Below are 115,343 nucleotides of genomic sequence, written 5' to 3'. Positions count from 1 at the left end.
GAATTATCACTTCTAAAAATAGAAGCTTGGCACCAACTGAACAAGTCTTTTATCAGTTTGTTAAAGAGTTCTTCTCTTTGTTGGAGCATTATCGATAGGTTAGTCAAAAGTTTCATCTAATCACAAGCCAAGAGAAACCAAACTCATTCAAGCCATAAAAAACACCCCGTAAATGTTAGTGTAATGTCTAACATTTACGGGGCAGTTCAATTCCCTCTGCTTTTTATTTTATATTTTCATCGAGGTGACATTGTTATTTGGCAGCTTAAGTTTGTCCATATTTTAATGCTACTGGAAACCCGTTATATCCCAAATTAAATAATCGAACTATCCACCAATAAAGGTTAATAAATGCTTCCACTATTAATGGTACTTTTCATCGTAATGAATATAAATGAGCTTGTTATTTTTCCGCAAATAGACTTAAATACGAATTTTTAAAAATGACCTACTCTTTGGGCAAGTCAAGTTTTTGGTATGCTAACTGATACTTTCCTCCTTCAGCAACTTCTGAATGGTATAAAGCTCTAAGGGCAAAGTTTTTCTCAAGTTCATGTTCTTCCATCAACTCTTTTAGGCGCTTTTGTAATTCTTCATTGTCTTTGATTAGCTGTTTCATTTGCGATTTCATGTACTTCATGGGATTTCCACTCCTTTTAGATATCAAATCTATCCCAAGTATAGCATTAATCTTATCATTACGATTACTGCACTTCATAACTTCTTGTACGGCGTAACCGCTGTTGCTATAGGTATAATTTACATGATTTCCACTTTATCATTCATTCTTCTTTTTGACTTACGAATAATCCAAAGCCTGTCTCATATCTTTATTATACAAAGACCTATTGGGAGTGAGTCAGCATGAAATCTTTTTACAAAGGGACCATTATATTGATTGTTGCAGCATTTTTCGGGGAGTGTATTGAGTTTTTTGTCAATATGATCCTAGCTAGAGAACTTCGTGAAGAAGGTATGGGTCTTTATATGTCTATATTGCCAATCATTTTCTTGGTTTATATTATTTCTGGCTTCGAGTTACAGGTTTCCATCTCGAAATTTGTCGCTGAGAATAGACCAAAACTTCATTATAGTTTAGTGCAGCATGCACTTAAATTAGCTGGATATGCGATACTGATTACGCTTCTTTTAACATTAATCGTCGTATCCTTTTCGAATGTTTTGAATAATTTTCATCCATATGTAAAATGGCTATTAATTGGGTTAATCCCGATTGCTGCTTTTTCAACAATCGCAAGAGGGTATTTTATGGGTGTTCAAGAAATGGGGAAAATCGCCTTTTCAAACTTTCTTAAAAAGGGCTTTCAATTCCTATTGCTCTTGCTTATCTTTCATTATCTACAATTTGACCAAGAAAAATCTCTACTAAGTGCGCTAATTATATTAATTGCCAGTGAATTCATTGTGTTTCTCTATTTAATTAGCTTATTTATCATCCAAATGCAAACGATGAGAAAAGTTTCAAATACCACGATTTCAGGTAAACATGCACGTTATAAACTGCTTGCTGTATCCGTTCCGACCGTGGGTCTTCGTATTTTTCACGCCATTACCAATGCCATCCAGCCTTTTTTAATTCACTCAGCTCTACTATCAGCTGGTTTTGGTGCAGTTATGGCGACTGAACATTTTGGGATGCTGATGGGAGTCGCTATGACAATTGGCTTTTTCCCTGCTTTTATTGCTCATTCATTGATGATTATGCTCATTCCGAATGTATCAGATGCTTATGCCAAACAAGACTACCAGAAATTAAGAAATTTATTACAAAAATCCATGTCTTTGACTCTCTTTTACGGACTACCCGCTGTCTTCATTATGTACGTATTTTCAGAACCATTAACATCACTCTTTTTTTCTTCTACTACAGCAGCGGTCTACTTAAAACTTTTATGGCCTTATTTCTTATTCCACTTCTTCATCATCCCGATGCAGGCTTATTTAATTGGGTTAGGATTAGTGAAAGACGCTTTCATCCATACGGTATGGTCCCATATCATCTCATTTATGCTGATGTATCTATTAGGATCCCAAGCCTCTTTGAATATGACCGGTGTGATTTTAGGCATGAACACAGGAGCCATTTTACTAACCATGATGCATTATGTAACGATCTGTAAAAAAGTTGGGATTACTGTTTGGTTAACAAGGCCTAAAGAAAATGTGATTTAACTGTGATATCCATCTAGATGTCACCCTATAACATGAATTGATTTCTTTTATCACATGACTACTTTATAGACTTATTCACATTCACCACACTTTCTAAATATGAAAACAAAAGTTTATTGGCATATTTATTAATTAAATTAATCTCAAATATATGGACAAATCTTCAAACAATAATTCTTAATACGAAAACACTTACCAATTTGTTAAAACAAAGTAATCGTATACTTGAACAAAAAAGCTACCAAAAGGACACCTTCTGATAGCTTCTTTGTTCAAATCCCTCAAAATTATGTGGAATGTGTGATATCAATATTTTTCTTTTTCTCTCTTTTTTCCTGTGCCAATATTTTATTAAAATCTTTAGTTTCCGCAACGACAACTCCCGCTAAAGCAACAAGAGCAATTAAGTTCGGAATCGCCATTAATCCATTAAAGACATCAGCAATGGTCCATACCAATCCGAGACTCATACCAGCACCAACAACGACAGATAAAGTGTAACAAATCCTGTACCATATAATTGAGCGGATTCCAAATAAATATTCAAAACATTTTTCACCATAGTATGCCCATCCTAACACAGTGGAATAAGCAAAAAAGATAATGCCAATTGTAACAATCCAGCCACCTACGCCTGGAAGCATTTGATCAAATGTTTTGGTCGTTAAAGCAGCACCAGATAATTTACTATCCGAATATAAACCTCCCATTACTAACGTTATACCAGTTATCGAACACACGACAATCGTATCAAGAAATGTTCCAGTCATTGAAATTAGAGCCTGACGTCCTGGATGATCCGTCTTAGCTGCTGCAGCTGCAATTGGAGCAGATCCCATACCCGCTTCATTTGAGAATACTCCCCGTGCTACACCATAACGTATCACTGCGCCAATAGCGCCTGCAGCAGCCACAGAATTGGATTGAACAGTACTTCCGATCCCAAAGGCAAAGGCCGATGGCACCAAAAAGAGCAAAAAGGACAGCCAGCCATTTCCATCCTAAACCTCTTTCAATATAATACATCGGCCCTCCAGCCATTTCGCCACGCTTGCCAACTGTCCGGTATTTGACGGCAAGAATCGCTTCAGCATACTTAGTTGCCATTCCAACAAGTGCAGGAATCCACATCCAAAATACCGCACCTGGTCCGCCTAAAACAACAGCAGTAGCAACACCAGCAATATTACCAGTACCTATTGTAGCAGCCAAAGCGGTCATTAATGATTGAAAGTGAGAGATGTCTCCTTCTGAAGAATGGTCTTGATTCTTTGAAAAAGCGAGCTTTAATGCATATGGAAGTTTACTAAATTGAAGGAAAGAAATACGAAACGTTAAATAAACACCAGTTCCTACTAACAAAATCAACAGTGGCGGTCCCCAAATAATATCACTTAATTTGGTTATAAAATCAGTCATAGTTCCACGATCCTTTCTAAAAATAATAAGTTGGGTACAAAATTGTACTGAACAAACTAATTATGTAAAGAAGAAATTGCCATTGCTTATGGATTTGTTAAACCATGAATCCAAGACTTTTTAATTACATACATACAAGCGAGAACCGTTGAGTAAATACCCCCCTTCTAATCAAATAATTAATTAAATTAATGATTTGAAATGTTCTGAATTTAATTCCTGAAAAAATAGATAAGTAAGGTCTTTCGATAAATATAATGAAATTAGTTAGAAGATCAATATACCCCCCTTCAATTCCACTCTATTTATACCATTATATTCCATAAAATCTATTTATACAATATCAAATGCAAGGTTTTCCTACGCTTTTTCTAACTTGTCATATAATTGAATTTCATCGTTTAACGGTTTTAGAAAAATAAAGATAGATGAAAAAATAAAGCCTATTTTTGAAGTAGATTTAACCTAGTTAACACAATTTATATTCATATAATCCAATTCAACAGAAATTGAACAATAAGGATGTTAAGAAGAGATAGCTTGCCTCAAAAGAGTTTGACTCGGACTCTACATACCTTTTATTACGTATGATAGGGCAGCCTAATCAAATTAGTTTTACCCTATCAAATGAATAAAATCATTAATTACTCTGTCCATCAATCCATATTACGCGTCGATCCATTTCGGATAATGACTCAACTATTATTCACAAACAAGGATTTGTCTTGAAAATAATCCTTTTTTCGCTATACATCGATCTGTAATCTCAAATCCAGTGTCTTTAATCATCTGATCAATTGTTTCAATCGATATCACGACTACTTTACTAGCAATACGGCGGGCATGCTTAAGAATAGATAGCTGATTCTCAGGTGAAGTATGTGTAAACAAATTGTACGGCATATCGATAATGGCTACATCATAATTCTCTGATACTTCGGAAATTGGACCACACGAAACATCTCCTTCAAAACCGAAATAGGCAATATTTCCGTTTATTCCATCTATAATATGTGGATTTATATCGCGCCCGACAATATCAATTCCCATGGAAAGCGCCTCAACCAATACGGTCCCAATCCCACAGCATGGATCTATCACTTGAACCCCATCAGGATTCGGTACCGCAATATTAGCGACAGCTCTTGCTACACGTGTACTGAGAGCAGTCGAATATTCATGAGGCTTTTTTTGATGATGAAACCAAATGGACTCACTTTTACGATAGTTTCCAAAGTACCAACGCCCAGCCTTGGTCACTATGCCATACTCATAATCAGGTTGATCGAAATCGAACTCTCCATTGATTCGTAAACCTAATTCTCGTTCTATCTTACGCCGATCCTGATATTCAATTTTTTCTGATTTATCAAGGTCATTAATTTTTACAAAATTCACTTTGAATGTCGATTCATGCAATTCAATAGATTGAACCTGCTCTAGGATTTCTGATAGGTCATCTCCTTCAAAAATGACGTCAATTCTTTCTTTTATAAAAGGACTTCGGCTCGGATCGACTTTAATATCTGTTTTCAAAATATTCGTTTTCGTCTCAATACCAAAGAAAGACCGCATCTCCATTTGGCAAAGTGCGCGCTCATCCATTCGACAAGCATACGTGTATATAAAAGCTGGTATTTGCTTATGATTATCCAATCTGTTCCCACCCTATTTTGGTCATTTTTGGTCTCCTAGAAAAAGAAACCCTATTAGTACTTATCCAAACGCGTTAAAATCATCCTCTCCCAAACTCTCCATGGAAGCATGCTTTTTAGTGAAATTCCTAATGTAACGCCTCTTCCAATCCTATGACGGAATTGCATTGCTCTACTTGTCGATAGCTTCGCAACCTTATCGGCTATTTCTTTTGGATTGCCATATGAGCTTTCGCTATGATTAAGATAGTTTTCCATTTTCACGAGATATTCATGATATGGGGAATTTTTATGTAGAGATTTTTCTGTTATGTGCTTTCCATTTGTCCAAATGTTGGTTTTATAGGAGCCTGGTTCAATGAGGGAAACGTCTATTCCAAATGGCTTCAACTCAAGACGAAGACATTCACTCCAGCCTTCTATAGCGAACTTCGAAGAAACATAGGGGGATAATCCTGGGAAACCTATTTTACCACTAACGCTACTTATTGTAATGATTTTTCCATTTTTTTGCTTTCTCATGTAAGGAAGAACAGTCTGTGTTACAGCAATTACACCAAAGACATTTGTTTCAAATTGTTGTCTATATTCGTCAATCGGAATTTCTTCCACGAATCCAGCACCGGCATACCCAGCATTATTCACTAATACATCTACTCTCCCATACCTTTCAATACAGATTTTCAACCGCTGTATCGAGGTTTCAGAGGTAACATCCAGTTCAAAGATTTCAATCCGATCAGCAATTCCAACCAATTCCGACCGTTCTATTAATTCCGCCTTTTTCTCCGTATTCCTCATCGTAGCAATTACTTGAAACCCTCTCTTCCCCAGTTCTAATGATGTTAATAATCCAAACCCACTTGATGAACCAGTTACAATTGCAATTTTGTTTAGCATCGAATTCCTCCCTTCCGGTTCACTTAACAATTGATTCGTGTTAATAGTATCATAGCAATACAAAAAAATTTACAATCTATCCGTTAAAATTAGATTTTATTTTCATTATTTCCATATTCAACAATTTTCGAAAGTAGATCAATTGTATATTTATCTATCATAAAGTAAATTATAATTGACATCTACTATTTACATGCAATCGGAGGATTCTTTTAACTATGAAAGCCAGATACGAACTTATTAATATGAACATAACACTTAGCAATGTGACTTTGCGTGATTCCGTCGATAGTTACGTTCTTTTTAAAGCTGCAGATGAAAACAATAATGAGGTCATAATTAAACTTTCACATCAACAAGCAGAATTTCTTGAAACAGAATTTACAGATTTGAATCGTCGAAGAAAAGGACAATATTCCGAACCCATTATACATGATGCTGAAGCATCTGATGATGAATCTTATAATTTGTTTAATGGTGAGTTTTTTACGCGCTAGAAATTATCTTTATCTACTCTTTCTTGGATAAAGACTGCCCACTTTTAGAATACTAATCCAAATAACACAAACTAGATTATTGGAGGAATTCTATGAGAAATCCATTCGTTCTTAGAGCTTTAGTGTTAATGATTATTTTTTTCCTAATGAATTTCTTCGCATTACCTTCAGCAAAATCTTATGCCAATTCTCCTATTAAAGTTATAACACACACATATAATGGAATAAAATTTTTAACCTATCCTCAGGTAACCGATTTAAAGAATAAATCCGCTCAAAAAAAAATAAATGCTATGTTAGAAAAACATATTCAAAATTCACATAATGATTATCAAAAATTAAAAGAGTCCATGAAAAAAATCCAAGGTGAACCGCTCTGTAATGAAGCGCCCTCTGCGTGTCAATATGAATATAATTCAATTTACAAGGTATTGTATAATAAAGATCATAAAATAAGTATTTTGATGAATGATTATCAATTTTCTGGTGGGGCACACGGAAATACAATAGTCACGACTTATAATTTCAATACAGATAACGGCAAACAGTATAGACTTGATGACATCATTACAAAAGAATCCATTTATGCGAAGATAACAACTTATGCCAAAGAGTATATCAAAATGCATCCAGATGTATTTTTTACTGACAACGATACATTAAACGCCTTTCAGGTCACGAAAGATCATGCATTTTATTTTGTTGATGGTGGAATCGCCCTGATTTTTCAATCGTATGAAGTAGCACCCTATTCTTCTGGACAGCCAGTGATCGTAATTCCTACCTCCATCTATAAATAAAAAATAAGGATGGTATTATTTTCGCCATCCTTTCTCTATAGTATTTAGAATCGGACGTCGAGCAACCAAGCAAGTGGAGCCACTACCAGTTCCAGAGTAAATATTCTGGTGTAAGCCTCTTTGTTTTCTTTTCTGTATATAAAACTACATAAGATTCCTTGATGGACATTATTATCTACTCCATTTTACAAGCTGCTTATTAATCTTGGTTAGTATTTTATCTACATAAGTTACATCTATCTCAAAATCTATTTGAATTTTACTCAAAACTAACTATCGTTCTGTATAACCAGAATGCCTTTAACCCGTTGAGATAAACTAAATATCTCTCAAATTCCCACGACCGATACCTCCCTTATCAATAAACTCAATAACATTAATCTAAATTTACATTTTCTCATTTCCTATGAACGTTTATTTTTTGTTCAAATTTAGATATCGTGTTTTTCAATTAACACACGATATCTATTTACTCATTAAAAAATTTAGAATTTTCCCAACATTCGGGAAAGTGGTGTATTCCATTAAGGATATATACGCTAATATTATGAAAATCTATTATTTTTTTAAGGAGGTAATTTGTTTATGAGTTCTAGTAAATCAAGTTCTGCTAAAGTCTTACAAAGTCCAAGTCCACCACCAGGATCCCAATCTGCATTGCAAAGAACATTAACTTGGAAGGATGCTTTTTGGTTTTCAAGTGGAGTACCAGCACTGTTATTATTTTCAATTGGATCTATCGCAGCCACTGTCGGGAATATCTCCTGGTTAGTTTGGACATTATCAATTTCTATGGGGTTTCTCCAGGCATTTACATATGCTGAGATTGCCGGGTTGTTTCCTAATAAGTCAGGAGGGGCATCTGTATACGGAGCAATGGCTTGGGTAAGGTATTCAAAATTCGCCGCTGCAATATCGGTATGGTGTAACTGGCTAGCATGGACCCCTGTACTAGCTCTTGGAACATCGCTAGCTGCATCCTATGTTTTAAATAACTTTTTTGCTGGATCAGCCATTACTACCTGGGAATTTACACTATTAAATTTAGAATGGATTAGGCCAGATCTTACAATGCGTATTAATGGTGGTTTCATTGTTGCTGTTCTGTTTCTTTTCGCATTGTTTGGTATACAAAATTTAGGTGTTCTAAAGGCAGCGCGTTTTCAAAAGATAGTAGCAATTATCGCACTTTTACCATTAATTTTAGTCGGAGTTATTCCACTATTTACTAACGGGATTGAGTTAAAAAATCTATTACCAATGAATCCGCTTTCAGGATCTTGGGATATGGCTGGATTTCAATTATTGTTTGGTGGAATGTTTCTAGCCGCTTGGTCAACTTATGCTTTTGAAACTGCAATTTGTTATACGAGTGAATTTAAAGACCCTAAAAAGGACACATTTAAAGCAATAATATCCGCTGGTTTATTGTGTTTCTTCATGTTTACAATTGTTCCATTCTCCTTTCAAAATGCGCTAGGACTTAAGGGTTTACTAGATCCTGCAGTCGTTAGTGGTGAAGGAGTTGGCGGTGCTATGGCTATTATGGTAGGGGGCGGAGTAGTCATAGGGGTTATTATTTTACTATTGTTAATCCTATCCCTATTATTAGCTATTATGACCTCAATGGGTGGAGCGTCCCGTACACTATATCAGGCCTCTGTAGATGGATGGTTACCAAAATCTTTATCAAAGGTTAATAAAAACGGAGCACCTACTCGATCTATGTGGGCGGGTATCATATTAAATATTTTCTTACTCACGTTGTCAGATTACACATTTGTCCTTGCAATATCAAATGTAAATTACTTGCTATTTAATTTCCTTAATCTTAATTCTGGATGGATTCATCGACTTGATCGACCAAAATGGTCTCGACCATTTAAAGCGCCAAATTGGCTTTTAATAACAAATGTAGTATTTGCATTTGTTAATATTACATTCTTAGGATTCGGTGCTGATATTTGGGGGCCAGGCACTCTTTGGGCCGGTTTAATTAGTGCGGGGATTGTCATTCCATTGTTTGTCTATAGACATTATATAACTGACAAAGGTAAATTTCAGGAAGGAATGTTGGATGGTGCTGATGGTGCTAGTGCTGAAAAGAGGGCCGGTATTTGGCCGTATGTAGCAATAGGTGCAGGAATTATAGTTATGCTGATTGCTCATAGTATAGCTAAATAAGTTAACCAAGTATCAATTTTAGTATTATTGTTTCATACGTACACCACTTAACTTATAGGAAAGTTTAATTGTGAAAAAACATTTAGTATTCGTTTTAACCGGGGGTCTTCAAAAGGAAGATCTCTTTTTTTTTGATTGAATTTCATAAATCTGAGCCGTACGGACTCAAGGCTTTTAAAGACTTAAAAAAGGAGTACCTCCCCAAATGTCGAAATGAGTAATTGACCAAACAAACTCTCAGACTGGAGGAAGACTCCCTTGACTAGTACCTGTTTAAACCCTTTTGGAACATCCTTAGATAGCACAGATTTCTCTAGACTATTGTTATTCGATATTTATTAATAGTGAGGATGCAACGAATGGTATTTTTCATCTTCGATTTATGGAAGGCACGCACATTTGGTATTACTGCTCATTTACACTGCCATTCCCCACTTGTTTTTTCTTTATTACTTCTTCCGGTGACTTCTTGTTTTTTATGAAAAAAGAAATCATTACGCCTACTAACGAGAGAATCGAGATGACGATAAACGCAACATTTGCCCCATACATATCTGGATTAGAGATTTCCGGACGTTGTTGGGCTGTTTCAGCCGTTGAAGTCATTACAGTGACAAGAATAGCGGTACCGACCGACGCTGCAATCATTTTCATGGTATTGTCCATGGCTGCTCCATGAGCAATCAACCGTTTCGGCAGTTGGTTTAATCCTGCCGTTGCGACCGGCATCATTACCATCGATAAACCAAACATTCGAATCCCGTACATAATTGTGATAAATGTAAAGGATGTAGAGGGACTTAAATTCGATAAGGCAAACGAAGACGCTGTAATAATCGTTAAGCCCGTAAGCGCTAGCCATCTTGCACCGATTTTATCAAAAATTCTTCCTGTAATAGGTGACATCAAACCGGTAATTAGCGCTCCGGGTAAAAGGGCTAGACCAGCTTCAAATGCTGTAAAATCCCTCATATTTTGCATAAATAGTGGGATGATCGTCTCTGACCCGATTAATCCCATAAAGGTAATCATTCCAACGAGCACGGTTAGCGGAAAAATTGAATTCTTAAACACCCGGAACTCAAGCATTGGATGTTCCAATCTTAATTGCCTTGTTATAAACAACACAAGTGCAAACGCTCCTAACCCTAGTGTGACGAGCGTACTTGTTGCTAGCCAGCCATTATTTCCAGCGCATGTAAATCCATAAAGCAATCCTCCGAACCCGAAAGAAGATAAAATAATCGACAGGACATCCACTTTCGGTTTAGTTACCTCTGTCACATTTTTCATTGCAAAAAACGCAACTAAGATATCAACAAGGGCAATCGGTAGTATTATGAAAAATAAGAGCCTCCAGGAATAATGAGAGGTTACCCATCCTGACAAGGCTGGACCAATCGCCGGTGCAAAGGACATGACGAGTCCGACTAAACCCATTGCTGCTCCACGCTTATTAACTGGAAAAATCATTAAAAATACCGTTTGCATGAGCGGAAGCATAACACCGGCACCGCTTGATTGAATCACTCTTCCAAGTAAAAGCATCTCAAAGTTAGGTGCGACACCCGCGACAATTGTTCCGAACGCGAAAACACTCATCGCAGATATAAAGAGCTGCCTCGTTGAAAAGCGCTCCAATAAAAAGGCACTGATCGGGATCATAATCCCATTCACCAACATAAAAACGGTCGTTAACCACTGGGCGCTATTCGCCGTAACATGCATTTCTTTCATAATCGGCGGTATGGCTGTAATCATAAGTGTTTGATTCAATATTGCAATAAATGCTCCTGCAAGCAGAAGGGCTACAATCGTAGACTGCTTATAACTTGGTGTTTCCATTCTTCCATTTCCTCTTTCCTGTTCAATTTTCCATATGGGTATGTATAAAAATAATTGCTGCAAAACATACTTTTACAGAGTACACGATTTCATTTTAATAATCTACGGATTTTCTCTAAATGATTCTCAGGTTTTATCTCCTAATAAATCTCTTTTTCCTCATTTGTTTTAAGAACTCAATAAGTTACTCTTGTACAACAAATCTTATTACTCTTAATTCCAATGGAATAATATGTATCTTTGTATAAAGCGAACAAGCGGGGGACTTTCTCTACCTGAATTTAGCAAAACCATGCAAATGGTATTCACCATGTAAATGCTTACTTTACAAAACTTTATTTCATAAATTCTAGCACACTATCCCAACCTAATTAAACAATATTACCAAATATCACAGGATTATCATATTAGTGAAATATTACTCTATTTTTTGGTAATTAGCTCCCTTTTCTTGAAAGACTAGGGTATTTAGTATAAGCTAGGAAACATACCTATTTAGAAACTTTCTTAAGGAGGCTAAGTATGTCTGAATTTAAAGATTTTGAAGTAGAAACAGTGTTTGAGGACCGCGTATATCAGCGTCATGCATTCACCTTTAAGATTCAAGGTGATGTGTTTAAAGGTCATTTTCATAAGGATGAGATTCAATGGCTTCATCCTCATCCAAAACAAATGATTGGTGAAGGTCAAGTGGAAATTATTGAAAATACCATATATGAATTAATGAGTCAATACGGCATTTCTAGCGGAATTAAAGACTTTGAAATAATGCAAGCATTCGAAGACAGGCTACACGAACGCCAGCAATTCACTTTACAAGTGCAAGGTGAGGAATATAAAGGCTTTGTTCACGAAGGAGAAATTCAATGGTTCCATCCTCAGCCTATGCAAAAGCTTGAAGATGATCATGTGCAGGCAATTGAATCAGAAATACATGAAAAAATAGCGAAACAAACAAAAGATAGTAAAGAACAAAATTAGAAATTAGAACGGCAGCAAAGTATCGCTGCCGTTCTTTATTACATATAATATATCAACAAGCGTGACCGTTTTTTTAATCGTTCTAAAATTGCAATTCAATGCTTCCTATGTCGATTTTTTCATATACAAACTAACTGAGAACGACAAAACAGAAATGCAAAAACAAACAATAACTATCAAGCGAACTCAATTTCTCTTGATAGTTATAAAACCTCTAAGTAAAATCTATTCCATTCTTAAATTGTAAGTTTTTAATTTCTTTTTGGATTAAGGGTATACACCCCTATTGTTCTTTCGTTAAGACGGTTTTGGAAATGTCTTGATCTAGGTCTTCAAAGTTATGATAAGCAATCGTTTCGTACAACTCGCTACGAGTTTGCATATTCTGTAATGCGCCTTTCTGTGTGCCGTCCTGCTTAATTTGTTCAAATACTCGCTCATATGCTTTGGCTGCAACGCGAAGTGAAGTAACAGGATAAATTACCATCTGATAGCCCATTTCCTGAAATTCTTCGGCTGTATAATAAGGTGTCTTACCAAACTCTGTCATATTCGCTAGTAAAGGCACATTAATTTGCTTTGCAAACTGACGGAACTCCTCTTCCGATTGGAGTGCTTCAGGAAATATAGCATCCGCTCCTGCTTCAATATAAGCAGTTACTCTCTCGATTGCTGCTGCTACTCCCTCTACAGCTCTTGCATCAGTACGTGCCACTACGAACATTGAAGGTGCAACCTGTTTAATCATTTTAATTTTTTGCATCATTTCTTGTTTCGATACAAGCTTTTTCCCATTTAAGTGACCGCATTTCTTTGGAAGATCTTGATCTTCTATTTGAACAGCAGCTACACCTACTTCCTGCATTTCTCTAGCAGTCCGTGCCACATTCAGTACACCACCAAAACCTGTATCGATGTCTACAAGTATGGGTAAATCTGTAGCTCGAACAATATCCCTAGCTCGTCGTGCTACTTCATCTGATGACACAATGCCTAAATCGGGCAAACCACGGCTTGCTGTGTACGCAGCTCCAGATAAATAAAGAGCTTTGAAACCTGTTTTTTTAGCTACAAGTCCCGCCATCGCATCGTGAGCACCTGGAATTTGTAAAATCCCAGGTGCTTCTATTAATTTCCGAAAACGGTTTGCTAAATCTGCTTGTGTTGATTGTTGATTTACGATCCAAGCCATTTGAACTTCCCCCTTAGATTATATAGTGAAACTTCAATCAGTGGGGGCTTCATCCCCCACTGATTGTTAGTCCCGTTCTATGGGCAGTTATCCCTCACCTACGCTTCCTCGATTTCCCTAAACCTTGAGGTGGGGGTTATTACTCGTTAATGCGAGATAAATAAATCTACAAATTCATTTACTTTTAAGTTTGTTAATGTATTGGAATCTAAACAAGCTTTTTGAATTTGATTTTGTTGCTTAGATGAATAGTGAGTACTAAGGTTGCTTGTAAATTTCTTGATAATTTTCGGAAACGCTTCTTCTCTTCTAAAACGATGTCCAAGCGGGTATTCGCATTCCACAACATCTGAAACTGATCCGTCTTTATAAAATATTTGAACGGCATTGGCGATTGATCGCTTGTTCGGATCAAGATAATCAACCGTGTATTGTTTGTTTTCTACAACGACCATCTTATTTCGTAATTGATCAATTCTTACATCATCTGCAGCTTCATCTTCATAATGGTCAGCTGTTATATCACCATAAATTAACCCAATAGCCGTAATATATTGAATACAGTGATCACGATCTGCAGGATTGTTCAATGGTCCTTCTTTGTCAATAATTCGAATAGCTGATTCATGTGTCGTAATTTTGACTTGATCAATTTCATCAAGACGATTTTTTACTTCAGCATGCAATTTTACTGCACATTCTGCAGCTGTTTGCGCATGGAATTCAGCCGGGAAAGATACTTTAAATAACACATTTTCCATTACATATGAATCTAGTGGACGGGCAAGTCTCAATTCTTGCTTATTGAATAATACATCTTGGAAGCCCCAGCCTGGTGCTGAAAGGGCTGTTGGATATCCCATCTCTCCTTTAACTGCCATCATCGCTAAGTGCACAGCACGGCTTGTAGCATCACCAGCTGCCCATGATTTACGTGATCCCGTATTGGGAGTATGACGATATGTACGCAAGCTTGAATTATCAATCCATGCGTTGGATAAGGCATGGATAATTTCTTCTCTAGTTCCACCTAGCGCTTTTGTAACGACTGCAGTTGTCGCTATTTTTACAAATAAAACATGGTCTAGTCCAACCCGATTCAAACTATTTTCTAATGCTAATACACCTTGTATCTCATGTGCTTTAATCATCATTTCAAGAACATCTTTTACAGTTAACGCTTCTCTCCCTTCAGCAATATTCACACGACTTAAGTAATCAGTTATGGCTAAAATACCTCCCAAGTTATCAGATGGGTGTCCCCATTCTGCCGCTAACCATGTATCGTTATAGTCTAACCAACGAATCATGCAGCCAATATTAAATGCGCCTTTAACTGGGTCTAGTACATATGAGGTACCTGGAACACGAGTACCATTTGGAACAACTGTACCAGGAACAACCGGCCCTAATAATTTCGTGCATTCTGGATATCGAAGTGCTAAAATACCACAGCCAAGTGTATCAAGTAGGACATAGCGAGCCGTTTCAAATGCCTCTGTACTAGTAATCTCTTTGTTTAATACGTAATCTGCAATGTCTGCTAATAACACATCTGTTTGCGTTTGATCAATTCCATTTATTTCCAACATTATTTCATTCCCTTTCTATTAATAATTGTTTATTCCGCATTAATGGGCAGTATGACCACCACCTTAAGGCTTAGAGGAATATCGAAAAAGCGTAGTGGATAACTTGCCCGTAAAAGCCTGATTGGTGAGATATAGCGACACTAGAACGGGACTAACAATCATTGGGGGATGAAGGAACCCCCTCGAATGATTGAATTTTCACTTTATTATTAGGATGGACGTTCTGATTAACGGCCATCCGGCGAGCTAATATCTTACGGTTTTAAGTTAGATAAAACGTTGTGATTATGACGCACGCCAATATAATTGACTCGAGGTCGGAAAAGTCGATTGTTTGCATGTTGCTCAACGACATGAGCACATAAACCTACTGTTCTAGCACTAAAGAAAATCGGTGTATATATTTCAATTGGCAGACCTAGCATGTAGTAAACAGGTGCTGCATAGTAATCTAAATTTGGATAAAGCCCTTTTTCTCTTTCCATAACAACTTCACCAGCTTCACACATTTTATAAAGTAAGTCGTCTCCCTTAGCATCGCAAAGCTGTTTTAATGCTTTTTTCATGATGAGCGCTCTTGGATCCATTTTCTTCATATAAACGCGATGACCAAATCCCATAATCTTTTCTTTGTTGACTAATTTCTGTTTAAGTAACTGCTCAAACTTTTCAACTGTACCAGCTTCTAAAAGCATGTACATAACAGCTTCATTCGCTCCTCCATGTAAACTACCTTTCAATGAAGCTACTGCTCCTGTTAAAGCACCATACAAATCAGACTGTGTCGAAGCAATAACTCTAGCTGTAAAAGTAGAATTCGGCATCTCATGTTCGCTATACAATACTAAAGATTGGTCAAATATTTTTTCCTCTACTGCAGATGGCTCCTTTCCGGTAATCATGTAATAGAAATTGGCGCTATATGATAAATCTTTATTCGGAGAAACAACTTCTTGTTTATTAAGCACTCTGTAGCTATTTGCTACGATATTAGGCACTTTCCCTAATAATGTGTAAGCGCGTTTCTTGTTTACTGTGGATGAACGATCATTAATGTGAGGATCAAAGCCAGCTAAGGCAGAAATGCCCGTCCTTAGCCCATCCATTGGATGTGTTTTCTTTGGTAATAGTTTCAATATCTCTAAAATATCTTCTGGGACAACATATTCATCCTGCAACGTTTTTTCTTGTATTGCTTTTTCTTCTGACGTTGGGAATCGATCGTGAAGTAGTAAATGTACAATATCTAAATAATCGTGACTTTCAGATAATTTAATAAGGTCATATCCTTGGATGACAATTTCACTATGAACTGTATCTAGGAAAGACAGCTTTGTTTCAGCTGCTATAATTCCATCCAGTCCAGGAGAATAATTTCCTTGTGTAGTCATTTTACTCCTCCTATCCGAATAGGTATTGATGCAAGATAAAGAAAGCGTTATCAATATTTTGCAAAGGGAGCTTCTTTTCTTCTTGGTCTATACTTTGTAATACTATTTCATTTTTTAATTTTGTATGACTATCTTGTAGTGTACTAATTTTCTCATTATCTAGATTGTTCGAAATTACAAATGATGTAATAGTATACTGCACCTAAGGGATTGTTCTACTTTTACTTGATTGCGAACAATTTTGAATAGCAACCATGCCACTTTTTTTGGGGAACAGCAGCTAAACATAAAAAAACTGTTACTTCTCTAAATAGAATGCTTAAATAACATAATCATTCATTTATAAATTTTCATGCTAGCTAATCTGCGATTAACACCCCCTATCCACGTAGGGAATTGATGTACTATTAAGTGGACAAAGCCTACAGACTCATAATCACCGCTTTCGAATCACTCCCAAATACAGCTGCGGGGCAGCGTCGGACTCTAACCGATGTACCTTTTAAGTAGATAATTAAAAAACCTTTATCTACACCTATTAATTCGCTTATTTAATTTTCTTTTTAAATATAACAAAATATTCTAAATATTACAATTTCTATTTCGTAATTGTCTCAATTGGTCGTTGCGATTTAAATTCGTTTAATATCCACGAGCATCCTCTACCTGATGGGTACATCTCATTGTAAGCGAATTCTTTTCCCTGTATATACACGATAAGAATGATGTTAATATTTTTACCTGTTTTCTATGCGAAAGCTACCCCCTCTTAAGAGTTTTTTTAATTTTTCTACTTTCTGGTGATTTAGTTTTAGCATCCCATGTCCTTCTTGAGCCTCTGGACTTCCTAGTGAAATAGTATGATTTAAGAGTTTATTATATTCGTCTAACTCTGTTAATTCATGCCCAAGAATTGTTTCAAATTTGTCTATTAAAAGTGCAACAGCCCCTGATACATGTGGAGCAGCCATTGATGTACCCGATAAGACGGCAAATTGGTTACCAGGAAAGGTTGATACAACTTGTTCTCCTGGGGCTACTAAATCCACTGCACCATTAGAATTACTAAATCTGGATATGCGTCCGCGCTGGTTAACTGAACCTACCGCTACAACTTCCGGGTAAGCAGCAGGATAGCTGTTCTCGATTGTATCGGCAATTCCATCCCCTTCATTTCCTGCAGCACACACGACCATTATATTAGCTTGAACTGCGTTTTTAATCGATAAATGTAAGGCTGCCTCATCACTCGGTCCCCCTAATGACATATTGATAACCCGTACTTTTTCACCTCTAGGGCCAGTCCAATTGATAGCGTATTGAATAGCTGATGAAATGTTGTCTGTTGTCCCTTCTCCTGATCCAGTTAAAGCTTTAAGTACTAGTAACTTTGCTTTAGGCGCTGCACCAACTACTCCAAATCCATTTTCTGCTGCTGCAATAATTCCGCAGACATGAGTCCCATGTCCGTTATTATCGGCAAAATTGCCAGGATTACCATTATAATCGCCTGTGAAATTGTATCCTCCAACAATTTGATTAATTAAATCAGGGTGATCTGGCTGGCATCCTGTATCGATTACGGCTACTACAATGTTCTCACCCTTATATCCTTCTCTCCAAATCGAGCGCGCACGAATCATTCTTATCCCTCGTGGAACTTCCACAGTGTTTTCTGTAATTCTTTCTACACGGAAGGGGATTAATTGAACATTTGGCAACGGTATCTTCTCCCTTTGATTTAATCCTATACAACAAGCGGTGGCATCTCCTTTTCAGCTGATAGATGTTGGAGAACCTGCACTTATTACTCGTTTAGGACAGCTGAATCTAGCAATGATTACAGCATTTCCTTATTCTATGTAAGGGGACAAGCATTCGCTATAAACCTTTGTCTCAATTGAACTTTTAATTTACTAAGCAAAATACTATAGTTTTATAGATTTTAAATGCTACATTTACCGTTTCCCTATTTCCTGACCAAATAAGGTACTGGCTTATTGGAATAATTACATAATCAGAGGGGGCATCTGATTAAATTACCCCATTCAATCAGAAAAAAAGAGCTGCTTATAGCTCCTTTTTGTTGAACTAACGCACCTCGCATTATATTATCAGCCTGTTTTATTCTTGATTGACCATTTTTATCTCGATATCTAATACTGTAGCCAAACTAGAACGTCAGTATCAGCAGAACTTAAATCCCGTCAACTAACAGAGCACCTCATTATTTTATAAATCTAATTGAAACTGGCTAGGGCAATAAGCTCCGCTAACTAGCAAAACCAGAATTTCACAAGAAAGATTTGGGGTACCGACAATATCATAATTGAATCAGCACCCAGCTATCATTGCTTAATCTTTATATACTTTTTTATAGTGAACCCTTTTAATTTAGATAACCGAAATTCAAATGACCAATTGTTTAACCAAAGAGATATTCCTGTTTCAATGATAATAAATAAAAGTAAACACGATAGAACGATCCAAACAATCATAGTTATTGAAATCATCCCCTTTTACTCTTTACTATTCATTTTACTGGATATATATACCTCGATATGTTGTTGGCAATTAAAATTCATGTTGAGACAGTATACTGTTCGACTTAAGAAGATAATCAGACATTTTTTCAAGTCATGATTCACTACATTGTTCCATGTCAAGCAGTAAATATATATACTGTCGTTTGCTACTTGTATTAATTGCGATTACACTTTTACGGAAAAATAAAAAGCACCCAATTCCAGGTGCTTTCCTATAATTAATTTATATTATATCCAAGTTATTATTTCTTGTTTATCCCCGCTTAACGAACGAGCAGTAAGACCCCCACCTATAGCTTACGAGAAAGAAAGTAGTTAGGTTGGGGATGAAAGAAAATTCCACTAATAGAAGATTCACTCAGTGAGTATAAAAGTCACTGAATACATATTGGGGTAATATAATTTGGAAATGTGTCCCATTATGGCTACTATCGACAATTTTTATATCGCCACGATGTTCAAAAATGATTTTCTTAATAAATGGTAGCCCTAGGCCTAATCCTTCTTTTTTAAAAGAGATAAATGGATCAAAAATTGCTTCCCAATTTTCTAAAGGCACACCTTTTCCAGTATCAACAATATCGATAATGATTCTATCACCCTCAACAAGCGTAGACAAAACGATTCTTCTTACCTTTCTATCGTGCGGTATAGCTTCCAAACTATTTTTAATTAAATTCACAAACACTTGTTTTATGTAAGTATCATTTACATAAGCTTTTAAAGTTTTATATTTTTTCTCAAAAGAAATTTCTACAGAATTTTCTGTGAGTACTTCTTTTGATAATTCGATTGCTTGATCTATTATTTCATTAAGATCAAACATTTTAAATTCAATCGATTTATATTTTATATATTTAGTGTAATTTAGTGTTAATTCGTGAAGCTGGTCTGCAGCAATTTGAATCATTTCATTCATATGTTTACCTTGATCTGGTAATGAGGTTAGCTCACTCATCAATTTTGAATAGCCTTTAATAATTTGTAGTGAATTTTTCACTTCATGAACTAAACTCGCAGTTAAATTACCAGTATAATCCAATTTCTTTTGACGCTCCAATAATTGGTTGTAACTGATAGTCATCATTGTATTCATTTTTACAAAAGAGAAGATTATGATGACAGAAAAAATAATAACGCCAAAGCTACTATACAATGCTCCTGTTCCAGGTACAAAGTTTAATAAGCCTGAAAGAAACAGCAAAAACGAGCAGAAAGAAAAAGTGCCTAAGAACCCTTTTAAATAGATATTTTGAATATATTTAGAAATAAAATAAGAAAAAACGATAAAAATTACAAAACTTGCTGTGTGAAATACATATAAAGATTGCAGCGGTCCATACTCTGGAAAATAAAAAGAACCATGCATATTTCTAATCTGAACTTCTTTCAATCCAATTATCCCATAATCTGTTAAATTCACTATAAAAACAAAGGTACTCCATACCACTAATAAAACCAATACTTTTCGATTAAATATTGATACTAAAGGACGATAAAATTGGTTATCTTTAATATATGCCGAATGTTTTTTTACAGTAACATAGGATAAATAAAACACTAAGGGTATCATAAATGTTGGACCGGCTCTGAAAAATTTGAATAGCCAGAGAATAAGTTCTTCGGAAATGACCCCTTTCAAATATAATACCGCAATATCTATTTGCCAAAAACTAATGGATAGCATATAAAACAATAAGGCATATGATAATTCAGAACCTTTATAAATTTTTAATACAGAAATTGCTAAAACTAAAGGGATTATGCCTATAATAACGATCAAAAACGAGATGATCATTTCAAACCCACCACTCTATTTATGTCTCTTTATATATGCACAGGCATTGTTCCCCCCATGACCATGGTTCGTTATCGCTACTTCATTTACCTCTTGATGCTCAGTTTCTGTTACAATATTCATTTCTTCATACCCATCTTTATTAGTTCGAATGGTCGGAGGTATAAATCCGTGATTTATACTAATTAAAGACGAGATCACCTGTAAAATCCCAATAGCTCCGTATGGATTACCAATCATACTTTTGATTGAAGTATAAGGAACGTTGTGGTTAAATAATCTTTTTGAGCACTGTTCTTCAATTCTATCATTCAGTTGAATTCCTAATGCCTGACTATTAATATAATCTGGTCTTCTCCCTCCAACAACTTCTTTTAAAGCGCTAATCATTTGTTCGCCCGATTCTTCTACAGAATAGATATGTACACCATCATTATTTGATACTATATTTTCAATTTCACCTAAGATTTCTATGTCCCGCTTTTGTGCGTCTTCTTCTCTTTCCAGAATAATTACGCCAGAACCTTCAGAAATAGCGAACCCCTTACTATTTTGATTGAAGGGTACTGCACCTACATCTAGTGTTTGATTTATTGGGATAGACTTTGTTTTGGCAAAACCAAAACATGCCATTTTATTCACTAAACTATCGGCACCTCCAACTACAGCTACATCTATAATACCACTTTTCAGGTAAAGCATTGCGTCTTGGATGGCTTCTAAGCTAGATGTACAACCAGTGGTTATCGTTTTTGTTATCCCCTTTATTGATAAATTATGAGCGATTTCAGCAGTAATGCTATGATAATTTGAAAAATGAGAAAATGTTATGGGCACATTCCTATAATTATTTTCATTTACATGAATAATCGAATCGTGAAATAGTTTCTCCCCAATTGCCCCAACAGAAATTCCAAAGAAGATCCCAACCTTTTTATCGGTTAAATCCGAAAGCTTAGCTTGCTTTAAAGCTTCTTTTCCTGATGCAATCCCGAGCAAAGTAGCTCTTGGTAATCGTTTAAACCTTTTATTTGACTCAAATTCTTCTAATCCCCCCTTTAAATGCCCGATAATAGTTGTTTCTCCATTTGGTGAAAGATCTGTTACAGTTTCTAAACAGCAAATCCCATTTTTTAAATTATCTATGTATTCCGCTATATCATTTGTGTTTGGGGCTTTTACCCCATATCCAGTTACAACTATTTTACCTTTCATACTTACCACCCTTTTTAATATATTCAAAATGATATAAAACACAGATTAATTATTACAGTATATCTTTTATTACAGTTATGGTATAGCTATTTTATAGGAGTAATTAAATTCAAAAAAACTCTATTGGGTTTTAATATCTTCGAACTATTTCAACTCAAAAAGTTGGTCTTTATTTGATTGATTAGAGTTCAAAAACAATCGCTTTCCAAATTTCATCTTGTGAATTATTATTGGTTTTTCTCCTAATATATTAATACTTTCTTAAGGTTACTATTACTTTTATTAAATGAAACAACTGTATGGCACCCTCCCATATTCACACTATTAACTATTGAATTATATCATTAATCAGCTGAAAATTACTACTTTTCACCCATTTATTCAATCGATGTATATATAGTTCTCTACTTCTATGTATTCTTTATTACTCTACTCAAAATGAGAAACTTTAAAGTCATTTAAAATTAGTTCTTTTGCAACAAAAGATGCTCCAAATTGGTTTTTACTGGATAGATAAAACAATTAACTGTATAACTATGACTATTATTAACTATGCCTAAACTTAAAAAAGTCATCTTCTATCTGCTTAGTTTTCTAAAATAGTTTTTTTATTTTGATCAACGGAGGGTTTAGGAACTTTTAGCGTGTAGAATAATCCACTAAAAATCAAGATTATACCCAGCCATTGGAACCATACTGAACGAAAGCCAACAAGCAAAATGTTCAAGAGAATAGCCACAGTAAGATCTACAAAAATCATAAAAGAAACGATACTTGCAGATAGATGACGAATATTGCCATAGCTAGTGATAGTTGCAGTATTGCTGTTTTATTCATTTTATCCCCTTACTTTCATGTTTATCTCACAATTGATATTTTAAAAAGGCACTTAACAAGGCACCTTTTTCATGATTGTTGGGTGTCATCGTAACAGTCGATAAACTGCTTAAGCGTAGATTAACGCAAAAAATTTTCGGCTTACCTCCTCGATCTGCATTTCGATACTTTTCCATTAATTATCGATTTATCAATGAACAATATAATAAGCTGTGAACTTATATTAATATGTTCACAGCTTATTATATTAGCCTACCTGTATTTGTAAATAGATATGCTACTTTGAAGTACATTTAGAATTCTCTATCTCACTATACAAAACTCTAGTTAGAATACTTCTCTGCTCAATCAGTTAAGGGATTTCTTCCCCCTACTGATTGTTAGCTGAACCAATCGGTCTTTAACGGGCAATTGTCCCCCACCTACACTTCTAGGTTTTTTCTAAGAGTTGAGGTGGAGGTTTTATTGCCCGTAAAAGCAGGATAAAAAAATTATAGTTTACTATCGGTTACCTATCTACATTAAAATATCGTGCTTCAGGGTGTGCAAAAACGATTGCTGAGACGGAAGCTTCTGGTGCCATCATAAAACCTTCAGTCAATTCTACCCCAATATCTTGTGGTTTTAAGAGACGGAAAAGCTTTTCCTGGTCTTCAAGATTAGGGCATGCAGGATATCCGAATGAAAAACGTTGACCTGCATATTTTGCTGCAAAACGCTCTTTCATAGTCATATCTATCGGATCACTAATTCCTTGCGCATCCCTCATCAAATGATGCATTCTTTCAGCAAATCCTTCTGCCGTTTCAAGGGCAAGCGATTGTATCGCATGGCTTTTTAAAAAGTCACCCTCCTGCTTCCACTTTTCTGCCCATTTTCTAATTCCCTTGCCTGCCGAAACAAGAAAGAAACCGACATAATCCATTTCACCTGACAAAACAGGTTTTACATAATCGGCAAGACATAAATAAGGGCTACTTTCCTGACGAGGAAAATCGAATTCTTCCAATATTTCTTTGTGGTTGTCAGGATTATATATCTTGACCTTATTTCCTTCGCTTTGTGCAGGAAAGAACTGATAAATACCATTTATACCGTATTCATCGTCCAACTTCAAGAAATCGATTAATTCATCAACAAGATCATTAAGTTCAATCGCCCGCTCATTTCCCTGCTTCACTAGTTCAGCCACTTTTCCTTTCAAACCAAGATGGTGACCAATTAACATTTGCCTGTTTATGTATGGTTGAACAACATCTATCGGATAGTCCTTCAATACATGGCGTATTTGATCAATAGGCTTTTTGACAGGAACAATAGACATTGGTTTTACTTCTACCTTTTTTCGTACCGGTTTTTCCATCGTAGCCACAATCGCTGCATTTTCCCTTGCTGTCTCACGTTTTTCACTTAATTCTCTTAGATACGCTGTTTTTTTACGATCGTCATGTAAAATATTTGCGACTGCAAGCCCGTCCATTGCATCTTTTGAATACAAAACAGGTCCATCGTACTCTGGCGAAATTTTGAAATCTGTAAATTTACGTGATAATGCGGCACCACCCACTAGAATAGGTATATCGATTCCTGTTTGTTTTAAATCCTGCGCTGTGAGGACCATTTGCTGGGCTGATTTGACTAACAGGCCAGAAAGTCCAATAACCGTCGGATTATGCTTGCGAACCTCTTCAATGATTTGCTGTGAAGATACTTTTATCCCAAGATCGATTACTTCATAGCCGTTATTGGAAAGAATAATGTCTACTAAGTTCTTTCCAATATCATGTACATCCCCTTTGACAGTTGCTAGTAACACTTTTCCTTTTTTAGCACTGTCTTCTGCATTTTCCATTAGCGGTTCAAGATATGTAACAGCCGCTTTCATAGCTTCAGCACTTTGTAAAACTTCAGCAACGATTAACTGGTTATCATTAAACAGACGGCCTACTTCCCCCATCCCATCCATTAACGGTCCATTGATAATTCCAAGCGGATCATCTCCACGATCAAGCGCCTTATTTAGATCAGCAATTAAGCCTTCTTTCGTTCCTTCGATGATATAATTGGCCAATCGTTCATCTAGAGGAAGAATTGCGGTATTTTCTTTTTTTTCCGCTTTTTTACCTCGATAAAATTCTGTAAAAATGGCTAATGATTCTGATGATGTATCGAACAATAGAGCTTCAGCCAGTTTGACCTCTTCTTCCGGTATCGAAGCAAAACGTTCTAGTTTTTCCGTATTGACAATCGCGTAATCCAGCCCCGCCTTCGTACAGTGATATAGGAAAACGGCATTGAGTATTTCCCTTCCCCTTGGTGGTAGACCGAATGAAACGTTAGATATCCCAAGAATCAGCAAACATTCCGGAAATGTTTCTTTGATTGCCTGAATACCTTTTACCGTTTCAAGAGCAGATCCGATATATTGCTCATCCCCTGTCCCAACTGGAAAAACGAGCGGATCGAAAATCAAATCACTTTTTGACAAACCATATTTATTGACAAGTAGATCTACAGAACGCCTGGCAATTTCAAGCTTTCTTTCCGCTGTAACCGCCATACCTTCTTCATCGATTGTACCAACAACAACGGCAGCTCCATATTGATGAATGAGTGGCACAATCTTTTCAAAGCGTTCTTCTCCATCCTCTAGGTTAATGGAGTTTATAATTGCTTTCCCTTGCGATCTTTTTAACGCTTCCTCCAAGACAGCTTCATCCGTCGTATCGATCACAAGTGGTACCTTGATTTTCTTAACCACTTCAGTAACGAACTCTTTTATATTCCCTAATTCATCGTCATCAGGATCTGCCAGACAAATATCAATAACATGAGCTCCTTTTTTTACTTGGGCACGGGCAATTTCTGCCGCTTGTTCAAATTTCTTTTCTCTGATCAATTCCTTGAATTTACGTGATCCGATAACGTTCGTCCGCTCTCCGACAAATAACGGACGCATTGAATCATCATAGATAAGGGGCTCGATTCCTGATATTGCATGACCGTGTGTATTATTTTCAATAGTTCGTGGCTCAATCAATTCAAGCACTTTTACCAATTCAACAATATGCTCAGGTGTCGTACCACAGCAACCACCAATGATGTTAACCCATCCTTTTTCAGCGAACTGTTTCATTTTTTCTGCTAAAGATTTCGGTGATTCGTGATAATGCCCTTCCTCATCCGGGAGGCCCGCATTAGGATAACAACTAACTGCTCTATTTGATAAATTCGCCAATGTTCTAATATGGTCAATCATGAACTCTGGCCCAGTCGCACAATTCAATCCGACCGCGAGAGGATTCATATGTTCACATGAAAGATAAAATGCTTCTATCGACTGACCGGCAAGTGTCGTTCCCATCGGTTCAATTGTGCCAGAAATCATGATTGGGATTTCCCGACCAAATTTAGCAAACGCCCCTTTGATTCCTGAAAAGGCTGCCTTCACATTTAACATATCTTGACATGTTTCGACTAAAAGTAAATCCACACCACCATCAAGTAGTCCTAATGCCTGTTCTTCATAAGAAGCAGTCAATGTTTCAAACGTAGTCCCACCAGTTACAGACAAGGTTTTTGTCGTTGGTCCCATAGCTCCTGCCACGAACCTAGGCCATTCTTCGCTCGTATATTTTTCACAAGCTGCCTTAGCAATTTCAGCAGATTCTTTGTTTAGTTTATATGCCAAATAACCTACATCATACTCATCAAGCACAATATTTGTTGCACCAAATGTATTTGTTTCAATGATGTCTGCACCGGCCTCCAAGTATTTTTCATGAATGGAACGAATGATATCAGGACGAGTTATCGTTAAATATTCGTTACATCCTTCATATTGCTCGCCACCAAAATCCTCTGCGCTCAAATTCTCAGCTTGTAACATCGTCCCCATCGCGCCATCCAATAATAAAATTTTCCGATTCATTTGTTTCTGTATCAACCGTTTACTCATATGCTCCCACCTCCGAAGTTTGCCTACTATCTACTTTTCTAATATGTTTCGTTAATTCTGCCGTCATTTCATAATATAAAAACGGGGTAATTAAATAGATTCCTTTGAACTTATCCATGGCAGCATCCACCAATTCCTTTGCTATAGCCACTCCTTCATTCTTGCCTTTAATCGGATCATTGCCTGCAGAAGCCATTGCTCGGCGAACCTCTTCTGGCAATACGATACCTGGCACCTCGTTATGGATAAATTCAGCATTTCTAGAACTTGTTAATGGCATAATACCAAGAAAAATAGGTGTGTCTAAATGCTGCGTTGCTTCGTATACATCCTCAAGTTGTTTGACGGAATAAATCGGTTGCGTTAAGAAGGAATCGGCCCCACAAACAATCTTCTTTTCAACCCGCTTGACTGCTTTATCGAGATATTTGACATTTGGATTAAAAGCAGCAGCAACTTTAAAATTCGTTTTTTGACCTAAACTTTGCCCAGAATAAGAAAGTCCTTCATTAAATTGTTTGACAAGACTAATTAAATCTAATGATGATAAATCATATACAGATGTCGCACCTGGAAAATCACCAATTTTAGATGGATCACCTGTTACCACTAAAATCTCATTTAGACCAAGCGTTTGCAATCCCATTAAGTGTGATTGTAGACCAATTAAATTACGGTCACGGCATGTTATATGAAGAAGCGGCTTCATTTCATGTTGCGTTTTTAAAAGTGTACCTAATGCTACATTGGAAACTCGCGGTGAGGCGAGCGAATTGTCAGCCATTGTAACAGAATCTACACCCGCTTTCTTTAAGGCAAGTGCACCATTCATAAAAGTTTCAATCCCTAATTTTTTCGGTGGATCCAATTCTACTAAAATCGTTCTTTCCACTTTCGCTTTTTCATGGAATGCTACCCCTTCATCAGAATTTCTCACTTCGATAATCTCGATGTTTCTTACTTTTATTTCTTTATCCTGAACTGGCGCTAGCAAACGTACCGCATTTTTTATTGCTTCGATATGGACAGGTGTCGTGCCGCAGCAGCCACCAATAATAGATGCTCCCTGCTCTCTAAGCTCAAGTGCGGAAGAAGCAAAATATTCAGGTACTGCATCATATACAAGTCTTCCATCGACATAATCTGGTAAACTAGCATTCGGGTAAACGGCAAGTGCCGCTTGTTTTGGTAATGAAACGGATTCCAATGCACGAATCATATGATGTGGACCAAGACGACAGTTGACGCCAACTACATCTGTTCCTAACTGCTCCAGTCTTTGAAATGCCTCGTTTAACGACATTCCGTTTTGTAGATTTCCAAGTTCATGAAGTGAGACGTTTGAGATGATTGGTAAATCTGTTTCCTGACGTGCAATCTGAAGTACTGTCTCCAATTCTTCCAAATCGTAAAACGTTTCAAGCAATAGTCCATCTGGTGCTTCAAGCAAGAGACTATATAACTGCTCCCGAAAAATACGTTTGATTTCCTCCAAGCTTAAATCTGATTTACGTATACTCCTTAATGCACCTATCGTACCGAACACAAATGCATTTCCCTGTGCAGCCACCTTTTTAGCAATTACAATTCCTTTACGATTGATTTGACTTACTTGATCCTCCAATCCATACCTTTTTAATTTATGAAAATTAGCACCATATGTATTTGATTGAATAATATCTGCTCCCGCATTCAAATATGCCTGATGAATCGTTTCAATTTGATTTGGATTTGTGATATTCAATTCTTCATAACAAAGGTCAATGCCGTGGGAATACAATAATGTCCCCATTGCTCCTTCTCCAACTAATATTCTGTTCTTCAATTCTTGACGAAAATCCATAAATACCCCCTTCCTGAGGGCGTCTTAAAAAGAGTCTGACCTTTTTAGGACGCCCTCGCTGTTATCATTGAAAAATATAAGAAAACGAAAAAACATTTTACTGAAGAAATTTTTATAGATATCCAGCTTCTCATTTTATTTTTTCCTATTTTAGGTGAAAGAATCAAGTTCTAAAGATGGCGTTATTCCTTTCATTCCATTACGTTGTTGGAACATAATTTAATTGGTATATAACAAATGGATATAATCCTGAACGCGGTTCGAAAAATCAGTACATTATTTTCTGTAAATACCTCTTTTGTAAGAAAGATGTAAAAGTAGCCGATACATCCAATAAATTGCTAAAAAGTATAGTGAATCAGGATCGAATGTACGATTCCCCCTACTCTTTTTTAATTAATCTCTTTAATTCATTCAAAATAAATTATATTCCTAATATTCTTTCTCCTTCAGTCGGAAGTTTCCTCCTTCTACGATCTTTTGCCGTTTTTCAGTTTGCTAATAAGAAAAACATAAGCGCCTTGCTCAATCTCATGCATAACTTATGCCGATCTAGGTTAGACATCAGAACTTATTGAAAAAACTTTATTATCTTTACATAAAAAAACCTCTTCTTAAAATAAGAAGAGGTTTTAGCACCACGGCTATTCACTCTTCTTATCTTCAAGCTTTTCGCTTCTGGAATTAGCACAGTACAATAAGTCTGTTGCTGAGGTATCAAAGGGCCAGTCCCTCCACCTCTCTGGATAAGAAAGTTACATATTTAGTTTTAATTAACTATTACTCTATAGTTGTGATTACCAAATGTCAAGAAATAATGCGTTAAAATTCTGAATAAAATAATTATTCCTTTATATCACCTTGTCTATTTCCGCAATTATCTTTTTATTCAGCCAGATAATTCAGAGATAAATCATTTAATGCATTTTATATAACTAGACTATCTTATCATTATTTTCATCATTTGATCCATATACTGGTGAATCGGAGGATGTTTTAATGGCCTATTATATTAATACTGATAACAACGTAAATCTTTTTGTAGAGGATATTGGAAATGGTAAACCAGTCTTATTTATTCATGGTTGGCCTGTCAATCATAAAATGCACGAATATCAATTAGACATTTTTCCCGCTTATGGCATTCGCTGTATCGCGCCTGACTTGCGTGGATTTGGAAAGTCAGACCGTCCCTTTAGCTCATATTCATATAACGAAATGGCTGATGATATCCGCAGGATTATTGACACGTTAAAATTAACTAATCTGACTTTAGTTGCCTTTTCAATAGGTGGTTCCATTGCAACCCGCTATCTGTCAAGACACGCCGGGCACAATATTAGCCAATTAATCCTTGCAGGCGCTGCGGTCCCTTCATTTGTTCAAAGGAGTAACTTTCCATATGGGATGCCTGTTTAGGCAGTAAATTCAATTATTAGCCAAGCTTATCAAGATCGGCCGAAGATGCTTGCTGAATTCGGCAAGATATTTTTTGCAAGTAAAATCAGTCGTGAATTTAACGACTGGTTTTTAACACTTGGTTTTGAAGCATCTGGTCATGGGACAATTAAGGCTGCTGAATCCTTGCGTGATGAAGATTTAAGAAACGACTTAGCTGCAATCAGGATTCCAACTACTATTCTTCATGGAAAGAAAGATCAAGTATGCCCGTTTGAATTAGCTCAGGTGATGCACAAGAATATCCCACAGTCTAAACTCATTCCTTTTGAAAATAGTGGACATGGCCTTTTTTATGATGAAAAAGACAAATTTAATCAAGAACTGCTAAAAGTATTGTTATAATTTTCATTCAAATGAGATCTTTTTGCAAGAACACATCTGTTCTCTTACCAAAAGATTAAAATGTTGCTGAGAAGATTAAACGAATAAAGACAATGTATTAAGCGGAGTAAAAAAACTATATTGAATCCTTAGAATTGATTAGAACCATGTAATTCAGCTGTTTCCTAAGACATGGAGTCTAGCAGAAATCTTAAGCCATATATGTAGAAGGCTCCCTAACCCAAAAGTTTAATCCTTGGATGCGGGAGATTTCTTTTGGAATATTAAAAAAAACCAGTTCAATAAAGAACTGGTTTTGTCCCTAAAAATTAGGTAGCCGCCATTGCCGTAAGCTCAGTAATAAAGTTTTAAACCACCACTCCTCAAAGTGGGTGTTTGCAAAAACAGTCCTGTATGTCCTCAGTCAATGAAAAAGGCCTGACATTCTTGTTTTGATATAAAACTCCCTATTACAGCTTAAAGGTTAAAACTTAATTATCAATACGTACAACGCAGCTTGTATTAGTATACTATCTGAAATGAACAAAGATTGCAAGCCTAAATGATTGAGAAAAATACAATTCATTTCAGCTTTTCATTAGTCGTATTATCAAAGGTCTTTCTCTTATTTACAATATATTATCCACCTTGCAAACGCTTGATAAAAGTCTATAATAATAGATACCTACACAAGAGGAGTGAAAATATGTTATCCAATATTGGAGTGCCAGGTTTAATTCTCATCCTTATATTAGCACTTATCGTCTTTGGCCCTAGTAAGCTTCCTGAAATTGGACGAGCCGTCGGAAATTCACTGCGAGAATTTAAAAAAGCGACAAAAGAATTAACAGATGATATTAAAGAAGATGTAAAAGAAGACATTAAAATCGCAAAAGAAGATTCAAAAAAATAAACGTGATATCTAATAATAGTTATTTTACACACTATGCACAATTAATAGTACCGAAAACTCACATGCATAATCTAATTACTTGGTTTTGGGACAACTTAGTTATATTTATTGCATTGAAAAAGACGCCTGCAAAGCAGGCGTCTTTGATGCGTTTGCGGCGAGAAACCGTTGGGCCACATCCCTAACGTGCGTAAAGCATGTTCCTCGTCTTATGCAAATTAGCTCATCGCTTTATTACTATACCATTTTTACGAACATGAGACAAGGTTTTTATTTATATAAACTAAAGCAACATACCGTTAGCTAATTAAAAACAAAAAGGTATACGTTTAACTGAACATAAAAAACGATTTAATGATGATTTACTTGTTCTTTTCTCGATTCTTTTTTTTGTCCATTTTTTCTCAAAGTATCCCTTAATTATAATAAACCGTTCTTACTATCTTATTTGAGAATAGAAACATAATATATATATTCTGGCGAGATTGACAATGAAATAATCTATTTATAGATGCAAGCTGAAGTTTATTGAAAACTCCAGTTTTATATCGAATATCCATATTCAGCTTTTCTTCTCAATTCTTTAATTCAATTAATTACAGAATTTCCATATATTATAACGAGGAAATTTCCAAAATATCAATATTCGAAATCAAAGGGCCAGACCCCGAAATAACTAAATACTGTACAAGATTAGTGTACGGAACACTACATACCGATTTAGATTGCGAGGTCAGACCCTTATGAGACATCCTCATTTATCTTTCGATTCAGATTCCTTAGTTTTCAGCTTATAAATTTGTCATTAATCGACTTAATTCATCTGAAGAAATGGCTACTTTATCAAACCCAGAGCTAAGACTTTGAAAGATTTCTGTAAAATCGGTCATTTCACTAGCTATATTCACGTTTTGTTTCATTACTTTTTCCATAGAAGATAGAATTTGATTAAAAAATACCGTCGTTTCTACAGAATATTCCTTTGCATTTTTCATATCATCCTTGACCGAGTATATAAAGGAGCTCATCTCCTCTGTATAAGATTGAATTCCACTAATTAACAACGAAACCTCAGATACTGATTTCTTCGTATTTTCAGCAAGCTTCCTTACTTCTCCCGCTACAACAGCAAATCCTTTTCCATTTTCACCAGCTCTGGCTGCCTCGATTGCAGCATTCAACGCCAATAAATTTGTTTGGTCAGCGATTTGTGTAACCATTGTAACAACTCCATTAATTTTAAGAGAAGTATTGGTTAAATGCTCCATCTGGTTAGAAAATTTATTCATGGCTTCTTGAGAGCTGACCATCAACGTTTCAACATTTTTCAAAAGAGTTACTCCTTCTTTTGACTTTTGAACTGTATCAATTGCAATATTGGAGCCTACCTCTGTTAAAGATTGAATTTCATTTATTTTATTCTGAATTTCATGTGTAGCAGCATTCGTTTCTTCACTGACTGCCGCTAAGTCCCGAGTATTAGCTTGAATAGTTGTTTTAATAACCTGTTTTTCCGTTTCAACTTGGTTACGAATCTCTTCACTTTCCAATTCATAAGCTTCCAAAACAATCTGTTGTTCTAGGTTTAATAATTTAGTGATTGCAAGAACGATTTCACGGTACTCTTCAATAGTTTCTGCAATTGGCGTAACCAAATCAATTAATGATTTTTGTAAATCTTGAAATGCACACATATACCATTTTGGTTGCAATCCAATTCTAACATGTACATGTGCAATAATATTTCTCTGCTTTATGTATTCATCATTAATTTGTCCACTAAACATTTCATATATATGCCGGAACAATGTTTTTTTCAATCGTTCAACTGAACTATTATCTTGAATAATTCTCACCAGTCCCGGTTGTTTTTCTAAATTTAGATAAAAATTACCAACAATCTCTTCTAAATTTTCTTTAACCACTGGCTGAATTGAACGCGCAATACATAAATCTCTTTTCGTTAGTTGAATCATGTCCATTTGAATTAGAACATCCTGATAGTTTTTAACATTAATCTCAACGACCTCTTCATATTGATCGTACAAGTTTTCCTCATGCTTTTTTTTGTTTCTCTTAATAAATGATTTCATTAATCTTAGCTCCTCAAAACTGTATTAAAGCGTTTAACTATATATCGGTAATAATCTTAAAACTTTAACAACAGTGGTAAATTTAACACCCGCTGTCATTCCAACTTATGATTACTTTTTCTTAATGATTGAACATCCCTGTTCTATCAAAAACTAAAGCCTGCCCATTGACGGAACAAGCACGCATTCTTATACTAATTAAGCATGAAATAAAGAAAATAGGTGAGTGCAATGGATTTTTCAATACAATATTTATCCTTTTACGTTATATCTGTCGAGGGAAAAGGTGATCAGACGGACAAACGATATAAGCATTTCCAAACATTGGACGAAGAAGAATATGAAGAAAGCTCACTCAAGGATTTTCTTGATGGGGAATTAATGAAAATTAGCAAGCGTAAAGTAGATCGGCATCCAAAAGCCGAACAAGTTCCAACTAAAATTGGCTTTTTTATCGTCGAGGAAGGTCATGAGTTAGACTCTAATCCGAACTATAATTTATTCAATCGTGTTCGTTTTGCGGACTCAAAGGAACAATTTCATGAAGAAAATGAGCAATTTGTCAGCGCATATTTAGACACAAGTGCAGTTCGTGGTGGGGTTTTCCTCATTGCAAGTGCAAAATTAACAAAGTATTTTGATGAACCATTCGTTTTCCTGCTTAAATGCGATTTTGAACCTAAAGTCGCTTCCATCTCGGACGAAGCAACTTTAATTCGAAACGTAGAAATGGCCATCACAACGAAAAATATGAAATCCATCCAATATCCCTACATGCCAGAAGAAGGCATGGTTGAACCTGGCGAACTAAAAATTCACCAAGCTTCCCATGCCCGCTACTTTGAAGATTTCTTGAAATTCGTTGATTATGGTGAATCCATGCCTGAAATTATGAAAGCACAAGTCATGAATATGGTGCAGGAGCATGTCCATGAAACATTCGCTGATAATAGCGAAGAACTGCAACAATTTGAACAGGCGATGGAAGTTTGGGAAGCAAGTGAAAAACGCGAGATTCAAGAGCGTCTCGATACTCATCAAGTGATTGAAGCCACAGCACAAATTGTTGAACATACACCGGATGCAGAAATGCGAATGACGCTTGGCAATACTTCTGTGAAAGGCTTGCTTTCTGATTTCGGGGAGAATGTCCATTTAGGGAAAATTAATGGTCGGTATGTGTTGCTTGTGGATGCAGAGTCCATTGTGTTTGAAAAAGGCGTGTCACCGATTGAATTTCATAAGCCTGATGATGTGATGGCGATTTTAGAGAGGATTAGGCAGAAGGAATAGACGGAGTAGAGATTAAGGGGTTTGTAGGGGTTTCGGGTAGTTTTTGTGATCGATTTTGTGCTCTATAACATGTTAATAAGGGTTTCCTAAAATTACCTACACCTTCAAATTATAAAGCAAAAAGACAGCTTGTGTCTTACTCGCTGTCTTTTTGCAACTATTGCACTTGTTCTTGTAGCACCCTTTCAGCAATTCAATCGCATGTTCTTCACTTAATCCATTTGTGCAAAGTTCACCTTGGATAGTCTTTTGAGATATTTAGTGATCGGGCAGTTCCCTAGATATCCTTGATAAATGTATTTTTAACAATTAAATTTTCTGAAACTCCTCATAACTTAGGAAGTTCCTTACAATTGCTTTGCTTCTAGTTCATTTTTTCTATTAATAAGTGTTCGCTTCTTTATTCCAGTCATTGCTTCAACTTCTTTGTATGTATGGTGCTTAAACAATTGTAAGGCATGTTGTACTTGCGGCTTTATATATTTTCTCGGTCTTCCCTCTCGGAAATCATCTCGCTGCTTTGCAAGATTCTTACCTTCCTGAGTAGCAATTATTAATTATTTGATGGTGTGTATAAACTAGGCAATTAATTTAAAGTATTTTACTTTGTATTCAATAGGGCTTAAATATCCGAGTGTTCCATTAATTAGGATGTGATTAAACCAATGAACGTAATCATTTAGCTCCAACTTTAGTTGGTCTATATTTTCAAAATAATTTCCTTTTACGAACTCTGTTTTTATTATTTTATAGGTTGCTTCTGCTATCGCATTATCATAAGGGCAGCCTTTCATACTCAAAGATCGTTGAATATGAAATGTCTCTAAAGCATCGTCAATTAGCTTATTTTTAAACTCATTTCCACGATCCGTATGAAAGAGCTGTATTTTACGCAGGTCGACCTTAATGGAGGCAAATGCACGATAAACCAGTAATGCACCTTTGTTTGGGCCTGTACTGAAGCCCACGATTTCTCGATTAAAGAGGTCGACAAATACACATACGTAATACCATTTTTGATGGACTCTTACGTACGTCAAATCGCTTACAATCACTGTCATTTCTTCCTCTTGGTTGAACTCACGGTTTAGTTCATTCTTCTGTTCTGATTCATTACATGATTTCGTATGAGGCTTAAATTGAGCTAGGGTGTAAGCAGAGACCAGACCCTGTTCTTGCATGATGCGTCCAATTCTTCGTCTAGAAACGATGAGATCACGTTTTTTTAGTTCTACCTTAATTTTACGTGTCCCGTAATTTTGACGGCTTGCCTGAAATACATCAATTACATCTGAAGTAATGTCATCCTCTGCTGATCTTTCTTTCGTTTCAATAATAAGTACTTCTTGGAATTTGTAGGACGTCACACATTGCTGATATCGAGCATTTGTGACGATTGTTGTTAATCACATTTACTTTCGTCCTATTATCAGCGCTGCTTGCTTTAAAATATAATTTTCCATTAGTAAGCGTTGAATTTCTTTGCGAAGTTTAATCAACTCGCTTTCTTCAGGAGTTCTATTATCCTCCTCCTTAACTTCTACTCGATCATCATATTTCTCTACTTTAGATTGAATATGTTTTTTTATAATTTCATCTAATGATTCAATTTTTAATTCTTTAAAGTTTGTTGGATTTATAATATGAACTTTCCCTAAACTCAATCCTGTCCCTGTTCCTTCTGTATAAAATACAACTACTTCCTTTTTCCAATCGTTTGTAAGATCTATATACTGAACAACAGGCTTATGTGTAGAATCGCTGCTTCTCCAATCATTAATTTGTTGTTTTTTCCCTTCTATTTCTACTATCATTCCTATATATGCTCCGTATTTATCTACCTTCATAGGATATAATTTTACGTTCGGGAGTAATACACGATGTTGGCGTGGTTCATCTTTGGCGTTTCCTTTCACACAAATACAATTATTGCTGATTAAATGAGTAATTTGAAAGTTATATTGATTAATAATGTGATATTATTGATAATTAGTTATTCATTACCAAATTGTATATCGTTCAATTTATAAAAAACAGGAGGCTACAAACATGTTACTCAAATCACGCTTATCTCATTTGATTTCTGGTACTGCTTTTGCCCTAGGCATCACCTTTGCCAGCCCTATTTCCGGCACAGAGGCAGCAACGCTCGCCAAAACTAATCCCATTACAATCAATATAAATGGAGACACATTTCAGCCGGAATCTGCCCCTTTTATTAATAACGGTACTGTTTATTTGCCATTACGGGATATTGGAGAGCTGCTTGGCACCGTTGTATTCTGGGAATCTTCCAATAAATCAGTAACAATGACATATCCAAAACTGACCGTTCAGCTTACTTACGGTTCGATGAATACAAAAATTAATGGAAAAACGGTGAATTTGACGGCACCGCTTAAAAATGTTAATAGCCGCATTTATATTCCTTTGCGTTTTCTTTCAGAATCTACAGGGGCTACTGTCGATTGGAATAACGCATCTAAAACAGTAAGCATTGCACAAAAAAGTGATATTTTTGTTAAAGCGATCGGCGTCAATTCCACCACTTGGCTGAACCGAAAGACTGGAGAGTTTTACTTGGCTCATCCGTTTGAACAATCTCCGACTCTTGTTGGAAAAATTAATGCCGATTTTAAAGGCAGTCTATCATTTAGCGTTGAATATACAGATAGAAATAATTTCATCATTACGATCTTGGACAATTTTGGAGAACCTCATGTTGGATATGATGCATATAATTTTCTTATCCATAACAATAAAATCATAGACCAGAAGAAAGCAAGCTATTTCCAGCGTTATGAACCTAACAATACTAACTACCAGTTCCTCAATCCAAAAACAAATTTGTATGACACTCACAGTTTATTGACTGATGGAAAAATGGTATCGATATACAATAACGAGGGGGAGAAAGTGAAAGAATATAATCTCCCTGCGTTAACAGGTAAAGATGAAAGCTTCGCAGTTTTAGGGTCTTCTACCGATTATTTAATCGTCCGTCCGAATAAAACTGGATTCTTGACACTGATTGACTTAAAAAATAATTTGGTCGTGGAACTGCACGAGAAATTATTATCTGGCAAAGATTTAGAATATGCGAAAACCAATGATATCCCATATCGAGGAGATGAACTGAGATTCTTTGGAGCGTCAATGGATGAGAACGAGTTGTATTTTTATTACAATAGTCCATTAGACGGCAAGGATGAGATTAAGAAATTAACTTATCATCGTGTGTCAAAATAGTTTCGAAACCATTCCAAAAAAGGTGCCTGTCCCTCAGTGCATTAAAGCATTGAGGGGCAAGCATCGATTATTCAAATTAAAAACGAAAACAGTTTAATCTAGAAGATGTTTCGTTACTGATTGCACATTAAGATAGTTCCCTGTTATGAATAATTTTTTCTCCATCAACGTTTAAAATAGAGTTAATTACAATATAAATTAAAAAAAGACTGGCACGCGCTAACATGCTCAGTCCAGCAATAGACGGTTCTCACTTAGGGGTCGGCTATTAGGAGGAATAATCCTCCTGGCCTCAACTTAAGAGTGGATTATTTTTTTGGTTAATTTTGATCATGTATGCACTATTGGAAGAGACCGTTGATGAAGTGGCTACAATTGAAACTTTATTTTCGGAATATAACGGTAACAAGTGAAGTAAGTTTTTGTTGCGACATGTGAAAAGCACCTCTTGATACGTTCATTGTACCAGGAGGTGCTGCATGTTCATATGCGATGTGTGTTTATACCTCACCCCTATCACTCCTCTTTCTTTGGGCTATTATATTGTGATAAATACCTCCCCTTGTTTTTCTGTTCAGAAATTAATCTATTAAAAATTAGAGCGAAAACTTTTGCTGAAACCATGCTCTATCTCATTCTACACAGCCAATACGCCCTGCAAAGCATACCTCTTCAATAGATATTAGAAAAATAGCAAAAGCAAAGAACTCAAGAAATAGTTCCCTTAGAATATTTGGAATTAAATGACGCAAGAACCTAACCTTCTTTAGAGACAATGATATCAAACACTCTAGATTCACTAGGTGCTTTATCTTCAATATTTAATAGTTATAGATTCCTTCTTAACTCAGGAATCATGTGTTAAAAATAATTCATCTTACTTATCTATACTATATTTGAGTTAGAGTATAGGATTTCCTAGAAGGAGTGTTTGAATGAGCAATGATTTTTGTCCGTATTGCAATACTAATTTACAAGGAGAAACTATCCCAAAAGAATCTCAGAAAGCATATGGCGCAACTCATTTTACAAGAAAAATCGGTATCACAAGTATTGAAGCTGATAGGTTTATTAAATGGCAATGTCCAGACTGTAACAAAGAGTGGCAGAGAGATTAATCATCAGAGTTTATGTATTTCCAGAAGAATTGAGCATTTAGCTTCGTTTGGAAACAATAATTTTTTTCTTGAGGTGTGTATATATCTACTATGTACTAATCCCCTAGGTGTAAGGGCATATAATGTGGAAATTCCCCCCCTCACCCACTTCCTGTTATTAAACATTCATTTTGAATGCTTAATAGATCAAGAATCTTCCTTTTGATATTACAATAATATGGAATATACGATATGATTACATAAAAGACTTACCACTTTGTATCTTTAGTTACGCAGGTTTCACCTATGTTTCCCCATTCCTAATTTTTTTCATACCGCTTTCTCTTGTTACATTTTCGGAGGTGATGCGTATGAAATCCACACGTAATCTAACACAATCAATTCTATTTACCATAAATTCAGCGACATGTGGAATTTTAGGGAACATGGTGTTTGCTTGGTACAACGCAGTGAAAGAGGCAGATTCAAGCCTCCGTAGCTAAAGATACAAAAAAACGATAATCTTAAGATTGTCGTTTTTTCTTTTTACTTTGAAGATGTTAAACAACAGTAAAACGATTAATAAATCAACTATCACTATTCTTTTAATTTATTATATTTCCGCAGCTTGATCTATCCTTATCGTGCAAAAAATCAATTTTTTTGCTAATCTATTAGTCCTCTTGCTATCGTAAACCTTCACGCTCCAACAATCGATAGAATGTTCCAGTACCTATCGATAATGTCTTACAGATGTATCTCACAGACTTACCTTCCTTATGCCACTCAACTGCTTGAGTTGCTTTCTCTCCTTTCTTGCCACCTACCGTTACTTCTAGTTTGCGTCCTCTAAACTTACCTTCTTTCTTAGCAATCTCAATACCTTCTCGCTGCCGCTGTAATGTTAATCCACGTTCTAATTGTGCTAAACTGCCAAATATATTAAGTAGGAACTCATTCATTGGATTGTCACTTGTAGTGTCTAACCAAGACTCATTAAGTGACTTGAGAGAAGCACCTTTTCCCTTAATTTGCTCAACTATTGTTAACAAGTCTTTCACTGAACGGGATAGACGAGATATCTCATGTACTAGTACTACATCTTCCTCTTCTAATTCGCTTAACATACGTTGTAGTTCTGGTCGTTCTGTGTTATTTCCGCTTATTTTCTCTTCATAGAACACTTTGCAACCTTCTTCTTTCAATGCCTTGCGTTGACGAGCGGTATTCTGCTTTTCAGATGATACTCTTATGTATGCTTTTTTACTCATGCAACTACCTCCGTTACCATTTTATAGCACAATAGTACCTTTTAATTCAATAACAGTCAAACGGTAACGAAATGAGCATACGAAAACCCTTGTCATTACTAAATTTGTAAAACATTAACAAACGTTACCATATAAGTGTAGTCTGTCGGTAATGCGAATCATTAATCAAATGTTTTCTAATGTTAGATGACAGTTGATTAACGTTTATTTAAAAATTACATACTTTTTAAATACTACCGTATAACAAGACCTCATCTTTTTTTAAAGATGAGGTTTTTGATATTCAATACAATAGATGTTACCTTTAAAGCGTTCATTTTAAAGTAGGGCAAATGTTAGAATTGATACAATAAAAAGCACAGCTATAAATCCTGATCTAAAGATGAAATACTTAATTTATCGTATTTTTTAGTCACCTCATAATTTTCTCTGTCTGTTCCCTGATTTTATGATGATATTTACTCCATTTGCTGTTCCGCTGTATATGTAGTTTTTCAATTTGGATACGTCTACTTCAGAGTTAATGGTTATTGTTTTTATTTTTTTTGCTTTGACCTTTATTTTATACGGTACATTGTAATTCATTAATTCTACCGTTCCATCAGAATCTTCTGGGTCATACTTCTCATAGAATTCAATAGAGAATTCTACATCTTTATTACTCCTATTTTCAAAAGTTAAATTACATGTTCCTTGTAAGATAGTGTCTTCCTTCGTATCGTACTCACACCTTCCACTCTGGCTATTATAGGATATAGCATATATGTCATGAGCAAGTGTTTTTTGATAGACTTCTATGATAACTGGAGGAAGTGTGTTTGATATTATAATAGCTAATAATATAAACCTCTTATGATATTTTTCTAAAGATTTTACTAGAAAGGTCATACTCGTTATAAGCAGGAATAGCGTAATTACTCCCGTAATAAGTATTCCATTATTGAGTTTGATAGGAATTTTCAGGGATGACATGATCGATTCACCAAATGGATATTCATTAGGAAATGGGAAATTAATAATTAAAAGCAACGTATATAGAATGATTGATATGTATAAAAACTTTTTATTCTTAATTATTTTGATCACTTCCCATTGTTTTAGATAATTATAGTGTATTAAATATTGGTATTAAGTGTAACCTTTTATGTCTTCTAATCCTGAGAATTTTTCATTTTGAAAATACATTTAAAGCCGTCTCTCTATTTATTTGTAAATCATCTTCCTTAATCTTGTATTAATTTATTACATTTATGTTCCCCAAATTCCCGCTGATATGTACAATGTACCTAACGTGATACCTACTATAGCAACCACCAAGAATATTCGAATAACCTCTTTTATAAGCCCTTTAGGAATGCTTTTAAGTATAATAATTGAGACTATACCAGTAACAAGTGTCGATATTGCAGTTATGATTAATGGTCCTGCAATTTCCCATATTTCCGATAGTGAGAATAGTTCTGCGAATGACATGTTGCTATGCTCCTTATGTGTGAGTAGCACTAAATTATTCCGAATAGATGATACAGACATAAATAACCTAATTCAATAAATAATAAAGTATAAATGGTCAATATGTATTTCCTAGTTCCACGTTGGTATTTCCATTCCATGAATGTACGGTAGGAATATAGAATAAAGAAGTAAGGTGGTAAAGTAAAAAAAGATGAATGTATTGAATTTACATACACAAGATACATCAGAGCGATAAAAAAGAAAGACAAGATCGCCCGTTCTCCCCATTTATGCTGTTTGTTAGCGTGTGTATAGAGCCATCCCTTTTCTTTTTGAATACTGAACTTTTTTATTAATACCTTTTCAAATACAATTCCAAGTATGAATACAGCTAAGATAATAATGAATCCTTGTATGAATGTCAGAATGTATCAATCCTCTCTTAGATAAATTTACCTTATTTTACTATAATGATATATAAATTGGAAGATAAAACAAAAAAAACCACATTAAGTGAGCTGATTACGTTTAAATATGTAAATTTATTCGTTAATAATAAAAGTGAAAATCACTGAACTTGCGGATATAAAAAACCATCCCCAATAGGAATGGTCAATTCGTAGTTTTTATTGTTCTGATGTTCTTTTCTTTTCAATTATATTCCCAATCAACGCACCAAGGAATGTTGCTACCAATAATAGCGTTAATTCTTCCTCATCCATATAATGGTATGAAATGAGGGAGTTATTGAGATGTCTTAATAAAATCACAAGGCAATATGACGAAAGTAAACCCATTATTGTACCTATCGAAAATCCATTAATATATAACCAAGCACTCTTTCTCATTAATAACAGATACGCTAAAATGAAAAGGTTAATTGGTAGAATGTTAAAATACTCCATATAATGGATCGGTGTGTATAGTGATATCATATTTATTAACAGACCTACTAACTGATACACCCACAAACTACAAACACCACTAAACAGGATACTGCGTACATTTAGTTTTATATAAAAACGATAGAATACAAAGATTAAAATTGCAGTAATCATAGGCGTGATTATTATTACGTCTAAAAAATATCCTAAGAAATCTAAATCTCCAGGTTCTGATTTAAGCACATAATCATCATACATCGCTCCCAAAGTTGAAAATGTTAAAAATAGAATGATACCCATAGTAATTGCAGCTGTTGCGGAATTTAAAAATCTCATAAAAAACTCCTTTTGAATTTATCGTGATGAATATCATTGTACTTTACCATATCATGGTATTAACTGGAAGATTAAATGGAAAAAGCCCACTATAAAGTGAGCAAATTACATTCAAATATAATTCTATATGGTAATTATTCTATTTAATTATGAATGTATTCTTCAACTAAATGTTCTACACGTTTAACTAGATCTCCTTCATCACTATAGTATTCATTGATAATTTTGTGATTAGGTTGCAAGTTATATTTTTGAATGAGATAGTTAATTTTTACTATTTGTTGATACTTTATATTTCGATTAGGTTCAATAATTCCTTCTTCATGCAGATTGGACAGGTGGATATTTGCGAATTTAATATTTTCTTTGATTACGATTTGATTCAAACTAGATTCTCCCCTTAACTATTAATAGTATTCCTTACATCTCCTATATCATATGCAGGAAATGGAGAGATATTCCTATTTTCTATTTGAGTATGTTTAATCCTATCTGCTAATTTTTTAGACTCCATTTCTGAAAACATCACCTTCTATTTTCGCAAAAACAATTTCACCATCCTTTCTGCATATATATACAAAAAGCACCTAACTTTGGTTGAGTGTCTATTCGATCTATGAAGTTTTAAATATCAGCTCTTGTCACAGCTATATATCTCTCTAAGTTTTCAAAATTAACCCTACTTACATCAGCATTATGATATTTTTACACATATTTAATTACAGCAGATTGAATTTCATGTTTTTCTAATATTATTTTTAAAGTCACTTCCTCTAATTTTTTTAAAATTAATCATCAATCTCTACAAATTGTAATTTATATCAACCTCTAACAACCATTTCATAAGCCTGAAATTCTTGATGTTGTATCAGATTAGGTGAATTATTCTTAGGCGAGTTAACATCGGGTGATACCTCAAATGCTTCCATTTGTTCTGCATCAAAAGGTTTTAAGTATTGTTGTAGAAAATCAGTATCGTTAATTGAAGGATCTAACCATACTTTTTCATCTTCAGGTTTAAGAATAACAGGCATCCTATCATGAATATTTGACATTAACTCATTTGAAAAAGGAGTTATAACCGAACAAGTGTAGATGGTTGGTCCATCAGGTGATTTCCATGTTTCCCATAAGCCCGCCATTCCAATTGGAGCGCTATTCTTAAGTTTAATTCGCATCGGAATTTTACGTTCGGGTGTCTTTTTCCATTCATAAAAGGATTCAGCTAGTATTAAACAACGTTTCTTTTTGTATGCATTCTTGAAACTAGGTTCCTCAGCGAGAGTCTCAGCCCTAGCTTTGATCATTTTGTACCCAATTTTTTCATCTTTAGCCCAGAAAGGAATTAAGCCCCAGCGAAGATAACCAAGCCGATTGTTAGAACCATCATTGATTATCGAAAGAACAGAGTGTGAAGAAGCTACATTGTAACTGAATTGATAATCTCCATTAAACGGAGCTTGAATGTCAAAACGGGCAATTATTTCTTCTATGTCAGTGTCCACACATAATATTGTATGGTCAGTAAGGTTGATTCTAGCAGATGAGATTGTCGGTAACAAATTAACGCTCTAAAATTCTAATATCTGTAAATGGTTGGTTGAATAATTCGCTATTTATTAATAGTGCCCCAAGTACATCTCTTTCATCTTCAGCTGCAATTACTTCTGATAAAATGATCGTACTACCATTCTTAACCGTAACATTATATTCGCTCATAGGATCCTCCTGAAAGTAGTTTATATGTATTTCTAGATTTAAGTATACTCTAATTCATGTAAGTAAATGATAACCACATAAGTTGTAATCTCAATATTTTCTTGTAGTAGATTGTCTTATTAAGCCTTCCTTCATTCTACTCTACTTTTCGTTTTAGTATCCACTATTCTTCTAGTATTTCGCTATTTATTACAACTGATTTATCATTAGAAAAAACGTTCATTATTTCAACGTTTTCTATTTTTCACACCCCATTCCACTTAAATACCTTCGACACTAGATGATTATTCCCTTTTATTTTCTATCTTTTTCACAAAGCAATTTTCTACCCTTTTAAAGTAATAAACTTTCCCTTCTTACTTTCTAAAGCCTTCCTAAATAAAAAGATGTCATTGTTACTATGTATTATAATCCCGATGGAAATTGCCGTTGTATGGGGGTATTTGGCTCACCCAAAGTGAATATTCGATTATCAGAGCCACTTCACTTAGTGTTAGAAGTAATTATATTCTTAGTACCAGTAGGATTACTTTTTAGCTTATAATGAGATAAGATTAACTATAGTATATGGAGTTATTGTGATAATAAATAGAATTCTCATGTACAATTGAGGGCAATTTAGTTTTTATTCGAATCAGTTGAACCATGAGAAGATCTATACTATTATTTAAGGAAGGAGACAGTATGCACAGTTTGCTTACGAATGAACAAGTTCGCAAGTATCTAAACGAACATGACTTCAAAGAATCTACAGAGCAAGATTATGAGACTAATCGTGTGCAATATAAGGATAACGGTTTATTAGAGACTGTTTGCTATGCCAACAATCACAATGTAGAAAGATATTTACCTTCATATCTTAAAGACAAAGAGCATAGGAAATATATTATTATAAAACTCCCAACTAAACGATTAGAAATAAAGGCATGGGGATATTAGTGAAAAAATTAATTAAAGGAGACTAATAAAATGAGAGATGTAATCCATGATTGTTTTGTGGATGTACTTGGTACTGGTCCATCAGAACAACAAATTGATGAAGTAATGAAGAATCTACCATCTGAAATTAAATTACTTGCTGAACAACTTGGAGAAAATGATGCAGAAGTTCGAGATACTATATATGTCTGGGTAAATGAGAATATTAATGATTTCATTTAAAATAATAGAGTTAGATGCAAGTATATACTTGCATCTAACTCTATTATTCGAGACGTCGTCATTTCTGTAAGACGTATGTTTAAGTTATCATAAAAACAATTAACCACATCAAGCAAGTTAATAGAACAGGTTCTCGCTTAATTTAGGGTGATAAATATGAAGTTGTTTAAATTAATTGAAGATTATCACGTTATGTACAAAATAGGCACTAAATTCTTTGTAATTTCCGAATCGGAGTTCATTGGAGTAAAAAGCTATGTACTGCAGTCTGAAGATATGAGAGGAAAGATTGTAGTCTCTGAAGAAGATTTGAGAAAAAAATTTATTTCATTAAATTAAATGAATTTTGATTTATAGTGCGTGTTCAAAAAGGAGGATAAAAAGAGCCGAGAAGTTCAAGGTACGATCGTCTCAAACCTTTCGCGTATGCAGTAATACATGAGGACCGAAGAGACAGAGCTTTGATGCAATTCGCAAGCTTTTTTACCGGACTTTTTGAGCAACCTCTTCTAGGCAGTTAATTAAACTCATTAAAATCTTTCGCAATACTGCCATCACCTTTTGATATCATAAAATTCTCCTCTCTTTCTTCAGATTCAGTTATATTTTCCATATTTAAATTGGTTATTCTGTTTATATAAATAGACAAAGTATTTTAGATTCGTATACTCTAAAATACCTTGTCCCTCTTTTATCTACTAGAATAGACGGACGTATTCGGAAATTCCGAATATGCCTAGGTCTATGTGCGATACCAATACAAATCTATTAGACAATAAACAAATTCCCGCTTGAATGAGAGGTTCACCAGCATTTAATTTGCAGGGTTTAGCGCTTCCAATTACTGTAGCTTCAACAATTGTAGGTACTAAAGGTGTTAACAGATTTCTTTGCCAAAGTATAGTTACTACATCAGGGCGTCTAGGAAAATTAACCGACATTTAATTCACCTCTTTTCTTAGTGATTAATATAGTTAATGCTATTTCGCACAGCTTGGCTCATTCATTTGTCATGCTGTATTAAAAAAAGGCGTTTTTTTACATACTGTAGAACGGCTAAAAAGCGACACGTTTACACAGTCCTGCCCCCAAATCCTTTCGGAGCCGCTAAGCCATTTGTGGCCTTTTCGGATGAAGTCAACCACATCGGCAGACGATGCGACCTAAAAAGGCTTACCCAACAGATGTAAATACACTACTTGATAACTACAAAGAAACAAAAAAATTGCTCCTGCCGTTGCAAGAGCAATTTTTTTGTTTCTTATTTCCACCACGTATCATAAACCGTTATCGCATGGTTTCGCTTATGTTCTGTTTTCTTATACCAGCCTTCGATTTTTTCAGCTGCATCTTCTTTGATTTCCTTGCCTTCAAGGTAATCATCAATATCATCATAGATAACCCCTAAAGCCACTTCATCGGGAATTTGCGGTTTATCGTCTTCCAAATCTGCTGTTGGTATTTTTACATATAAACGTTCTGCCGCATTCAGATATTTTAGAATTTCTCTTCCCTGTCTCTTATTCAAACGATAAAGGGGAATTAAGTCTGCTGCTCCATCTCCATGCTTTGTATAGAAACCTGTTATTGCTTCCGCTGCATGATCTGTACCCAGTACAACACCGCTATAAATTCCAGCTAAATCGTATTGAACCTTCATTCTTTCACGTGCTTTGACATTCCCTTTTAGAAAATGGTTCAACTTCTCGCCAGTGCCAGCTTCTACCGCTTTAACCGAAGCATCGACGGCTGCTTTAATATTAACCGTTACCGTCTTACTTGGCTTAATGAATTGCAAGGCCAATTGACGGTCATCTTCATCTACTTGAATGCCATATGGCAAGCTGACAGCGATAAATTGATACTCTTCCTTACCTACTTCTTCATTCAATTCATTCACTGCAGTTTGGGCAATATACCCACATAAAGTGGAATCTTGCCCACCCGATATGCCTAATACAAGACTTTTTAGGAACGAATATTTTTCGAGATAACTTTTGAGTAAATCGACACTTTTTCTGAATTCTTCTTTTGGGTCAATCGTAGGTTGTACTAATAATTTTTTCACAATTTCTTTCTGTAAAGGACGCATAGTCTCCTAAACCTCTCTTCTCAGCTCATCTAGTCCGTAGCATTTCTTTTACTTTATTTGTCGCTTCTTGAATGTTCTTCATCTTATTGTCCCAGCAGGCTTGACTTAAATCAACTGGGTATTCCTCAGGATTAAGTGCGCGTAAATATTCAGGCCATAGAACAGATAAATTTCCTTTTGAAAATTCCCTTATTTGTTCAATATGAGGCAATTCATAAACAAGTTGACCACTGATAAAAATATCTTCGTGTAAATCAACTGCGTTGAAGTCTGTGACGAACTTGCTTAAAAATGTGTGAACTGGATGAAAAAGCTTTAATTTCTCCTCTGTTTGAGGATTCTCGTTTTCCATAGCGATATAATCGCCTTCTGAATGTAAGTTTACAGAATTGATAATTCGATAAACACGCTTCAACCCCGGAGTTGAAACTTTTTCTGGATTCGATGAAATTTTAATCGTATCAATCATATTCCCGCTCTCACCTTCAATCGAAACCATTTTATAAACGGCTCCCAAAGCTGGTTGGTCAAACGCTGTAATAAGCTTTGTTCCAATACCCCAAACGTCTATTTTTGCCCCTTGTTGCTTCAGGTTAATGATTGTGTATTCATCCAAATCATTAGAAGCAACGATTTTCGCATTCGGATATCCTGCTTCATCGAGCATTTTTCGTGCTTCTTTTGATAAATAAGCTAGGTCACCGCTGTCTAAACGAATACCTATAAAGTTAATCCGTTTGCCAAGTTCATTTGCAACTTTAATTGCATTAGGGATGCCTGAACGAAGGGTATCATAGGTATCAACTAAAAATACACAGTCTTTATGTGATGTGGCATATTTATAAAAGGCGGTATATTCATCCTTGTATGCCTGAATCATGGAATGAGCATGTGTTCCTGAAACAGGAATACCAAAAATCTTCCCTGCTCGCACATTGCTTGTTGAATCAAAGCCAGCTAAATAAGAAGCTCTTGCTCCCCATAAAGCTGCATCCATTTCTTGAGCCCGTCTTGTGCCGAATTCCATCGCGGCTTCTTCGCCAATCACTTGCTTAATCCGTGAGGCCTTAGTAGCAACAAGCGTTTGATAATTTATAATATTAAGAATGGCAGTTTCAATGATTTGCGCTTGCCCAAGCGGAGCCTCCACACGTAAAATCGGCTCATTAGCAAATACAAGTTCACCTTCCTTCATACATCGAATCTGACCCGTAAACCTCATATTTTCCAAATAAGCAAGATAGTCCTCTGCATATCCAATTTGCTCTCGTAAATACTCTATATCAGAGTGTGAGAAACGAAAATTCTCAATATAATGAACGATTTTCTCAAGACCTGCAAAGATTGCGTAGCCACTGTTAAATGGAAGCTTTCGAAAGTAAACTTCAAACACGGCCATTTTATTGTGAATATTGTCTTCCCAATAGGTTTGTGTCATATTGATTTGGTATAGATCTGTATGAAGTGCATAGCTATCATCCATATATGTATTCCCCATAAAAATATCCTCCCGCAAAGCAGTGTTAAAATGTACTATCCCCTGCAATGACGGAGAAAATCCCCCTTTTTTAAGAACAACCAACATTCTTTGACGAATTATATCATCATCCATATCGTCAAAATTCCCACAGACTTATCCTCAAATAAGATGTGGGTAGGTTTTCTATTCCTATTTATTTTTACTTAGAGCAAATTTGCTCCTAGTGAATTTTTAAAGTGGCGTAAAGCCCATTCATGCCCAGCCTGGTCAAATGATGCTACTGCATCTTGGTAGATTGAGATTGAAAAGCCTTGGTTATAAGCATCTACAGCAGTATGGAGTATGCAAATATCCGTACAAACTCCTACAAGGTACACATCGGTTATACCGCGTTCTCGTAATTTGATACTGAGGTCTGTTCCGGCAAATGCCGAATACCTCGTTTTATCCATATAATGAACATTTGCTTTATTCTTATTCTCTTCATATATATTTTGTAAAGAACCGAACAAATCCCTTCCCATTGTACCTCTAATATTGTGAGGTGGAAATAGATTCGTTTCTGGATGATATTGGTCATCCTTTTCATGGATATCAATGGCAAAAAAGACCTCATCGCCCTGATTAATAAACTCTTTTGTAATGTCTACAATTCTTCTTTCCAATTCTTGACCAGGCTTACCACAAGTTAAAGCACCATCATCTACGACAAAGTCATTTGTATAATCAATATTAATTAAGGCTTTTTTTCCCATTCCCTCACTCCCTACTATACATAATTATTATTATACTATACTCCTTACACTTGTTTTTCAATAACTTTACCCACATTCATGCTTATTATAAGGCTTCAGCAATCGGAAATTGGACGAATAATGAGTTGGAATTAGGCAAAAAAATGGGGCTGTCCCAAAAGTATTTGGTCAGACCCACAACTACGATATTCAGAATAATACAGGTATACAATCTATGCAGCGTTCAAGGTCAGACCCTTTTCAGACAGACTCACGTTATCATTAGGCCTTATAGCTAAACTGGGTATACCCCATGTTTTCTCTCCGTGAATGAAAGTTGTTTACTGCTATATGCGGCAAACCTGCGAATCAGTTCTGATCGGAGTTGATTCGGCTGAACGATTTCATCGACAATCATTTCTGATGCAAGCCGATATATATCAATATCCTTTCGATATTCTTCTCGCTTCAATTCGATAAATGCCGTTTGTTCCTCTTTAGGTAATGCACGTATTTTATTTGCATAAACTGCATTAACAGCAGCTTCCGGACCCATGACAGCAATGGAGGCACTAGGCAACGCCAAACAGCAATCTGGCTCGAAAGCTGGACCTGCCATTGCATATAATCCAGCACCATACGCCTTTCGAACAATAACAGAAATCTTCGGAACCGTCGCTTCACTCATAGCCGATATCATCTTCGCACCATGACGAATAATACCCGCTCTTTCCACCTTAGTACCAATCATAAAGCCCGGAATATCAGCTAAAAATAATAATGGAATATTAAAGGCATCACATAATGTAATAAATTTGGTGGCTTTATCAGCAGAATCATGGAACAGCACTCCACCCTTTACTTTTGGTTGATTGGCGATCACACCCACTGATTTACCGTCTATTCTTGCCACCCCTGTAATAAGTTCTGAAGCAAACAGTTTCTTGATTTCACAAAAAGAGTCCTCATCAATGATCTGTTCAATTAAATCGTACATATTAAATGGGGCATTTTGATTGGCCGGAATTAGTTCTTCAAGTGTCTTTTCCGATGCTACAGGAAGACGAATTTCGAATACAGGTGGCTTTTGTTGATAATTTTCAGGAAAATAAGACAGATAACGACGAGCAAACGCAATCGATTCTTGCTCGGAATTCACAAGAACATCGCCACAGCCGGAAACACTGCAATGCATTCTTGCTCCTCCCATTTCTTCCTCACTCACTTTTTCGCCAATAACCATCTCTGCCATTCTTGGGGAGCCAAGATACATCGAGGCATTGCCTTCAACCATCACAACAATATCGCAAAAGGCTGGAATATAAGCTCCACCAGCAGCAGAAGGGCCAAATAGTAAACAGATTTGCGGGACTTTCCCCGATAGTTTTACTTGATTGTAAAAAATCCGACCTGCTCCTCGTCTTCCCGGAAACATGTCTACCTGGTCCGTAATGCGTGCTCCTGCTGAATCGACTAAATATAGAAGCGGGACATTTAATTTTTCAGCTGTTTCCTGAATACGTATTATTTTTTCAACCGTTCGCGCTCCCCATGAGCCAGCTTTAACAGTAGAATCATTGGCCATTACACATACGGTTCGGCCATCCATTTTTCCAATTCCAGTCACGACTCCATCGGCAGGTAGTCCATCACTTTCACAGTTTGCAAAAAACGCGTCTTCGATTTCCATGTCGTCATCTAAAAGTAAGCGTAATCTGTCACGAACAAATAGTTTTCCTTTTTCTATGTTTTTCTCATGGTATTTTTGTGAGCCGCCTTTTTTAATATGTTCGGTGGCTTGCTGTAACTTACCTACTAATGACATGCATGTAGCTCCTTTCATTTCCCAGTAAATAAAGGTCGTCTTTTTTCCTTGAATGCTTGTAGTCCTTCCAAGCGGTCTTTTGATTCAATAATCGTGTCATACCATCTTTTTTCAATTTCCAAACCTCTTGCTATTTCCATATCGATTCCTTCATTTATGGCTTTTTTAGCCGCTTTTAGGCTTAGCGGAGCATTTCGTGAGATTTCAGCAGCGAGTTCCAACGCTTTGTTCATTAGCTGATCAGCTTCGGTGATTTTGTTAAGTATGCCTAACTTAAGCGCCTCCTCGGCATCAATTCTTCTTGCAGTGAATATAAGTTCTTTTGCGAAAGAAACGCCAACGATTCGAGGTAGACGCTGTGTCCCACCAGCTCCTGGGATGATCCCTAATGATGTTTCCGTTAAACCCATTTTCGCTGTTGTTGAAGCAAGCCTGATATCACACGCTAAAGCTAACTCCAATCCACCGCCAAAAGCAGCCCCGTTTATCGCGGCAATAACAGGAACCGGTAGATTTTGAACAGCATCCATCGTATTACGGATTAATTCGACTGTCCGTCTCACCTGAACTTCATCCATCTCCATTCTTTCTTTTAAGTCGGCTCCGGCACAAAAAACCTTATTTCCAGTACCGGTTATGATGATACAGCGTACAGTTGGATCAATCGTTACTGTCTCTAGTACATGATTAAACTCTTTCAATAGGTTGACTGATAATGCATTCGCTGTGGCTGGTCGATTTAACGTTACGACGGTTACGAAGTTTTCCTGATTTGCTATTTTAATTAGATTTGACATTTACAAACACCGTCACTCATCATTATTCATCCTTTCGAATGGGAGTACATAGCCATTCTATGACTTGGAAGTGGTTTATTTATTTTTTTTTGAACAAACAAAGCTGAATCTACTAGAGCTCCTTCATTCACACCTGTATGGATGTTCATTTTTTCAAACATGTGAACCAAATCATCTGTAGCTACATTTCCACTTGCTCCCGGCGCATATGGGCACCCTCCTAGTCCTCCAAGTGACGAGTCAAAGGTTGAAATGCCATAATCAAGTGCTTTTACAATATTCGCAAGCGCCATTCCTCTCGTATCATGAAAATGCATGGCAAAACTCTGCGGTTGATATAGTTTAAGCGCCTGATTTAAAAAATCCTCTACCTGCCTTGGAGAAGCAACACCGATTGTATCACCTAACGATATCTCGCTAATCCCCATTGTAAATAGTTTTTCACAAATTCTAAACGCTTGATTGTAGTCAACATCCCCTTCATAAGGGCAGCCGAATACCGTTGATATATAGCCTCGAACTGTTTTCCCCTCATTTATCGCCGCTGCTATTACCTCCTGTAGTATAGGAAACGTTTCTGATATGGTTTTATTAATGTTTTGTTTATTATGTGTTTCACTCGCTGATATAAAAACGGAGACTTCGTCAACAGAGCAGGATAGTGCTGATTCAAGTCCTTTCATGTTTGGGACAAGAGCCGCATAGGTGACACTTGGATTTCTATTAATATTTTGTGCGACTTCCACTGCATCTGCAAGCTGTGGAATCCACTTTGGATGGACAAATGAAGTTATTTCAAGATAAGTAAGCCCTGTGTATGACAATCGATCAATCCATGCAATCTTGTCACTTGTCGATAAAATTAACTTTTCATTTTGCAAGCCATCCCGCGGTCCGACTTCCTTAATCGTTACGCTCTTAGGCCAGTTCATTCAATAATCGCCAGGACATCGCCTTCATTCACAAAGTCGCCTTCAGATATATGAATTTTCTTTATACTGCCTGATGTTACCGCTTCAAGTGGTATTTCCATTTTCATCGATTCGAGAATAATGACTTCTTGTCCGCTGCTTACACTTTCTCCTTCAGACACAACAATTTTCCACACACTTCCTGCCATACTTGCGATTATTTCTGACATTTAGATTCCTCCTAAGTCGTTGTGCCATTCTTTTTAATATATGTTTCAATAAAGTCCGTAGTCGTTTCACCCTGTTGGTACTTCTCATGAGCTGCTATTTGCCTTAATAATGGTAGATTAGTCTTAATTCCTTCCACTTTGTAAAGATCTAGGGCCTCGACTAAGCGTTGGATTGCTTGTAATCGGGAACTACCTTTTACGATTAATTTGGCAATCATCGGATCATAAAAATGAGATACGACAGAACGATTATGAACGGCTAACTCATGACGAATATAGTCTTCCTGCGGCACTTTCAACTCGGTAATTTCCCCTGGTGACGGAAAAAATGTAACTGGGTCCTCTGCATAGATTCGGACTTCAATACTATGACCATCTCTATGAATCTCTTCTTGTTTAAAAGCCAATTGTTCTCCTGAGGCAATCCTGATTTGTTGTTCAACAAGATCCAAACCCGTGATTTCTTCGGTAACCGGATGTTCAACTTGAAGCCGAGTATTCATTTCTAAAAAGTAAAAGTTCTTATCGACATCAACGAGGAATTCTAGTGTTCCAGCATTATAATAGCCGATCGTCTCAATAGCTTTCACCGCTGCATCTCCCATCGCTTCCCTTGTTTCGTTATCTAGAAAAGGAGATGGAGCTTCTTCAAAGACTTTCTGATGCCGTCTTTGGATGGAGCATTCTCTTTCCCATAAATAAACACTATGACCAAATGTGTCTGCAAGCACTTGAATTTCGATATGCCTCGGATTTTCAATCAATTTTTCAATGAACATCTCACCATTCCCAAAGAACATAAGCGCTCGCTTTTGGTTGCCTTCATATATCTTCAGTAACTCCACTTCATCGTTTGCTACTTGCATGCCGATTCCACCACCGCCAGCTGCTGCCTTTAACATGACAGGATAACCAATTTTCCCCGCTTCCCAAGCTGCCTCTTTGCTATCGATGAGCGGTCGTGACAAACCTGGAACTACTGGTAGACCAGTTAATTCCATCAATTTGCGCGCTGCGACTTTATTGCCCATTTTTTCGATTACGTCTGGATGGGGACCGATGAAAATCAGATCTTCTTTGGCACATTTCCGTGCAAAATTAGCATCTTCACTTAAAAAGCCATAGCCAGGATGAACAGCATCACAGTTTGCAAGTTTAGCAATTTCAAAGATTTTTGTTGCATTTAAGTAGCTTTCATTGACTCGTGAACCTCCAAGTAAAAACGCTTCATCCGCTTTTGACACATATGGGGCGTCCTTGTCTGCTTCCGAATATACAGCTACTGAAGCAATTCCCATTTTCCTGCAAGTTCGTACGATTCTTGAAGCAATTTCCCCCCGATTTGCGATTAGTATTTTTTTTATCATTATAATCCTCCAGATGAAGTAAATTCAGTCAAATTCTCAAACGATTGTTCGCGCAATTTATCCTTCACATGAAAATGTTTGGATTGCTAAGCGTATTTATCTTCAACAACCAAGCTGTCTGGCAATCACTAATCTCTGAATCTCTGAAGTTCCTTCGCCAATTTCAAGCAGTTTTGCATCACGTAAATATCGTTCCACTTCGTATTCGCGCATATAACCCGAGCCACCATGGATTTGGATTGCTTGATTGCTCGCACGGAATGCTGTTTCTGTCGCAAACAATTTGGCATATGCAGATTCTTTTGTGAACGGTTGCTTTTTATCCTTTAGCCAAGCTGCTTTGTATACCATGTTTCGTGCTAATTCAATTTCCATGGCCATATCGGCTAATTTAAACTGAGTCGCCTGGAACTTTGAAATCGATTGGCCGAATTGAATGCGTTCTTTTGAAAAGATAAGGGCGCGATCAAATGCCGCTTGTGCGATACCAACTGCAAGAGCCGCAATAGAAATTCTTCCTCCATCTAACGTATGCAAAAATTGTTTGAATCCTTTTTCTGCATCACCAAGCAAATTTTCTATTGGAACCCGGACGTTGTCTAGAACAATTGCACACGTGTTCGAAGCTCTGACACCCATTTTTTCATAATTACAGGTAATCGATACCCCTAACGAATCTGTTGGCACAATAAAAGCGGAGATGATATTCTTTCCTCGATGGTCTTTTCCAGTTACCGCTGTAATCGTGACGGTTCTTGAATAGCCAGCGTTTGTAATCCAGCATTTTTCACCATTGATCACATACTCGTCACCTTCAAGTACAGCAGTCGTTTTCGTTCCTCCTGCATCAGAACCAGCATTAGGCTCGGTTAATCCGAAGGCTGCTAACGTTTTCCCTTGAGCTAACGGAACAAGATATTTTTGCTTTTGTTCTTCTGTGCCAAAGTAATAGATTGGACTTGATCCGAGTGAAACAGCTGCCGCATAGCTTAACCCAGTGCCACCGCAAGCCTTGCCAATTTCTTCAACAGCGATGGCATATGAGATCGTATCACCGCCTGAACCACCGTATTGTTCCGGAAACGGCAGACCTAATAAACCGAGTTCGCCCATTTTTTTGAATACTGCTTCAGCAAATCGAGCGTTTTCATCAAGTTCAATCGCTATAGGCTTGATTTCCTTTTCTGCAAATTCTTTAACCATTTTTTTTATCATCTGCTGTTCTTTCGATAATTCAAAATCCATAATAGGCCTCCTTCTGTTTGGAATACTAAGAATCAAGTTCTCAGACCGACTAGTTGGTCTGTTACACTCATGATATAATTGCTTCATTATAGGTAAAATAAAAATAGCTCCTAACTCATGTACTGCTAGACAAACGATTGTGAAGAAAATATGGCTGGAAAACTGGATTTTGTTTTGTTTTTCCAGTCAAAAGAGAATGAAGAATGAAATCGACATACATATCAGCAATTTCTTCAATCGATTTCTCGCCGTCTTTTTTGTACCATTTATAAGACCAATTTACCATACCAATAATCGACATACCGATTATATCGACTGAGAGTTCAGGCCTAAATTCCCCAAGTTCGATTCCTTCTTGAATTACATCAAAAATTAAATCTCGGTAATTTTGCCGTTTTTGCTTAATGATCTCTTCATATTTGGGTTTTAAATACGTACTTTCCTGATAAAATACTGAAATATGTGCTTTATAGAGGTCAAATACTGTAACAAAGGATTTGATAATTTTTTGCAGTTTGACTGTGGGGAATATACTAGATACAATTGCTTCTTCTGCTTGTGTTAATACATATGAAATAAAATAGTCATGAATGACAAAAAGAAGCTCATCTTTTGATTGAAAATGATGATAGAAGCCTCCTTTACTTGTACCACTTACCTGAACAATTTGATTGACGGATACACCGTGAAAGCCGTATTTCTCAAAGAGGATTAGTGATGTTTCGATAATTTGTTCTTTTAATTCCGTAACCATTCCCCTCCTATACTTACCAAACGTAAAATAACAACCTTACTTTTTATTGTTGAATAATCAGAAAAAGTAAGGTTCGATTTTATATTAACAGAAAATTGTGAATTGTCAATTTTCATAACAGAATAAATACCCGATTGATAAATTACCGAGACGTTTGCCTAGAAATAAACAACGGCAGAACTGGAATAATTATTATTAGGGGATTACCCCACCTTTTTTTATGAGTTTATTCGGTCTGCAACGGTTTGATGTTTGCTTTTATGAGCTTCCATTTTCCTTTTTCATAGCTCCATTTTGATTCAACAAGCGCGATTTCATCCGCATGATATACACCACTGACTAACTGGATCCCCACTAGCCCTTTCCCTTTTCCTATAAGAAATACTGGTTTTAAAGTAGAAAAACCATCGACCAAGAGTTCTGTCGCTTCATTCAAAATACCATTTGTATAGATTCCTGACTGTTCGTATTCTTCTTTACGGTCAGATAAATCAATGACCAATAGCTTTTTCCCATTTATAGTAACCTTCGCCTGATAGTTATCTAGAAATTGAGCTGTGATTGAGACCGTTTTTGGTACTGTTAAATCCTTCATCATTTGATCCTTAAAACTGAATAAAAAGGAATTCAATATTCCGCCGGTTTCAGTAGTAATAAACACATCCTCTACGCCATCTTTATTTACATCAACAAATTGAATGGCGGGCTTATAACCGCTCGAGAGTGGTAGTTCAAACTTTTTTTCTCCAGTATCAACATACAATGTTATTTCCTTTAAAAATTCTGCGTCTTCCTCGTACTTTAGACCTTTAATCACCAATCGATCTGGGATATTATCTCCAGTGACATCCCGTTTTTCTGTAACCAAAATCATTTCATTTGGTATGTCCTTATGCTGAGCAGAGACTGCTTGGTAAGTAATAAAAAACGCTAGAAGAAAAATTAAGTATTTCAGCATGTTTGTTTTAACATCCATGTAAACACCTCCCAGTTCATAGTAATAGTGCGTGTTCAAATGGAAGATAAAAAGAGCCGAGAAGTTCTACGTGCGATTGTCTCAAATCTTTTGCGTATACAATAATACGTGAGGACCGGACTTGCACAGGACGTGCGCGATTTTAACAGAAGGTCATTCATGAGCTTTAATGCAATTCGCAAGCTATTTTTACCAAACTTTTTGAACAACCTCTAAAAGCCTTATTTAGCCTCTCGATCTTTTTTTTCATATATTTTATCCACCGTGTCCTTTCTTCAAGACAAGTAGGAGCTAGTTAAGATCGTAAAGGTAATGTTACGAGTCCCAATAATGCTAGAAAATAAAGATCCAGCAATTTGTGTTTATCATCCATATACTTCATCCGCTAACATTTATAGCTTATTGTTACCAGACAATGAGAAAATATGAAAAAAAGCGTGTACAAGTTTTTTCACTTGCACACGCTACTTTTATAAAACGATTAAAAATAATAAGTATACATTTTTAATCGATCTATCTATGAATTTGTCGCTTATTAGGAATCAGAATTGGTTTTATCTGCTTCTACACTACTCTTCCAAATTTCCTTCGCTTTTCCTGCCTCTGATTCATCTACAACAAACGAGCCAGTTGTATAGCGGTCTGTATATCGTAATCCGCTAACATGAATAGATTCAATGACACCTTTTTCTGTTTCAATAAAAATCGTATCACTCGGTATGACTGTTTCAAGACCAATTACTCGATGAGGATTTGCTTTTAGTTCTTTTAACATAACGAGACCACGTTTAGCACGTGTTGATTTATCAAATTCAGTAAGCTTCATTTTCTTCACGGATCCACGCTGTGTCACAATTAAGATGGCTTCTGATGTTCCTTTTTCAAGAATTTTACCACCCGTCACAAAATCTCCATCCTTTAAGTTAATGCCTTTAACTCCAGCTGCTCTGACACCAATAGGACTGATCTCTTCTTCATCGAACCAAAGCGAAAAGCCCAAGTTCGTTGCTAAGAAAACATCACTGCTTCCGTCTGTTAAATGGACATCCACTAAGATATCGTCGCCTTTTACATTGATGGCAACTAATGGCTTAGAATGGCGTTGCGCTTTATAGGAACTTAACTCTGTCTTCTTAACCATACCGTTTCTTGTAACGAATAACAAATAATCGGGTTGTTCAAAGCCTTTAACAGGAATGGCCTTTACAATTTGCTCATCTCGGTCAATTGGAATGATATTAGCAATATGCTGACCGGTTTCTTTCCAGCGAATATCTGGAAGCTGGTGAACCGGACAGTATAGATAATTCCCTTTGTTTGTGAACAACAGAAGCACGTCCGTTGTATTGACTTCGAATTTTTGCAATAGCCGATCTGAGTCCTTCATCCCAAAATTCAGACCACCTGATGCAGTGTACGACCTCAGAGATGTCCGCTTAACATATCCTTCATTCGTGACGGTTACAATCACATCCTCACTCGCAACCAGCACCTCAAGGTTAATCTTTATTTCTTCAATTTCATCTTCAATAACTGAACGGCGTGAATCATTGAATTCTTTTTTTATAAATTTTAATTCTTTTTTCATGACCTGAAATAGAGCCTTTTCGTTTTCTAAAATCTTCGTTAACTCTTCAATTTTCTTTTTCAGCTCTTTTTCCTCTTCCTGAAGCGCGGTAATATCCGTATTCGTCAAACGATATAATTGCAAAGAAACAATCGCTTCTGCCTGAGGCTCTGTAAAGCCGTACTTCGCCATTAAATTATTCTTTGCGCCTTTTTTATCTTTCGAAGCACGGATTGTTGCTATCACTTCATCGAGAATAGACAAAGCCTTCATTAAACCTTGAACAATATGTGCTCGATCATGTGCCTTCTGCAGCTCATAACGTGAACGGTTTTCGATTACTTCTCTTCGATGATTGATATAAGCATCAAGAAGCTTTGGTAAAGTCATCAAAGTCGGCCGTTTTTTATCAATGGCAACCATATTAAAGTTGTAAGCAACTTGCAAATCCGAATTTTTGTATAAATAATTCAAGACCCCATTGGCGTCCGCTTCTTTTTTCAATTCAATTACAATTCTAAGTCCAGTTCGGTCCGTTTCATCACGAACTTCGGAAATGCCTTCTACTTTTCGATCTAGGCGGAATTCATCCATTTTTCTAACTAGATTTGCCTTATTCACTTCATAAGGAATTTCCGTAACGACTATTTGTTGTTTACCACCACGAACGTCTTCAATGTCGGCTTTTCCGCGGATGATAATTTTTCCTTTACCTGTTTCATACGCTTTCTTAATACCACCAACACCTTGAATAATTCCTCCAGTAGGAAAATCCGGTCCTTTAAGAACAGTCATCAATTCATCAACCGTCACTTCAGGGTTATCAATACGCATAATGGCAGCATCAATGACTTCTCCAAGTTGGTGTGGCGGCATTTCTGTTGCATAACCTGCTGAAATACCGGTCGATCCATTTACAAGCAGATTCGGAAACATCGCAGGAAGCACAACCGGTTCGACAGCAGTATCATCGAAATTCGAAACAAAATCTACCGTACGTTTATCAATATCCCGGAGCAATTCAGAAGCAATTCTAGAAAGCCTTGCCTCTGTATAACGCATAGCTGCTGGCGGATCACCATCAAGACTTCCGTTATTACCATGCATTTGGATCATGACATTTCTTAATTTCCAATCTTGACTCATCCGTACCATCGCTTCATAGACCGATGAATCACCATGTGGATGATAATTCCCAATGACATTCCCGACGGTTTTGGCCGATTTACGGAAATTCTTTTCATGGGTATTTCCTTCAACATGCATGGCATAAAGGATTCGACGTTGAACGGGCTTTAATCCGTCACGTGCGTCAGGTAAGGCACGTTCTTGAATAATATATTTACTATAACGACCGAATCGATCGCCAATTACTTCTTCTAAAGGTAAGTCAAGTACTTTTTCCTCAGCCATCTCTTAGTTGCCCTCCTCTGAAATCGACATATTTTCGTTATCCAAAATGTTCGATTCTTCTTCGAGACCAAATGCAACATTGGATTCAATCCACTTTCTACGCGGTTCAACCTTGTCACCCATTAACGTTGTCACACGACGCTCTGCACGTGCACCATCATCAATTTTGACACGGATTAACGTTCTTGTATCTGGATTCATCGTCGTTTCCCAGAGCTGATCGGCATTCATTTCTCCAAGTCCTTTATATCGTTGAATAATATAGCCTTTTCCAATTTTATTAATGGCTCCCTGAAGCTCTTCATCACTCCATGCGTATTCCATTACTTCCTTTTTCCCTGTCCCTTTACTCACCTTGTATAACGGCGGCAGGGCAATATATACTTTGCCCGCTTCAAAAAGAGGCTTCATGTAGCGGTAAAAAAAAGTAAGTAATAAAACTTGGATATGTGCACCATCTGTATCTGCATCGGTCATAATAACAATTTTATTGTAATTCGTATCTTCTACATTGAAATCCGGTCCAACGCCGGCCCCAATCGCATGTATAATCGTATTGATTTCTTCGTTTTTAAAAATATCCGAAAGCTTTGCTTTTTCTGTATTGATAACTTTACCACGTAAAGGGAGCACAGCTTGGAAGCGGCGATCACGGCCTTGTTTAGCAGAACCACCGGCCGAATCACCTTCTACGAGATAAATTTCATTCTTCTCTGGGTTTTTCGATTGTGCAGGTGTAAGCTTTCCAGATAGAACCGAATCTGATTTTTTTCGCTTTTTCCCGCCTCTAGCTTCTTCTCTTGCTTTTCGGGCTGCTTCTCTTGCCTGGAATGCTTTTATTGATTTTTTTATTAACATCGTACTTGTACTAGGATCTTCTTCAAAAAAATACGCGAGATGTTCAGAAACAATGGCATCCACAGCAGAACGGGCTTCACTTGTTCCTAGTTTCCCTTTTGTTTGACCTTCAAATTGCAAGAGCTCCTCTGGAATTCTTACAGATATAATCGCTGAAAGACCTTCGCGAATATCCGTCCCCTCAAGGTTTTTATCTTTTTCCTTTAATAATCCTGTTTTTCTCGCATAATCATTAAAAGCTCGTGTCATCGCAGTTTTGGCACCGACTTCATGCGTTCCACCATCTTTTGTACGAACATTGTTTACAAAACTCAAAATGTTTTCTGAATACCCATCATTGAATTGAAAGGCAAAGTCCATTTCGATTTCATTCTGAACGCCTTCAAAACTTACAACACTATGGAGAGTATCTTTTTCCTCGTTCAAATATTCAACGAAAGCTTCAATTCCATTTTCAAAATGAAACTCATCTTTTTGATCATGGCGTTCATCAATCAGCTCTATTTTCATACCTTTTAATAAAAAGGCAGATTCTCGTAATCGCTCAGACAATATATCATAATTGTACGTCGTCACTGAGAAGATACTCGGGTCTGGTTTGAAGTGAATCGTTGTTCCAGTTTGATTTGTCTTACCTAATTTCTCCAGGGTTGTTTCAGGTTTCCCCCCATTATGAAACCGTTGTTCATAAATAAAACCGTCTCGTTTTATTCTAACGACTAACCATTCAGAAAGGGCATTAACAACAGATGCACCAACACCATGCAACCCACCGCTTGTCTTATAGCCACCTTGTCCAAACTTTCCACCAGCGTGTAATATTGTCAAGATAACTTCTGGCGTTGGCTTGCCCATTTTATGTATCCCAGTTGGCATGCCTCGCCCTTTATCTGTTACACTTACACTATTGTCTTTATGTATTTTAACGATAATAATATCCCCGTGACCCGCCAATGCTTCGTCAACGGAATTATCGACAATTTCATATACCAAATGATGTAGTCCTCTTGCATCTGTGCTACCGATGTACATTCCCGGCCGCTTACGAACTGCCTCAAGCCCTTCTAGTACTTGGATGGCCTCATCATTATATTCTATATTTTTTGTACTTCTTGCCACAGAAATTCCCCTTTCCTTCTTTACCACAATTTCCGGGCCATATCAAAAAGATGAAATGACTGAAATATTAAGAAGAGCGCTAGCTTTTTGTTCACCCCTCGGCTTGATGCCTTACCGGTTTAAGTTTCCGCTAAACACTATAATTCATTAAAATTTTTTCATTCTCCCAAGAATAACGAAAACGAATTGAAATGAAATGATTAAAAAAATGATTCTAAACCCATTATAAATGAATTTACTCAAAAGAACAAATGTTCTTAAACAAATAGTTAATTAGGCCTTTTCCAAGGCACATCTATGTTTATTGTAGCGATATTTTTTAATATAGCAAATCAGCTTATTCATTTTACAAATCGTATACTCTCTAATTCGAGTCCGTAATGATTCAAAATATAGTGCAAAAAAAGGAGCGATATAGTCCGCTCCTTTTTTGCTTTACCTTGTAAGGGCATGCTCGACTTTAATGCACCGATCCATTATGACAGTGTATCCTTTTTCATTTAAGAAGTCATACGTTTCTTGATTTTCGACCCCAAGCTGTGCCCAAAAAACATCTGAATCAATCTCATCAAATTCCTTTGCAATTTCAGGCAGGAATTCTGAGCGCCTAAACACATTGACAATATCAATATGTCCCTCTATTTCTTTTAAGGATGAAACAGCTTTAACCCCTAAAACTTCTATTACTGCTGGATTTACCGGAATAATTTCATAGCCGCTTTTTTGCATTGCCTCTGAAACCATGTAAGAAGTGCGATTTGGGTTATCCGATAGACCAACTACAGCGATGCGTTTTGCCTTTTTTAATAAAATGCCGATTGCTTCTCTGCTAGGATTTTCAATAGCCATGTACATCACTCCTTTTGTTTTAAGTTCGATTTAACGTATTCTAATTCCTTGTTGCTAAGAAAATTATTTTTTAAAAGGGAGAAGCATCCTATCCATTCCCCCTATTGAACTGCTTTAAAACTTAGTTTTACTTTCGTTTATAAATAAATTTAGTCCATTGGTCTGTAATAATTGATAACAGTGATCCAAATATTAATCCATTGTTTAATAAAGAAACAACAACTGGAGGCAATCCTGTAAATGCGCTAGCCGGAACAAACATAACGCCTACTCCTCCTAAAAGTGATATTCCAATCACTGTTCTTACACGATTAGCTTCTTTTTCTTTTTCTATTTCTAAAAACGCCATGCCAATCATACTGGTGAAAACAACAAACATGACAGAATATCCCACAGGAGTAGGGATAGATGCGAGGAAATTCATGACGCTTGGTACAAAGCTAGATGCGATCAGTAAAAGGGACCCAATTATGAATGGCAATTTAGCTGCAACCTTTGAAGTAGCTATAAAACCCGCCGCCCCTGATAATGGGACAGGACCAACTGCACTAAATCCCCCTCCAAGTATTTGGCTGATACCGGTAATCAGACCCGATGCTCGCAAATTTGTTTTCACTTTTTTTTCAGTTAACGATTGAACCGCGAGTTCAACTACTTTAATACTCGCAATCATATTCGTCAATAACAGCAAAGTTACCAACACAGATGTTATGATCATTCCGCTATCAAATGTAGGTCTACCATATACAAATATTTGCGGTACGGTAAATATCTGGTCAGGTGTATATGGATTGGGCTTAATTGCTCCGAAAATGGCAAATAAAAGCCAACCTACAGCAAGCGAAATCAGTACTGCATAATGACGGACTATGTTCAACTTATGTCTTGTAAAATAAAATGTCAAAAGCACGGTTACGAAACTTAATGTAGCAATTTTTAAATCTACTCTTTCGTTTACATAGCCAACACCAAGCATACCGTTTAAAAATGATTTACTCAATTGGATGACGAGTAATAATAAATAAATGCCTATTACTGCTGGCGTAAACAGCCTGCTGATCTTATCTATTAGGCCTGCCATACTTAATAAAATGAAGAGCACACCACTCGCAATTAACGCTCCTTGGAGGGCTTGTAGTGTTTCTCCCGCTGACTGAAACATTGTCGTGCTAAAGCCCGCATAAATTACAAAGACACCCCACCAGAGTCCGGCGGGAGCTTCATTAATCGGTAATTTATGTCCGAAAAATATTTGTAAAAGCCCGGCAAGTGCAAAAATAAATACAGTCCTTTGTACAAAACTCGCAGCATCCTCTCCTGTTAAACCGAATAAATCAGCAATAGCAATCGGAGCAACGATTGATGATGCAAGCATAAAAGCCACCCATTGTATGGCTGCAAAAATAGTCTTCATGAATCCTCAAATCCCTTCATTTCCTATAAAAATAACTCCACTCAATCATCTAAAAAAATCTATTACTGTTTTAAGAGCCATAAAAAATAGTAACACTTTTTCTCAGAAACCTCTAGCATACCATCGCAAAAACTGCCAGGAGTAACCGTTTATTTTGGAATGTTTACTTGTTATGAAAATTTGATTGATCAGATTACTCTTTTTCACGATAGATTTCAGACTATTGACTATGATTAAAATTTGATAGATAACATATCAAAGTAATTATGAAGGAAAGCATTTGATACAGGAGAACAAGATTAACATGTCAAACGAAATGTATCGATTTGGAATAAAAATAAACACGTAGCATCTTTCATTCAACATTAATAGTAAATATTTTTTTCTAACAACCATGGTATTTTTAAGAAGAAATGATAAAATACATACACAGGATCCTTCTAAATTTTGACGAGAAAGGGCTATTATATGTTTACAATTATTCTAATTTTGATTCTCGCCTATCTTATTGGCTCAATTCCTTCTGGGTTAATTATTGGCAAAACATTTTACAATACCGACATTCGAGAACATGGCAGCAAAAACCTTGGTGGGACCAATACATTCCGAACCCTTGGCATCAAAGCTGGTCTTATCGTAACAAGTATGGATATTTTAAAAGGAACACTGGCAACACTGCTGCCGGTAATGTTCGGAGCAGAAAATATTCATCCACTGCTTCCTGGTGTTATCGCAGTTATTGGACATATGTACCCGGTCTTTGCTCGCTTTAAAGGTGGAAAAGCAGTGGCTACTTCCGGCGGTATTTTGCTAGGTTTTTCCCCTTTATTATTCGGTATTATTTTGATTGTATTTTTTCTAACATTATACTTAACAAAATACGTATCATTATCATCGATGATCACTTCGTTCATTTCAATTATTTACGTATTAGCCTTTCAGATAGAGCAATGGGGTTTATTAATTGTTGTAACTGTACTTTTCATTTTTATATGCTATCGTCATCGGGCAAATATTAAACGAATTATGAATAAAACAGAGCCAAAAATTAAGTGGCTTTAAGTATTCTTACAGATTACTTCATTTTCTCTAGCCAGTTTTCTTAAAGAAAGCTGGTTTTTAGTACATTCTTATGGTTATTTTCACCAACTTAAGCATGATACACTTCAGTTTTTTAATGATAATGATGGAATCACTTTGTCTTTTATAGCTTGAAAGTGAGTGTGCGAACTCACCCGAAACCCCTTTGTTTCTCCATTGTTTATCATCACTTTAACAGGTACTATTTTTATGTTGAATCAGAGTTTATAGAAAAGGAGTGAACACAATGAAACCATTACAAATTTCACCTGAAACGGCAATAAAACTCTCAGAAAAACTAAAGCTGCCAATCGAACAAATTTTACATATGCCTTCACATATATTAGTTAAAAAACTAGCAGAACTAAAGCAATAGCCTCTTGAAAAATAAAGTGAAACTTCAATCAGTGGGGTTTTCTTTATCCCCCACCTACACTTCTTCGATTTCTCTAAGCCTTGAGGTGGGGGTCGTACTGTCCGTTAGTGCGGGGTAAAACAAATCCGTATATTTTACATACATGTTAACCCACTTCGTTCGTATCATTCGCATCTTTTTTCAATATGCTTTATACTACAATTATTGCATATTGGAAGGAGATTACGATGAATATTATTATCTCTGATAAAGCCATCACGTGGTATAAGGATGAATTGAATTTAAATAACGGCGATAGCGTTCGTTTTTTTGCAAGATACGGAGGGCATAGCCCAATCCAGAGTGGCTTTTCATTAGGCGTAAACAACGATCAACCTATTGATATAGGTGCATCTTTACAAAAAGATGATATTACTTTTTTCGTTGAAAAAAGTGACATATGGTATTTTGATGATCATAACTTGAATGTTAATTATAATGAAAAATATAACGAGCCTGAATTCCATTATGAAAAATAATGATTGAGATAAAAAAGGCACCGATGTGAACTGCCCCGTAAATGTTAGACATTACACTAACATTTACGGGGTGTTTTTTATGGCCAAATTTACAGCGGAAAAGAAATTAGAAGCCGTTCAAAAATATTTACATAATGAAGGTGGTTATGGGACCCTTAGTGAGATCTATGGAACCGCTCCTAATACAATCAAAAAATGGGTTTTACAGTATCGATATCATGGCGAGGAAGGATTTATAAAAAACTATACAAATTATACAGCTCAGTTTAAACTAGACGTACTCAATTATATGAACGAACATGGGACATCTTTGTATGAAACTGCTGCTATTTTCAATATTCCAGCACCTAGTACGATTTCGACTTGGAAGCTGAAAGTTGAAACAGAAGGATTAAATGCCCTTAAATTGAAGCAAAAGGGGCGCCCATCCATGCAAAAAGAAACAAAGAAAACCCAACCAGTAGAAGGTTCATTAGAGGCCTTACAAGCAGAAAATGAACGTTTACGAATGGAGAATGCTTACTTAAAAAAGTTGATTGCCTTAGTTCAAGAACAGGTAAAGTTGTTTTGGAATAATAAAGTCGTTTAATTATATTCTTACAAATAAAATAACCATCTATCTATTTACTGATAAATGGTTATTAAAGATGTTTAAAAGGTAAAATTTTTCTCTAGTTATCTGATTTTTAAAGAATAATAAAGTTGTTTAATTTTCAGCGAACGAATCTTTAAAAATTGCTGCTGACTGATTACATAAAAATTTAGCTATCTATAAATTCATCAACCTTTTCATGAAGAACACGATTATCATAATGCGTTTCTTTCTTAGCTACAGGTGTATGTTTTCCAATTATCACACATATTACAACAATAATTGCTAAGACAATAGTTAGCCATGTAATCGATTCCCCTAAAAATAATACAGAAAAACCAATCATTAAAAATGGCTGTAAATATTGCATCTGTCCTACTCTTGCAATCCCTCCTAATGACATCCCGCCATACCAAGCGACATAAGCTAAAAACTGGCTCACAATGGCTAAGTATAATAAACTAATCCAAGCCTCTATAGGTGCTCTTAGCATATCAAAAGATAAACTTAATCCCACAGGAATCACAAAAAACGGAGCGCCAATTAAAATTGCCCAAGCGATTACTTGCCAACTTCCAAGCTCTTTTGACAGTTTTCCACCTTCTGCATAGCTTAATCCAAGTATTAAGACAGCTACAATTAGTGCAATATCGCCTTTTTGTAATTGACCTAAGCCTAAATACACAGCATAAAGAAGAACGGTTATCGCACCAATAATGCTTGCAATCCAATAGCGTTTCGAAAGTCGCTCACCTCCACGCCACATCGCAAATCCAGCAGTCGCAAGTGGTAGTAAAGCTAGTTCAATTGCTCCGTGTGATACAGGTAATGATTTCATCGCAAAGGTTGTTAATAGCGGAAAGGCAAGTACAGCACCAATAGCTACAATCCATAAGCTTTTCATTTGTTCCTTATTAGGTAATTTTTCTTTTTTTATGATAAAAATAATGCCAACAATAATTGCTGCGATAACTGTCCTACCTAAGCCAACAATTATCCCACCAAAGTAAGGTACAGCGATGCTTGTCGCTGGCAATGTAAGACTAAAACAAATAATACCAATAAAGCCTAGCAGCATTCCTTTTTTTGTATTGTTCTTCATTCAAGCTCCCCCTTCACAAGCACATAAATGTATTCCATAATCATAGTTAAACTGAATATGCTAATTAAACATGATTGTAATTGATATCGACTCTTTTCCATACAGTAGAATTTCACATCTGTCATGGTACAGATACCAAGGAGGGTATATATGGTAACAAAATATAGAGGTATTTTAGAATGGATGAAACAACAAATAGAGAATGAGCAGTTAAAAGCAGGAGATAAACTACCTTCTATTCGGATACTCGCTGAACAATTTCAATGTAGTAAAAATACAGTTGTAAAGGCATTACTAGAACTAGAGAAACAACATATTGTCTATGCTAAACCCAAAAGTGGCTATTATATTGTTGATAATTATCGAGTACCTAGTCCGAATGAAAATATAGATTTTTTATCTGCGGGTCCAGATGAACGAATCATACCTTATGAAGACTTTCAACATTGTATAAACCAAGCAATTGATCATTATAAAGCACAATTATTTACGTACAGTGAGCAACAAGGGCTCTATTCGGTGAGAAAAGAGCTGGTGAAGTATTTACAAAATTTACAAGTATTCACGAAACCTGAGCGACTTGTCATTACTTCTGGATCACAACAAGCGTTACATATACTATCGACGATGCCGTTCCCAAATGGAAAAAAGAAAGTATTAATTGAACAACCAACTTACTTTGGTATGATAGATACCTTACAGTTAAATCAAAGTGATACATTAGGAATTGACTTAACAATGGATGGGATTGATTTTGAACGACTAGAATCTTTATTCCGCAACAACGATATTAAATTCTTTTATATTGTGCCAAGGTGTCATAATCCACTTGGTCATCATTATACAAATGAGGAGAAGAAAAAAATCGTTGCTCTTGCAGAAAAATATGATGTATACATTGTAGAAGATGATTACTTAGCAGAATTAGATGTGGATTCAAAAGCAGACCCTTTGTTTGCATATGAACCCAACGGAAGAATCATTTATGTCAAAAGCTTTTCAAAAGTATTTTTACCAGGGTTACGCATTGCGACTGTTGTACTCCCTAAAACAATGATTGATTCCTTTGTACGCTATAAATTTAGTGCTGATTTCAATACATCGGCACTTTCACAAGGAGCATTAGAAATCTATTTGAAAAGTGGGATGTTTCACTATCATTTAGAAAATGTAAAACAATTGTACATAAACAAAATGAAGACATTACTAAATGCTTGTTCATCATATTTACCAAGCTATATATCATTTACAAAGCCCAAAAGTGGCTTTTATCTCACCATCTTCTTGCCTTCACATATAGATGTTGATAAATTGATTTATCTATTACATGAAAAACATATCTATGTAGACAATGCTTCTAGAATGTATTTAGTTGGAAACAAACAGAAAGCAATTCGACTAAGTATTTCACAAGTATATGAAAATAAAATAGATCTCGGTATTCAACAATTAGCAGCTTGTATAATGGAAATGTGTGAGAGGAAGAAATATAATCCACTATCGTTTAAATCTTATCTTTAAACTCAAAAAGACACCTTTATTTCAAGGTGTCTGCCCATTCTTTAAACTGACGAATACCGACATATTCTTACAATTAAAAATAGAAAAAAGTGGCATGAAAACGTAAATCCATGCCACTTTCTAAACGACTTCATTGTACATGTAGCAACTTTATTATCGGTCTACAATATCAGCTAATACAAGTTTATCAAAGACTGCCCTGCCTATTGCATGCGTGCGGTAAAGAATGGCCATATCACGCAAAGCATGACCAGATGATTGCTTATCCAATATATCTTGAATAATCCACTCCGCTTCCTGTTCCGCATGTAAAGGTCGCGACAACGAAACTTCTTGGTTATCGCTATGGTTTACCTTTAGTGTCTTAGGAATTTGACGGGTGTTATGACGGATAATAGGGTTAGCCAGGCCAACAACAAACCCTCCAGATCGATAGTTAATATCCATGATGATTTTTCGGCAATTAGGGTATACTGCTGGGAATTGGAGTATATAGGTTTCAGATGCGCCTCTATACGAGTATATAGTTTGCGCATCGTATATTACATATAGTCATGTGATAAAACGCTTAAACCTTGATATTATAGTATTTATAAAAGGGACAAAACTACATTCGAGACAAAAGTATGTGTAATCATACGAAAATGTTTAGATGGAACTATATCTCTATAATCTATTTGTTTTTTATGATGAAGATTATTTATGAACTTTTCTCCAATAAAATATTATATTAATATAATATTTTCTCTTTGGTTCTAATTCATTTTATTGTAATTTACTTAATTGCCTTAATCCTTAATACTCTATAATGATTGTCGTATTTTGCGAAGCCTTGATGTATTGGTATAGCCAATTACTCCAATTCCAGCTTTTTAAATTTCATCCCACAAAAAATTCTTTGATAATCCTTGTTACTTAATACCATCAATATATGAAGTAATACTCATACCCAATACTTAAAGTGGTGGTTTTTATTTTAGCCTTCTTCCGTTCACCTCCCGAACGTTATATAAGAAGAATCAATAATATTCTTTTACAGAGCCTTATAAATAATAAAAGGAGAATACATAGTATATATAGTAGCCATATATACTATGTATTCTCCTTTACCTATCAAGGCTTACAACAATTTAGTATAAATAACCTTAGTCTTCATCTTTAATATCTTTATCTTCTAGAATTGGTTCATTCACCAATTCTTCCACTAACATTTTATATCTCTCAACTTGTTCAAAATGTGTCTTGAATTGTTCCTTGTAGATCAATACTACACCCTCACTGTCATGCAAAACTCGTATTTTTCCTGTCACCTCTTCGATCTCTTTTAAAAATCCTATAAAATGATCTAATTCCTCTCTAGTATGCTTTATTGAAAAGCTCTTTCCATACGGTTTTGATTTATTTAAAAATGCCTGAACTTGGCTCTCTCCCTTTGCCACATCCAGACCAATTACTGGATTCACCGTTTTTTCCTCCTCTACGTACTAACCAGTCCCCCTAGTCCTCCCATGTAGTGTCATAGCTTCGCTTGTTATACGAGATCTACGTCCCAACCAGCCTCAAACATGTTTCTACAAGTAGGGGGCGGACAGTTTAGCTCACGGGATCATGTCCCACGCACCCGTACGTCCTACCCTGGCTACTGATATAATAGATTCTATTAAAAAAAGGTCAACCAGTAATTTTTACTGGTTAACCTTATAATACGAGTCGAGTAGAAGGGAACCTCTCTACCTTGCGGTAGATTGTGTTCCTCCCCCCTCACAGAACCGTGCTTGCGCTATTTACGCACACGGCTCCTCCTAGTCACCATTCACAAAATATAGCTAATCTCTTTCGCTCAGATTTTGCTAATTCTGCTATCCTTAATAGTTTTGTGTCCATTTATTATCCCTACCTCTGCGTGTAGTAAATGTGTCCCTAGTAAGGGTGATAACTTGGTAGCAGCCTTTCCTCCATCGGCATTACCCAACTTCATTGGTACTACGCTGCTATCCGACTCCCTACAACGGCATTTGGCTTCCTTGCTTATTATCGCTTGTACACCATACTCTTCTATAAGAAGAAAAGACCGGTAGGGCCTCCCGAGTTGCCGTATCATATCAATGTGTGACGTGCCAAGGTCTCTGACTCCAGAGAGGTTCTATCCTTCTTGCCTTTAACGATGGATAAAATGTAGCTTTCTGCTGTGCTTAAGGCATCAGCCCTCTCGATTTACTAACATTATGGAGCTCAATCCCTTCAACCATTTGGCTTTCGGCCCGCCACCTAACTGTCTACGCTTAAAGGCTAATGTTACCATTAGCCCTCCAAGACTCGCTACGAGTGAATGGCTAGTTCTTTCTCGACGGGAATCCCACCCGCTATATGATACGACCTAGGCTCGGCCGCACAAGCACCCGTTTGTTTAAGTACAATGTTTCACAATCTAAACCAATTCTTGATTTAAAAACTACACCAATTTGTTTATTCTCCTCCAAAGAAAAGGACAATAGAACACCGGAAGAAGCAGAGTTGATCAAACTTCGTAAAGAAAGCCAGCGTTTATTGATGGAGAATGATATTTTAAAGCAAGCTGCGCTGATAATAGGACGAAAGTAAATGTGATCAAAAATAATCGATATCAGCAATGTGCGATGTCTTACAACTCTCGAGAAGTACCTATTATTATGAAGCAAAAGAGCAATTCAAATCTGAGGATGAACTTACAGATACCATCATAGATATCTTTCACAAAAGCCGTCAGAACTATGGTACACGTAAGATTAAGCATGAATTAAAAAAGCTTGATATAGTCTCTTCGAGACGACGTATCGGCAGAATCATGAAAGAGAATGGACTAGTATCAAAATATACAGTTGCCCAGTTCAAGCCTTATTTGGATGATTGTAATGAATCTAAAGTTAATTAATGTGTTAAATAGAGAGTTTGATCAACAAAAGGAATTAACTGTTGTAGTAAGTGATTTAACATACGTAAGAGTCGGAAATCGTTGGCATTACATATGTTTATTTGTCGATCTTTATAATAGGGAGATCATAGGTCATAGTGCAGGACCTACTAAAGATGCTGGACTGGTCTATCAAGCCTTATCAACAATTAAAGCCAATTTAAGGCAAATTCAATTATTTCACACTGATCGAGGAAATGAATTTAAAAACAAGACCATTGATGAAGCGCTCGACACATTTAAAATCAAACGGTCATTAAGCATGAAGGGCTGCCCTTATGATAATGCTTGTATAGAGTCTTTTCATGCCTCTTTGAAAAAAGAGGAAGTTAACCTAGTTAATTGCTTTGATTATGACGGAGCAAGACTGGCAATATTTGAGTATATAGAAGCTTGGTATAATAGAAAAAGAATTCATAGTAGCATTGGATATTTAACGCCACAAAGATGTGAAGATTTAGCTAGGAAAATTGCATAAAAAGTTCAACTTTTTGTGTCTCATATATTGACTTAGATCCACTTTATACTAACACCAATTTTTGAAACATTAAAAATAGCTTAGTAATTCGCTTTTTTTATCCAACTGTAAATTTATTCAAGTGAAAATGCACTATTATAGAACTTATTAAAAGATAAATTCCATAATAATTTAAAATAAAAATTATTATGGAATTTATTGAATAATATTACTAATAACTGTCCTTAAGAAAGATGTTAGAACTGCCATCCGTTAAATTTAAATGCAGTGTCACATATGTTTTCCGGATCGTATTCCTCAAGAATTTTTGCATAACGCTCTTTGTAGTTATTATCTACTTCTGCTTGAGGTATTACTTTGCTGGCTTCGTTTAGGAAGTGTAAAGAGTCTTTTCCCATTTCTTGTCCACGCTGAGTGTGTTTATCAAGAGCGTAATCTGGAATCTCTGGCAATTGCCCCATTGCGAAGCTCTTTATGCATATGTTCTTTAATAAATCAGAGGATCTATCCTTTTCACACTGGCATAGATAACGAATTGCATGAACAAAGAACATTGGACGGTCTCCATCTGCATAATCAAAGTTCTTACGCATTTCAAACATGTTGTTTACCATTATTGCTGCCATAGGATTTCCCATTCCTATATCTTCAACAGATATAGTAAGAAGTCTTCTCCACATCTTTTCTTCAAGCTCTGGAGATGATATGTACATCTCATAAGCGAACATGCATGCCTGCTCTTCTAAACCTCTTCTGATTGATTTTTGAAGTGCAGATATTACTTCGTCTCCTGCATAACCATTTCTTGTTGTTATTTTTGACCATGGATCATACATCTTTTTTACCATTCAAACTCCTCCTCTTCCTTAGCTTCTTCTACCTCTTGTTGTATTGCTACCTTTTCATATGCCTTAAAGAACGGATAGAATGTAACTAGACTTAAGCCTATACATAAGAACATGAATATTACGTTTCTTATATCCATACCTGACATCCATCCTTGAATAAAGAAAGGAATGAAAGATGGGTCTGCGATATAACCTGGAGTTATAAAGCCCCACACCTGAGCGTAGTAACCTAATACTACACAGATTGATGGAGTTAATATGTATGGTATAGCCATGAGTGGGTTATATGCTATTGGAACTCCAAAAGTTATAGGCTCATTTATTGAACATATTCCTGGTACTACCGAAATACGAGCTAGAGATTTTAACTTAGCTGATTTTGATTTCCACATCAATACCACTAAACCAAGTGTTCCACCAGCTCCTCCAAGCATAGCATAACGGAATAGCTGAAGGTTCATAGGATTTGTAGGCTCTAAACCTCTTGCCACCATTTCTGCATTAGCACCAGTACCTGCAAGACCAATCATGAATACTATTGAGAATATAACGGAAGTACCATTGATTCCAAGGAACCATAATACATTTGAGAACATTATTATTCCAGCATATACCCATATATTGTTTCCTACGTCAATTGCAGGTGTAAGTAAGCTCATAATAGCCTCTGGGAATGACTTTCCTAATGTAGAGATTAGCATTAAGTTTATTCCATATATAACTATAATATTAATAAATAATGGTAATAAAGAATTAACAAAAGTAGTAACCATACTTGGTACGGAAGAAGGGAATTTCACCTTTATTCCTAGCTTATCTACCATACGAGTGATTTCTACACATGCAAAACTTAAGATTAATGCTACAAACAATCCATCACTTGATAAGTATTGAGATGTAATAGCTGATATAGTTCCATTATCTCCAACTGGTACTTGCACTACACTTGAACATACTAGTAGGAATACTGACATTGTCATTATTCCTGAAACTGCTGCATCCATCTTGTAGCTCTTTGCTAAGCAGTAAGATACAGAGAAGGATGTCATAAGTCCAAGCATTCCAAAGGTCATGTGGTATGGAGCCAAAAGCGACTCACTGTTTGCCATAGCCCACTGTTTCCAATTAATTAAAAATCTTATAAATACATTTGATGTTTCCATGTCTACAGTTTGAATATTTATAGGCGGGTTGTTTAGCATCATAAATATAGAACCGATAACAAGTAGAGGCAGTGTCATCATCATACCATTAGATAAAGCTTTTAAATGACGCTGATTCCCCAGCTTTGTACCTAATGGTGATAAATATTTATCTAGAAAATCTGTAAGTCTTTTCATAACAATTTCCCTTTCCTAATAAACTATTCTACTAAATCTTTACTTTCCAGCCGCTCTCATAAGCTTTACAGCCGCCTTTAGAACCTTTTCACCATTCATCATTCCGTAGTCTCCAGAATCAATTACTGCTATAGGTATCCCAGCATTTCCGAATTCTTTCATTGTTTGATCATGTAAGTACTTTACTTGAGGCCCTAAAAGAATGCAGTCAGGATGAAATGTTGCGATTATCTCCCCTAACTTGTCATGTGGAAAAGCTTTAACCTCAATTTCTAATGAGTGCTGATTTGCAACCTGCTGCATATTAGCGGCTAACATACTTGTAGACATTCCTGCACTACAAAATAAGTAAACTTTTTTCATTTTAATTTTCTCCCTTCATAATTTGATATATATTTTTTTATTATCTTTTTTCTAAAGCTATAATACGTTCATAATTTTCAATCAATTCCTCAGCAAGTATTTTGCACGTTTCAGCAGACATCATCTGATCTTCTGCATGTAATAATAATAAAGTAGGATTTATTCCCTCTCCGCTTGCCTCGCTTTGAATTAATTCGGAATGAGCCTTATGTGCCTGTGCAAATGAATTTTTACCTTCATTTATGCAAGCTTTTGCTTTTTCAAAATTTCCTTTTTTAGCTTCTTGAATTGCTTCAATGTAGCTGCTTTTTGCCATCCCTACAGATGAAATGATTTGAAAACTTACTAACTCTAATTTTTCCATGCTATCTCCTCCTATCCTTGCTTAGAGTATATACCTCTGTAAGCGTTATTTTCTTTAAAATGACTTCCTAATACTTAGGAAATATTTAAGATAATTTTAATTTTATAACCTTTTTAGGAAATAAGTAATTTATAGAATTACCAATACATTCTACTTTAGACCTCAATAAAAAGCCTCATGGTCTATGTAAGACCTATGAAGCTTCTAATTTTATTTCAAAATATTTTCTACGAACTCATCGTAATTCTTTACTTCCAGTATGCTTGCAAATTTGCTTGAGTTTGATATTATGCTACTTAGCCAGTCAAAGAATATTCTAAGTAGTTTACGATTCTCTTCGGTTATGGCTAACAATATTACAAACCGCGCATCAAACTCTCCCCACTTTATAGGATTGTTAAGGATAGCAATGCTTAGAGTGGACAGTATAGTAGCTCTACCATTGATACTGTGAGGAACAGAAAAGCCATAGACGAAAGACGTGGCAGAAATGCTCTCTCTATGAAGGACACTTTCCTTAAACTCATCCGTCACATATCCCTTATCATATAACCTATCACACATTTGTGAAATTATTTCTGTAGGAGTCTCTCCCTTGATTCCAGTATAGAAGAATTCCTTTTTTATCAGCTTTAGTATAAGAATTTGAAAATCGTCCTTATATCGTATTTCATCCAGCCTATTCAACGCCTGAAATATATTGCTTTCATCCTTATGATTCACGAACAAGGAGATTTCTATAGTTAAAATATCAAGGCTATGCTCTAAAGGCAGTGTTGTCAAAATTAAATCAGGCTTTAAATCATCTATGGCTGATGCTTCAAAGAAATTCATACATTCTATGATTTCTATCCTGTCACTGAATCTATTCATTACCTTTTGAAGGCACAAATCTGATAATGTCTGATTATATGGATAAATCATTAACACCTTATACTTACGTGTAAGATTTGCCCTTTCGTAAGCAGACCCTAGGTGAAGAGCAATAAAAGAGATTTCATTTTCTTTGATACGTATATGGATTTGTTCTTCCAGAAGCTTACACACCCTGACACCCATTTCAAAGACGAGAGGATATTTACGCTTTATCTCCTGAAGATACATATTGTCCACCTCTATATTATGAATGTGCCTCTCTAAAAGAGATATTATGTGCATTTCAAAACCAACCTTGAATTCATTGTCATCACTGAAGTCTATATCGAAGGTAGTTTTGATATCATCTATAATATTTAAAACCAAATCCGAGGCAGAGTAATCCATCTTTTCTTTTACTATCTCATTAGAGTAGCTCGCTCCCTTCTTACCTAAAAGAAGAAGTGCAAATAAAACCACCTCATCCTCAACAATCTTTATATTGATCTCAGATGCTACTTTGTAGAAAACCTTTTGAGCAATCTCGTACTCCATACTATTTTTCAGTTCTTTACTGCCTCTATCAGTTTTTATGAAGTTATATCTTATCATTCTTTCTATTGTTACCCCTATGTGAATCATAAGTCCTGGAATAGCAAGCTCCCTCACATGATAATGATACTCCTTTAGTGTTTCTTCCAAAATCGTCTTAACCCTTATCAAATCAAAGTCCTTGAAGAGAGATGCCATCTTATTTAAATTTAGGAAATTTCCTTTGGTTTCATCAGTTAATAAATTCTTATAGAGACTTCTCTTTTCCTCCTCGTTGCCTGTAAGCTCAATGTAATTACTGCGTCTTATAATCTTCAGGCTATGATACCTAGCTAAAAGTATTCTAATCTTCTTTATATCATTATCTAGAGAAGACTCTGATATAAAAATCTTTTCCTGAAGGAGCACAAGATTTATCTTGCTCTTTCCAAAAAGCAGTTCTTGAATTATATAAGCACATCTCTCCTCTGAGGTTTGAGGGATGATTTCGCTTATCTCTATTTTCAAGTTCTGCATCTTGTATTCATCAATTTTGTAACCCTGTCTTACATCAGATTCTATCAATACGTCTTCATAAAAATTATTAATGCCAGCAATGTCATTTCGAATGGTTCTATCAGATACACCAAGTAGCTTTGCTAGTTCTCTTCCTACAATCCACTCTTTATTTTCACTCATGAGCATTATTATTTTTTTCTGCCTCTTACTTAACATACAAAGCCCCCTCTTTTAATATATTTCATACTTCCAGCTCTAAAGTTTAATTAGCTCTATAATTCATATACTTTAATTCCTATAATTCCTACAATAAAACTTATATTGGTTTGTCAACACTAAACTAGACATTTTTTTTAAGGTGTTCTTTTTTATACTCAATAGGGCTTAATTATCCAAGTGTTCCGTGAATTCTAATGTGATTAAACCAATGAACATAAGCATCTAATTCTAACTTTAACTGTTCCAAACTATCAAAATACATTCCCTTTACGTTATAGATGAATTTATGTTTAGTTATTATAACAGCGAAAGAATATTATCGATTTCCAATGAATGGGAGTCTAATAAATTTCTAACTAATAGGTTACCAATCCTCCGAAATATAATTATGGCACATAATTTGGGTATGTATAATGTGTCAATACCCACAATATTATCACAGTTAGAAGGCTTTTTAATTGATGTGTTTAGCATTAAAGGCAAAGTAGATGGCGCTATCATAAAAACATTACTAAACCACATTTTAAAAGATTATGGAAATCCGATTAGTGAATTTAGTTTTGATCATGATATCCATGATTTTTATGAGAGAAATATTTTGGTAGGTTTTGAACATGGAAAAGAGATTGGTTCAGATATAAGTAGAAATGCAATACTACATGGTGCTGATATTTCGTATGGTAATTTAGCCACTGAATGTTTCACAGGACCATAAAAAGGATTTTTATCGATTAAATGATGTGGTATAAAATCAATTGTTTTCGCTTGATACATTTTATTTCGGTATTCATAAACAATAATAATATCTCCAACAAACATCGCGGGTGATATTTGTCCGCTTACTCTCACCATAAGATTTTTGTTAATTACTTTATAATCAATAATGCTGCCAAAACCTATATCCTCAAATAAATGCGAAGGTTCTATAGATTTAGTATCAACAGTGGATACTTTGTCCCCCACAATAATTTCGGCTTTTTCAGTAGTTAATTTTGTTTTTACGTTTTTATAGATAATCGCTAAAGGATTATCAACAAGTACATCAATCAATCTATTTGTATACCTATAGACATAAACTTCTTCATCTAATGCACCAGAACCATATCCTTTTGTTAATGTAATGATTAATTCCTTTCTTCCATCTTGGTTTATGTCTTCGTAAAATAATTTCGGGGCATAGGTAGGATTTGTAACATTCATCCAATAAGGTCTGAAGTAAGTTTCTCCTTTAAAATGAATTTTGAAATCTTGAAATAAACCATTCTTTTGCTTAGCATATAAGGTTATATTTTCTTTAGGTAACTCTGAAACAACTCTATATTCTTTTTCGTCTGCCTCTGAGTTTTAGGCATAACAAAAAAAATAATAACCAATAAGAAAATAATGTATCTTTTCATAGACAACACCCCATTTTCAGTTATTACAGGAATGCTGCCCCGTTAGCTTAATCTCTTTTGTATAGGTTATTCTAATTTTCCCCATGAAAAAATCCCCTTCATAGAAGACAGTATAATCCTTTCTTTTTACTGTCCACTATAAGGGGATAATAACAACGTGAAGATCCCTTTTTATAATCAATTTTCTTTTTTTTGTTGTTTTAGTAAGTCTCTAATCTCTGTTAATTGGCTTTCTATATTGTGTAGACGACTTTGCATATCATCAATCTCTTGCTCTGCTTTATAATTAATCGCAAAATCTATCACCGATTCATTTTTATCACGTATAGCTTGACGATTTTGACTCATCATAATAACAGGTGCTTGAAATGCTGCGATAAAGGATAAACATAAGTTCAATAAAATAAACGGTTCCGAGTCAAAATGAAATGCTTTTGTAATTGATAAGCTATTCCAAATCATCCAAACTGCAAGAGTACAACTAAAATAAATGATAAATTTCCAACTGCCTCCAAAGGTGTATTGAAGAGAATGAAAAAGATGTTAATCGTTTTTATACTATTCCTTGTTCTTATTACTTCTTTTCAAACAACAATCCTTTCATCAGCTGAACCAACTCAAGACTCAGAAGAGCTTAGGTTACAGGGTATGCTTATGAACATGCTTACTCCTTATATTGCAAAAGATTTGAATAACTATTATTACCCGAAGATTTTAAAGGATTTTTCACCTAATGTCACACCATGGAAAATTGAAGTGATTGAAACAAGAAGAGTAAATCGTTTCCGTGGTTTTATATTAGAAATTACATTTGAAATTGAGCCTACCGATGGTGGACACTGGGTTCCAGTAGGGAAGGACCGAATGACCTATGAAATATCTTATGGACCTGAGGTTAAATTGATAAATCACACGCACCTAAAGACGTATAAATACCCTCCCGAATTATACTGCCCGTTACTTCAATAAAAAAGAGCCAGTAATGGCAGCCTTTATCTTTGCCTACTTATAGATCTTTTTGATTAACATTTAGTTCAATCAGATTACCATCTGGGTCGGCACAGAAAATTTGTGCGAATCCACTTTTTCCGTTTGGTTTTTCAAGGATTTCAACTTCATTCTGTTTTAACCATTTAAGAGTGTCATAGTAGCTTTCAACTCTAAGGGCAAAGTGACCTTCTCTACTGGATAAGCTTTTATCCTTACGAATCGTCTGTGAAGAGGGATCGACTATCAAGTGAAGTTGATGTCCCTCTATTTCATACCAAGCTCCTGGAAAATCAAAATCAGGACGCTGTATTTCTTTTAAACATAAAGTTTTACCATAGAATTCTTTTGCTCTTTCCAAATCTGCCACAGTAAGACTAACATGATCGAGGCATTTATATTTAATCAAAACCTTCACTTCTTTCATTTCATCATTTTATTTTTTACCTTAGTCGTTTTGTGGTTGAGATGCCCCCTCGCACCGCACCTGGATCTTGATTGGTTAATTTAAATAATTCGGCAACTAGAATCAATAATCCTTCTTCAACTAAAATGCCCGTTAGTTGAACAAGGTTTCTAAGGATCGTATGCATACTCTATACAAATCTAGTTAACATAAAGTCAATTTTCGGAACTTCCGAAATATAAAACCCATTGGTACTCAAGGGGTTCCGAAGGGTCCATTTTTATCGTTTATACATGATTTTAGACATTGTTGATGAATCAACATCTTCGGCTTCTGAAGAAGCCTGGTAGCTGCATAAAAAGGGGTATTTTATGCAAATTCTTCTTTCACTAAAGCTCCCCGTTTGTTTAAGTGTGATTCTACACAAATTAATTAGCTACATAAAAAGCAATCCTTCGAAATAAATACCGCTTTTTAGCTCTAAAAGGTCACCTTTTCTATTTTCCTTCAATGGTATTCTCGTTAAACCAAATAATAAAATAATCAATGTAATTTAATACCCCATCCAAGGTTGGGACCTTTTGTTGAAGAAATACATACTCGATTTCTTTAAAATATTCTTCTCTAGGGAAATAATACTGAAGAATTATAAGATTTTCTTGAATACTTGTAGACCAACTTTTATCTCTTTCAGCTACATAGCAATATGCTCCTCTTACAATACGTTTTAATATCGATAGTAATGTATAATGGTCAACTTCTTTTTCCAGAATTACATCACGATAACTTGTGAGTGAATCGATAAGATTTTCATTTAATGCCTTACTGATATGAGCATTTGGCTTCATTTTAGGAAAGTGTACGGACAAATCCTCTCCATAAATACTAGTACAGACGTGTCTCAACCAAAATCCCCAATAATATTGGCTATTTTCTTTAAATACATCTGCTGTAACTCCTATATCGTAATCTACTTTTGGCACGATTGGATTGTCACATATAAACATTTTTGTTTCTTCATCTAAACGTGCCATTTCTTGAGGAGAGAGTGGAGATGTCAAAATTACTGATAAATCAATATCTGAAGTACCTAATAAAGCCTCGCCTCGACCCACACTGCCATAGATATAAACACTATGTAATTTTGTTCCTGCACACCTTTTTAAAATCTCAACAACTTGACTAAGAAGTCCTTGGTATACACCATCAATTTTATTTAACGAGGTTTTGTTTAAGATATACCCGTCATTATCTACATCTATTCTTGTTGGAAACTGCACATTACTCCCCCCTCCTTTTAAGTATTTTATATTCTAGAGTACACTTTTCCTGCTAAAAATTAAAGCCAATATTTGATAGTTTATTAATTGGGCTCATTTAGTTATACACAGCTTTATTCAACTATTCTGCTTCGTTAGTTCAATAAGAAAAAAGAACACCTATGCAACTCATTGATCTTCAAGTAGTCGAGTAGAAGGGAACCTCTCTACCTTGCGGTAGATTGTGTTCCTCCCCCCTCACAGAACCGTGCTTGCGCTATTTACGCACACGGCTCCTCCTAGTCACCATTCACAAAATATAGCTAATCTCTTTCGCTCAGATTTTGCTAATTCTGCTATCCTTAATAGTTTTGTGTCCATTTATTATCCCTACCTCTGCGTGTAGTAAATGTGCCCCTAGTAAGGGTGATAACTTGGTAGCAGCCTTTCCTCCATCGGCATTACCCAACTTCATTGGTACTACGCTGCTATCCGACTCCCTACAACGGCATTTGGCTTCCTTGCTTATTATCGCTTGTACACCATACTCTTCTATAAGAAGAAAAGACCGGTAGGGTCTCCCGAGTTGCCGTATCATATCAATGTGTGACGTGCCAAGGTCTCTGACTCCAGAGAGGTTCTATCCTTCTTGCCTTTAACGATGGATAAAATGTAGCTTTCTGCTGTGCTTAAGGCATCAGCCCTCTCGATTTACTAACATTATGGAGCTCAATCCCTTCAACCATTTGGCTTTCGGCCCGCCACCTAACTGTCTACGCTTAAAGGCTAATGTTACCATTAGCCCTCCAAGACTCGCTACGAGTGAATGGCTAGTTCTTTCTCGACGGGAATCCCACCCGCTATATGATACGACCTAGGCTCGGCCGCACAAGCTACCCGTTAGTTCAATAAACCTAACTAAATTTTCTTAGTCATCTCAAAGTATCATCGTCATCAAGATGTCCTATTTGACTTAATATCCAAGGATTATCTCCATCCTTAGAATAACTGGTAAAATACGTTTTATTAACTTCAATTAGATTCCAGACCATTGGTTCTTCAACCATTATCTTTACTTTCTCTTGCTTTGTTATATTGAATGGGTTAAATGCTATTATCCATGCTTCTTTGTAATCTTTTGAATAGCCTTTTTCAACTACTTGCAAATACGATGTCGTTGATGAAGAGGGTCCTCCGCAAGCTGTAATTACCAAAAAGAAAAAGATAATCAATGAACTCAAAATCTTCTTCATTGTTCTTCCCCCCCAGAGTTGGTGCATGCTGGCAATATTCAATATAGGTTATTCTATTTCCTTCTTAAAGTAAACTGCCCCTTTAGTTGAATAAGGTTTTTTTTTGAATGTATGATATTAGGTAGAATCATACATTCGAAAAAGGCCGTCATTTGGCAGCCTTTTTATGGGGCTAACGCACCCGTAGCTTAAGTACATTTCTTCACATATCACTTTTTCTATTCACCGTATAATAATTGGTTTTCTACATATCTTTGTGTAATCTTCATTCTCGGCTAATTTACTTACCTTTACATCCTTTATAATCCAGTCTGTAAGAGACTTGTTCTCGACCTTCAAAGTGAACAGGTGATATGGAGGCATTATCGCTCTTTCATAGGTTACGAATTGATAAGTTATTTCATATCTGTATGCTTGGTCAGGTTTAGTCTTAACCTCTACAAACTTACAAAAATTAGATAGGTACACCTCTCCAAAATAATCTTTAATTACAAGAATGCTGCACTGGTTAGTACGAATTTAAACACGCTTCAAAATCTCCTTTATAAACTCTATTTTTACCAGACAGGTCTTGACCTCAATGATAATTTACCTTCATTTTCTTTATAAACTAATTTTGATAAATCTTCTTTTAGCATTTGCAGGCGTTCAGCACCTATGTTTTCAATCCAACGTTGCTCAATCTCAGTTAGTATCTTTTCTTTTGCTTTCGCTACTAACCAACCTCGTTCGGTCAAAACAATAATTTTCCCTCTCTTATCAGTGGGATGAGCTTTGCGCATTACATAGCCACAGTTCTCAAGATAATCCACCATTTTACTCACAGCTTGCTTTGTAATTCCTAAATATTCGGCTAGTTCTATACCTGTTGCTCCTTTGGGAGTGATGCATTTAAACATAAAACCATGTGCAGGTCTAATATCTCCAAATCCCAATTCACTCAATCTGTCATGTAATTCATTAATTGATGTTCTAAAGGATAATGATAAAAGTGATGTAAGATCCAATTCACTAAATACTTCATGATTCATACATAAAACCTCCTTAAATAAAGTCAATCAGGTTGACTTCATTTAAAATTCATTGTACTATACGCAATGTAGTCAATCAAATTGACCATAATTCAATTATAATAGAAATAGGATTCACCGAAACAAAATTCATACATTATGGAGGGTTCTCATGGCTAACATCGTTAAAATTAGAGGAAGTGTATTTGCACCGTATGCTTGGTTGGAACCTATTAAAGATCCTGTAACAGAAAAGATATTCGAATACACTGGTATGTCTCATTTATAAGATCATCGAAATCATAATAATTTTCTTCTTTCCACTCTTCATAAAGGCGATATACTTTTTCCAATTCACCCAATTCTTGAGGTTCGGGCATAACATCTTGAGGACGTATCATACTGTTTTTCCAATGGGAAATCACACGTACTACTGCTTCTGGAGAATAGGCTTCATGACGATCTATTTTCCTAAGAAATATCTTAATCATGATATGCTTTCTCGTCCCATGAAATCTTTCAATATACAATCCATGACAATAATCAATGCAACTACTAATAAGTAATATGACAATCCATACCGGCTCACCCCAAGCATAAAAACATAATGAGGTTATTAACAGAATGATGTTTTTAAACTTTCTATTTTTCACTGAGTAATAAAGTATTATGTTGATGGGTAGAAACAAATAAATGAACAAAAGACTTGAAAAAACCATCGTATCCTCCTCCTTTCATTTACATAGTAACAATCCAATGTCACAACAATATAACAAAAAATTATTTCTGTTGGTTTATTATAAAAACAGCATCGCTCCTTGCTAATTGGATGAATTCAGACATAAACAACTACTAAAAATCGAGTAGGTGAGAGCGACTAACTCCCGTTCCCTCACACCACCTTAAATAAGGATCCGTATAGTGCCGTTCAATTCAAATTATTCTTCTATGAAGTTCGTAATCCTCAGACCGGAGAATTGCCGCCTGCTTTCTGCAGATTCCCCGTCACCAATGACACCTTTGTACATGGCTAGCCACTATATCTGTCTTCGCAGTTCAAGACTTTTACCCTATAGATTACCTCCATTCTGGGAACACAAAAAAAGCTGTCGAGAAAATTCTCGTCAGCTTCTTTTTTTAACAATTATAAATTTACAAATTAATATTGAAAACTGAGATTTCAGGCGGAACCATAAAACGAACAGGAATTCTAGATGTTCCAATTCCTGTATTTACGTAAAGCTGCATTCCGTTACTTTTATTAATAGTATAAAATCCATGGTTATATTTTTCAGCCAAAGCAGTAGACACGGTTTTAATAAAAGGAAGCTGAACCTGTCCTCCGTGACTATGTCCAGCTAAAAGAAAATCAACAGAAGTATCTTTTAAAAGGTCTGCCATATCAGGCTCATGCATGAGCACAATTTCGTAATCACAATCGTTCTCCTTTTTCATCAACATGCGCTCTATATCAGGATTTCCAAACAAAGCATCATCCACCCCTCCCATAAAGAGCTTCTTTCCATTTGATACAGTTACATTCACACCGTTATTTTTTAATAATGTAAAGCCTGAATTTGTTAATACATCTTCATATATTCTAACAGCTCCACCACCGTAATCACGGTTTCCCCAGATTGCATATTTCCCGAACGTAGCTTTTAGCTTTGATAAACTTCCAGTTACTTCCTTTGTGGGTTGAAACGCAGAAAAATTTTCAAATAAATCTCCTGTAAAAACAATAATATTAGGAGATAATTTATTAACCTTTTCTACCAAACTATTTAGTTCTTCTATCGTATAAGATTCACTTACTTGAATATCCGATATTTGGACTACTTTGACTGATTCACCCTTGACTTCATTTAAATCATAAGAATGAATTACAGTCATCGCTGGCTCAATTTTAAAAGCGTATCCTATTAGTAAGAAAATTAATATCATGAATAATAAAACTATTTTTACTAGCATTTTAAAACTCTTCATTAGTATTCAAATGCTCCTTTCAAATATATATCAGTTATTATAAAGGAGCTTTGTTACAGTATTGTGTACTGTTTATGATAGCCGAATTTTAAAATCGATTTCACCATACTAAGAAGATACTTAATAAGAAAAAGAACGAGCACCATATCGATGCTCGTTCTTTTTCTTATTTTTATCCTCGAATTAAGGAACATTCAATGATACCTTGGAGTTTTTATCATTCTACTAAATCAAACCAAATATTAAAACTAATATCCGAGTCCACTAACATAACTTCATACTGTAATTCATTTTTTGCTAAGATGCTGGCAACAATGGACAAACCTAGCCCTGTCCCCGACACCTCTTTGTTCCTCGATTCTTCTACTACATAGAACGCATCCCAAATATATGGGAGATACTCTTGTTGCAAACGTGTTGTTTTATTACAAATAGTAAACTTAATTTTGTTCTTATCTTCACATGTTAGCTTAATTTCAAAATAGTGTTCTTCACCATATTTAATAGCATTACTTATTAGATTATTCATTACGATTTCAATTTGACTACTATCTTCATTGATTATTGAATTTTGTATTGAATCAATATTTTGCACTACGTGTACATTCTTGTTTTTCAATGAAATATTATATTGCGCAATGATTTTTTGAAGAAGATTTTTTAATTCAAATGGCTCTTTTTTCACTTCTAGTTCGTGTACTTTAGATAGTTTAATTAAATAATCAACCATTTCTGAAGTGTAATTTACTTGTTCTAAAATGATATCTGTATACGATCCATCATCAAGACCATCTTTTATACCGACTGTATACGCTTGTATTAATGACAACGGTGTTTTTACTTCATGAGAGATGCTTGAAATTAATGTATTTAAACTTTGATTTTTCTTTTCTAACTCTGAATGAACACTTTTCAAACGATCGCTCATTTCATTGATACTATGTGATAATTCTTCAATCTCATCACCTGTGGTTATTTCCACCTGTTTAAAATTTAAATTTGAAATATCTTTCGCTACATTTTTTAGTATCTCTAAAGGAGTAATTATTTTCTTTGAGAAGAAAGCTACTAGTAATAAACTGATTATAATTCCAAATAGAATGGAGTATAAATAGAATTGGTTCACTATTTTTAAAGCATCTGTATTATGAACGACCACTGTTCCTAATAACACTAAATGATGCTCTTGCTCATATAGCACGGTTAGAAGACTCGACTTCAGTTTTCCTTGATTAAATAAAAGCCTTACTGTTTTTCCTTCATTTACTTTTTTCAGCGTCTCCTCTGTAATCCAAAATTTATTTAAAACAATTTTATCTTTAAACAATGCAAATTGGACATTATCATTAATTTCGTCAATACTATCGCTATTTTCAATAATAATAATCGTAACATTATTAACATTTTCTATATTTTGTTCTACATCTCTTAGTTGTTGGATCGTTAAATCATCGATTTCTTCATAGATGGTGTTAACTTTATTTTTCATTTTATACAGATAATAATCGGAGGAAAAGTAATTGTTCAATAAAAACGAAACGCCGAAAACGATGAGCATAATTATACTCACCATCATTAACAATTTTTCACTAATTTTATTCATCTTTATCATTAAAGCTATACCCCATTCCTCTATGGGTTATGACATGGTTAGCCCCAATCTTGTCGCGTAGCCTATTAATATGCGTATCGACTGTTCGTTCCTCACCGAGATAGTCCAAGCCCCAAACCATTGATAACAAAGAATTTCTAGATAGGATTTGCCCCTTTTTATTGTATAGAAGCTCCAACAAGTCATATTCTTTCTTAGAGAGTACTAAGTCTTCTTCATCTTTATATACTTTTTTGCTTTGTAAATTTATTTTCAAATTTCTTATTTTAACCAATTTTTCTGTTCCGAGCATTTTTTTCACTCTTAAGATCAATATACGTGGATCAAACGGCTTACGAATATATTCATCTGCACCAATATCTAGTGCAACAAATTCATCATCATTGGACGACTTTGCAGTTAACATGACCACTTTAGTTAAGCTTACTTTCTTTATTTCACGGCATACGTCAATACCACTTAATTTAGGCATCATCCAATCCAAAACTGCAAGATCGATTTTTTTCGAATAAAAGATTTCAAGTGCTTCTTCCCCTTCAGAAGCGACACTTACATTAAAACCTTCTTTCTCAAAATAGATTTTTAAGATAGTAGTCATATGTTTTTCATCATCAGCAATTAGTATGTTCACTTTATACAAACTCCTTATCTGTTATACAAATAACTATTTACACATTAACTTCTCTTGAAAATAAAGGGGTAAAAGGTGAAATCCTTAAACGTAGACTTCACCTTTTTTCTAATATTTATACGCTAACTGCCGCATACGTAATTATTACTTTTCTAATCCTTTTTTCAATGTATCCCACAATGGATTAGCTACTTCTATGTCTTCTTTTAAACTCTTCCTTAGCGTTCAGATTTAGCCTCTCGGAAGATTGTCTCAAGGAAAATTAGCAGTTAAAATATGGCGAACTTCACGCTTACTTTTCCGGTGAATAGATAGTATTACTATTTCCATCAATAATTAACACTGATTTTCCTGGTATTGTCTCGCCTTGATAGTTAAATTCATCTTCTGAAAAATTTGCTACTACACTTAATGCTTCACCATATTCAGTCATTTGAACGAGTCTATCATCTGATATAATTTTAAAATCTGTCATTTCTTCTGTTATTGCTTTTTTGCTAAAATTTGACCATACCTTTGAATACCTTACAATTGTTTCTTTATGTTTTTCCCACTCGTGTTTATCTATATGATATAAAGGAGGTACATTATAAAGTATCTCATACAACATTCTATTTGATATTTCATCTTTAAATTTTAAGGTTCCCCATCCCCACCAATGAGTTGTGATCACTGAATCGTTGTAAACCAACTTATACAATGGGATCGTGTAGTTTGAATCCAAAAATAACTTCTTGTACTTATCCTTTAGTGGTATTTGTTTAGAAAACAGTTCGGGAACTCCACCATTACTCGAATAGTATTTCCCTACATAATACTCACTTTCTTTGTTTTTTGCCATATCCTCATCCATCCAAGAAAATGATGGCGTTTCTATTCCATGTGCAAAGGCAATAGATTTGTTAGCAAAATCATTTCCACCTTCAGTTCCAACTACCATACCCCATTCTTTTTGCAGATACTCCATTCTCTTAATCCTAGCCTGGATATCTTCCTTTTCAGTAGTAATATGTTCTGGCGAATAGTCATCAAAGATTTCTCCAGTGCCATCTGTGTCTAAAAACCATGAGTTAAATGCTATGCCAGTATTTAAAATTGAAGTTACTCTTTCTTTTACACTAGGCATTGCAAGCGTCGGATTCAACTTTCTACCTGCACCTTGGAATCCTTCAATCTTTTTTCCATCTTTATTGGTTACAGTTGCATTCTCGTAAAGTGAAGCATCCTTAAACTTAGCAGTATCCCACTTCTCTTTACCTGGTTCATGGATTGAATGATATGAATCATAGGTACCAAATAGATAGCCGAAGTCTTCTGCTTCTTTTACTAACTCTGGTTTAATGAATCCTTCCTGCCAATCATCCAAGCCGATCCACATATTTTCTAACCCTGAATCCTTCATGTCCTTTATCACATCTACAGTATTAGCATCTGCCCACTTCTTTATTGGGTCAACTACATCGCCAAGTATGCTTTTTAATAATCTCTTATTTAGGTCAATTAATTCAACGGGATTTAAATTTTCTATTCCCGTGTTTAACAGCCTCTGAGTTTCTTTATCTGTTTCAGTAAATACTTCCGGATTATAGAATTCTTTTAGTTGCATTACGGCACTTAAGCCTTTTATTATTCTATTCTTAGTGTATTTGTCTACATAATCTAAGCTATTTAAATCTTCAAAGGCCGATGAAAGCTCTGATCCATCCTCAACATTAGTAGTTAATAACCCCTGAATCCATAATTTCAGTTTTTCAGGAAAACTGTCTCTCAGTTTTGCCCATTTTATATTTTCTTCTGAAATCACAGTTCTGTCCCAAAAATAAGCATGAGGTGCACCATAAAGCTTTTCAATATTACTATTTTCTTTAGCCTTATCCGCCAAGCTTTTGAAGTCCCCTTGTTCAATCAAATAATTTTTATAGGTCTTTGCAACATCTACTGGATTTTTTTCCGTTAAATATATTCTAAAACCATATTCCTTCTCTTCATTAATCTCTGGAAACTCATGATTAAAAGTAAACTCAATATCATTTTCTGTATTATAAACAATTTCACTATTATAAGGATTTTTAATTATATATACTAGCGAATATTCACTTTTGTCAACTGCAAAAAACTGCATAGATAAAGCCTCAATTACCTTCATTTTTTCTTCCCTTAAGTAATCTTTCCAAATAGAATCATTGCTTGGAATATACTTCCCTTGATTTAATGGGAGCATATATCCATCACCTTTCACTTTTGGCCATGTAAATATGTTGTCTTCATCTTTGCTGGATTTTATGTTTACATCTACATACTTATCTTTTTTTTTGATATCAACCTCAATTTCCTGTTCTAAATAGGTCCAGCTTATGTTATCTCCACTGTCTTTTAAATTTGAAACTTTCATTTTCCCCAATGGTTCCGATACCCTTTCAGTAATTCCATTGGATTCCACCTCAAACGTAAGTGTCTCCGGATCCACACTAAAGTTAAAGTCTAAATTATCAATTTGTGGCTGAACCTCTTTACCTGTACTAATTTTTTCGTTCGTACATCCCGTAAGAACGCCTGTTAAAATTGCAGCAATTAACATGATTGATAGAATTTTTTTCATGTAACACACCTCCGTACCTAGAGTAACATCGGTGTGTTACACGAATGTCACAAAAAACTCTAATCTATTATTTTTTAATTCAAACCCAAAATCCAATTTGTGATTATCCAAAAGTAGAAAAAGGCTCTACTCCTTGTTGAAGTAGTCTAGTAGAAGGGAGCCTTTCCACCTTACGGTAAATTGCACTCCATCCCCTCACAGAACCGTGCTTGCACTATTAATGCACACGGCTCCTCCAAGTCATCATTCACAGAATGTAACTAACCTCTTTTCTTACATCATATATATTCACTTTAATTCTTGGTGAAGGTAGTGGATATTTATCAAGAAATAGTCTGAATTTATCCCATGTAAAGGATTCCCTTTGACTTCTTCTATTGAGCCATTTAAATAGTAAGTTCTCGGCAACGAGTTTTTTGGGATGATTAAACCGATCGATTTCACCAATCTCAGAGATAATCGTGGCAGCGATTTTTTCTCCGATTCCCGGAATCGATTGGATGATCTTGTATTCCTCCACTTCATTTGCCAAGGCAACGATACGTTCTTCCAAATCGGAAAGGTGTCCCTGGTATTGAAAAAGAAGCTCAATATACATACGTAGATTAATTACGTGACTTTGATATACACTTGTTCGAAATAGATTTCGAGATGCGGAATCCATTATTTTTTTGGCTTTTTCCCATGCCCATTGACCAGATCGGCTAGGGCAGAACTCCATTACACTCTCTGCTAGTTTACTTTCCCCGACTGTTAATACCGCCTCTGAAGTAGGGTATTCCTTTAACATCAATAATGAAACCTTTGAAAATAAATCGCCAAAAACCTTTCGGTATTCAGGAAACACTTGATCTAAACTAGTATGAAACTGAAGTTTAGCTTCCACATACATATTCGTTACGATTTCCTGTTGTCTTGACAAATTCCGAAGGTCTAAAAGCTTAATTCCTCTAATTTTATGAGGTTCAAAATCCTCTTTGTAATACAGCACACACAACTGGTACGCATCGATTGCGTCTGTTTTTACCTTTCGTAAACTAGACTTCTTTGCCTGATAAGAAATAATGGGATTTAGTAAGATATATAGGACCCCTTGTTCCTCCAAGTATTGAATAACGGGCGTATGATAATGCCCTGTAGATTCTATTAAAAAAAGGTCAATCAGTAATTTTTACTGGTTAACCTTATAATACGAGTCGAGTAGAAGGGAACCTCTCTACCTTGCGGTAGATTGTGTTCCTCCCCCCTCACAGAACCGTGCTTGCGCTATTTACGCACACGGCTCCTCCAGTCACCATTCACAAAATATAGCTAATCTCTTTCGCTCAGATTTTGCTAATTCTGCTATCCTTAATAGTTTTGTGTCCATTTATTATCCCTACCTCTGCGTGTAGTAAATGTGCCCCTAGTAAGGGTGATAACTTGGTAGCAGCCTTTCCTCCATCGGCATTACCCAACTTCATTGGTACTACGCTGCTATCCGACTCCCTACAACGGCATTTGGCTTCCTTGCTTATTATCGCTTGTACACCATACTCTTCTATAAGAAGAAAAGACCGGTAGGGTCTCCCGAGTTGCCGTATCATATCAATGTGTGACGTGCCAAGGTCTCTGACTCCAGAGAGGTTCTATCCTTCTTGCCTTTAACGATGGATAAAATGTAGCTTTCTGCTGTGCTTAAGGCATCAGCCCTCTCGATTTACTAACATTATGGAGCTCAATCCCTTCAACCATTTGGCTTTCGGCCCGCCACCTAACTGTCTACGCTTAAAGGCTAATGTTACCATTAGCCCTCCAAGACTCGCTACGAGTGAATGGCTAGTTCTTTCTCGACGGGAATCCCACCCGCTATATGATACGACCTAGGCTCGGCCGCACAAGCACCCGTTAGTTTAATTACCTTTCCTTCTTGAAAGACACAATAATAAAGACAATTCCAACAAGGAAAAATAGCCCTGTGAAAAGGTTATCGGATAATGGCATTGTTTGTGGAATAGTATCCCACTTTCCAGTATTTATTTGTGCTGACCAATATACATATGCAGTTAAGCGTTCAATCGTAAAAATTAGTCCACTAGTTAAAATGAATAACGACCCTAAAATTAGACTTGTTTTTTTATCCAAAAGATTACCTCCTATGTTTAATAAAGTGCTTTGATACGATTCAAAAAATACCAGCTCCCTCTTCAACTAAACTGCCCCGTTAGTTGAAGAGGGTACTTACTGTATAACTTTAATTATCATACTTTCAGCAATTCATTCAATATAGGGGTCAGTGTATCATCTGTACAGAGAATCCAATAGAAACCCGAACAACATTTAAATAATACTCAAAGTTGTTCGGGTTCAGTTTTAACTATTCTTTTTTTCTATTGTGATGATCATTTTTCCTTGTTCTAAAAAATAATTTCCATTGGCCATCTTACTTTTCAACTCGCCAGAAGTGACGCCTTCAGCAAAGATTCCTTTTTCTTCAAAGAACATACTATCAACTAGTTTACTATCTGAACTTTCAAAAAAGCTATATCCAATAAAAGTTGATGTTGATTTATGAATATCTTCTTTATTATATTCCGAATAAAAAATCGTATAGTTTGAATGCAAGATTCCATTAAATTCTCCTTCGATTGAATATTCAGCTGTTGCTTGAGCAATGGAATGAACGGGTTCCGTTTCTGTCCAATTTAAAAGATTTAAGTCGCTTTTCAGTACCATAGTTATTTCATCTTCTTTCGTTAAAATTTGCGGAGTTCGTAACAACTCTTAAACATAATGTACCATCACTAACCTGACAACTAATTGTCAAGTTAGGTAAAATAAATTCGAGTCATTTTTTCTATATGAGCCATTATTTTATTTTTAAAACTCTTGGGCGAAAGGACTTCAACCTGGGATCCAAAACTAAGAATTAACTTTACAACCCACTCTTCATCAGGATAAGAAATTCTAACTAATAAATGATCAACGCCACTTTTATCTATGTTTGTTTCGGGAAACGAATCAAACACCTCTTGAGAACTGATTAGTGGAAATCGTAAAACTATATCGATTTTAACTATTTCTGATTCTAATGATTTCATCCAATTTGAAAATTCCTGATAACCGTCTAAGTATTCAAAGGATTCGGTAAATGCCGCATTACCAACTTTCAGTTCATGTATTCGGGATAAACGATAAAATTTTGGTTTCGTCTCATTTTCTGGCCAACCGAACAGGTACCAACTCAAATGATAGAAGAATACTTGAATTGGTTTTACTTTTTTAGTTTCAAGCTGTTCTTTTTTTGCATAATAAAAAGTAAGACACTTTTTATCTTTAATCGCTTGTCGAATATCGGTTACCTTAACCCCGTCCCTGTTATTTAAGAAAGAAAAATCAATTGAATTTTCTGGTTTGGACTCATTAAGTAAGGTTATTTTTGCAAGGCTATTCTGTAATGCCTTGTCAGTATGTAAAGTCATCGTACTCGTTAGTGTTTCCTTGATTAGACGTAAATCCTCTTCTGTAAAGTAACTATGAGGAAAATAATAACCTTCGATTAGGCGATATCCCCCGAGATTTCCTTGTTCGGAATAGATTGGAAATCCAGCAAGTGATAGAGTATCCATATCTCGATAAACTGTTCGGGTTGAGACAGCCAAATGTTTGGCAACTTCCTCAGCTGTTACTTTTTGTTTGTTCAATAAAATAAATATAATTTTTAATAAGCGCTCTATTTTCATAAATATCCCCTATTTTTTCTTTTATCAAGTGCTCGATACAAGGTTGGTTTCGATAATTTTGTTATGGCGCAAATTTTCTTTATTGTCATATCGCCCTTATCATACAATTTCAGTTCATGCTGCAAGCCTTCATGCATGTCTGTATAGCGAGTCATTCTACCTTTGAACTCATTATTGGAAAGTCACCCGAAACAGAGAGTGTGGTCGATTTATGAAAGAATATTGCTCAGCTAATGCCACGAATGAATATTCCGGATGTCTTATTAGAAATAAACCAACGTCTTGATTTTACAGGATGTTTTAGTCATCTTTCGGATGCTGAACCTCATATCAACCTCTCCCTGTTCTGTATACCCTTTAAATATCAAACCTGCTTTTTTCTATGCCAAATATAATTGTTTCATACTCAACCTCTGCTCTCCCCGAAAAATTAATTACCTTATTGTACTAAACTGCCCCGTTAGTTCAATAAGAAAAAAAGAGTTGCATATGCAACTCAATGATCTTCAACTAACGCCCCCGTTACTTCAAGAAGGATGTGCTTTAAAAGTAATCGGGGATATCAAGTGATATGGAGTCGATATCATTTTCTTTTGAGTAATACATACAAACACTGTCTTTATATTTTTGACTATCATTAGGTAGTACAATAAAACCTAATCCTTTGTAAAATTCTATCCCTATATCACTATAAAGGAAAAAGTTGTTACAGTTTTCTTCCTGTTCTAATTTATTTATCGTTTCTTTGATCAATAAAGAAGCATATCCATTTTTTCTTAAAAATAAAGGAGTAGCGATTGAACCAATCCCTTTTACAATTTTGTCTTCTGAAAAATTTAGTTCATATACGATGAGGGAGCTTAATAGTTGCTTTGTATCTGTTGCTTCAAGAACGTACCACTTTCCCTTTTTATACTTATTAGAAGCCTGGCACATAGTTATATATTCTTCATATGGCAGATTATCTCCCCAAACATCATAGCCCATCTTATAAATTTCTACCATATCCTCAATTGTTGCTTCTCTAATTTTTTTCAAAGTACATCTCCTTGTGTTTTATTCGGTTTATACACTCTTTTCGACATCAAGGTTATCAAGACCTCTATTCTAATTGTGCTAAACTGCTCCGTTAGTGGAATAAGGTTTTTTAAACAACTATATTATTTTTTAAATTACAAGCTCCTATTATCTCGATGTACTGGGGAAAGGGATTAAAAAATGCCAAATTCCATTAAAGGAAAAAGGCATAAACAGCATCCGTATGTTTCGATATGCAAGAGGAATGAAACCATTAGATCAGGCAGCTCCTGAGTCACCATTATTCACAACAAATACTGGGCGTGCGTATTCACCTTCCTATTTATCGCAGTATTTAACAAAGATAATTCAAGAGAGTGAACTTCCGTTTTTAAACCATCGAAGTTCTCTAATCGGCCCGCACACTTTTAGACATGCATTTGCCATCATCTCACACTTAAATGGGGTGGATTTATATCAAATCATGAGGTCTCTTGGGCATTCACAAGTTCAAACAACGCTGATCTATCTTGAGAAAATATTTGAAAAGGAGCGGCATGCTATTCATTCGTGGAAGCCTGAGATTTTTGGTGAATATATATAATAATAGAAACACGGAAAATATAATTTTGGCTTTTCGGAATAATTGTTTGATATTGTAAAGTGACAATAAAGTTAGTTAATTTTACAACCACAAACACGCATCGGTTAACCCCCCTTATAGTGGACACTGCACCTCTTATTAAATAGATTGCATAGAATTGCTCGATATTTCTTCAAATTACGATGTTTTTGGGTTCCACACCTTTATTTCTTTCGTCTTCACGACTCCTTGTGCGATGGCATCCATAAAGTATCCAAACTCAAAGTTTAGGTGTCACCCTCTATAAAAATTCAATCGCATAGATTCGCAAGCTAACCCAGTTTTTTTGTTATGCCCGGAAACTAAAAAAGCATCAAGATTTCTGCCATAACCGGCTAAAATCTCGATGCTTTTTCATCTGAGCTGTTAAAAAACAGAAGCTGGCTCAATTTTCATTTGAGACAGCCTCTTTTTATGAATAGGATATGCGATTTCGCATTCACCATCGGCATTAACAAGTAACTTTGATAGTTCCTGTATTTACAAATAAATGCCTGTTATGCTTTTGGAGGTGTTCCTTCAGCGTTTGATACAACTACATCGATTTGGACTAAAGCATCTTTAGGTAAAGCTGATACGCCAACTGTTCTTCGTGCAGGAACACCGCCTGGGAAGTATGTTGTGTAAACTTCGTCTACAGCATCAATATCTGCGATATTTTTAAGGAAGATATTTACTTTAACCACATCGTCCATAACGTGGTCGATACTTTCTAAAATTTCCTTGATATTTTTTAAGCACTGTCCAGCCTGCTCTTTTACACCACCAGCTACCATTTCACCAGTTTTTGGGTCCAAAGGTAATTGAGCTGAAAGGTTATTGTAATGAGAAAACGCTACAGTTTGTGTAGATAGAGAACTCTTTGGTGCATTTTCAGTGTTGTTTGCCTTTATGACAATTCCATGCCTGTTTTCAACAGCTTGTGGGGGTGTACCATCTCCGTGTGACACCACTGCTTCAATTTGTACCAAAGCATCCATAGGTAAAGCTGAAGCTGCAACTGTTGTCCGTGCAGGGACATAGGCAACGGCCCTGGCGATAGCCGAGTCTGGGAAAAATGTTGTATAAACGTCGTTTACGGCTTCAATATCCGAGAGGTTTTTAAGAAAGATATTAATTTTAACAATATCGTCAAAAGGAACGTCGATACTTTCTAAAATTGCCTTGATATTTTTTAAGCACTGTCCAGCCTGCTCTTTTACACCGCCAGCTACCAATCTACCAGTTTTTGGATCGATAGGTAATTGAGCTGAAAGGTTATTGTAATGAGAGAAAGACACAGTTTGTGTAGATAAAGAACTTGTTGGTGCATTTGCCGTGTTATTTGTAAGCTTTATGAGGTCGCCTGCTTGTGGTGCGTTTGGAACTGTACCTTCACCGTTTGAAACAAGTGCTTCAATTTGCACCAAAGCATCCATAGGTAAAGCTGCAACTGCGACTACCGTCCGTGTAGGAACATAGGTTGGGAAGAATGTTTTATAAACTTCGTCTACAGCCTCAATATCTTTGATATTCTTAACGAATACAGTGATTCTAATAACATCGCTCATAACATGATCGATGCTGTCTACAATTGCCTTGATATTTTTAAAGCACTGTTCAGCCTGCTCTTTTATATCACCAGCTACCAATTCACCAGTTTTGGGTTCGATAGGTAATTGAGCCGAAATGTGATTGTAATGAGAGAAAGCTACAGTTTGTGAATATAGACCATTAACGTTTGGAGCATTTTCCGTATTTCTTGCTAATACTGCGTTATAGCTACTCATGATAGTATTCCCCTTTTTTATTGAATTATAGTATTTTGCAATCTCCTCTAGTCAATGTTTAACAAAAATTCCAAATGGTTTTCCTAGAGGTAGCACAGTTTCCCCGAAGCATGTGTTTATCAAGATCGCCCCAGAACCATAGAAAGATAACAAAGCACAGAACAATTCTGATACGGAAGCCATCTCATAAGTGGCATCATACAGAATATTAAAAGAACTTAAAACTAATCCAAGAAATTCGATATCAAGTAAAAGCAAAATGAAGAACAAAACTTTATTTGTTTCCAAGGCCGCAATTGTCACAAAGATACTAAAAATTAAATAGCCACCACAATCATGAGCTTGTCTGTCTCACGTGGTAATAATTTCATAGTAAAGCCTCCTTGATAATCGTTTGATGTTCTTTAAACATAAAGCTTAAGTAATACCTACTTACTAAATATTTACGAGGAACAAAAGGTAGTTAACGAATAAAAAGGTGTTAATTGTCAATAAGCATTCGGATTTTTACTTATTTTTCATTTTTTATTTTGTCGTAATCTGTCGTTTGTCCCTTAATCGCAATTATATATCATAATTTAAATATATCAACTTTTATATATCGTGAAGATATTATTGACGAAATTGGAGTTGGTTTATAAAAAAATGGGATCAATGTAGCTTTTGAATAAAGTTTGTTTAAAAGGACGTAACTAATCCTTATTTGATGACAAACAAATAGAATCCATTTTGAAAAAAGATTGATCAAAATGGATTCTTATCCAGCAGATTTAAGTTTGGTTTTTATAAAAAAGTTTAATCATTTTCTACCTATGTTCTTGCACAATCACGCCCTATGCAAGATACATATTAGCAAATGATTCCCAAAGAAGGAGATTCGATAAAGCTTTTGGTTGTTTATTAACTAAATGATTATTCCGAAATACTTTTACTTCGAGAATCGCTTGGAAGCAAGGAGTAAACGTTCGTATCATATGGAACATTATTTTGATACATATAATTTCTAAGAACGCCTTCTTTTTCAAACCCTAATTTTGTTAATAACACCTTAGATGCCTTATTTTCTGTAAAAACAACTGCCCCAATACGAGTTAAATCAAGCTCATTAAATCCGTATGATATAACTTTTAAAACAGCTTCAGTGGCATACCCATTTCCCCATTGCTCAGGTAAAAGTGCATATGCTATTTCAGCTCTCTTATGTTCAGAAGACCAATCATGAAATCCAATAGTTCCAATAATCCCTTTTTTTCTTTTATTTCAATCCCCCATTTAATTCCACGTTTTTCCTTGTAGTTATTAAAAAAATTCCTAATTATATTTTTAACCTGTTCTATATTTGTTAATGGATTTTGCCCATAGTAACGTAATACGTCCTCATTTGAAAAACAATTCAATACCCCTTGTGCATCATCTTCTATTAATTCTCTCAAGATTAGTCTTTCTGTTTCTAATATAGGAAACATTCTCCCACTCCTTTTTGTATAATTGCATAAATTTAATAATTTATTATAACCGAAGTATCCACAAAAAGTTTTCTTTACAATTAATGCAACATTATAGACTTCTAACTGTCGGTTTAGAATAAAGTTTGATTATTAAAACTCTAAATCCTTGATTTTGCTGCATATAAAAAGCAATCGTTTTAAATAAATATTGATCAAAACGATTGCTTTCTATTATTTTTAAGAACTGTTTTTTATAAAGGCTATGTTAAAGGAAAAGGTTGATTTACAACGTTAACGAATAGGATGCGTATGCAAGATTTTATTCAAAATGTGAGCCAGTGCAGTTTCTTTTGAACAGAGTTGAAAGCCTTGTTGTATCTAAGTTCAAACGGTAATGCATAAAAAGGTGTATATGAATGAAATACAGAAAAACACTTAAAACATTGATATGGCAACGTTTCAAGTGTTTTATTGTGTCTCCAAACTTTCATTTGGGAACGTTATTAAGTTTACTTTTGTATGCTTTATAAATCATTGCTACACTAAAGTCACAAAGTCCTTTACCAACCCTGACGATTACACAAAGAAGTAATATGAGCAAGATGATGCTTACCGTGCCAAGCATAGATTCCTATATTTTTACCTACTGAAACTTCACCTGAATCTGGATGAATAAATATCTTTTCCATATCAGTAGGAGTTAGACTACGTAAAAGGTAGGTCCAGCGTTTGTGCAATGTTTCGAGAAGTAAAAGTGAAGTATCAATTGGCAATTTGTAATCAAATAGTTCCGCCCATTTCGTTTCGTCATAGGGCTTGATTACAGGGTTTTCTTCCGTAAGAGCCAATTTAAAACGAACATAGGCATTCATATGACTATCTGCAAGGTGATGTATTACTTGCCGAACAGTCCACCCTCCAGAACGATAAGCTGTATTAAGCTGTTCATTATCTAAATTTTTCACAGCATCTCGTAATAATCTTGGTAAATCCTCAATCTCATCAATCCAAACACTTATAACACTACTAGTAATTTCATCATCAAATTGAAAAGTGCCAATTGGATATTTCATTTCCATCTACTTATTCCCCCTTATGTAAAATTAAAAATTAATATAGTTTTATCTGAAAATTATATTATAAAAACAATGAATGTTCTATTTTTTTCGAAATCTACAGGGTGAAAGCTCCCAAAGCGTCGTTTGGAAAGCTTTTCTCTTATAGTCACCAAAATCGTATTTGGGTGCTTTTTTGTTCTTAACGTTGTAAATCCGCATAAATCTGATGGGACCCCTTATTGTACTAACGGTGTGCTTGTGCGGCCGAGCCTAGGTCGTATCATATAGCGGGTGGGATTCCCGTCGAGAAAGAACTAGCCATTCACTCGTAGCGAGTCTTGGAGGGCTAATGGTAACATTAGCCTTTAAGCGTAGACAGTTAGGTGGCGGGCCGAAAGCCAAATGGTTGAAGGGATTGAGCTCCATAATGTTAGTAAATCGAGAGGGCTGATGCCTTAAGCACAGCAGAAAGCTACATTTTATCCATCGTTAAAGGCAAGAAGGATAGAACCTCTCTGGAGTCAGAGACCTTGGCACGTCACACATTGATATGATACGGCAACTCGGGAGACCCTACCGGTCTTTTCTTCTTATAGAAGAGTATGGTGTACAAGCGATAATAAGCAAGGAAGCCAAATGCCATTGTAGGGAGTCGGATAGCAGCGTAGTACCAATGAAGTTGGGTAATGCCGATGGAGGAAAGGCTGCTACCAAGTTATCACCCTTACTAGGGACACATTTACTACACGCAGAGGTAGGGATAATAAATGGACACAAAACTATTAAGGATAGCAGAATTAGCAAAATCTGAGCGAAAGAGATTAGCTATATTTTGTGAATGGTGACTAGGAGGAGCCGTGTGCGTAAATAGCGCAAGCACGGTTCTGTGAGGGGGGAGGAACACAATCTACCGCAAGGTAGAGAGGTTCCCTTCTACTCGACTAGTAAAAAATAAACAATATTGGCACTTAGAATGCAAAGTCTCTCAGTCTTAACTTATCTGCGGTTTCCCAAGTTCCATGAACACTTGCCAAGATAAGCATTTGCTTTTTCTTGCTCAAATCGCTTTCCATTTTTCTATTGTCGAGGAATTGAAACCACACTAAATAAATTATATAAATTGCTCATTTTACTTTGTAATTCAAATAATCGAACTTCTTATTTGTAATACTAACCTTTATGATAGTACCTGTATTAAAGGTACGTACTTGTATATGTCCTTTGTTATCTTTATACTCAAAAAAAGAATAAAGCACATGGAGGTTAAATCATTGAAAACTCTTGTTATAGTAGCACACCCAAGCATAGAAACATCTGTCATTAACAAACTATGGGTAGAGGAATTGAAAAAGAATCCAGAAAAGTATACTATTCACGAATTGTATAAGGTTTATCCTGATGGAAACATAGACGTAGAAAAAGAACAAAAACTAATAGAATCGCATAGTAATCTTGTTTTACAGTTCCCTATATATTGGTTTAATTGTCCGCCTCTTTTAAAAAAATGGCTTGACGATGTTTTCACTTACAATTGGGCTTATGGGTCAAGAGGCGATAAATTAAAAAAACGCAAAATTGCACTTTCTGTTTCTGCTGGAATCAAAAAAGAAGATTATAGCGAAGCAGGCAGATATCACTATACACTTGAACAAATATTGGTTCCATTTGAAATATCCTTCCTTTATTGCGAAGCAGATTATCGTTCGTTCTATGCGTTTTATGGTACGGAAAATGAGAAGTATTCGAGTGAATTGGAAAAAAGTTCGCAAGTTTATTTGAACTTTATTGACAATTTGTAAAAATCGTCTTCATGAAGTGTCAAAAAGAAGCATTTCTTGTTCATGAGATGCTTCTTTTTGATTTAAACTAGATTGTTATGACTTTCACAAATCAACGCTATTGGTTGGCATACTGTTTTCCTCTCCCCACACGCACATAGTATTTAATACTGGGATAAGAGATCGACCTCGCTCGGATAAAGAATATTCCACCTTCGGAGGTATTTGAGGGAATTCTTCTCGTATGATAAGGCCATCATTTTCTAGCTCTTTTAACATGGTACTTAGCGTTTTAAAGGAAATATTACCTATAGATCGTTGTAGTTCATTAAACCGCATAACTTTATTCTCAATCAGCCAATATAATATAATCATTTTATATTTGCCTCCTATTAAAGACAACGTATATCCAAAGCCAGTATCTTGTTGTTTCACGCTGGTTGGAACACAGGTTTCGCGCACAAGTTACACTCTCCTTTTAAAGTACTTGTAAAAAATATTTATAGCATAAAAAAATTCTTTATGAAATCCAAGTAAATGTATGAACTTCGTATAGCACCTCTATTCCTTTAATAAATTTCAGGCTACTTTCTTGTTAAACTAAACTGCTTCGTTAGTTTAAGTACATTTCTTCACAATCTTTATAATGATATTAACATAAATATCCAATAAAAATCATCTTACCTCTAAGAAATCAATAGAGGTGAGATGATTTTAATCAAACTTTATTATAAATAATCAATCTTTTTTACAAAGCTACACATATTTTATTTCAAGAAGAGTTTATATAATCACCCTTATAGGTACTGAAAAAGGATCTTCGGTTTGGTCTTATCCCCGTCAAGTAGACAATTAATAAAAGGTTCACTTATTAGGCAGCCTTAGCTCTATATTCAGTAGGGCTAAGGTTATTTAATTTTTTTTGAAAACGTTTATGATTATAAAACTTCATATAATTCTTTACTGCTTCCTTAACCTCATTCGAACTATCGAATTGGTATCGGTAAAAACATTCAGCTTTAAAGTGGCTAAAAAAACTCTCCATACAAGCGTTATCTAAACAATTTCCTTTTCTAGACATGCTTTGCTTCATGTTGCATCTTTTTAATAGCTTGTTATATCTTATTGAGGTGTACTGGAATCCTTGATCACTATGTAATAGGAGTCCTTTCACCTCTCTTTTTTTTATGGCTTCTTTTACTGTATCAGCTACTAGTTTAAGATCATTTCTTTCACTTATTTTATATGAAATAATCTCATTGTTGTAAAGGTCTAGTATCGCCGATAAATAGTGTTTCTTTCCATTAAACAGTAGATAAGTTATATCGGTTACCCATTTTTCGTTCGGGCGTGTAGCTGAAAATTCTCTGTTTAAATCGTTCTCTGAAACGACATATTTTTCTTTTCGCCCAAAGTGCTTCCACTTCTTTTCCCGTATCTTCGCTTGAATTCCATTCGCTTTCATTAAACGATAAATTCTCTTATGATTAACTTTCAAACCATACGTCTTTTTAAGCCAAGTTTGAACTCTTGGGTAACCGTAGCTCCAATTAATATCAGGATCTTGTTGGCATTTAATAATCTTAGTTACGATTGATTGATCATCCAGCTCCTTATCTGTTGGGTTATCTTGGCGTTTTAGCCATTTGTAATAACCACTTTTTGAAACACCGGCTATCTTACATAACGTGATGATAGTAAAATGATCCGTAAGCTCATGAATTATTTTGTATTTTAACGATTTTTCTTTTCCTGTATCATCCCCCTTTTCGCAGCTAAGAGCTTTTTTAAAAAGGCATTCTCTGCTTCTAATCGAGTCATTTTTTCTGTATCACTTTCATCGTCTTTGTTAGCTCTACCTTTAAGTGGGTTACGAGATGTTCCTCTCTTTTCCTCTACCCCTTGAATTCCTTCTCTTTTATAGTGAGCTATCCATCTTTGGACAGTTGTAAATCCAATCCCTAACTCTTTGGAAATTGATCTAATCCCCATATCTTCGTTTTCGTATAAATGAATCGCCTTTAGCTTAATCTCTTTTGTATAGGTTGTTCTAATTTTCCCCATGAAAAATCCCCTTCATTGAAGACAGTATAATCCTTTCTTTTTACTGTCCACTATAAGGGGATAATAGCAGTTGGAAGATCCTTTTAGCTGCTTGTTCAATTAAAGCGCCGGATTGCAGAAGATTATTGATTAGACCTTTAAATAAAAAAGAAGAGAAAAGGAAATCATGACATAGCAGTTTTTTCGACTAATATCGAAGCTTTTGTCCGTAACAAAGCTTTTAATTGGGCTAATAATACAACTTCATCTTTTTGATTTGTAACGGTAAATTTAATCGTGATTTCTCCGCGGCTTTCGCTAGAGGTCAGTCTTAGGTCCATTACTTCAACTTCGGTTGATAATACATCATTTTCTCTTACTGGTTTCGTAAATTTTATATAATCAAAATTTTTGCCAACAAGAAATTCATTACCGAACACCTTAGATCGAATCCATTGGCCCCACATAGCACTTACGGTAAGGAATCCAGAACTGATAATTCCATCAAATATCGAATGATTTTCAGCAAACTCTTTATCAACATGAATAGGGTGCGGATCATATTGAGTAGCAAATCTATGAATTTCTTCAGCAGTGATTAATCTTGAATCACATTGAAAACGTTGGCCCACTTCAAACTCATCAAAATACATGCTAATCCTCCTAATTAATTACTAATTAGATTTTTAAACCTATTAATTATATTATAAAAATTGATCGTTTGTAAAAAGTTTGTTTATTTCAATAACTGTGGCTATAGTTCAATAGAAAAGGTGCTACCCCTACCTAAAGGAATGCACCCGATTTTATTATTAAGTGTTATTCCTAAATAATTACAGTTAGTTGAACATGATCCCAGTTATCAATGAATTCTCTATACAAATCTAGTTAACATAAATTCAACTTTCGGAAGTTCCGAATGGTCCATTTTTATCCTTTATACATGATTTTATACATGGTTGATGAATCAACATTTCAGGCTTCTGAAGAAGCCTGGTAGCTGAATAAAAAAGGGGTGTTTTATGCAGTCCCTTCTTTCACTAGTCGAGTAGAAGGGAACCTCTCTACCTTGCGGTAGATTGTGTTCCTCCCCCCTCACAGAACCGTGCTTGCGCTATTTACGCACACGGCTCCTCCTAGTCACCATTCACAAAATATAGCTAATCTCTTTCGCTCAGATTTTGCTAATTCTGCTATCCTTAATAGTTTTGTGTCCATTTATTATCCCTACCTCTGCGTGTAGTAAATGTGCCCCTAGTAAGGGTGATAACTTGGTAGCAGCCTTTCCTCCATCGGCATTACCCAACTTCATTGGTACTACGCTGCTATCCGACTCCCTACAACGGCATTTGGCTTCCTTGCTTATTATCGTTTGTACACCATACTCTTCTATAAGAAGAAAAGACCGGTAGGGCCTCCCGAGTTGCCGTATCATATCAATCTGTGACGTGCCAAGGTCTCTGACTCCAGAGAGGTTCTATCCTTCTTGCCTTTAACGATGGATAAAATGTAGCTTTCTGCTGTGCTTAAGGCATCAGCCCTCCCGATTTACTAACATTATGGAGCTCAATCCCTTCAACCATTTGGCTTTCGGCCCGCCACCTAACTGTCTACGCTTAAAGGCTAATGTTACCATTAGCCCTCCAAGACTCGCTACGAGTGAATGGCTAATTCTTTCTCGACGGGAATCCCACCCGCTATATGATACGACCTAGGCTCGGCCGCACAAGCACCCCGTTAGTTTAATAAGATTACTCTTTAATAATCTTAATTTTGCTTGCAACCTATGCTTCAACTATAATCGAAATATAAAATGCAGAAAGGTCGGTAAAAATGAGTATTAATCCTAATGTAGCCGTAGTTGCCTCCCTCCTTGGAGAAACCTCGCGGGCTACAATGCTTACAAGTTTAATGGATGGTCGTTTTCATACTGCTAGTGAACTAGCCTTCATGTCTGCGATAACACCTCAAACAGCTAGCTTTCACCTGTCTAAATTAGTAGAAGGCAACCTTATTAATGTTGAAAAACACGGACGGCACCGCTATTATCAGTTAGCCAATAAAGAAGTTGCACACCTTATAGAAACATTTCTCGCGATTTCTCCACCTCCTGAAGTACGTTCTTTAAAACAATCTAACCAAGTAAAATTGCTTCAGGAAGCTAGAACTTGTTATGACCATTTAGCTGGAAAATTAGGAGTCGCTTTAACCGACTCGATGTTGAACGCCAATTACTTAAAAAAAGAAGACAGAGAATTTATTGTTACACCTAAAGGAGAGCAATTCTTTACTGATTTCGGCATCGATTTAACTGAATTAAAGAGAAAACGACGCTCATTTTCTCACTCTTGTTTAGACTGGAGTGAACGTCACTATCATCTCGGCGGTGCTTTAGGAAATGGACTGCTGACACACTTTTTTGAATTGAATTGGATCGTGCATGTTCCATCTATTCGTGCTGTAAAAGTTACTGATAGAGGAAGAGAAGGATTTAAACAAATTTTTAATATTAATATGTAGTTAATGGGTCATATCCCTCTCCTTAGTAGACAGATTAAGATCGTTTTCTTTTTTCTGCCCACTATAGGAAGAGGACCTATTCGCGCTTAACCAGATTATTTATTAATAAAACTTTCTTCACTACTTTTCTCTGCTGAAAATTTCGATTCACTAGATAGATACCCATTATAATAAACAAGCCACCAACTATAAGAGTCGGATATAAAGGCTCTCCTAATAGTAGCCAACCAGACAAGACACCAAAGAATGGAGCTAAAAATAAGAAGGCGCTCGTCTTCCCTGAATCACCATTTTGTAAAAGATAAAACCACACAGCAAATTGAACAATAGAAGACATTATACTTAGCCATAATAAAATGGACAAGGATTCACCGTTCAAAATGAAAAAAGGACTTTCAAGGGTAAAACTGCCAATTAAGAGTAGTAATCCACCAAATAGCATCTGATAAGCGGATAGGACCCATGTATCGAAAATCGCCCCCCACTTTTTAGCTAATAATGTGGCCAGTGCCCAAAACACGGCGGAAAAAATGCCGAAAAGAATACCAATCTTAAATTCAATTTGGGCCCCCATTGTTATACTTACCCCTACCAACCCTAAAAGAACACCGATCCATTGATAACATGTATAACGTATTTGCAGAAAAATGGTGCCGAATACAACGACAAGTAACGGATTCGTGAATGTCAGAATCGAGGATTCACTAGCTGTAATCGTTCGCAAACTCAAGAAAATACAGCCCATAACACCGGCTGTTTGGAAAGCTCCAATGATCAGCATCTTTATCCAATTCTCTTTAGATGCTGGATGTGACCTCTTTAAAACGATAACGATGACTACCATTATGATTCCCGCAAGTATGAAGCGTAATGCTGCTAGCAGCAATGGGGATGAGTATGGTAAACCCATTTTAACGACAGCAAAAGATGAACCCATTAAAAATGTTGTTAAAAGTATCAACGATGTAAATTTGAAAGTATTCATTTCTTCTCTCCCTACATACTATAATGACCTATCTATGGTTATTATATCTGTAGATTACTTCAGCTAGTATCGAAGTATGGAATGCAATTCGTGATAAAAAAACTGCCACAACCTCAAAGGTTATGGCAGTTCATTCTACTATTTCTCTTCCGGATACCTCGTACTATCAAATCCACGATCCGTCGCATAATCTTCCAGCCTCCAAATACCAATGCCCGCTTTCTTCGCCCGTTCTTGCGCTTTTTCAAATGCATCGATATGACGCGTATTTGGTGGATAGACGTAGCCTACGCGTGCCAGTCCTTCCTCCAACAGCTTCTCTTGAACCTCACACCATCAAAATAAATATAAGCGAGTAATCGACCATATTTATCAACTCGTTCCCCGATATCGAATTCGATTTCGAGAAACGTATTCACTACACCAGCTGCTCCCCCATAATTTTGATAATAAACTTGGGCAGAATGTGCCTCATTTGTTGAAGTTACTATATTTCCGTCTTTTTCACCATCCAAATAGTAAAAGTAATAAGTAAAATGATTATAGATTACATATAGACAAAATAGTAATGCCATTATCAAATTACTTTGAGGATTTTTGCCAAACTCCTTACCACCTTCTCTAATAACATACATTGTGTTTAGCTTTCTCTTCTTAAACTAAACTGCTTCGTTAGTTTAAGTACATTACTTCACAATCTTTATAGTGATATTAACATAAATATCCAATGAAAAAGATCATCTCACCTCGTAGTAATCTATAGAGGAGAGATGATTTTAAATCAAACTTTATTATAAATGAACAAGTAAAATAATATTTTAGAAATACCAACATTATACTCATGAAAATATTGCAAAATATATAACTCCTGTTATTCTTAAATTTGCGAGATATGTCCATGGTGGCAAATGGAATATTAAAATAATCAAAGGGAGTTCATCGATGAGAAGTAGCTTAAAGATTAAAATGTTAATGGTTTTTTCAATTTTACTTGTTATTTCGTGTTTTCTGATTAGCTTCTTTGTTTATCGTTCATCGTTAGATCTAGTGAAAGAGACTGTTGGTCATCAAAATTTAGCTATGATTGATCATGCAATCTCTAAGATAGATGATAAAGGTTATCAAACTTTAGAAATTGATGCTAAAAAGGAAGGGTATTATCAAGAATTACAAAAAGAACTAGGCTCTGTTAAAGAGTTTTATGAGGTTTCTAGTTTGTATACGATGTCTCGTGTGAAGAAGGGTGAAGACTACGAATACTACTATATGGTAGATAGTACGCCAAGTGAGGGTTCAACGATTGGTATTCAAGAGGAATCACCAGAATCCTATCCTAAGATGAGACAAGTATTTGAAACAGGGAAAGTACAATTTCAGTTATCAAATGATGCAGAATATGGTGCTGTACTAGCTATTTATGCTCCGATAAAAAATAAGGCTGGAGATGTGATTGGATTATTGGGGGCAGATTTGGATGCCACAGAAGTTTATGAAGCCATGGATGCCAATCAAATGAAAATTATTACTATTACATTGATTGTCTTATTAGTAGGAATCTGCATTGTCTATTTCTTCACAGATTATTTAACGAAGCCTATACGAAAATTAACATCTCAAGTGAAAAAAATTGGTAATGGTGATTTAACTGTCGTGATAGAAACTGGTCGAAAAGATGAAATTGGACTTCTAACACAAGCATTTCAACAGATGGTATTAGATTTACAAAATATCATTCTTGGAATTAATGTTGGGTCCAAGCAGTTAATTGACACGACCAATTCAGTGGCTAAAAGTAGTGAGAAGGCAAGTGGAGCAATTAGCCAGATTTCTGCGTCCGTTCAGGAAGTATCGGCAGGAGCGCATGCACAGTATATAAGCTCGGAGGAAAGCTCTGTTACATTAGAGCAAATGTCAGAGGGCATTCAACAAATTGCTGAAGCTTCTTCAAATGTATCTCAATTATCATCGATTAGCTTACAAAATGTAGAGCTCGGAAATAGTAGCATTAAAAAAGTGATTCATCAAATGAATGTTATTCATCAATCTGTTCAATTATCAGCAAATGCAATTAAAAAACTTGAGAATCAATCAAACGAAGTTTCGCTTATTATAAATATCATTCGTGACATTGCTACACAAACGAATCTACTTGCATTAAATGCTGCGATTGAAGCGGCTAGAGCTGGTGAATCTGGAAAGGGCTTTGCTGTAGTAGCTGAGGAGGTAAGAAAGCTAGCTGAGCAATCGGGAAAATCAGCAAATAGCATATCGGATTTGATTTCTAAAATAAATATGGATACGAATTTAACAGTACAAACAATGAATGTTGTAACAGGAAATGTAGAAGACGGTATACAAGCTGTTGAGGAAGCTGGAAAATCATTTGAAAGTATTCTCCATTCTATTCAGGGCGTAGTATCTCATACGAAGCAAGTCTCTGCAACTTCGGAAGAAATGTCAGCATTCTCTGAGGAAATCACAACAGGAATAATGGAAATGACGATGCTTGCAAATAAGGCTGCAAAGGCAACCGAAAGTGTGGCCGATCGAACAATTGAACAAGAAAACTACAATCAAGATATCCTTTATGCTGTTTTAAGGCTTAATAAAATGGTGAAAGAACTTGAAAAAACAGTTTCAAAGTTTGATGTAGGTGTCAAAAATACAGATAGTCCCGACGTTATTTAAGATTGAAAAGATAATCATTAGAATAAAGATTGATTAAAAAAGTTCCTTCAACCTTTATTTATAAGCAAATGCAAAAACTCCATTTTGAAAAAAGATTGAACAAAATGGAGTTAATCTTTCTAACTAAGTATGAGATTTTTATAAAAAAGTTTGAACAATTAAATGAGCCTTCTTATAGTGATAGGTAAGCCTTTGAAGTTATCGCTAGCTGTTCCCCCACTTCACACCGTACGTGAAACTTTCGCTTCATACGGCGTTCCAACTAATCCAATTCCATTTAATCATCAGCACTCAATGTGCCTCAACTCTTCCGTTTTAATAAGTCGGTGCCTTCTGTGGAAGGTGAACCTCTATTAGTCTTACAAGAACCCTGTCACTAGGCCTAATGGGACGCTTATAGTCGATTTTGTTTTATTACAAAATAAAAACAGACAATTTAGTAGTAAATTTCCTACAAATTGTCTGTTTCGTCTTTTATTTTTAAGCCACGCACTTCTTTTGCTACAGCTTTTGCAGCTTCTTTTTTTGTATCAAAGATACGCCATTGATTATTAATCATTGTAAGAATCATTTTTACATCATCCTTTATCTATAATTTTATTTTAAGAAATTAGTTCAATAATCCCAAGCGATAACAAAAGCTTCTTATTTTGTTTTTTTGCTTCTTTCTATTTCGTTTCTATGATTATATTATCCAATATAGAGATTTTTTAATCAAAGTCCTGGAAAGCGTAACCATTTCTCGTGAAAACGTTATTAATTATATTATTCTTAAAATTACGTTATATATCTCTTGTTTTCGTGCATTTTTAAAATAAAAGGGCACTTAACATTAAGTAAGTGTCCTGGATTAATCTAAAAAAGCCTGGTAGCTGCATAAAAGGGGGTGTTTTATGCAAATTCTTCTTTCACTAAACCAGCTAATAGGAAGTCAATATCTTTCTCTAAAATTTTCATTTCCCTTATGTTATACTATTTTTGGCCATGCCAAATAACCCTCCAAAACCCTTTTGGAAGGATTTCTCTTTGTTTCACAAAACCGTTAATTAAGCTAAATCAAGGAACGTTTCTTTTCTCTTTAATAAAGCATAAATCCAATGAAGAAGTTTATTAATACAGGCAACGATCGCCACTTTGGCGGGCTTTCCTTCTGATTTTTTCTTATCATAGAATGCTTTAAGCTTTTTGTTTCTTGAACTCCTTATACCGCATAATACGGCAAGATACAGGGAATGGCGTAGTCTGCTCGAACCTCTTTTAGTAATATGATTGATTGTTGCCGTAAACTTACCTGATGAGTGAACACTAGGATCGACTCCAGCGAAGGCAACGAGTTTTTTGGGATGATTAAACCGATCGATTTCACCAATCTCAGAGATAATCGTTGCAGCGATTTTTTCTCCGATTCCCGGAATCGATTGGATGATCTTGTATTCCTCCACTTCATTTGCCAAGGCAACGATACGACCTTCCAAATCAGAAAGGTGCCCTTGGTAATGAAAAAGCAAATCAATATACATGCGTAGATTGATTAAGTGACTTTCATACACGACTTTTTGAAATGGATTTCGAGATGCGGAGTCCATTATTTTTTTTGCTTTTTCCCTCGCCCATTGACCAGATCGCCTCGGACAGAACTCCATAACACTCTCTACTAGTCTACTTTCCCCGGCTGTTAATATGGCCTCTGAAGTGGGATATTCCTTTAACATCGATAAAGAAACCTTTGAATATAGATCTCCAAAAACCTTCCGGTATTCAGGAAACACTTGATCTAAAATGGTGTGAAAATGAAGTTTAACTTCCACATACATATTCGTTACAATCTCCTGTTGTCTTGACAAATTCCGAAGGTTTAAAAGCTGAATCCCTCTATTTTTATGGGGTTCAAAATCTTCTTTGTAATAGAGCACACACAACTGATACGCATCGATCACGTCTGTTTTTACCTTTCGTAAACTGGACTTCTTTGCCTGATAAGAAATAATAGGATTAAGCAAGATATATAAAATCTCGTGTTCCTCCATGCATTGAACAATGGGGGAATGATAATGGCCTGTAGATTCTAAAATGACCATAGGAACTTGCCCTGTCACCTCTTCGATCTCTTTTAAAAAGCCTATAAATTGATCTAATTCCTCTCTGGTATGCTTCATTGAGAAACTCTTTCCATACGGTTTTGATTTATCTGAAAATGCCTGAACTTGACTTTCTCCCTTTGCCACATCCAGACCAACTACTGGATTCATTGTCTTCTCCTCCTCTCTACTTACTAACCAGTACCCCTAGTCCTCCATGTAGTGTCATAGCTTCGCTTGTTATACCAGATCTACGTCCCAACCAGCCTCAAACATGTTTCTACAAGTAGGGGGCGGACAGTTTAGTTGACGGGATCAATGCCCCACGCACCCGTACGTCCTACCCTGGCTACTGATATAATAGATTCTATTAAAAAAAGGTCAACCAGTAAAAACTGGCTAACCTTATAATACGAAAGCACCCGTTAGTGACATAAGAAATGTTCTTTTTTTAAACACATAAAAACTATTTGTTAATTATTTACTACTTTTTTCATAATATCATGTAGTGTTTTTTTCTTTAAATTTTCCTCTAGTTCAAACTGTAAAAGTCGAAATTCATTTTCAATTACTTTAACAATCGATTGTCCGTAAGTGCATTGAGGGTTTACTTTCTGATGGGCAATAAATAGCTCATTAGAAGGGTCAACAGCTTTTAATATCTCATATAATGTAATGTTTTCGGGTTTCTTAGCTAACATAAGCCCTTTTTTTATTGATACTGATTTTAATAAACCTGCTTTTTTTAATGCACTTGACATGCGACGAACTACAACAGCATTTGTCCCTATACTTTCTGAAACTATTTCTGAATTTATACTATCTTTCTCTGGCACACATTCTACAAAAGCTAATATGTGTATGCCAATTGCTAATCTTGTATTAATCACTTTTTCCCCTCCTCCCTATTATTTTCACTATTTATCGTCAAGTATACGGATGTAATGAAGTTTTAATTTATATCATGTGAAGAAAATAATTCAAAATTTTTATACAAAGTCTAGCAAATTATTCAATAAAATTTAATGTTAGTTAATAAATTTAATTAAAGACTTACTATAAATAGTA

92 protein-coding genes, 12 pseudogenes and 2 riboswitches (1 of these 106 running past the window's edge) are annotated in these 115,343 nt (G+C 35.6%); of the genes and pseudogenes, 25 read left to right on the top strand and 79 right to left on the bottom strand.

Annotation, left to right across the window (positions count from 1 at the left end; translation table 11 throughout):
- Positions 1-98, top strand: partial view of a glutamate biosynthesis transcriptional regulator GltC gene (gltC, locus tag AC625_RS10495; RefSeq protein ID WP_049681250.1) — the end only. The gene continues 805 nt to the left of window position 1, outside the view; 98 of the gene's 903 nt are visible here — the last part of the coding sequence; the start codon falls outside the window, past its left edge; its stop codon occupies positions 96-98.
- Between the two features lie 350 nt (positions 99-448).
- Here the strand turns inward: gltC and AC625_RS10490 are convergent, their stop codons facing one another.
- Entirely contained in the window at positions 449-640 is a 192-nt protein-coding gene (locus AC625_RS10490) for a hypothetical protein (RefSeq protein ID WP_049681249.1), read from the bottom strand.
- 224 nt (positions 641-864) lie between these two features.
- On the opposite strand from AC625_RS10490, the gene AC625_RS10485 reads away from it, so the two are divergent.
- The gene (locus tag AC625_RS10485; protein WP_049681248.1) at positions 865-2,193 is read left to right on the top strand and encodes an oligosaccharide flippase family protein; all 1,329 of its coding nucleotides are present in this window, start codon (positions 865-867) and stop codon (positions 2,191-2,193) included.
- A gap of 287 nt (positions 2,194-2,480) precedes the next feature.
- On the opposite strand, the pseudogene AC625_RS10480 reads toward AC625_RS10485, so the two are convergent.
- From AC625_RS10480 to AC625_RS10470, 3 genes and pseudogenes are all read right to left on the bottom strand, one after another.
- Positions 2,481-3,612, bottom strand: a pseudogene (locus AC625_RS10480) (alanine/glycine:cation symporter family protein).
- 702 nt (positions 3,613-4,314) lie between these two features.
- The gene (locus AC625_RS10475) at positions 4,315-5,268 is read right to left on the bottom strand and encodes a TRM11 family SAM-dependent methyltransferase (protein WP_049681247.1); all 954 of its coding nucleotides are present in this window, start codon (positions 5,266-5,268) and stop codon (positions 4,315-4,317) included.
- Between the two features lie 53 nt (positions 5,269-5,321).
- A complete protein-coding gene (locus AC625_RS10470; RefSeq protein WP_049681246.1) occupies positions 5,322-6,167 on the bottom strand; it encodes an oxidoreductase in 846 nt (281 codons plus the stop codon).
- Positions 6,168-6,385: 218 nt separating this feature from the next.
- Here AC625_RS10470 and AC625_RS10465 point away from each other — a divergent pair, with 218 nt between their 5' ends.
- The 3 genes from AC625_RS10465 to AC625_RS10455 all read left to right on the top strand — a co-directional run bounded on the left by AC625_RS10465 (position 6,386) and on the right by AC625_RS10455 (position 9,648).
- Complete coding sequence (locus AC625_RS10465) at positions 6,386-6,664, top strand: hypothetical protein (RefSeq protein WP_049681245.1); 279 nt, start codon at positions 6,386-6,388, stop codon at positions 6,662-6,664.
- Positions 6,665-6,756: 92 nt separating this feature from the next.
- Positions 6,757-7,464, top strand: coding sequence for a DUF3298 and DUF4163 domain-containing protein (locus tag AC625_RS10460; RefSeq protein ID WP_049681244.1), 708 nt, complete (start codon positions 6,757-6,759; stop codon positions 7,462-7,464).
- Positions 7,465-8,049: 585 nt separating this feature from the next.
- Positions 8,050-9,648: a trimethylamine N-oxide permease gene (locus tag AC625_RS10455; RefSeq protein WP_049681243.1), complete on the top strand. Its 1,599-nt coding sequence runs from the start codon at positions 8,050-8,052 to the stop codon at positions 9,646-9,648.
- Between the two features lie 405 nt (positions 9,649-10,053).
- Here AC625_RS10455 and AC625_RS10450 read toward each other — a convergent pair whose 3' ends face one another.
- Positions 10,054-11,493, bottom strand: a complete 1,440-nt coding sequence (locus AC625_RS10450; RefSeq protein WP_049681242.1) for a DHA2 family efflux MFS transporter permease subunit — start codon at positions 11,491-11,493, stop codon at positions 10,054-10,056.
- Positions 11,494-12,015: 522 nt separating this feature from the next.
- Here AC625_RS10450 and AC625_RS10445 point away from each other — a divergent pair.
- Positions 12,016-12,474, top strand: coding sequence for a hypothetical protein (locus AC625_RS10445; protein WP_049681241.1), 459 nt, complete (start codon positions 12,016-12,018; stop codon positions 12,472-12,474).
- A 283-nt stretch (positions 12,475-12,757) separates the two neighbouring features.
- On the opposite strand, the gene prpB is transcribed toward AC625_RS10445, so the two are convergent.
- The 8 genes from prpB to AC625_RS10405 form a co-directional block, all read right to left on the bottom strand.
- Complete coding sequence (prpB, locus tag AC625_RS10440) at positions 12,758-13,666, bottom strand: methylisocitrate lyase (protein WP_049681240.1); 909 nt, start codon at positions 13,664-13,666, stop codon at positions 12,758-12,760.
- 146 nt (positions 13,667-13,812) lie between these two features.
- Entirely contained in the window at positions 13,813-15,258 is a 1,446-nt protein-coding gene (gene prpD, locus AC625_RS10435) for a 2-methylcitrate dehydratase (protein WP_049681239.1), read from the bottom strand.
- Positions 15,259-15,512: 254 nt separating this feature from the next.
- A complete protein-coding gene (gene mmgD, locus AC625_RS10430) occupies positions 15,513-16,649 on the bottom strand; it encodes a citrate synthase (protein WP_049681238.1) in 1,137 nt (378 codons plus the stop codon).
- 402 nt (positions 16,650-17,051) lie between these two features.
- Positions 17,052-17,192, bottom strand: a riboswitch (cobalamin riboswitch).
- Between the two features lie 194 nt (positions 17,193-17,386).
- Positions 17,387-18,370, bottom strand: coding sequence for a S8 family peptidase (locus AC625_RS10425; protein WP_082191034.1), 984 nt, complete (start codon positions 18,368-18,370; stop codon positions 17,387-17,389).
- Positions 18,371-19,553: 1,183 nt separating this feature from the next.
- Complete coding sequence (locus AC625_RS10420; RefSeq protein ID WP_049681236.1) at positions 19,554-20,993, bottom strand: sensor histidine kinase; 1,440 nt, start codon at positions 20,991-20,993, stop codon at positions 19,554-19,556.
- 15 nt (positions 20,994-21,008) lie between these two features.
- Positions 21,009-22,208, bottom strand: coding sequence for a beta-ketoacyl-[acyl-carrier-protein] synthase family protein (locus tag AC625_RS10415; protein WP_049681235.1), 1,200 nt, complete (start codon positions 22,206-22,208; stop codon positions 21,009-21,011).
- Positions 22,209-23,553: 1,345 nt separating this feature from the next.
- On the bottom strand, positions 23,554-27,003 hold the full coding sequence (metH, locus tag AC625_RS10410; protein ID WP_049681234.1) for a methionine synthase: 3,450 nt from the start codon (positions 27,001-27,003) through the stop codon (positions 23,554-23,556).
- Positions 26,996-28,846 carry a bifunctional homocysteine S-methyltransferase/methylenetetrahydrofolate reductase gene (locus AC625_RS10405; RefSeq protein ID WP_049681233.1) on the bottom strand — a complete coding sequence of 617 codons (1,851 nt, stop codon included), beginning with the start codon at positions 28,844-28,846 and terminating at the stop codon, positions 26,996-26,998. The genes metH and AC625_RS10405 overlap by 8 nt, the downstream gene beginning before the upstream one ends.
- 654 nt (positions 28,847-29,500) lie before the next feature.
- A riboswitch (SAM riboswitch) is annotated at positions 29,501-29,599 on the bottom strand.
- 246 nt (positions 29,600-29,845) lie between these two features.
- Here AC625_RS10405 and AC625_RS10400 point away from each other — a divergent pair.
- Positions 29,846-30,649: pseudogene (locus AC625_RS10400) on the top strand (alpha/beta fold hydrolase).
- Between the two features lie 685 nt (positions 30,650-31,334).
- A complete protein-coding gene (gene tatA, locus AC625_RS10395; protein WP_049681232.1) occupies positions 31,335-31,541 on the top strand; it encodes a twin-arginine translocase TatA/TatE family subunit in 207 nt (68 codons plus the stop codon).
- 896 nt (positions 31,542-32,437) lie between these two features.
- Here the strand turns inward: tatA and AC625_RS10390 are convergent.
- Positions 32,438-33,634 (bottom strand): annotated as a pseudogene (locus AC625_RS10390) (protoglobin domain-containing protein); the annotation flags it as partial.
- 231 nt (positions 33,635-33,865) lie between these two features.
- Here AC625_RS10390 and AC625_RS10385 point away from each other — a divergent pair.
- Complete coding sequence (locus AC625_RS10385; RefSeq protein ID WP_049681230.1) at positions 33,866-34,927, top strand: DUF3900 domain-containing protein; 1,062 nt, start codon at positions 33,866-33,868, stop codon at positions 34,925-34,927.
- Between the two features lie 347 nt (positions 34,928-35,274).
- On the opposite strand, the pseudogene AC625_RS27265 reads toward AC625_RS10385, so the two are convergent.
- Both AC625_RS27265 and AC625_RS10380 read right to left on the bottom strand, forming a co-directional pair.
- Positions 35,275-35,484 (bottom strand): annotated as a pseudogene (locus AC625_RS27265) (recombinase family protein); the annotation flags it as partial.
- Between the two features lie 21 nt (positions 35,485-35,505).
- Positions 35,506-36,657, bottom strand: a pseudogene (locus AC625_RS10380) (IS3 family transposase).
- Positions 36,658-36,976: 319 nt separating this feature from the next.
- On the opposite strand from AC625_RS10380, the gene AC625_RS10370 reads away from it, so the two are divergent.
- On the top strand, positions 36,977-38,176 hold the full coding sequence (locus tag AC625_RS10370; RefSeq protein WP_049681229.1) for a copper amine oxidase N-terminal domain-containing protein: 1,200 nt from the start codon (positions 36,977-36,979) through the stop codon (positions 38,174-38,176).
- 935 nt (positions 38,177-39,111) lie between these two features.
- Complete coding sequence (locus AC625_RS10365; RefSeq protein ID WP_049681228.1) at positions 39,112-39,294, top strand: hypothetical protein; 183 nt, start codon at positions 39,112-39,114, stop codon at positions 39,292-39,294.
- A gap of 665 nt (positions 39,295-39,959) precedes the next feature.
- Here the strand turns inward: AC625_RS10365 and AC625_RS10360 are convergent.
- The 8 genes from AC625_RS10360 to AC625_RS26680 all read right to left on the bottom strand — a co-directional run bounded on the left by AC625_RS10360 (position 39,960) and on the right by AC625_RS26680 (position 44,938).
- Positions 39,960-40,544, bottom strand: a complete 585-nt coding sequence (locus tag AC625_RS10360; protein WP_049681227.1) for a recombinase family protein — start codon at positions 40,542-40,544, stop codon at positions 39,960-39,962.
- A gap of 417 nt (positions 40,545-40,961) precedes the next feature.
- Positions 40,962-41,516 (bottom strand): hypothetical protein, encoded by a 555-nt coding sequence (locus AC625_RS10355; protein ID WP_049681226.1) that lies wholly within the window; start codon positions 41,514-41,516, stop codon positions 40,962-40,964.
- A gap of 276 nt (positions 41,517-41,792) precedes the next feature.
- On the bottom strand, positions 41,793-42,017 hold the full coding sequence (locus AC625_RS10350; RefSeq protein WP_049681225.1) for a hypothetical protein: 225 nt from the start codon (positions 42,015-42,017) through the stop codon (positions 41,793-41,795).
- A gap of 29 nt (positions 42,018-42,046) precedes the next feature.
- Positions 42,047-42,373: a DUF4181 domain-containing protein gene (locus tag AC625_RS28540; protein ID WP_425415488.1), complete on the bottom strand. Its 327-nt coding sequence runs from the start codon at positions 42,371-42,373 to the stop codon at positions 42,047-42,049.
- Between the two features lie 252 nt (positions 42,374-42,625).
- The gene (locus tag AC625_RS10345; protein ID WP_049681224.1) at positions 42,626-43,219 is read right to left on the bottom strand and encodes a hypothetical protein; all 594 of its coding nucleotides are present in this window, start codon (positions 43,217-43,219) and stop codon (positions 42,626-42,628) included.
- A 143-nt stretch (positions 43,220-43,362) separates the two neighbouring features.
- Complete coding sequence (locus AC625_RS10340; RefSeq protein WP_049681223.1) at positions 43,363-43,605, bottom strand: hypothetical protein; 243 nt, start codon at positions 43,603-43,605, stop codon at positions 43,363-43,365.
- A gap of 435 nt (positions 43,606-44,040) precedes the next feature.
- Entirely contained in the window at positions 44,041-44,733 is a 693-nt protein-coding gene (locus tag AC625_RS10335; RefSeq protein WP_156187646.1) for an SOS response-associated peptidase family protein, read from the bottom strand.
- Positions 44,734-44,782: 49 nt separating this feature from the next.
- Positions 44,783-44,938, bottom strand: coding sequence for a hypothetical protein (locus AC625_RS26680; RefSeq protein WP_156187497.1), 156 nt, complete (start codon positions 44,936-44,938; stop codon positions 44,783-44,785).
- A gap of 684 nt (positions 44,939-45,622) precedes the next feature.
- Between AC625_RS26680 and AC625_RS10330 the strand changes: the two genes are divergently transcribed.
- Together AC625_RS10330 and AC625_RS10325 are read left to right on the top strand one after the other, a co-directional pair.
- Positions 45,623-45,877, top strand: a complete 255-nt coding sequence (locus AC625_RS10330) for a hypothetical protein (RefSeq protein ID WP_049681222.1) — start codon at positions 45,623-45,625, stop codon at positions 45,875-45,877.
- Positions 45,878-45,907: 30 nt separating this feature from the next.
- Positions 45,908-46,099 carry a hypothetical protein gene (locus AC625_RS10325; protein ID WP_049681221.1) on the top strand — a complete coding sequence of 64 codons (192 nt, stop codon included), beginning with the start codon at positions 45,908-45,910 and terminating at the stop codon, positions 46,097-46,099.
- A gap of 1,261 nt (positions 46,100-47,360) precedes the next feature.
- Here AC625_RS10325 and nadE read toward each other — a convergent pair.
- From nadE to AC625_RS10240, 15 genes are all read right to left on the bottom strand, one after another.
- Positions 47,361-48,191 (bottom strand): ammonia-dependent NAD(+) synthetase, encoded by an 831-nt coding sequence (gene nadE / locus AC625_RS10310; protein ID WP_049681218.1) that lies wholly within the window; start codon positions 48,189-48,191, stop codon positions 47,361-47,363.
- A gap of 25 nt (positions 48,192-48,216) precedes the next feature.
- Positions 48,217-49,689, bottom strand: a complete 1,473-nt coding sequence (locus tag AC625_RS10305) for a nicotinate phosphoribosyltransferase (protein ID WP_049681217.1) — start codon at positions 49,687-49,689, stop codon at positions 48,217-48,219.
- Between the two features lie 185 nt (positions 49,690-49,874).
- The gene (locus AC625_RS10300) at positions 49,875-50,426 is read right to left on the bottom strand and encodes a cysteine hydrolase family protein (RefSeq protein ID WP_049681216.1); all 552 of its coding nucleotides are present in this window, start codon (positions 50,424-50,426) and stop codon (positions 49,875-49,877) included.
- Positions 50,427-50,700: 274 nt separating this feature from the next.
- Complete coding sequence (locus tag AC625_RS10295) at positions 50,701-52,230, bottom strand: acyl-CoA carboxylase subunit beta (protein ID WP_156187496.1); 1,530 nt, start codon at positions 52,228-52,230, stop codon at positions 50,701-50,703.
- Between the two features lie 14 nt (positions 52,231-52,244).
- The gene (locus tag AC625_RS10290) at positions 52,245-53,027 is read right to left on the bottom strand and encodes an enoyl-CoA hydratase (protein WP_049681214.1); all 783 of its coding nucleotides are present in this window, start codon (positions 53,025-53,027) and stop codon (positions 52,245-52,247) included.
- A 26-nt stretch (positions 53,028-53,053) separates the two neighbouring features.
- Positions 53,054-53,959, bottom strand: a complete 906-nt coding sequence (locus tag AC625_RS10285; RefSeq protein WP_049681213.1) for a hydroxymethylglutaryl-CoA lyase — start codon at positions 53,957-53,959, stop codon at positions 53,054-53,056.
- Entirely contained in the window at positions 53,956-54,168 is a 213-nt protein-coding gene (locus AC625_RS10280) for an acetyl-CoA carboxylase biotin carboxyl carrier protein subunit (RefSeq protein WP_049681212.1), read from the bottom strand. The genes AC625_RS10285 and AC625_RS10280 overlap by 4 nt, the downstream gene beginning before the upstream one ends.
- A gap of 11 nt (positions 54,169-54,179) precedes the next feature.
- Positions 54,180-55,535, bottom strand: coding sequence for an acetyl-CoA carboxylase biotin carboxylase subunit (locus AC625_RS10275; RefSeq protein ID WP_049681211.1), 1,356 nt, complete (start codon positions 55,533-55,535; stop codon positions 54,180-54,182).
- A gap of 102 nt (positions 55,536-55,637) precedes the next feature.
- Positions 55,638-56,780, bottom strand: coding sequence for an acyl-CoA dehydrogenase family protein (locus tag AC625_RS10270; protein ID WP_049681210.1), 1,143 nt, complete (start codon positions 56,778-56,780; stop codon positions 55,638-55,640).
- 115 nt (positions 56,781-56,895) lie between these two features.
- On the bottom strand, positions 56,896-57,534 hold the full coding sequence (locus tag AC625_RS10265; protein WP_049681209.1) for a TetR/AcrR family transcriptional regulator: 639 nt from the start codon (positions 57,532-57,534) through the stop codon (positions 56,896-56,898).
- Positions 57,535-57,760: 226 nt separating this feature from the next.
- Positions 57,761-58,510 carry a hypothetical protein gene (locus tag AC625_RS10260; RefSeq protein ID WP_082191030.1) on the bottom strand — a complete coding sequence of 250 codons (750 nt, stop codon included), beginning with the start codon at positions 58,508-58,510 and terminating at the stop codon, positions 57,761-57,763.
- A gap of 535 nt (positions 58,511-59,045) precedes the next feature.
- A complete protein-coding gene (parC, locus tag AC625_RS10255) occupies positions 59,046-61,490 on the bottom strand; it encodes a DNA topoisomerase IV subunit A (RefSeq protein WP_049681208.1) in 2,445 nt (814 codons plus the stop codon).
- A gap of 3 nt (positions 61,491-61,493) precedes the next feature.
- A complete protein-coding gene (gene parE / locus AC625_RS10250; RefSeq protein WP_049681207.1) occupies positions 61,494-63,467 on the bottom strand; it encodes a DNA topoisomerase IV subunit B in 1,974 nt (657 codons plus the stop codon).
- Positions 63,468-63,902: 435 nt separating this feature from the next.
- Complete coding sequence (locus tag AC625_RS10245; protein ID WP_049681206.1) at positions 63,903-64,316, bottom strand: CoA-binding protein; 414 nt, start codon at positions 64,314-64,316, stop codon at positions 63,903-63,905.
- Positions 64,317-64,443: 127 nt separating this feature from the next.
- The gene (locus tag AC625_RS10240; RefSeq protein ID WP_049681205.1) at positions 64,444-65,730 is read right to left on the bottom strand and encodes a purine/pyrimidine permease; all 1,287 of its coding nucleotides are present in this window, start codon (positions 65,728-65,730) and stop codon (positions 64,444-64,446) included.
- Positions 65,731-66,198: 468 nt separating this feature from the next.
- Between AC625_RS10240 and plsY the strand changes: the two genes are divergently transcribed.
- The 4 genes from plsY to AC625_RS10225 all read left to right on the top strand — a co-directional run bounded on the left by plsY (position 66,199) and on the right by AC625_RS10225 (position 68,293).
- Positions 66,199-66,792 (top strand): glycerol-3-phosphate 1-O-acyltransferase PlsY, encoded by a 594-nt coding sequence (gene plsY / locus AC625_RS10235; RefSeq protein ID WP_049681204.1) that lies wholly within the window; start codon positions 66,199-66,201, stop codon positions 66,790-66,792.
- A gap of 265 nt (positions 66,793-67,057) precedes the next feature.
- Positions 67,058-67,186, top strand: a complete 129-nt coding sequence (locus tag AC625_RS25705) for a YycC family protein (RefSeq protein ID WP_082191029.1) — start codon at positions 67,058-67,060, stop codon at positions 67,184-67,186.
- Positions 67,187-67,413: 227 nt separating this feature from the next.
- Positions 67,414-67,704: a HesB/YadR/YfhF family protein gene (locus AC625_RS10230; protein ID WP_049681203.1), complete on the top strand. Its 291-nt coding sequence runs from the start codon at positions 67,414-67,416 to the stop codon at positions 67,702-67,704.
- Between the two features lie 79 nt (positions 67,705-67,783).
- Complete coding sequence (locus AC625_RS10225) at positions 67,784-68,293, top strand: IS3 family transposase (protein ID WP_049681202.1); 510 nt, start codon at positions 67,784-67,786, stop codon at positions 68,291-68,293.
- Between the two features lie 172 nt (positions 68,294-68,465).
- On the opposite strand, the gene AC625_RS10220 is transcribed toward AC625_RS10225, so the two are convergent.
- A complete protein-coding gene (locus AC625_RS10220; protein WP_049681201.1) occupies positions 68,466-69,398 on the bottom strand; it encodes a DMT family transporter in 933 nt (310 codons plus the stop codon).
- A gap of 150 nt (positions 69,399-69,548) precedes the next feature.
- On the opposite strand from AC625_RS10220, the gene AC625_RS10215 reads away from it, so the two are divergent.
- Complete coding sequence (locus tag AC625_RS10215) at positions 69,549-70,919, top strand: aminotransferase-like domain-containing protein (protein WP_049681200.1); 1,371 nt, start codon at positions 69,549-69,551, stop codon at positions 70,917-70,919.
- A gap of 153 nt (positions 70,920-71,072) precedes the next feature.
- Here AC625_RS10215 and AC625_RS10210 read toward each other — a convergent pair whose 3' ends face one another.
- From AC625_RS10210 to AC625_RS28535, 3 genes and pseudogenes are all read right to left on the bottom strand, one after another.
- Positions 71,073-71,366 carry a 3'-5' exonuclease gene (locus AC625_RS10210; protein ID WP_049681199.1) on the bottom strand — a complete coding sequence of 98 codons (294 nt, stop codon included), beginning with the start codon at positions 71,364-71,366 and terminating at the stop codon, positions 71,073-71,075.
- A gap of 698 nt (positions 71,367-72,064) precedes the next feature.
- Complete coding sequence (locus AC625_RS27430) at positions 72,065-72,238, bottom strand: hypothetical protein (RefSeq protein ID WP_425415487.1); 174 nt, start codon at positions 72,236-72,238, stop codon at positions 72,065-72,067.
- Positions 72,221-72,382, bottom strand: a pseudogene (locus AC625_RS28535) (IS110 family transposase); the annotation flags it as partial. The pseudogene AC625_RS28535 and the gene AC625_RS27430, both read right to left, overlap by 18 nt.
- A 1,009-nt stretch (positions 72,383-73,391) precedes the next feature.
- On the opposite strand from AC625_RS28535, the pseudogene AC625_RS27690 reads away from it, so the two are divergent.
- A pseudogene (locus AC625_RS27690) lies at positions 73,392-74,347 on the top strand (IS3 family transposase); the annotation flags it as partial.
- Positions 74,348-74,583: 236 nt separating this feature from the next.
- Here AC625_RS27690 and AC625_RS10190 read toward each other — a convergent pair.
- The 8 genes and pseudogenes from AC625_RS10190 to AC625_RS10160 all read right to left on the bottom strand — a co-directional run.
- Positions 74,584-75,195: an AAA family ATPase gene (locus tag AC625_RS10190; protein ID WP_049681198.1), complete on the bottom strand. Its 612-nt coding sequence runs from the start codon at positions 75,193-75,195 to the stop codon at positions 74,584-74,586.
- Positions 75,189-76,535 (bottom strand): PTS sugar transporter subunit IIC, encoded by a 1,347-nt coding sequence (locus AC625_RS10185; RefSeq protein ID WP_049681197.1) that lies wholly within the window; start codon positions 76,533-76,535, stop codon positions 75,189-75,191. The genes AC625_RS10190 and AC625_RS10185 overlap by 7 nt, the downstream gene beginning before the upstream one ends.
- A gap of 39 nt (positions 76,536-76,574) precedes the next feature.
- Positions 76,575-76,898 carry a PTS sugar transporter subunit IIB gene (locus tag AC625_RS10180; protein WP_049681196.1) on the bottom strand — a complete coding sequence of 108 codons (324 nt, stop codon included), beginning with the start codon at positions 76,896-76,898 and terminating at the stop codon, positions 76,575-76,577.
- A 40-nt stretch (positions 76,899-76,938) separates the two neighbouring features.
- Positions 76,939-77,262, bottom strand: coding sequence for a PTS sugar transporter subunit IIA (locus AC625_RS10175; protein WP_049681195.1), 324 nt, complete (start codon positions 77,260-77,262; stop codon positions 76,939-76,941).
- Positions 77,263-77,472: 210 nt separating this feature from the next.
- On the bottom strand, positions 77,473-79,383 hold the full coding sequence (locus AC625_RS10170) for a BglG family transcription antiterminator (protein ID WP_049681194.1): 1,911 nt from the start codon (positions 79,381-79,383) through the stop codon (positions 77,473-77,475).
- A gap of 172 nt (positions 79,384-79,555) precedes the next feature.
- Positions 79,556-79,666, bottom strand: a complete 111-nt coding sequence (locus AC625_RS28530) for an IS3 family transposase (protein ID WP_425415486.1) — start codon at positions 79,664-79,666, stop codon at positions 79,556-79,558.
- A 302-nt stretch (positions 79,667-79,968) separates the two neighbouring features.
- Positions 79,969-80,586 carry a hypothetical protein gene (locus tag AC625_RS10165; RefSeq protein ID WP_053178062.1) on the bottom strand — a complete coding sequence of 206 codons (618 nt, stop codon included), beginning with the start codon at positions 80,584-80,586 and terminating at the stop codon, positions 79,969-79,971.
- 374 nt (positions 80,587-80,960) lie between these two features.
- Positions 80,961-81,284 (bottom strand): annotated as a pseudogene (locus AC625_RS10160) (DUF1003 domain-containing protein); the annotation flags it as partial.
- A gap of 30 nt (positions 81,285-81,314) precedes the next feature.
- Here AC625_RS10160 and AC625_RS10155 point away from each other — a divergent pair.
- Positions 81,315-81,752 (top strand): DUF3888 domain-containing protein, encoded by a 438-nt coding sequence (locus AC625_RS10155; RefSeq protein ID WP_049681193.1) that lies wholly within the window; start codon positions 81,315-81,317, stop codon positions 81,750-81,752.
- A 37-nt stretch (positions 81,753-81,789) separates the two neighbouring features.
- Here AC625_RS10155 and AC625_RS10150 read toward each other — a convergent pair whose 3' ends face one another.
- The 4 genes from AC625_RS10150 to AC625_RS10125 all read right to left on the bottom strand — a co-directional run bounded on the left by AC625_RS10150 (position 81,790) and on the right by AC625_RS10125 (position 85,719).
- Positions 81,790-82,179: a VOC family protein gene (locus tag AC625_RS10150; RefSeq protein WP_049681192.1), complete on the bottom strand. Its 390-nt coding sequence runs from the start codon at positions 82,177-82,179 to the stop codon at positions 81,790-81,792.
- A 494-nt stretch (positions 82,180-82,673) separates the two neighbouring features.
- On the bottom strand, positions 82,674-83,456 hold the full coding sequence (locus AC625_RS10145; RefSeq protein WP_049681191.1) for a nucleotidyltransferase domain-containing protein: 783 nt from the start codon (positions 83,454-83,456) through the stop codon (positions 82,674-82,676).
- A 911-nt stretch (positions 83,457-84,367) separates the two neighbouring features.
- On the bottom strand, positions 84,368-84,688 hold the full coding sequence (locus AC625_RS10135; protein WP_049681190.1) for a hypothetical protein: 321 nt from the start codon (positions 84,686-84,688) through the stop codon (positions 84,368-84,370).
- Between the two features lie 557 nt (positions 84,689-85,245).
- Complete coding sequence (locus AC625_RS10125; protein WP_049681188.1) at positions 85,246-85,719, bottom strand: MarR family winged helix-turn-helix transcriptional regulator; 474 nt, start codon at positions 85,717-85,719, stop codon at positions 85,246-85,248.
- A gap of 151 nt (positions 85,720-85,870) precedes the next feature.
- Between AC625_RS10125 and AC625_RS25690 the strand changes: the two are divergent.
- A pseudogene (locus AC625_RS25690) lies at positions 85,871-85,972 on the top strand (DUF3238 domain-containing protein); the annotation flags it as partial.
- Here AC625_RS25690 and AC625_RS27255 read toward each other — a convergent pair.
- From AC625_RS27255 to AC625_RS10070, 11 genes and pseudogenes are all read right to left on the bottom strand, one after another.
- Positions 85,932-86,189 carry a UvrD-helicase domain-containing protein gene (locus tag AC625_RS27255; RefSeq protein ID WP_180320044.1) on the bottom strand — a complete coding sequence of 86 codons (258 nt, stop codon included), beginning with the start codon at positions 86,187-86,189 and terminating at the stop codon, positions 85,932-85,934. The pseudogene AC625_RS25690 and the gene AC625_RS27255 sit on opposite strands and share 41 nt — an antisense overlap.
- Positions 86,190-86,850: 661 nt before the next feature.
- The gene (locus tag AC625_RS10115) at positions 86,851-87,684 is read right to left on the bottom strand and encodes a metallophosphoesterase (RefSeq protein ID WP_049681186.1); all 834 of its coding nucleotides are present in this window, start codon (positions 87,682-87,684) and stop codon (positions 86,851-86,853) included.
- A 217-nt stretch (positions 87,685-87,901) separates the two neighbouring features.
- Positions 87,902-89,296 (bottom strand): sensor histidine kinase, encoded by a 1,395-nt coding sequence (locus AC625_RS10110; protein WP_049681185.1) that lies wholly within the window; start codon positions 89,294-89,296, stop codon positions 87,902-87,904.
- Positions 89,280-89,927, bottom strand: coding sequence for a response regulator transcription factor (locus AC625_RS10105; RefSeq protein WP_049681184.1), 648 nt, complete (start codon positions 89,925-89,927; stop codon positions 89,280-89,282). Before AC625_RS10105 ends, AC625_RS10110 begins: the two co-directional genes overlap by 17 nt.
- A 292-nt stretch (positions 89,928-90,219) precedes the next feature.
- Positions 90,220-92,526 (bottom strand): glycoside hydrolase, encoded by a 2,307-nt coding sequence (locus tag AC625_RS10100; RefSeq protein WP_049681183.1) that lies wholly within the window; start codon positions 92,524-92,526, stop codon positions 90,220-90,222.
- Positions 92,527-92,929: 403 nt separating this feature from the next.
- Positions 92,930-93,676: pseudogene (locus AC625_RS10095) on the bottom strand (IS110 family transposase); the annotation flags it as partial.
- Between the two features lie 746 nt (positions 93,677-94,422).
- Positions 94,423-94,650, bottom strand: coding sequence for a hypothetical protein (locus AC625_RS10085; RefSeq protein ID WP_049681181.1), 228 nt, complete (start codon positions 94,648-94,650; stop codon positions 94,423-94,425).
- A 228-nt stretch (positions 94,651-94,878) separates the two neighbouring features.
- Positions 94,879-95,241, bottom strand: coding sequence for a hypothetical protein (locus AC625_RS10080; protein ID WP_049681180.1), 363 nt, complete (start codon positions 95,239-95,241; stop codon positions 94,879-94,881).
- A 92-nt stretch (positions 95,242-95,333) separates the two neighbouring features.
- Complete coding sequence (locus tag AC625_RS10075; protein ID WP_049681179.1) at positions 95,334-96,248, bottom strand: helix-turn-helix transcriptional regulator; 915 nt, start codon at positions 96,246-96,248, stop codon at positions 95,334-95,336.
- Positions 96,245-96,385, bottom strand: a complete 141-nt coding sequence (locus AC625_RS28525; RefSeq protein WP_425415485.1) for a helix-turn-helix domain-containing protein — start codon at positions 96,383-96,385, stop codon at positions 96,245-96,247. Before AC625_RS28525 ends, AC625_RS10075 begins: the two co-directional genes overlap by 4 nt.
- A gap of 406 nt (positions 96,386-96,791) precedes the next feature.
- Positions 96,792-97,286 carry a GNAT family N-acetyltransferase gene (locus AC625_RS10070; RefSeq protein ID WP_049681178.1) on the bottom strand — a complete coding sequence of 165 codons (495 nt, stop codon included), beginning with the start codon at positions 97,284-97,286 and terminating at the stop codon, positions 96,792-96,794.
- Positions 97,287-97,419: 133 nt separating this feature from the next.
- Here AC625_RS10070 and AC625_RS10065 point away from each other — a divergent pair, with 133 nt between their 5' ends.
- Positions 97,420-97,869 (top strand): tyrosine-type recombinase/integrase, encoded by a 450-nt coding sequence (locus AC625_RS10065; protein ID WP_082191021.1) that lies wholly within the window; start codon positions 97,420-97,422, stop codon positions 97,867-97,869.
- A 536-nt stretch (positions 97,870-98,405) separates the two neighbouring features.
- On the opposite strand, the gene AC625_RS10060 is transcribed toward AC625_RS10065, so the two are convergent.
- The 4 genes and pseudogenes from AC625_RS10060 to AC625_RS26665 form a co-directional block, all read right to left on the bottom strand.
- Positions 98,406-99,677, bottom strand: coding sequence for a RidA family protein (locus AC625_RS10060; RefSeq protein WP_049681177.1), 1,272 nt, complete (start codon positions 99,675-99,677; stop codon positions 98,406-98,408).
- Positions 99,678-100,589: 912 nt separating this feature from the next.
- Positions 100,590-101,143: pseudogene (locus tag AC625_RS10050) on the bottom strand (GNAT family N-acetyltransferase).
- A 542-nt stretch (positions 101,144-101,685) separates the two neighbouring features.
- A complete protein-coding gene (locus tag AC625_RS10045; protein ID WP_049681176.1) occupies positions 101,686-102,204 on the bottom strand; it encodes a YfiT family bacillithiol transferase in 519 nt (172 codons plus the stop codon).
- A 947-nt stretch (positions 102,205-103,151) separates the two neighbouring features.
- Positions 103,152-103,295: pseudogene (locus AC625_RS26665) on the bottom strand (IS1595-like element ISSpps1 family transposase); the annotation flags it as partial.
- A gap of 159 nt (positions 103,296-103,454) precedes the next feature.
- Between AC625_RS26665 and AC625_RS10035 the strand changes: the two are divergent.
- Positions 103,455-103,982, top strand: a complete 528-nt coding sequence (locus AC625_RS10035) for an NAD(P)H-dependent oxidoreductase (RefSeq protein WP_049681174.1) — start codon at positions 103,455-103,457, stop codon at positions 103,980-103,982.
- Between the two features lie 84 nt (positions 103,983-104,066).
- Here AC625_RS10035 and AC625_RS10030 read toward each other — a convergent pair whose 3' ends face one another.
- From AC625_RS10030 to AC625_RS10015, 4 genes are all read right to left on the bottom strand, one after another.
- Entirely contained in the window at positions 104,067-104,423 is a 357-nt protein-coding gene (locus AC625_RS10030) for a winged helix-turn-helix transcriptional regulator (protein ID WP_049681173.1), read from the bottom strand.
- Between the two features lie 409 nt (positions 104,424-104,832).
- Positions 104,833-105,774, bottom strand: a complete 942-nt coding sequence (locus AC625_RS10025) for an IS3 family transposase (RefSeq protein WP_156187487.1) — start codon at positions 105,772-105,774, stop codon at positions 104,833-104,835.
- Positions 105,696-106,025 carry a helix-turn-helix domain-containing protein gene (locus tag AC625_RS10020; RefSeq protein ID WP_049681094.1) on the bottom strand — a complete coding sequence of 110 codons (330 nt, stop codon included), beginning with the start codon at positions 106,023-106,025 and terminating at the stop codon, positions 105,696-105,698. The genes AC625_RS10025 and AC625_RS10020 overlap by 79 nt, the downstream gene beginning before the upstream one ends.
- A 164-nt stretch (positions 106,026-106,189) precedes the next feature.
- Positions 106,190-106,657: a MaoC family dehydratase gene (locus tag AC625_RS10015; protein ID WP_049681172.1), complete on the bottom strand. Its 468-nt coding sequence runs from the start codon at positions 106,655-106,657 to the stop codon at positions 106,190-106,192.
- A gap of 1,180 nt (positions 106,658-107,837) precedes the next feature.
- Between AC625_RS10015 and AC625_RS10005 the strand changes: the two genes are divergently transcribed.
- Positions 107,838-108,524, top strand: coding sequence for an ArsR/SmtB family transcription factor (locus tag AC625_RS10005; RefSeq protein WP_049681170.1), 687 nt, complete (start codon positions 107,838-107,840; stop codon positions 108,522-108,524).
- A gap of 76 nt (positions 108,525-108,600) precedes the next feature.
- On the opposite strand, the gene AC625_RS10000 is transcribed toward AC625_RS10005, so the two are convergent.
- The 3 genes from AC625_RS10000 to AC625_RS28515 form a co-directional block, all read right to left on the bottom strand.
- Entirely contained in the window at positions 108,601-109,509 is a 909-nt protein-coding gene (locus AC625_RS10000) for a DMT family transporter (RefSeq protein WP_049681169.1), read from the bottom strand.
- A 138-nt stretch (positions 109,510-109,647) separates the two neighbouring features.
- A complete protein-coding gene (locus AC625_RS28520; RefSeq protein ID WP_425415442.1) occupies positions 109,648-109,821 on the bottom strand; it encodes a thermonuclease family protein in 174 nt (57 codons plus the stop codon).
- Entirely contained in the window at positions 109,797-110,144 is a 348-nt protein-coding gene (locus AC625_RS28515) for a hypothetical protein (RefSeq protein WP_053178057.1), read from the bottom strand. Before AC625_RS28515 ends, AC625_RS28520 begins: the two co-directional genes overlap by 25 nt.
- 307 nt (positions 110,145-110,451) lie before the next feature.
- Here AC625_RS28515 and AC625_RS09990 point away from each other — a divergent pair, with 307 nt between their 5' ends.
- Positions 110,452-112,197, top strand: a complete 1,746-nt coding sequence (locus AC625_RS09990; RefSeq protein WP_049681168.1) for a methyl-accepting chemotaxis protein — start codon at positions 110,452-110,454, stop codon at positions 112,195-112,197.
- 1,046 nt (positions 112,198-113,243) lie between these two features.
- Here the strand turns inward: AC625_RS09990 and AC625_RS09985 are convergent.
- Both AC625_RS09985 and AC625_RS09980 read right to left on the bottom strand, forming a co-directional pair.
- On the bottom strand, positions 113,244-114,446 hold the full coding sequence (locus AC625_RS09985; protein ID WP_049679861.1) for an IS110 family RNA-guided transposase: 1,203 nt from the start codon (positions 114,444-114,446) through the stop codon (positions 113,244-113,246).
- Between the two features lie 302 nt (positions 114,447-114,748).
- Positions 114,749-115,165: an Rrf2 family transcriptional regulator gene (locus tag AC625_RS09980; RefSeq protein ID WP_049681167.1), complete on the bottom strand. Its 417-nt coding sequence runs from the start codon at positions 115,163-115,165 to the stop codon at positions 114,749-114,751.
- Positions 115,166-115,343: the final 178 nt, after the last annotated feature.

Source organism: Peribacillus loiseleuriae, assembly GCF_001183985.1.
GTDB classification, from domain to species: domain Bacteria; phylum Bacillota; class Bacilli; order Bacillales; family DSM-1321; genus Peribacillus; species Peribacillus loiseleuriae.
This window is presented reverse-complemented; position numbering and strand designations above follow the sequence as displayed.

Excerpts from the sequence above, each read along its gene's own strand:
- AC625_RS10490 (WP_049681249.1), bottom strand. The coding sequence starts at position 640 with ATGAAGTACATGAAATCGCAAATGAAACAGCTAATCAAAGACAATGAA.
- AC625_RS10485 (WP_049681248.1), top strand. The coding sequence starts at position 865 with ATGAAATCTTTTTACAAAGGGACCATTATATTGATTGTTGCAGCATTT.
- AC625_RS10470 (WP_049681246.1), bottom strand. The coding sequence starts at position 6,167 with ATGCTAAACAAAATTGCAATTGTAACTGGTTCATCAAGTGGGTTTGGA.
- AC625_RS10465 (WP_049681245.1), top strand. The coding sequence starts at position 6,386 with ATGAAAGCCAGATACGAACTTATTAATATGAACATAACACTTAGCAAT.
- AC625_RS10460 (WP_049681244.1), top strand. The coding sequence starts at position 6,757 with ATGAGAAATCCATTCGTTCTTAGAGCTTTAGTGTTAATGATTATTTTT.
- AC625_RS10455 (WP_049681243.1), top strand. The coding sequence starts at position 8,050 with ATGAGTTCTAGTAAATCAAGTTCTGCTAAAGTCTTACAAAGTCCAAGT.
- AC625_RS10450 (WP_049681242.1), bottom strand. The coding sequence starts at position 11,493 with ATGGAAACACCAAGTTATAAGCAGTCTACGATTGTAGCCCTTCTGCTT.
- AC625_RS10445 (WP_049681241.1), top strand. The coding sequence starts at position 12,016 with ATGTCTGAATTTAAAGATTTTGAAGTAGAAACAGTGTTTGAGGACCGC.
- prpB (WP_049681240.1), bottom strand. The coding sequence starts at position 13,666 with ATGGCTTGGATCGTAAATCAACAATCAACACAAGCAGATTTAGCAAAC.
- prpD (WP_049681239.1), bottom strand. The coding sequence starts at position 15,258 with ATGTTGGAAATAAATGGAATTGATCAAACGCAAACAGATGTGTTATTA.
- mmgD (WP_049681238.1), bottom strand. The coding sequence starts at position 16,649 with ATGACTACACAAGGAAATTATTCTCCTGGACTGGATGGAATTATAGCA.
- AC625_RS10420 (WP_049681236.1), bottom strand. The coding sequence starts at position 20,993 with ATGATCATCTCGTTTTTGATCGTTATTATAGGCATAATCCCTTTAGTT.
- AC625_RS10415 (WP_049681235.1), bottom strand. The coding sequence starts at position 22,208 with ATGAAAGGTAAAATAGTTGTAACTGGATATGGGGTAAAAGCCCCAAAC.
- metH (WP_049681234.1), bottom strand. The coding sequence starts at position 27,003 with ATGAGTAAACGGTTGATACAGAAACAAATGAATCGGAAAATTTTATTA.
- AC625_RS10405 (WP_049681233.1), bottom strand. The coding sequence starts at position 28,846 with ATGGATTTTCGTCAAGAATTGAAGAACAGAATATTAGTTGGAGAAGGA.
- tatA (WP_049681232.1), top strand. The coding sequence starts at position 31,335 with ATGTTATCCAATATTGGAGTGCCAGGTTTAATTCTCATCCTTATATTA.
- AC625_RS10385 (WP_049681230.1), top strand. The coding sequence starts at position 33,866 with ATGGATTTTTCAATACAATATTTATCCTTTTACGTTATATCTGTCGAG.
- AC625_RS10370 (WP_049681229.1), top strand. The coding sequence starts at position 36,977 with ATGTTACTCAAATCACGCTTATCTCATTTGATTTCTGGTACTGCTTTT.
- AC625_RS10365 (WP_049681228.1), top strand. The coding sequence starts at position 39,112 with ATGAGCAATGATTTTTGTCCGTATTGCAATACTAATTTACAAGGAGAA.
- AC625_RS10360 (WP_049681227.1), bottom strand. The coding sequence starts at position 40,544 with ATGAGTAAAAAAGCATACATAAGAGTATCATCTGAAAAGCAGAATACC.
- AC625_RS10355 (WP_049681226.1), bottom strand. The coding sequence starts at position 41,516 with ATGTCATCCCTGAAAATTCCTATCAAACTCAATAATGGAATACTTATT.
- AC625_RS10350 (WP_049681225.1), bottom strand. The coding sequence starts at position 42,017 with ATGTCATTCGCAGAACTATTCTCACTATCGGAAATATGGGAAATTGCA.
- AC625_RS10345 (WP_049681224.1), bottom strand. The coding sequence starts at position 43,219 with ATGAGATTTTTAAATTCCGCAACAGCTGCAATTACTATGGGTATCATT.
- AC625_RS26680 (WP_156187497.1), bottom strand. The coding sequence starts at position 44,938 with ATGAGCGAATATAATGTTACGGTTAAGAATGGTAGTACGATCATTTTA.
- AC625_RS10330 (WP_049681222.1), top strand. The coding sequence starts at position 45,623 with ATGCACAGTTTGCTTACGAATGAACAAGTTCGCAAGTATCTAAACGAA.
- AC625_RS10325 (WP_049681221.1), top strand. The coding sequence starts at position 45,908 with ATGAGAGATGTAATCCATGATTGTTTTGTGGATGTACTTGGTACTGGT.
- nadE (WP_049681218.1), bottom strand. The coding sequence starts at position 48,191 with ATGCGTCCTTTACAGAAAGAAATTGTGAAAAAATTATTAGTACAACCT.
- AC625_RS10305 (WP_049681217.1), bottom strand. The coding sequence starts at position 49,689 with ATGGGGAATACATATATGGATGATAGCTATGCACTTCATACAGATCTA.
- AC625_RS10300 (WP_049681216.1), bottom strand. The coding sequence starts at position 50,426 with ATGGGAAAAAAAGCCTTAATTAATATTGATTATACAAATGACTTTGTC.
- AC625_RS10295 (WP_156187496.1), bottom strand. The coding sequence starts at position 52,230 with ATGTCATTAGTAGGTAAGTTACAGCAAGCCACCGAACATATTAAAAAA.
- AC625_RS10290 (WP_049681214.1), bottom strand. The coding sequence starts at position 53,027 with ATGTCAAATCTAATTAAAATAGCAAATCAGGAAAACTTCGTAACCGTC.
- AC625_RS10285 (WP_049681213.1), bottom strand. The coding sequence starts at position 53,959 with ATGAACTGGCCTAAGAGCGTAACGATTAAGGAAGTCGGACCGCGGGAT.
- AC625_RS10280 (WP_049681212.1), bottom strand. The coding sequence starts at position 54,168 with ATGTCAGAAATAATCGCAAGTATGGCAGGAAGTGTGTGGAAAATTGTT.
- AC625_RS10275 (WP_049681211.1), bottom strand. The coding sequence starts at position 55,535 with ATGATAAAAAAAATACTAATCGCAAATCGGGGGGAAATTGCTTCAAGA.
- AC625_RS10270 (WP_049681210.1), bottom strand. The coding sequence starts at position 56,780 with ATGGATTTTGAATTATCGAAAGAACAGCAGATGATAAAAAAAATGGTT.
- AC625_RS10265 (WP_049681209.1), bottom strand. The coding sequence starts at position 57,534 with ATGGTTACGGAATTAAAAGAACAAATTATCGAAACATCACTAATCCTC.
- AC625_RS10260 (WP_082191030.1), bottom strand. The coding sequence starts at position 58,510 with ATGGATGTTAAAACAAACATGCTGAAATACTTAATTTTTCTTCTAGCG.
- parC (WP_049681208.1), bottom strand. The coding sequence starts at position 61,490 with ATGGCTGAGGAAAAAGTACTTGACTTACCTTTAGAAGAAGTAATTGGC.
- AC625_RS10245 (WP_049681206.1), bottom strand. The coding sequence starts at position 64,316 with ATGGCTATTGAAAATCCTAGCAGAGAAGCAATCGGCATTTTATTAAAA.
- AC625_RS10240 (WP_049681205.1), bottom strand. The coding sequence starts at position 65,730 with ATGAAGACTATTTTTGCAGCCATACAATGGGTGGCTTTTATGCTTGCA.
- plsY (WP_049681204.1), top strand. The coding sequence starts at position 66,199 with ATGTTTACAATTATTCTAATTTTGATTCTCGCCTATCTTATTGGCTCA.
- AC625_RS25705 (WP_082191029.1), top strand. The coding sequence starts at position 67,058 with ATGAAACCATTACAAATTTCACCTGAAACGGCAATAAAACTCTCAGAA.
- AC625_RS10230 (WP_049681203.1), top strand. The coding sequence starts at position 67,414 with ATGAATATTATTATCTCTGATAAAGCCATCACGTGGTATAAGGATGAA.
- AC625_RS10225 (WP_049681202.1), top strand. The coding sequence starts at position 67,784 with ATGGCCAAATTTACAGCGGAAAAGAAATTAGAAGCCGTTCAAAAATAT.
- AC625_RS10220 (WP_049681201.1), bottom strand. The coding sequence starts at position 69,398 with ATGAAGAACAATACAAAAAAAGGAATGCTGCTAGGCTTTATTGGTATT.
- AC625_RS10215 (WP_049681200.1), top strand. The coding sequence starts at position 69,549 with ATGGTAACAAAATATAGAGGTATTTTAGAATGGATGAAACAACAAATA.
- AC625_RS10210 (WP_049681199.1), bottom strand. The coding sequence starts at position 71,366 with ATGGATATTAACTATCGATCTGGAGGGTTTGTTGTTGGCCTGGCTAAC.
- AC625_RS10190 (WP_049681198.1), bottom strand. The coding sequence starts at position 75,195 with ATGGTAAAAAAGATGTATGATCCATGGTCAAAAATAACAACAAGAAAT.
- AC625_RS10185 (WP_049681197.1), bottom strand. The coding sequence starts at position 76,535 with ATGAAAAGACTTACAGATTTTCTAGATAAATATTTATCACCATTAGGT.
- AC625_RS10180 (WP_049681196.1), bottom strand. The coding sequence starts at position 76,898 with ATGAAAAAAGTTTACTTATTTTGTAGTGCAGGAATGTCTACAAGTATG.
- AC625_RS10175 (WP_049681195.1), bottom strand. The coding sequence starts at position 77,262 with ATGGAAAAATTAGAGTTAGTAAGTTTTCAAATCATTTCATCTGTAGGG.
- AC625_RS10170 (WP_049681194.1), bottom strand. The coding sequence starts at position 79,383 with ATGTTAAGTAAGAGGCAGAAAAAAATAATAATGCTCATGAGTGAAAAT.
- AC625_RS10165 (WP_053178062.1), bottom strand. The coding sequence starts at position 80,586 with ATGAATGTTACAAATCCTACCTATGCCCCGAAATTATTTTACGAAGAC.
- AC625_RS10155 (WP_049681193.1), top strand. The coding sequence starts at position 81,315 with ATGAAAAAGATGTTAATCGTTTTTATACTATTCCTTGTTCTTATTACT.
- AC625_RS10135 (WP_049681190.1), bottom strand. The coding sequence starts at position 84,688 with ATGAAGAAGATTTTGAGTTCATTGATTATCTTTTTCTTTTTGGTAATT.
- AC625_RS10125 (WP_049681188.1), bottom strand. The coding sequence starts at position 85,719 with ATGAATCATGAAGTATTTAGTGAATTGGATCTTACATCACTTTTATCA.
- AC625_RS27255 (WP_180320044.1), bottom strand. The coding sequence starts at position 86,189 with ATGATTAAGATATTTCTTAGGAAAATAGATCGTCATGAAGCCTATTCT.
- AC625_RS10115 (WP_049681186.1), bottom strand. The coding sequence starts at position 87,684 with ATGAAGAGTTTTAAAATGCTAGTAAAAATAGTTTTATTATTCATGATA.
- AC625_RS10110 (WP_049681185.1), bottom strand. The coding sequence starts at position 89,296 with ATGATAAAGATGAATAAAATTAGTGAAAAATTGTTAATGATGGTGAGT.
- AC625_RS10100 (WP_049681183.1), bottom strand. The coding sequence starts at position 92,526 with ATGAAAAAAATTCTATCAATCATGTTAATTGCTGCAATTTTAACAGGC.
- AC625_RS10080 (WP_049681180.1), bottom strand. The coding sequence starts at position 95,241 with ATGGTACTGAAAAGCGACTTAAATCTTTTAAATTGGACAGAAACGGAA.
- AC625_RS10075 (WP_049681179.1), bottom strand. The coding sequence starts at position 96,248 with ATGAAAATAGAGCGCTTATTAAAAATTATATTTATTTTATTGAACAAA.
- AC625_RS28525 (WP_425415485.1), bottom strand. The coding sequence starts at position 96,385 with ATGCATGAAGGCTTGCAGCATGAACTGAAATTGTATGATAAGGGCGAT.
- AC625_RS10060 (WP_049681177.1), bottom strand. The coding sequence starts at position 99,677 with ATGAGTAGCTATAACGCAGTATTAGCAAGAAATACGGAAAATGCTCCA.
- AC625_RS10045 (WP_049681176.1), bottom strand. The coding sequence starts at position 102,204 with ATGGAAATGAAATATCCAATTGGCACTTTTCAATTTGATGATGAAATT.
- AC625_RS10020 (WP_049681094.1), bottom strand. The coding sequence starts at position 106,025 with ATGGGGAAAATTAGAACAACCTATACAAAAGAGATTAAGCTAAAGGCG.
- AC625_RS10015 (WP_049681172.1), bottom strand. The coding sequence starts at position 106,657 with ATGTATTTTGATGAGTTTGAAGTGGGCCAACGTTTTCAATGTGATTCA.
- AC625_RS10005 (WP_049681170.1), top strand. The coding sequence starts at position 107,838 with ATGAGTATTAATCCTAATGTAGCCGTAGTTGCCTCCCTCCTTGGAGAA.
- AC625_RS10000 (WP_049681169.1), bottom strand. The coding sequence starts at position 109,509 with ATGAATACTTTCAAATTTACATCGTTGATACTTTTAACAACATTTTTA.
- AC625_RS28515 (WP_053178057.1), bottom strand. The coding sequence starts at position 110,144 with ATGTATGTTATTAGAGAAGGTGGTAAGGAGTTTGGCAAAAATCCTCAA.
- AC625_RS09990 (WP_049681168.1), top strand. The coding sequence starts at position 110,452 with ATGAGAAGTAGCTTAAAGATTAAAATGTTAATGGTTTTTTCAATTTTA.
- AC625_RS09985 (WP_049679861.1), bottom strand. The coding sequence starts at position 114,446 with ATGAATCCAGTAGTTGGTCTGGATGTGGCAAAGGGAGAAAGTCAAGTT.